105 protein-coding genes, 1 other RNA gene and 1 pseudogene (1 of these 107 cut by a window edge) are annotated in these 110,857 nt (G+C 54.6%); 17 read left to right on the forward strand and 90 right to left on the reverse strand.

Features of this window, described 5'->3' with window-relative positions; genetic code table 11:
* The 24 genes from NI21_RS0111590 to NI21_RS0111700 all read right to left on the reverse strand — a co-directional run.
* Positions 1-426, reverse strand: the 5' portion of a protein-coding gene (locus NI21_RS0111590) for a nitrite/sulfite reductase (protein WP_033126354.1). 1,116 nt of this gene lie to the left of the window's left edge; the window shows 426 of its 1,542 coding nt (coding positions 1-426); the start codon lies at positions 424-426; its stop codon lies beyond the left edge, outside the window.
* Between the two features lie 22 nt (positions 427-448).
* Positions 449-682 (reverse strand): hypothetical protein, encoded by a 234-nt coding sequence (locus NI21_RS0111595; protein ID WP_033126355.1) that lies wholly within the window; start codon positions 680-682, stop codon positions 449-451.
* Between the two features lie 19 nt (positions 683-701).
* Positions 702-1,184 (reverse strand): hypothetical protein, encoded by a 483-nt coding sequence (locus tag NI21_RS17300; protein WP_033126356.1) that lies wholly within the window; start codon positions 1,182-1,184, stop codon positions 702-704.
* Positions 1,185-1,443: 259 nt separating this feature from the next.
* Positions 1,444-1,692, reverse strand: coding sequence for an HPr family phosphocarrier protein (locus tag NI21_RS0111605; protein WP_033126357.1), 249 nt, complete (start codon positions 1,690-1,692; stop codon positions 1,444-1,446).
* Between the two features lie 459 nt (positions 1,693-2,151).
* Positions 2,152-3,177 (reverse strand): tRNA preQ1(34) S-adenosylmethionine ribosyltransferase-isomerase QueA, encoded by a 1,026-nt coding sequence (queA, locus tag NI21_RS0111610; protein ID WP_033126453.1) that lies wholly within the window; start codon positions 3,175-3,177, stop codon positions 2,152-2,154.
* Between the two features lie 150 nt (positions 3,178-3,327).
* Positions 3,328-5,748 (reverse strand): phenylalanine--tRNA ligase subunit beta, encoded by a 2,421-nt coding sequence (gene pheT, locus NI21_RS0111615; protein ID WP_033126358.1) that lies wholly within the window; start codon positions 5,746-5,748, stop codon positions 3,328-3,330.
* Positions 5,749-5,850: 102 nt separating this feature from the next.
* Positions 5,851-6,870, reverse strand: a complete 1,020-nt coding sequence (gene pheS / locus NI21_RS0111620; RefSeq protein WP_033126359.1) for a phenylalanine--tRNA ligase subunit alpha — start codon at positions 6,868-6,870, stop codon at positions 5,851-5,853.
* Between the two features lie 435 nt (positions 6,871-7,305).
* Complete coding sequence (locus NI21_RS0111625) at positions 7,306-8,124, reverse strand: YihY/virulence factor BrkB family protein (RefSeq protein WP_033126360.1); 819 nt, start codon at positions 8,122-8,124, stop codon at positions 7,306-7,308.
* Positions 8,125-8,246: 122 nt separating this feature from the next.
* On the reverse strand, positions 8,247-9,581 hold the full coding sequence (locus NI21_RS0111630; RefSeq protein WP_242842854.1) for a SpoIID/LytB domain-containing protein: 1,335 nt from the start codon (positions 9,579-9,581) through the stop codon (positions 8,247-8,249).
* 78 nt (positions 9,582-9,659) lie between these two features.
* Positions 9,660-9,842: non-coding RNA, 6S RNA (gene ssrS / locus NI21_RS16540), on the reverse strand.
* 67 nt (positions 9,843-9,909) lie between these two features.
* Entirely contained in the window at positions 9,910-10,824 is a 915-nt protein-coding gene (locus NI21_RS0111635) for a HAMP domain-containing sensor histidine kinase (protein ID WP_052084081.1), read from the reverse strand.
* Positions 10,825-10,837: 13 nt separating this feature from the next.
* Complete coding sequence (locus tag NI21_RS0111640) at positions 10,838-11,671, reverse strand: ABC transporter permease subunit (RefSeq protein ID WP_033126361.1); 834 nt, start codon at positions 11,669-11,671, stop codon at positions 10,838-10,840.
* Positions 11,664-12,578 (reverse strand): ATP-binding cassette domain-containing protein, encoded by a 915-nt coding sequence (locus NI21_RS0111645; protein ID WP_033126362.1) that lies wholly within the window; start codon positions 12,576-12,578, stop codon positions 11,664-11,666. The genes NI21_RS0111640 and NI21_RS0111645 overlap by 8 nt, the downstream gene beginning before the upstream one ends.
* 118 nt (positions 12,579-12,696) lie before the next feature.
* A complete protein-coding gene (locus tag NI21_RS0111650; RefSeq protein WP_033126363.1) occupies positions 12,697-13,389 on the reverse strand; it encodes a response regulator transcription factor in 693 nt (230 codons plus the stop codon).
* Positions 13,386-13,766 carry a VOC family protein gene (locus NI21_RS0111655; protein ID WP_033126364.1) on the reverse strand — a complete coding sequence of 127 codons (381 nt, stop codon included), beginning with the start codon at positions 13,764-13,766 and terminating at the stop codon, positions 13,386-13,388. The genes NI21_RS0111650 and NI21_RS0111655 overlap by 4 nt, the downstream gene beginning before the upstream one ends.
* 101 nt (positions 13,767-13,867) lie before the next feature.
* A complete protein-coding gene (locus NI21_RS0111660) occupies positions 13,868-14,323 on the reverse strand; it encodes a helix-turn-helix transcriptional regulator (RefSeq protein ID WP_242842855.1) in 456 nt (151 codons plus the stop codon).
* Positions 14,324-14,533: 210 nt separating this feature from the next.
* Complete coding sequence (gene pckA / locus NI21_RS0111665) at positions 14,534-16,144, reverse strand: phosphoenolpyruvate carboxykinase (ATP) (protein WP_033126365.1); 1,611 nt, start codon at positions 16,142-16,144, stop codon at positions 14,534-14,536.
* A gap of 504 nt (positions 16,145-16,648) precedes the next feature.
* On the reverse strand, positions 16,649-16,993 hold the full coding sequence (locus NI21_RS0111670; protein WP_033126366.1) for a hypothetical protein: 345 nt from the start codon (positions 16,991-16,993) through the stop codon (positions 16,649-16,651).
* Positions 16,994-17,029: 36 nt separating this feature from the next.
* A complete protein-coding gene (gene thrC, locus NI21_RS0111675) occupies positions 17,030-18,523 on the reverse strand; it encodes a threonine synthase (RefSeq protein WP_033126457.1) in 1,494 nt (497 codons plus the stop codon).
* A 45-nt stretch (positions 18,524-18,568) separates the two neighbouring features.
* Entirely contained in the window at positions 18,569-19,879 is a 1,311-nt protein-coding gene (locus NI21_RS0111680; protein ID WP_033126367.1) for a Na+/H+ antiporter NhaC family protein, read from the reverse strand.
* Between the two features lie 27 nt (positions 19,880-19,906).
* Positions 19,907-20,398, reverse strand: a complete 492-nt coding sequence (gene leuD, locus NI21_RS0111685) for a 3-isopropylmalate dehydratase small subunit (RefSeq protein WP_033126368.1) — start codon at positions 20,396-20,398, stop codon at positions 19,907-19,909.
* The gene (leuC, locus tag NI21_RS0111690) at positions 20,398-21,672 is read right to left on the reverse strand and encodes a 3-isopropylmalate dehydratase large subunit (protein WP_033126369.1); all 1,275 of its coding nucleotides are present in this window, start codon (positions 21,670-21,672) and stop codon (positions 20,398-20,400) included. The genes leuD and leuC overlap by 1 nt, the downstream gene beginning before the upstream one ends.
* A 132-nt stretch (positions 21,673-21,804) precedes the next feature.
* Positions 21,805-23,205, reverse strand: a complete 1,401-nt coding sequence (locus tag NI21_RS0111695) for a sensor histidine kinase KdpD (protein WP_033126370.1) — start codon at positions 23,203-23,205, stop codon at positions 21,805-21,807.
* Positions 23,206-23,910 carry a response regulator transcription factor gene (locus NI21_RS0111700; protein ID WP_033126371.1) on the reverse strand — a complete coding sequence of 235 codons (705 nt, stop codon included), beginning with the start codon at positions 23,908-23,910 and terminating at the stop codon, positions 23,206-23,208. It abuts the gene before it with no gap.
* Between the two features lie 295 nt (positions 23,911-24,205).
* On the opposite strand from NI21_RS0111700, the gene NI21_RS0111705 reads away from it, so the two are divergent.
* From NI21_RS0111705 to NI21_RS0111720, 4 genes are read left to right on the forward strand one after another with little or no spacing between them, the layout of a single operon-like run.
* Positions 24,206-24,961, forward strand: coding sequence for an ABC transporter ATP-binding protein (locus NI21_RS0111705; RefSeq protein WP_033126458.1), 756 nt, complete (start codon positions 24,206-24,208; stop codon positions 24,959-24,961).
* Positions 24,961-25,680, forward strand: coding sequence for an ABC transporter permease (locus tag NI21_RS0111710; protein ID WP_033126372.1), 720 nt, complete (start codon positions 24,961-24,963; stop codon positions 25,678-25,680). Before NI21_RS0111705 ends, NI21_RS0111710 begins: the two co-directional genes overlap by 1 nt.
* Complete coding sequence (locus NI21_RS0111715; protein ID WP_033126373.1) at positions 25,677-26,444, forward strand: ABC transporter permease; 768 nt, start codon at positions 25,677-25,679, stop codon at positions 26,442-26,444. The genes NI21_RS0111710 and NI21_RS0111715 overlap by 4 nt, the downstream gene beginning before the upstream one ends.
* 38 nt (positions 26,445-26,482) lie before the next feature.
* The gene (locus NI21_RS0111720) at positions 26,483-26,788 is read left to right on the forward strand and encodes a hypothetical protein (protein ID WP_052084082.1); all 306 of its coding nucleotides are present in this window, start codon (positions 26,483-26,485) and stop codon (positions 26,786-26,788) included.
* Positions 26,789-26,932: 144 nt separating this feature from the next.
* On the opposite strand, the gene NI21_RS0111725 is transcribed toward NI21_RS0111720, so the two are convergent.
* From NI21_RS0111725 to NI21_RS0111800, 17 genes and pseudogenes are all read right to left on the reverse strand, one after another.
* Positions 26,933-27,331: an arsenate reductase ArsC gene (locus NI21_RS0111725; RefSeq protein ID WP_033126374.1), complete on the reverse strand. Its 399-nt coding sequence runs from the start codon at positions 27,329-27,331 to the stop codon at positions 26,933-26,935.
* Between the two features lie 203 nt (positions 27,332-27,534).
* Positions 27,535-27,915, reverse strand: a complete 381-nt coding sequence (locus NI21_RS0111730; RefSeq protein WP_033126375.1) for a GNAT family N-acetyltransferase — start codon at positions 27,913-27,915, stop codon at positions 27,535-27,537.
* A gap of 12 nt (positions 27,916-27,927) precedes the next feature.
* Positions 27,928-28,338, reverse strand: coding sequence for a helix-turn-helix domain-containing protein (locus NI21_RS0111735; RefSeq protein WP_033126376.1), 411 nt, complete (start codon positions 28,336-28,338; stop codon positions 27,928-27,930).
* A 204-nt stretch (positions 28,339-28,542) separates the two neighbouring features.
* Complete coding sequence (locus tag NI21_RS0111740) at positions 28,543-28,998, reverse strand: GyrI-like domain-containing protein (RefSeq protein WP_033126377.1); 456 nt, start codon at positions 28,996-28,998, stop codon at positions 28,543-28,545.
* A gap of 24 nt (positions 28,999-29,022) precedes the next feature.
* Entirely contained in the window at positions 29,023-29,553 is a 531-nt protein-coding gene (locus NI21_RS0111745) for a dihydrofolate reductase family protein (RefSeq protein WP_033126378.1), read from the reverse strand.
* Between the two features lie 30 nt (positions 29,554-29,583).
* Complete coding sequence (locus NI21_RS0111750) at positions 29,584-29,925, reverse strand: GNAT family N-acetyltransferase (protein ID WP_033126379.1); 342 nt, start codon at positions 29,923-29,925, stop codon at positions 29,584-29,586.
* A gap of 330 nt (positions 29,926-30,255) precedes the next feature.
* Positions 30,256-30,969 (reverse strand): transglutaminase family protein, encoded by a 714-nt coding sequence (locus NI21_RS0111760; RefSeq protein WP_033126381.1) that lies wholly within the window; start codon positions 30,967-30,969, stop codon positions 30,256-30,258.
* A gap of 25 nt (positions 30,970-30,994) precedes the next feature.
* Positions 30,995-31,525 (reverse strand): helix-turn-helix domain-containing protein, encoded by a 531-nt coding sequence (locus tag NI21_RS0111765; protein ID WP_033126382.1) that lies wholly within the window; start codon positions 31,523-31,525, stop codon positions 30,995-30,997.
* 74 nt (positions 31,526-31,599) lie between these two features.
* Positions 31,600-32,151, reverse strand: coding sequence for a DUF1697 domain-containing protein (locus NI21_RS0111770; RefSeq protein ID WP_033126383.1), 552 nt, complete (start codon positions 32,149-32,151; stop codon positions 31,600-31,602).
* 28 nt (positions 32,152-32,179) lie between these two features.
* The gene (locus NI21_RS0111775) at positions 32,180-32,962 is read right to left on the reverse strand and encodes a class I SAM-dependent methyltransferase (RefSeq protein WP_033126384.1); all 783 of its coding nucleotides are present in this window, start codon (positions 32,960-32,962) and stop codon (positions 32,180-32,182) included.
* On the reverse strand, positions 32,959-33,288 hold the full coding sequence (locus NI21_RS0111780; protein ID WP_033126385.1) for an inorganic pyrophosphatase: 330 nt from the start codon (positions 33,286-33,288) through the stop codon (positions 32,959-32,961). The genes NI21_RS0111775 and NI21_RS0111780 overlap by 4 nt, the downstream gene beginning before the upstream one ends.
* 40 nt (positions 33,289-33,328) lie before the next feature.
* Positions 33,329-33,562, reverse strand: a complete 234-nt coding sequence (locus NI21_RS17075) for a GNAT family N-acetyltransferase (RefSeq protein WP_242842856.1) — start codon at positions 33,560-33,562, stop codon at positions 33,329-33,331.
* A 3-nt stretch (positions 33,563-33,565) separates the two neighbouring features.
* The gene (locus NI21_RS15905; protein WP_242842857.1) at positions 33,566-34,057 is read right to left on the reverse strand and encodes a hypothetical protein; all 492 of its coding nucleotides are present in this window, start codon (positions 34,055-34,057) and stop codon (positions 33,566-33,568) included.
* A gap of 32 nt (positions 34,058-34,089) precedes the next feature.
* A complete protein-coding gene (locus NI21_RS15910; protein WP_369792809.1) occupies positions 34,090-34,434 on the reverse strand; it encodes a DUF3795 domain-containing protein in 345 nt (114 codons plus the stop codon).
* A gap of 25 nt (positions 34,435-34,459) precedes the next feature.
* Positions 34,460-34,609 (reverse strand): annotated as a pseudogene (locus NI21_RS17080) (DUF3781 domain-containing protein); the annotation flags it as partial.
* Positions 34,610-34,751: 142 nt separating this feature from the next.
* The gene (locus NI21_RS0111795; protein WP_033126386.1) at positions 34,752-35,231 is read right to left on the reverse strand and encodes an MGMT family protein; all 480 of its coding nucleotides are present in this window, start codon (positions 35,229-35,231) and stop codon (positions 34,752-34,754) included.
* A gap of 55 nt (positions 35,232-35,286) precedes the next feature.
* Positions 35,287-35,823 carry a GNAT family N-acetyltransferase gene (locus NI21_RS0111800; RefSeq protein WP_033126387.1) on the reverse strand — a complete coding sequence of 179 codons (537 nt, stop codon included), beginning with the start codon at positions 35,821-35,823 and terminating at the stop codon, positions 35,287-35,289.
* Between the two features lie 193 nt (positions 35,824-36,016).
* On the opposite strand from NI21_RS0111800, the gene NI21_RS0111805 reads away from it, so the two are divergent.
* Positions 36,017-36,916 (forward strand): hypothetical protein, encoded by a 900-nt coding sequence (locus tag NI21_RS0111805; protein ID WP_369792810.1) that lies wholly within the window; start codon positions 36,017-36,019, stop codon positions 36,914-36,916.
* Between the two features lie 50 nt (positions 36,917-36,966).
* On the opposite strand, the gene NI21_RS0111810 is transcribed toward NI21_RS0111805, so the two are convergent.
* The 16 genes from NI21_RS0111810 to NI21_RS0111890 all read right to left on the reverse strand — a co-directional run bounded on the left by NI21_RS0111810 (position 36,967) and on the right by NI21_RS0111890 (position 56,601).
* A complete protein-coding gene (locus tag NI21_RS0111810) occupies positions 36,967-37,296 on the reverse strand; it encodes a cupin domain-containing protein (protein ID WP_033126389.1) in 330 nt (109 codons plus the stop codon).
* On the reverse strand, positions 37,286-38,122 hold the full coding sequence (locus NI21_RS0111815; RefSeq protein ID WP_052084083.1) for a class I SAM-dependent methyltransferase: 837 nt from the start codon (positions 38,120-38,122) through the stop codon (positions 37,286-37,288). Before NI21_RS0111815 ends, NI21_RS0111810 begins: the two co-directional genes overlap by 11 nt.
* Positions 38,123-38,161: 39 nt before the next feature.
* Positions 38,162-39,694 (reverse strand): Mur ligase family protein, encoded by a 1,533-nt coding sequence (locus NI21_RS0111820; RefSeq protein ID WP_033126390.1) that lies wholly within the window; start codon positions 39,692-39,694, stop codon positions 38,162-38,164.
* 44 nt (positions 39,695-39,738) lie between these two features.
* Positions 39,739-40,455, reverse strand: coding sequence for an aspartate/glutamate racemase family protein (locus NI21_RS0111825; protein ID WP_033126391.1), 717 nt, complete (start codon positions 40,453-40,455; stop codon positions 39,739-39,741).
* A 28-nt stretch (positions 40,456-40,483) separates the two neighbouring features.
* Positions 40,484-41,695 carry an ATP-grasp enzyme gene (locus tag NI21_RS0111830; RefSeq protein ID WP_033126392.1) on the reverse strand — a complete coding sequence of 404 codons (1,212 nt, stop codon included), beginning with the start codon at positions 41,693-41,695 and terminating at the stop codon, positions 40,484-40,486.
* A 133-nt stretch (positions 41,696-41,828) separates the two neighbouring features.
* Positions 41,829-42,698, reverse strand: coding sequence for a YitT family protein (locus NI21_RS0111835; protein ID WP_033126393.1), 870 nt, complete (start codon positions 42,696-42,698; stop codon positions 41,829-41,831).
* Positions 42,699-42,832: 134 nt separating this feature from the next.
* Entirely contained in the window at positions 42,833-43,909 is a 1,077-nt protein-coding gene (locus NI21_RS0111840) for a hypothetical protein (RefSeq protein ID WP_033126394.1), read from the reverse strand.
* 95 nt (positions 43,910-44,004) lie between these two features.
* Positions 44,005-45,357, reverse strand: a complete 1,353-nt coding sequence (locus NI21_RS0111845) for a DNA polymerase IV (RefSeq protein ID WP_033126395.1) — start codon at positions 45,355-45,357, stop codon at positions 44,005-44,007.
* Between the two features lie 179 nt (positions 45,358-45,536).
* The gene (clpB, locus tag NI21_RS0111850) at positions 45,537-48,140 is read right to left on the reverse strand and encodes an ATP-dependent chaperone ClpB (protein ID WP_033126396.1); all 2,604 of its coding nucleotides are present in this window, start codon (positions 48,138-48,140) and stop codon (positions 45,537-45,539) included.
* A 763-nt stretch (positions 48,141-48,903) separates the two neighbouring features.
* On the reverse strand, positions 48,904-49,815 hold the full coding sequence (locus tag NI21_RS0111860; protein ID WP_052084084.1) for a C39 family peptidase: 912 nt from the start codon (positions 49,813-49,815) through the stop codon (positions 48,904-48,906).
* Positions 49,816-49,839: 24 nt separating this feature from the next.
* Entirely contained in the window at positions 49,840-50,289 is a 450-nt protein-coding gene (locus NI21_RS0111865; RefSeq protein WP_033126398.1) for a signal peptidase II, read from the reverse strand.
* Positions 50,290-50,580, reverse strand: a complete 291-nt coding sequence (locus tag NI21_RS0111870) for a hypothetical protein (RefSeq protein WP_033126399.1) — start codon at positions 50,578-50,580, stop codon at positions 50,290-50,292.
* A 19-nt stretch (positions 50,581-50,599) separates the two neighbouring features.
* Positions 50,600-52,306, reverse strand: coding sequence for a S8 family peptidase (locus tag NI21_RS0111875; protein WP_033126400.1), 1,707 nt, complete (start codon positions 52,304-52,306; stop codon positions 50,600-50,602).
* A 64-nt stretch (positions 52,307-52,370) separates the two neighbouring features.
* Complete coding sequence (gene clpX, locus NI21_RS0111880; RefSeq protein ID WP_033126401.1) at positions 52,371-53,798, reverse strand: ATP-dependent Clp protease ATP-binding subunit ClpX; 1,428 nt, start codon at positions 53,796-53,798, stop codon at positions 52,371-52,373.
* A gap of 51 nt (positions 53,799-53,849) precedes the next feature.
* Entirely contained in the window at positions 53,850-55,853 is a 2,004-nt protein-coding gene (gene ligA, locus NI21_RS0111885) for an NAD-dependent DNA ligase LigA (protein WP_369792811.1), read from the reverse strand.
* Positions 55,834-56,601, reverse strand: a complete 768-nt coding sequence (locus NI21_RS0111890) for a pseudouridine synthase (RefSeq protein WP_033126402.1) — start codon at positions 56,599-56,601, stop codon at positions 55,834-55,836. The genes ligA and NI21_RS0111890 overlap by 20 nt, the downstream gene beginning before the upstream one ends.
* Before the next feature lie 263 nt (positions 56,602-56,864).
* On the opposite strand from NI21_RS0111890, the gene NI21_RS0111895 reads away from it, so the two are divergent.
* A complete protein-coding gene (locus NI21_RS0111895) occupies positions 56,865-57,347 on the forward strand; it encodes a DUF5721 family protein (RefSeq protein WP_033126403.1) in 483 nt (160 codons plus the stop codon).
* A gap of 109 nt (positions 57,348-57,456) precedes the next feature.
* On the opposite strand, the gene NI21_RS0111900 is transcribed toward NI21_RS0111895, so the two are convergent.
* The 15 genes from NI21_RS0111900 to NI21_RS0111970 form a co-directional block, all read right to left on the reverse strand.
* Complete coding sequence (locus NI21_RS0111900; RefSeq protein WP_033126404.1) at positions 57,457-58,590, reverse strand: aldo/keto reductase; 1,134 nt, start codon at positions 58,588-58,590, stop codon at positions 57,457-57,459.
* A 156-nt stretch (positions 58,591-58,746) separates the two neighbouring features.
* Positions 58,747-60,807 (reverse strand): molecular chaperone HtpG, encoded by a 2,061-nt coding sequence (gene htpG, locus NI21_RS0111905; protein WP_033126405.1) that lies wholly within the window; start codon positions 60,805-60,807, stop codon positions 58,747-58,749.
* A 173-nt stretch (positions 60,808-60,980) separates the two neighbouring features.
* Positions 60,981-64,532: an FtsX-like permease family protein gene (locus NI21_RS0111910; protein WP_347562477.1), complete on the reverse strand. Its 3,552-nt coding sequence runs from the start codon at positions 64,530-64,532 to the stop codon at positions 60,981-60,983.
* 40 nt (positions 64,533-64,572) lie between these two features.
* Positions 64,573-65,277 (reverse strand): ABC transporter ATP-binding protein, encoded by a 705-nt coding sequence (locus tag NI21_RS0111915; RefSeq protein ID WP_033126407.1) that lies wholly within the window; start codon positions 65,275-65,277, stop codon positions 64,573-64,575.
* A gap of 208 nt (positions 65,278-65,485) precedes the next feature.
* On the reverse strand, positions 65,486-66,829 hold the full coding sequence (locus tag NI21_RS0111920) for a sodium-dependent transporter (protein ID WP_033126408.1): 1,344 nt from the start codon (positions 66,827-66,829) through the stop codon (positions 65,486-65,488).
* A 157-nt stretch (positions 66,830-66,986) separates the two neighbouring features.
* Positions 66,987-68,162 (reverse strand): hypothetical protein, encoded by a 1,176-nt coding sequence (locus tag NI21_RS0111925; RefSeq protein WP_033126409.1) that lies wholly within the window; start codon positions 68,160-68,162, stop codon positions 66,987-66,989.
* Positions 68,163-68,252: 90 nt separating this feature from the next.
* Positions 68,253-68,474, reverse strand: coding sequence for a helix-turn-helix domain-containing protein (locus NI21_RS0111930; RefSeq protein WP_052084085.1), 222 nt, complete (start codon positions 68,472-68,474; stop codon positions 68,253-68,255).
* Positions 68,471-68,803, reverse strand: coding sequence for a helix-turn-helix domain-containing protein (locus NI21_RS0111935; protein ID WP_033126410.1), 333 nt, complete (start codon positions 68,801-68,803; stop codon positions 68,471-68,473). Before NI21_RS0111935 ends, NI21_RS0111930 begins: the two co-directional genes overlap by 4 nt.
* Before the next feature lie 203 nt (positions 68,804-69,006).
* Positions 69,007-70,569: a ClC family H(+)/Cl(-) exchange transporter gene (locus tag NI21_RS0111940; RefSeq protein WP_033126411.1), complete on the reverse strand. Its 1,563-nt coding sequence runs from the start codon at positions 70,567-70,569 to the stop codon at positions 69,007-69,009.
* A gap of 32 nt (positions 70,570-70,601) precedes the next feature.
* On the reverse strand, positions 70,602-73,142 hold the full coding sequence (locus NI21_RS0111945; RefSeq protein ID WP_081958067.1) for a YfhO family protein: 2,541 nt from the start codon (positions 73,140-73,142) through the stop codon (positions 70,602-70,604).
* Complete coding sequence (locus NI21_RS0111950; RefSeq protein ID WP_033126413.1) at positions 73,033-74,082, reverse strand: glycosyltransferase family 2 protein; 1,050 nt, start codon at positions 74,080-74,082, stop codon at positions 73,033-73,035. Before NI21_RS0111950 ends, NI21_RS0111945 begins: the two co-directional genes overlap by 110 nt.
* Before the next feature lie 118 nt (positions 74,083-74,200).
* A complete protein-coding gene (locus NI21_RS0111955; RefSeq protein WP_242842858.1) occupies positions 74,201-74,497 on the reverse strand; it encodes a hypothetical protein in 297 nt (98 codons plus the stop codon).
* Positions 74,481-75,971 carry a UDP-glucose--hexose-1-phosphate uridylyltransferase gene (galT, locus tag NI21_RS0111960; protein WP_033126414.1) on the reverse strand — a complete coding sequence of 497 codons (1,491 nt, stop codon included), beginning with the start codon at positions 75,969-75,971 and terminating at the stop codon, positions 74,481-74,483. Before galT ends, NI21_RS0111955 begins: the two co-directional genes overlap by 17 nt.
* A 45-nt stretch (positions 75,972-76,016) precedes the next feature.
* Positions 76,017-77,183: a galactokinase gene (locus NI21_RS0111965; RefSeq protein WP_033126415.1), complete on the reverse strand. Its 1,167-nt coding sequence runs from the start codon at positions 77,181-77,183 to the stop codon at positions 76,017-76,019.
* A 99-nt stretch (positions 77,184-77,282) separates the two neighbouring features.
* Positions 77,283-78,077, reverse strand: coding sequence for a Cof-type HAD-IIB family hydrolase (locus NI21_RS0111970; RefSeq protein ID WP_033126416.1), 795 nt, complete (start codon positions 78,075-78,077; stop codon positions 77,283-77,285).
* 206 nt (positions 78,078-78,283) lie between these two features.
* On the opposite strand from NI21_RS0111970, the gene NI21_RS0111975 reads away from it, so the two are divergent.
* Both NI21_RS0111975 and NI21_RS0111980 read left to right on the forward strand, forming a co-directional pair.
* The gene (locus tag NI21_RS0111975; RefSeq protein ID WP_033126417.1) at positions 78,284-78,739 is read left to right on the forward strand and encodes a MarR family winged helix-turn-helix transcriptional regulator; all 456 of its coding nucleotides are present in this window, start codon (positions 78,284-78,286) and stop codon (positions 78,737-78,739) included.
* Entirely contained in the window at positions 78,726-80,048 is a 1,323-nt protein-coding gene (locus NI21_RS0111980; protein ID WP_033126418.1) for an MATE family efflux transporter, read from the forward strand. Before NI21_RS0111975 ends, NI21_RS0111980 begins: the two co-directional genes overlap by 14 nt.
* Here NI21_RS0111980 and NI21_RS16550 read toward each other — a convergent pair.
* Entirely contained in the window at positions 79,939-80,862 is a 924-nt protein-coding gene (locus NI21_RS16550) for an AraC family transcriptional regulator (RefSeq protein WP_081958068.1), read from the reverse strand. The genes NI21_RS0111980 and NI21_RS16550 overlap by 110 nt on opposite strands.
* 117 nt (positions 80,863-80,979) lie before the next feature.
* Between NI21_RS16550 and NI21_RS0111990 the strand changes: the two genes are divergently transcribed.
* Genes NI21_RS0111990 through NI21_RS0112000 form a run of 3 tightly spaced genes read left to right on the forward strand, consistent with a single transcriptional unit; the run spans position 80,980 to position 85,201 of the window.
* Positions 80,980-83,049 carry a TIM-barrel domain-containing protein gene (locus tag NI21_RS0111990; RefSeq protein ID WP_033126420.1) on the forward strand — a complete coding sequence of 690 codons (2,070 nt, stop codon included), beginning with the start codon at positions 80,980-80,982 and terminating at the stop codon, positions 83,047-83,049.
* Positions 83,031-84,248, forward strand: a complete 1,218-nt coding sequence (locus NI21_RS0111995; RefSeq protein ID WP_033126421.1) for a sugar MFS transporter — start codon at positions 83,031-83,033, stop codon at positions 84,246-84,248. The genes NI21_RS0111990 and NI21_RS0111995 overlap by 19 nt, the downstream gene beginning before the upstream one ends.
* A gap of 41 nt (positions 84,249-84,289) precedes the next feature.
* The gene (locus NI21_RS0112000; RefSeq protein WP_033126422.1) at positions 84,290-85,201 is read left to right on the forward strand and encodes an AraC family transcriptional regulator; all 912 of its coding nucleotides are present in this window, start codon (positions 84,290-84,292) and stop codon (positions 85,199-85,201) included.
* A gap of 38 nt (positions 85,202-85,239) precedes the next feature.
* Here NI21_RS0112000 and NI21_RS0112005 read toward each other — a convergent pair whose 3' ends face one another.
* The 5 genes from NI21_RS0112005 to NI21_RS0112025 form a co-directional block, all read right to left on the reverse strand.
* Positions 85,240-87,228: an alpha-amylase family protein gene (locus NI21_RS0112005; protein WP_147581193.1), complete on the reverse strand. Its 1,989-nt coding sequence runs from the start codon at positions 87,226-87,228 to the stop codon at positions 85,240-85,242.
* A 31-nt stretch (positions 87,229-87,259) separates the two neighbouring features.
* Positions 87,260-89,443 carry an alpha-galactosidase gene (locus NI21_RS0112010; RefSeq protein ID WP_033126424.1) on the reverse strand — a complete coding sequence of 728 codons (2,184 nt, stop codon included), beginning with the start codon at positions 89,441-89,443 and terminating at the stop codon, positions 87,260-87,262.
* A gap of 148 nt (positions 89,444-89,591) precedes the next feature.
* Entirely contained in the window at positions 89,592-90,443 is an 852-nt protein-coding gene (locus NI21_RS0112015) for a carbohydrate ABC transporter permease (RefSeq protein WP_033126425.1), read from the reverse strand.
* Positions 90,443-91,309, reverse strand: a complete 867-nt coding sequence (locus tag NI21_RS0112020) for a carbohydrate ABC transporter permease (protein WP_033126426.1) — start codon at positions 91,307-91,309, stop codon at positions 90,443-90,445. The genes NI21_RS0112015 and NI21_RS0112020 overlap by 1 nt, the downstream gene beginning before the upstream one ends.
* A gap of 18 nt (positions 91,310-91,327) precedes the next feature.
* Positions 91,328-92,620 (reverse strand): ABC transporter substrate-binding protein, encoded by a 1,293-nt coding sequence (locus tag NI21_RS0112025; protein WP_033126427.1) that lies wholly within the window; start codon positions 92,618-92,620, stop codon positions 91,328-91,330.
* A gap of 181 nt (positions 92,621-92,801) precedes the next feature.
* Between NI21_RS0112025 and NI21_RS0112030 the strand changes: the two genes are divergently transcribed.
* From NI21_RS0112030 to NI21_RS0112050, 5 genes are all read left to right on the forward strand, one after another.
* A complete protein-coding gene (locus NI21_RS0112030; RefSeq protein WP_033126428.1) occupies positions 92,802-93,665 on the forward strand; it encodes an AraC family transcriptional regulator in 864 nt (287 codons plus the stop codon).
* Between the two features lie 82 nt (positions 93,666-93,747).
* Positions 93,748-94,062, forward strand: coding sequence for an AAA family ATPase (locus tag NI21_RS17085; protein WP_033126429.1), 315 nt, complete (start codon positions 93,748-93,750; stop codon positions 94,060-94,062).
* 159 nt (positions 94,063-94,221) lie between these two features.
* The gene (locus tag NI21_RS0112040; RefSeq protein ID WP_033126430.1) at positions 94,222-94,983 is read left to right on the forward strand and encodes an ABC transporter ATP-binding protein; all 762 of its coding nucleotides are present in this window, start codon (positions 94,222-94,224) and stop codon (positions 94,981-94,983) included.
* Positions 94,984-94,987: 4 nt separating this feature from the next.
* Positions 94,988-95,653: an FtsX-like permease family protein gene (locus NI21_RS0112045; RefSeq protein WP_147581194.1), complete on the forward strand. Its 666-nt coding sequence runs from the start codon at positions 94,988-94,990 to the stop codon at positions 95,651-95,653.
* Positions 95,654-95,950: 297 nt separating this feature from the next.
* Positions 95,951-96,868 carry a hypothetical protein gene (locus NI21_RS0112050; protein ID WP_033126432.1) on the forward strand — a complete coding sequence of 306 codons (918 nt, stop codon included), beginning with the start codon at positions 95,951-95,953 and terminating at the stop codon, positions 96,866-96,868.
* Positions 96,869-97,111: 243 nt separating this feature from the next.
* Here the strand turns inward: NI21_RS0112050 and NI21_RS0112055 are convergent, their stop codons facing one another.
* From NI21_RS0112055 to NI21_RS0112065, 3 genes are all read right to left on the reverse strand, one after another.
* On the reverse strand, positions 97,112-99,355 hold the full coding sequence (locus tag NI21_RS0112055; protein ID WP_033126433.1) for an alpha-galactosidase: 2,244 nt from the start codon (positions 99,353-99,355) through the stop codon (positions 97,112-97,114).
* 146 nt (positions 99,356-99,501) lie between these two features.
* Positions 99,502-100,371: an AraC family transcriptional regulator gene (locus NI21_RS0112060; protein WP_033126465.1), complete on the reverse strand. Its 870-nt coding sequence runs from the start codon at positions 100,369-100,371 to the stop codon at positions 99,502-99,504.
* Positions 100,372-100,427: 56 nt separating this feature from the next.
* Entirely contained in the window at positions 100,428-100,970 is a 543-nt protein-coding gene (locus NI21_RS0112065; protein ID WP_033126434.1) for an N-acetyltransferase, read from the reverse strand.
* 147 nt (positions 100,971-101,117) lie between these two features.
* Here NI21_RS0112065 and NI21_RS0112070 point away from each other — a divergent pair, with 147 nt between their 5' ends.
* The gene (locus tag NI21_RS0112070) at positions 101,118-102,263 is read left to right on the forward strand and encodes an MFS transporter (protein WP_033126435.1); all 1,146 of its coding nucleotides are present in this window, start codon (positions 101,118-101,120) and stop codon (positions 102,261-102,263) included.
* Here NI21_RS0112070 and NI21_RS0112075 read toward each other — a convergent pair.
* From NI21_RS0112075 to larE, 9 genes are all read right to left on the reverse strand, one after another.
* Positions 102,260-102,580 (reverse strand): multidrug efflux SMR transporter, encoded by a 321-nt coding sequence (locus NI21_RS0112075; protein ID WP_033126436.1) that lies wholly within the window; start codon positions 102,578-102,580, stop codon positions 102,260-102,262. The two genes, NI21_RS0112070 and NI21_RS0112075, sit on opposite strands and share 4 nt — an antisense overlap.
* Positions 102,581-102,798: 218 nt before the next feature.
* Positions 102,799-103,425, reverse strand: coding sequence for an ABC transporter ATP-binding protein (locus NI21_RS0112080; protein ID WP_033126437.1), 627 nt, complete (start codon positions 103,423-103,425; stop codon positions 102,799-102,801).
* Positions 103,422-104,366: an ABC transporter ATP-binding protein gene (locus NI21_RS0112085; RefSeq protein ID WP_033126438.1), complete on the reverse strand. Its 945-nt coding sequence runs from the start codon at positions 104,364-104,366 to the stop codon at positions 103,422-103,424. The genes NI21_RS0112080 and NI21_RS0112085 overlap by 4 nt, the downstream gene beginning before the upstream one ends.
* An 18-nt stretch (positions 104,367-104,384) precedes the next feature.
* Positions 104,385-105,215, reverse strand: a complete 831-nt coding sequence (locus NI21_RS0112090) for an ABC transporter permease (RefSeq protein ID WP_369792812.1) — start codon at positions 105,213-105,215, stop codon at positions 104,385-104,387.
* The gene (locus NI21_RS0112095) at positions 105,212-106,159 is read right to left on the reverse strand and encodes an ABC transporter permease (protein WP_052084087.1); all 948 of its coding nucleotides are present in this window, start codon (positions 106,157-106,159) and stop codon (positions 105,212-105,214) included. Before NI21_RS0112095 ends, NI21_RS0112090 begins: the two co-directional genes overlap by 4 nt.
* Before the next feature lie 67 nt (positions 106,160-106,226).
* Complete coding sequence (locus NI21_RS0112100; RefSeq protein ID WP_033126440.1) at positions 106,227-107,858, reverse strand: ABC transporter substrate-binding protein; 1,632 nt, start codon at positions 107,856-107,858, stop codon at positions 106,227-106,229.
* Between the two features lie 28 nt (positions 107,859-107,886).
* A complete protein-coding gene (gene larC, locus NI21_RS0112105) occupies positions 107,887-109,221 on the reverse strand; it encodes a nickel pincer cofactor biosynthesis protein LarC (protein ID WP_033126441.1) in 1,335 nt (444 codons plus the stop codon).
* Positions 109,218-109,988, reverse strand: a complete 771-nt coding sequence (gene larB / locus NI21_RS0112110) for a nickel pincer cofactor biosynthesis protein LarB (protein WP_033126442.1) — start codon at positions 109,986-109,988, stop codon at positions 109,218-109,220. The genes larC and larB overlap by 4 nt, the downstream gene beginning before the upstream one ends.
* Positions 109,989-110,003: 15 nt before the next feature.
* Positions 110,004-110,759: an ATP-dependent sacrificial sulfur transferase LarE gene (gene larE / locus NI21_RS0112115; protein ID WP_033126443.1), complete on the reverse strand. Its 756-nt coding sequence runs from the start codon at positions 110,757-110,759 to the stop codon at positions 110,004-110,006.
* Positions 110,760-110,857 lie beyond the last annotated feature (98 nt).

Here is a 110,857-nt window from a genome sequence, read left to right on the forward strand (position 1 = left end):
AAGCACGTCAAAATATTCTCCCTTCTCGGTTCCGGACAGAGGCGGAGCCATGACGTTTCTCGGAAAATCACCGCCCCCTCCCAGGGTGATAATCCCATGCTCTATGGCACCTTCCATGATGCCGCAGACCGCGTCCGCATCCAGATCATGGAGCTGGATGGTCTGACAGGTAGTCAGATGCGCCTTCTTCACCTGATATTTCTCTATACTCTGCGCAATGTACAGCAGCTTGTCCTTTGTGAGCCTGCCGCCCGCCATGCGCAGACGGATCATGCTGCATTTGCCGCCCCTCTGGGCATAGCTTCCATATCTTCCGGAATATCCCTTGTAATCATTTTTTGTGATCTTTCCCTCATAGAAATCCTTTGTCCTCTGTCTGAACTCCTCCAGCTCCTCTTTTCCCAATACAGGTGCTTTTCTTTCCATCCTATAAATCCTCCTGTTGTTTTTATTCTTCTACTTCCACAACCAGATAAAAACCCTTCTGGGTGTGCTCGATCCTGGCGATCCTGCCCTTTCTCGCCTTGATCCTGTCGTTGGTCCGGTAGATGCCGGACATAGCCACCGATGGCTCCACGAGATAGGTATACCGCCCCGTGCTTGGACTCCTCTCGCTGATCTCCACCTCCTGGCCCTCCTCCACAAGCCCCTCTCTCTCCATCTTAAACCGTTCCTGCCTCATGGCTGTCTTCCTCTCGCTTTCATTTTCGATCCCCGGCTGCCGCCAGATGCTGCTTTCCAGTATAGCACATTTCTTTGCACAGAGTTGTGAAATCTAACAATTTCCTGTGTATACATGCCGAAGATACGCTGCTGCCCGCTCCCGGAGGACATAGATCCGCTCCACGTCTGTGGCATCCCGGTCCCTCATACGGTATCCTGGCCCCTCCGCCTTCAGTTTGTGGGAGAGGTCGCCGCTGCCCACAACCGCGATCCGGCGGTTCAGCCTCCCGGCTGTTCTCTGGATACATTGCCCCGTCTCCCGGGGAGATGTGAAAATAGTCCGCGTACATCACCGTGTGGGGCGACAGAATGACCACTGTGTCCGGCCGCCAGGCAGCCAGAGTCCTCGCAGCCTCGCGATAGGCGTCAGTAGTTTCCTGCACCCTCCTCTCCTCCCCCTGCCCGATCTCCGGGACGATGAGGGGCGGATGGGGAACCATGATCCCGCCTGCCACTGCCATACAAATTCCTCCCTTCTCCTTCTGAATGGGTATTCCGTCCTGTTCACAGCTCTATTATACCCCCATGAGGCGGGAATGTCATTGTGGGCTGTATTTTTTGAGGACTGTATTTGGAGCGTGCCGCACAGGCCGCATTATCGAGGAATGCATTTTAACAAAAAAGCTTTCGCAGGAAACAAAAAAAGCGCCGTTACAGGTCATGCCGCCTCTTAGGCGGGGCCTGCGCAGACGCTTTGTGTTCGGAATTCTTAAAACCAGCCTACTTTGCGCTATCCAGCGCGAACTCTGAGAACTTTTCTCCCGCGTACGTCTCATCTTCACCGTGAATCTGCACGAGCAGCGGCACATTGAGCTCAAGAGTCATAAGACCGATAATGGATTTTCCGTCAATCCTGTCGTAGGGATTAGCCACATTCACCACATCAATATCTGATGTCATCTTCTGGCATACAGAGCAGAAGCTCTTGATCTGCTCCGGCGTAGCAAATCTTACTTTCATTTCAAACATACTTTTGTACCTCCGACATTCAAAAATGCTACTTTCGTAATATACACTATTTCGAATGATTTTGGTATATTTTTTCAAAAAAATCGTGTAAATTTTCCTCAGGGAGACATATTGCGTTCCAAAGAGACATATGCTATAATGCCAGTAGGCAAGAAAAGATATCAAGTCTCCATGTGAGGCGCATGCGAAGACCCCGGAGTGTACCAGACTCCGGGGTCTTCTATTCCTTTTTCCGGCGCGGAGGCTTAATCCGCAGGCTAGTTACCACTATTCATCACTGTCTAGCCATTTGCAGATAAGGTGGCAAACCACACCCGCCATGACAGTGACAAGAAAAGATATCAACAGCTCCATAGAAGCGCACCCCCTTTCCGTACCAAGGTATAGGGGCGGTAACATAACTATTATATCACGTCGCTGTCTTCTATTCTACATTTTCCATAAATAATTTACATATTTTCATTTGATGAACATGGCGTCGCCAAAGGAGAAAAATCTGTATCTTTCCTTCACCGCCTCCTCGTAGGCGGCCAGCACATGCTCCCTCCCCGCCAGGGCGGAGACCAGCATCAGCAGGGTGGACTCAGGCAGGTGGAAGTTGGTGATCAGGCAGTCCAACAGCTTGAATTTGTAGCCCGGATAGATGAAGATATCGGTCCAGCCGCTCCCGGCCCGCAGGTGCCCGTTTTTATCTGCCGCGGACTCGATGGTCCGGCAGCTGGTGGTCCCCACGCAGATGACACGGCCGCCCTTCTCCTTTGCCCGGTTGATCTTCTCAGCCTCGCTCTCCTCGATCTGATAAAACTCCGAGTGCATGTGGTGCTCCAGGATATTGTCCACCTTCACAGGACGGAAGGTGCCAAGTCCCACGTGAAGGGTGACACTGGCAATGTCCACTCCCTCGTCCTTTATCTCCCGCAAAAGCTCCGGCGTAAAGTGCAGTCCTGCCGTGGGGGCTGCCGCCGACCCGCTGTGCTTTGCGTAGACTGTCTGGTAGCGGTTCTTGTCCTCCAGCTGGTGAGTGATATAGGGAGGCAGGGGCATCTGTCCCAGCTGGTCCAGTATCTCCTCAAAGATGCCGTCGTAGGTAAACCGCACAAGACGGTTGCCCTCCTCCACCACATCAATGACCTCTCCTATCAGAAGACCCTCCCCAAAGCTGATCCTGGCACCCGGCTTCGCCTTTTTCCCCGGCTTCACCAGCGTCTCCCAGACATTATCCTCTTTCCTTTTCAACAATAAAATTTCTATCTTTGCGTCCGTTCCAATCTTGGACCCGATCAGCCTGGCGGGGATGACCTTTGTGTCATTGATGACAAGGCAGTCCCCTGGGTGCAGGTAATCCTTGATTTCCCGGAACACATGGTGAGATGTCTCCCCGGTCTCCTTGTCCAGCACAAGGAGCCTGGAGCTGGCCCGGTCCTTCAGCGGGTCCTGGGCAATGAGCTCCTGGGGCAGATCGAAGCTGAAATCCTGTCGTCTCATTTCCATATATCTATTCTTCCTTTCTCCGCGGTACAGTGCGTAACATAGCGATACAGGGAGCCGGATCGGTCCCCCTGTATCGTATCACATCTTCTCTGTCCGCGACAGCTCTTTTATGAAGCTATATACGCGGTCTCTATTCCTACAGGTCTACTTGCGCAGCTCAATCCCCATCTCCTCGAGAGCGCCCAGGATGGCGTCCATGGCCTTAGACACGTCCGCCTCCTCGAGAGTCCTGTCCTTTGCCCGGAACACGATGGAGTAGGCAACAGATTTATGTCCCTCTTTGATCTGGGCTCCCTCGTAGAGGTCGAAGAGAGCATAGCTCTCCAGGTACTGTCCGCCCTTGTCCTCAATGACCTTCTCCACCTGTCCTACCATGATCTCCTTGGGCATCACCATGCTGATGTCTCGGGTCACGGCCGGGAACCTGGCAATTCCCTCGTACTTCCTGTCAAAGTTTGCCCGGGATACGACCTCAGGCATATCGATAACAGCCACGTAGGCCCTCTCGCCGATGCCGTAGGTGTCCGCCACATCCGGGTGAACCTCGCCCAGGTAGCCGATCACAGTTCCATCGTAAATGATGTTGGCCTGGCGTCCCGGGTGCAGGAAGGTTTTTCCTGCCTTGGGGTCATAGATTTCTTTCTGGGAGAGGCCTGCCTTCTCCAGGAACTCCTCCACAACGCCCTTCATGCTGAAGAAGTCTCCCTCCCCGTACATGCCGAGGGTAAACTGCATTCTCTCCTCGGGCAGCTCTGTCAGGGGCAGAGCCTTGGGAAGGTAAATATTTCCAAGCTCATAAAGCCTTACATTTTTATTTCTTCGGTTGTAGTTTGTAGCCAGGGACGTGAGCATGCCGTTTAAAGACATAGTCCTCATGATGCTGTAGTCCTCCCCAAGGGGGTTCATGATGCTGATGGCCTTTCTCTCCGGCGCGTCCTCGGGGAGCAGGAGCTTGTCAAACACCTTCGGGCTCTCAAAGGAGTAGGTCATGCCCTGACTGAAGCCGCAGTATTCCGCCACGTTTCTGGCCACCTCCTCGATGCGCAGCTTGAAGGACAGCTTTCCTGTGGTGGCCTCGCCTTTGGGAAGCGTGGTGGGGATATTGTCATACCCGTAGAACCTTGCCACTTCCTCCGCCAGGTCCGCAAGGCGAAACAGGTCGTGCCGGAAAGTGGGGGCAATCACTTCGTTTGTATTTTCATCGTATTCCAGATCGATCATGCGGAAATACGAGAGCATATCCTCCCTGGGGATGTTTGTTCCCAGGAGAGCATTGATCGCATCCGCGTCAAAGGGCACGCGGACAGGCTCTTTTTTCCTGCTGTAAACATCTACCATGCCGCCGACCACTTCGCCGGCTCCCATCTCCTCCACAAGCTGGCAGGCACGGTCAATGGCAGCCTGGGCGTTGTTGGGATCCAGCCCCTTCTCAAACTTGCCGGAAGCGTCTGTGCGCAGGCCCACCTTCTTGCTGGACTTGCGGATGTTGGTGCCGTCAAAGCAGGCCGCCTCAAAGAGCATCGTCTTCACATCGTCGGTGATCATGGAGTTCTCGCCGCCCATGATGCCGGCAATGCCCACGGATTTCTCCCCGTCGCAGATCATCAGCACAGAGGGATCCATCTGCCTCTCCTGTCCATCCAGAGTGGTGAATTTCTCCCCCTCCTCGGCGCGCTTCACAATAATCTCATGTCCGGCAATGGTGTCCAGATCATAGGCGTGCATGGGCTGTCCGTACTCCTCCATCACGTAGTTGGTGATATCCACCAGGTTGTTGATGGGACGGATACCCACAGAGGCAAGCCTTCTCTGCATCCACTTGGGTGAGGGGCCGATCTTGATATTTTTTACAACTCTGGCGCAGTATCTGGGACACAGGTCTGTGTCTTTCACGGTCACCTTAATATAGTCGTTCACATCCTCTTCATTTCCGGTCGGTGTCACCTGGGGCGGGCAGAACTTCTTGCGGAAGGTGGCCGCCGCCTCCCTCGCGATACCGATGACACTGTAGCAGTCCACCCGGTTGGATGTGATCTCGTACTCAAAGACCACGTCGTCAAGGCCCAGCAGCTTCACCACATCCGCGCCCACCTCTGTATCCTGGGGCAGGATGTAGATGCCGTTCTCCGGCGCGTCCGGATACATGTCCCGGCTGGAGCCCAGCTCCTCGATGGAGCACATCATACCGTTGCTCTCAATGCCTCTCAGCTTCCCCTTCTTGATCTTGATGCCGCCAGCCACACGGCTTCCCGGCTCGTGGCCTCCCGCCACGCGGCCGCCCGCCAGGACAACAGGCACCTTGTCCCCCTCGTGAACGTTGGGCGCGCCTGTCACGATCTGTATAGACTCCGCGCCCACATTCACCTGACACACGATCAGCTTGTCCGCGTCCGGATGCTTCTCGATCTTATCGATCTGGCCCACCACGATCCTGTCCAGATCCGCGTCCAGCTTCTCATAATTCTCTACCTTTGTCCCGGAAAGGGTCATGGCGTCCGTGTACTCCTGCGCAGTGACATCCAGATCCGGCACATATGCTTTTATCCATGATAATGATGTATTCATTGTATTCTCCTTTACGTTAATAGTTTAACAGGGGACGTAACACTTTTAAAAAGTATTACGTCTGAAATTACACTAACTGGTGTACTATTGTGTGTATTGTGTCTAAAACTGCTTCAGGAACCGGATATCGTTCTCGTACAGAAGCCGCATGTCATCGATCTCATACTTCAGAAGGGCAATTCGCTCCAGGCCGACACCAAAGGCGAAGCCTGTGTACTCATCCGGGTCAATGCCGCACATCTCGAACACATGGGGATGCACCATACCACAGCCGAGGATCTCGATCCAGCCGGAGCCCTTGCAGAAGCGGCAGCCCTTTCCGCCGCACTTGAAGCAGGTCACGTCCATCTCGGCGCTGGGCTCCGTAAAGGGGAAGTGATGGGGACGGAATTTCGTCTTTGTCTCCGGCCCGAACAGCTCCTTTGCGAAGACTTCCAGGGTTCCCTTCAGGTCAGAGAAGGAAATCTTCTTGTCCACCACAAGTCCCTCGATCTGGTGGAAGGAAGGAGAGTGGGTGGCATCCACCTCATCGGAGCGGAACACGCGTCCCGGCGCGATCATACGGATGGGGAGCTTTCCCTGCTCCATGATGCGGGCCTGCACAGGGGATGTCTGTGTCCGAAGCACAATATCCTTGTTGATGTAGAAGGTGTCCTGCTCATCCTTGGCCGGATGGTCGGCGGGGATATTCAGCTTCTCAAAGTTGTAGAGGTCGTACTCGATCTCCGGGCCCTCCACCACCTCGTAGCCCATACCGATGAAAATGCGCTCCACCTCGTTCAGGGCGATAGTGTTGGGATGGCTGTGTCCCACCATATTTTTCTTCGAGGGAAGTGTGACGTCGATGACCTCCTGCTTCAGTCTCTCCTCCCGGATCTTCCTCTCCATATTCTTCTTTGTCTCCTCCAGGAGCTCCTCAATGGCCGCTCTCGTCTCGTTGACCATCTGTCCTACCTTGGGGCGCTCCTCCGGTGCCACGTCCTTCATAGCCTTCAGAACTGCGGTCAGCTCTCCTTTTTTGCCCAGGAACTTCACCCGCACTTCGTTGAGCTTTTCAGGCACATCGGAAGCTTCAATCTGACGGATCGCCTCTTCTTTAATGCTTTGTAATTTCTCTTTCATCATTTTTCTCCTTTTCTTTATGAAATGTAACACAGGGACGTTTTGATCGAATGGAGGACTCGGTTCTCCGTTCAACATTCAATAAAAAAAGCCTCATCCCTGAAAAGGGACGAGACATACAAACCCGCGGTACCACCCTGCTTCCCGCTGCGCTTTGCGCGGCGGACTCTCAGACATGCGTAACGTGCACAAAGACGGCACACCCTACTGGCCGATCAGACAGCCCTGTTCAGATGCGCGGCTCACGTGGGAAATTCGATCCTCATCTGAACCCGGGGAAACTTTCAGCCAGCGATCTCCCCTCTCTGCCGGAAAATGAGTCTCTACTTGCACGGTCAAAGCCTTTCTGATATTTCAATCGCTTTTTTCATTTTAACACAAGAAAACGGGATGTCAAGGAAAACCCTGCCCGCAGGCGGACATTTTTCCCTTGCGTCAGGAAAACATTTTGTCAGCTGTCAGCTTGTTCAGCTCACCTCCCAGCAGGATACTGTACATACAGCAGTAGAGCCAGAGCATGATCAGCACAATGGTTGTGAGGCTCCCGTACATATCTGAAAACCCCTGGAAAATATCCACATACACGGAGAACACCCAGGAGATAACCATCCAGGCCAGGGCTGTAAACACAGATCCCGGGATCTGCCTGCGGAAGGTATCCTTCCGGTTGGGGAGGAACTTGTAGATAAGCAGGGAAAATCCCATCATCACCACCGGCGTGATGACGGTCCGCCGCTGGATCAGCCAGTCCGCCACCGGCTTCAGGAATTTCACGTGGCTCGTGATAAAAATGTTCAGCGTGTTTCCAAAGACAGAGACCACAAGAAGCAAAAGGATGACCACGATAAAGAGCACCGTGTAGATGGTGGACCGTATCCGCAGGAAAACATAGTTTCTCGTCTCATGACAGCCGTAAATGCAGTTCAGTCCGCCTGTCATGGCCAGCACGCCCTTGCCCGCAGACCAGAGTGCCACCAACGCGGTCACAGGGATGATGCCCATGGACTGATTGTAGACCTGATTGACAATAGAGACGATCAGGGAGTCCACAGAGGAGGGAAACACCTGCACCACCGCGGTCATCACATCTGCCTTTGTGACCGGCGTATACTGCACCAGAGTCAAAAGCAGCAGGATGATGGGGATCATACAGAGCATAAAAAAATAAGCCGTCTGGGCAGCGTAAGCCCCCACATGGTCTTTTCCCACTTCCTCGGACACATCTATCGCTTTCTGAAAAATCTTCCTGATCATAGTCCTCCCCCGCTGTCATTTTTCAGGCAGGCAGCGGCTCACCCGCCATTTTTATAGAGAAATCATACCATCTGCCCGCAAAATATTCAAGCTGATTTCTCCGCCGTTCCTCTGTCCATCCCTCATCCGATCTCCACATCCCGGTAGAACAGCTGCAGGATTTCCCTGTAATCCGCCCCCTGCTTTGCCATCTCATTGGCCCCGTTCTGGCTCATGCCGATGCCGTGGCCGAAGCCCCCTCCGCTGATAACAAAGGTGTCGCCGCTCCTCTCTATGGTAAAAAATGCGCTGGGCAGAAGGGACGTACTCTGGCTGGTGCTGCCATCATTTTTCGTGATGGTGTAGCCGCTCCCGCCCAGGGCCGCGCGTATCTTGTTCTCCGTGTCCACCGTGACGCTGCCCGCGTCCCCGGAGGCCACGATCTGCAGGGCCACATCTCCGGGCCCCCGCTTTGTCACCTCCACGCCAGAGAGGGTACCCACATTCACCCCTGTATTTGTGCTGACAAGAGCGGACAGGGTCTGGACCGGTACCTGGGCCGTCCATCTGTACCAGGGCAGATCCTTCTCATAATCCCCGTTGTCCCCACAGACATTCACGCTCTGCAGGTATCCGCCTCCCTCCCCGGGGTCTGTTCCCCAGGCCTCCAGACTGGTGGTCCTGCCGCAGGAGGTTGAATAATAGTATGTGGTGGCGATCTCCCCTTTATACCTGACAACCTGTCCCTCCGTCTCAGTCACGGCCCGAGTGCTGCTCTCCTGCCTTTCACTGTTGTTGTACACCTGAAAATCCGTGCTGTCGTTGACATGGGCCTCATACTCCGGATAGCCGTAGGAGGTCATCTGCCGGAAGGCGTAGCTCCTGGCGCACACCGCCTGGGCCTTCAGGGCCTCCAGCTCGTAGGAGGCGGGCATCTCGCTTGGCACCACGCCGCACAGGTAAGTCTCCACGGGAAGCTCATTGATTACCGCTATACCGCCGGAGGCCGCCCGCAGCTCCAGGGCCCCGCTGTAGGAGGGGACACCGCAGCCCCTCTCTACGCTCTCCAGCCTGATCTGCCCTCCCTGGCCCAGAGACTCGATCCGTATATTCCCTTTCTGGAACCGGGCATCGTCCGGGAGGATCTGATATGTATCCGCCTTGTTCCACTCAATACTCTCCCCTGCGCAGCTCACCCGCAGTCCCGCGTCCGAGGAGACTCTCACTTCACTGTGGATCTCGCCGCCATAGCCCGTTGTCATGAGGAGCACCCGGATCGTGCTCCCGGAGGTAGGCTCCGGCAGCTCTCCCTCCGGCACGTCCAGCCTGCTCTCCGTGTCCGTGCCTCCAAAGCCCCCCTCCTCCCGGGAAATCATGTGGACGATCCCGGTTATGAAAAGCAGCCAGATGAAAATGGCTGCTACATATCTTCCATAAACATTTCTCTTTCTTCTTTTTCTGAATGATGTTCTTCTCAAAGCTGTCCCTTTTTGCACCTTTTTCTTAAATGTATGAAAAAAGACAGCTGCATATACGCAGCTGCCTTTCATCTTTTGTACATCCCCAAAATGCCGGTTCCTGTATTTTGACTCCTAGCCGCAGCCAGGTGGGCGTCCGCATCTGTTTTTCTGTCTTCCACTGCTAGTACGGAGGCCTGACATATTACAGAGATAATAAGAGTCCCGTTTAAAGTTTTGTAGGTTCAAAATTACAGGAATTGTCGAGCATCCCAGGTTTCCTAAAGACATTATACTCTATTGTCTCCATCTTTTCAACTAAAATATACTTCCTGTATTTACCTGTTCTTTACACGAATTTTTCTTTTCCGTCCTCCGTCCGCAAAAAAGCAGCCCAGATCACGAAACAGTCGTCCTCCCTGCAGGCGCCAATCTGCCCGCCCATCTGCTCTGTCAGAGTCCGGGCGATGGACAGCCCCAGGCCAGTGCTCCCGCTGCCGTTTTCCACCGTATAGAACCTTTCAAAGAGCCTGGCCGCCTCCACCTCGTCAAGTCCTGACGCGTGGTTGGCAAAGGTAATTCGACCGTCCGGATGCAGGGTGATCTTCAGGTCTCCGTCGCTGTACTTCACGGCGTTGCTGATAATATTGCCGAAGATCCGCAAAAGTCCATCCCGGTTGGCATACACAAAGACCTCTTCCTCCGGCATACGTATATCCGGCGTGATCCCTTTTTCCTTCAGGACTCCGTAAAATCCGGCAGCGCTCTCGGCCAGGACAGCTCCCAGGGAAATCCTCTCCCGCTCCCTGTACTTTTCCGTGGAGACAATGACGGAGTACTGGAACAGCTCCTCCGTCAGCTTTGTCATAGCCTGGATGCGGTTTTTCATGACGTCCAGATACTCCCGCACTTCCGGAGAGACCTGCTCCCTGTCCAGCAGCTGCATGTAGCCGCAAAGGGCGGTGAGCGGCGTGCGCAGGTCGTGTGAAATGTTGGTAACCGCCTTTTTCAGCTCCGCGTCCCCCTGCTCGTACCGCAGCCTCGCCTGACGCAGATCCTTCATCTGCCTGTCCAGCTCCGCGGCAAGAGCCCGCATCCTCCCGTCCATGGCGCCGATATCAATCCCCACGTTAGTGTCCTCCGCAAGACGCGCTCCGCACTGGAGACGCAGCTCATCTGCCCCTCTTCTCATGGAAACTATTTTTATCCCCAGTCCCGCGCAGACCAGCAGGAGCAGGCAGCAGACGCCTCCCAGCAGATACATACTTCTTCCTCCTCTACTTCAGATCCTTTCTCCGGAAGCCGAGCAGCCCGGCCGCTGTACTGAAACCCCCGACGATTACGGAGTACAGGCCCAAAAGGGCGGGATGAGCCGAGTTCAGTCCCGCAACCACATATCCCTGGGCCATGGGGATAAACTCTGTGAGAAACTCATAAATCTTCCTCTCTTGTCCTGTCAGATATCTCTCATTTCGGACTGTCTCCATGATGAAGCTCCCGTCCGCCGCCTTTGTGGCGGCATCATAGAATTCCGGTGCGGAGAGCGCGTTCATCAGGTAGGTGCTGTACATGAGCAGAGCAAAGGTCACCACCTGGCAGAGCACTGCCACCGCTGCCCTGTTCTGGCAGAGCATGGAGACCATGGTATAAATGGCAACCTCACAGCAAATGAGGAGCGCCCCCACCAGGGTGTAGGTTCCGACCGGTCTGAGGAATGCTGTTTTAAACCCGAACATGGGCACTCCCATGATGGTAGCTACCGCCATGAATGCAGCCTGCATCAAAAGCCCTCCCGCCGCGCAGGTCAGATAGCCGGACAGATAGATACCGCTTCTGGAGCACCCTGTCACAAGCTTGTTCCGGATCGTGCCGTCACTGTATTCTGTCCCGAGAAACAAATTCGTGAACGCTGCCAGGGCAATGCAGAGCATTATATAAGAATTGACGTAGATCCTCGGCAGCGCATACGACATATTCATATCATAGTTTACCATGGAGTTATACTGGGCAAGACAGATAGCCGCACTGAACAGCATCACCACCCCTGTAGCGATCCAGAAGACCTTATCCTTCCAGAGCCTGGCGAAATCCGCCCGCAGAAGCTTACGCATGGCTCTCACCTCCCATCAGGTTGATGTAGTAGCTCTCCAGACTCTCGTCCTTCTCCGTGAGTGCCAGCACTTTGCAGTCCTCGGTCTCCAGGGCCAGAACCATCTCCGTCACATCCCATTTGCCGAACACATCGGCGCTGTTTTCCGAGGTGACCTTGTACTCCATCTGTCTCTTTTCCAGCACCCGGACAAGGGCCTGGATGTCCGTCACTTCCACGCGGGTACATTTCCGGCAGCTATCCTCCAGCTCCTTTGCGCTCACCTCCCGGACAATGTGTCCTGCGTCGATAAAGCCGTAGTGGGTGGCCAGCCTGGACAGCTCGTCCAGAATGTGGCTGGAGATGAGGAAGGTGATCTTTCTCTCCCTGTTCAGCTTTAAGATCAGCTCCCGTATCTCAATGATCCCCTGGGGATCCAGTCCATTCACCGGCTCGTCCAGCACAAGGAAATCCGGATCCCCGGCCAAAGCCACGGCTATGCCCAGCCTCTGCTTCATGCCCAGGGAAAAGTTTTTTGCCTTCTTCTTTCCCGTGTCGCCCAGGCCCACAAGCTCCAGCAGCTCCTTTATCCCCTCAAAGGAGGGGCGTCCCAGCACCCGGTACTGCTCCTTCAGATTGTCCTCCGCCGTCATGCCGCCATAGATGGAGGGAGTCTCCACCACAGCCCCCATTCGTCTCCTCTCCCGCGAAAGGTTCCCCTCCGTATTTTTCTTCCCGTACAGTGTGTAGGTGCCGGAAGTGGGTGTCTGCAGGCCGCAGATGAGGCGGATCAGTGTCGTCTTTCCGGCCCCGTTTCGCCCCACAAAGCCGTAGATGGCTCCCTTTTCCACATGCATGGACAGTCCGCCCAGGGCCTTGAAGCTCCGGTACTGCTTGGTCAGATTGTCCGTGGTCAGCACATATTCCATAAAATTACCTCCTTGTCATCATTCATTCCAGAGCTCTTCTGAGCTCTGAACTCATGATAGCACAGGGCCGGTAAGCTTCCGGTTAAGGAAAGGGTAAAGAAACAGTTAACATTTTCAGTTAACATTCCTCCTGTCCCTGGCGCATCTTAAACCCGATCCCCCACACAGCCTCAATGTAGTCACAGTCTGTATCCCGCTTCAGCTTTCTGCGCAGATGGCTGATGTGGATCTTTAGGGATCCTTCCGTGCAGTCCGGCGTGTCCAGACTGATGGCATCCAGCAGCCGGGCCTTGGTGATCACCTGGGAAGGGCGGGCCATGAGCTGTTTTAAGATGGCAAACTCCGTGGGCGTCAGGTGCAGCAGCTCCTCCCCCGCCCACACCTTCCAGGCGGCCGTATCCATGCGAAGATCCTCGAACACGAGAATCTGTCCCTGAACGTCTTCCCCGGCCCCGGTACTCTCCGCCTGCCTCAGCTGCACCGCGATCCTGGCCAGCAGCTCCCGAATATCAAAGGGCTTGGTCACATAGTCCGCCGCCCCGCCAAGAAGAAGATCCACCTTGTTCTCCACATCCGCCTTTGCGCTGACAACGATCACCGGGATCCCCTGGATCCTCTTCAGCACCTCCTCCCCCGCAAGGCCGGGCATCATCAGGTCCAGGAGCACCAGATCCGGATTTGTCTTCTCAAGAAGAAGGAGGGCCTCCGTGCCGGAGTAGGCCCGGGCCACCTGATAGCCCTCGCCCTCCAGCGCCCTCCTGAGCATATCTCCGATATATTCATCATCGTCAATGACCGCGATCAGACTCATAACGCCGCCTCCCCTTCTGCCGGTGTCCTTACCTCGATGAGATGGCCGTCCGGATCATAGAACCGGAGCAGCTTCTGGCCTCCCGGCAGCTCCCGGAGGCGGTCCGCATACCGGATTTCCTCCCCGTATGCTTTGAGCTTTTCCACAAGCCCTTCCAGATCCCTCTCCTCAAAGTAGAGCTCCGCAGCGTTGTTGTGGGAAATAATCTCCTCTCCCAGGCACGCCTCCCACACCTTTTTGTCCTGGAGCACAAGCCCCTCTGTGAGCATCACATTCTCGTCCCCGTCCAGGGCCACCTCCAGGCCGAACAGATCCCCGTAAAATCTTTTGGCCTGCTCCAGATCCCGGACAGCTATCAGCACATTTTTCAGTCTCATATGCAGCCTCCTTTTCGTTTTCCCATAGAAAGAGTATACCCCATGTGGTCTGCCGGGACAACCGTTTCCCGCTCTCTCTTTCCATTTGGCCCGTCTGCTCCTCACAGGTCTTTCATCCGCTTCACCAGCCTGCGGTTCAGGGCAAATGCCCCTGCCACAATACACACGCCCAGCACGACGCTCCAGACAGGCATCCGCATGTCAAAGCGGACCCGCAGGATGAGGGAGATGGACAGGTACACGCCTCCCAGCACCTGGAGAAATTCCAGTATCTTTCTCTGGTATTCCTGAAGCTTCACTTTTCTCTTGTATTTTATAAACTTTCCCGCTCCGGAAATCCGTTCAAGATCCTCCATATCGTCATCGGATATGAGCGCGTCCAGACTCACCCCGAACTCTGTGGCAATCTTCTTCGCCGTGATCAGATCCGGGCATCTGGAGCCGTTCTCCCAGCGGCACACGGTCTGCCTGGACACATACAGCTTATCCGCCATCTGCTGCTGAGTCATCCCCCTCTCCTCCCGAAGCCTTCTGATATTATCTCCCAGCGCCATCATCTGTCATCTCCTCCTTGCCTATCCGGCTGTCTTTTCTGACTCCACTATACAGCATCGGCAGCCCTGTGGACAGCACCGCTCTGGTTTTTCTCTGTTTCCATTCTGGTAACAGCAAAAGCAGGCCCGGACTTTGGCCCGTCGCTGTCACAAGACACTGTCACAAAAAAAGCTCCCCGGCGTACTGCCGGGGAGTCATATTTACATCTGTGATTATTCCTCGATCTGAGGACCAGCTGCAACCAGCGCTTTTCCAAGCTCGTTGCTCTCGTATTTCTTAAAGTTCTTGACAAATCTCTGTGCCAGGTCTTTTGCCTTTGCATCCCACTCAGAAGCGTCAGCGTATGTGTCGCGGGGATCCAGGATAGCGGGATCTACGCCCGGAAGCTCTGTCGGAACCTCAAAGTTGAAGTAAGGAATCTTCTTTGTGGGCGCTGTCAGGATCGATCCGTCCAGGATAGCGTCGATAATTCCACGTGTATCCTTGATGGAGATACGTTTTCCTGTTCCGTTCCAGCCTGTGTTTACCAGGTAAGCCTTTGCTCCGCTGGCCTTCATTCTCTTTACAAGCTCCTCTGCGTATTTTGTCGGATGCAGCTCCAGGAAAGCCTGGCCGAAGCATGCGGAGAATGTAGGTGTAGGCTCTGTGATACCTCTCTCTGTTCCTGCAAGCTTTGCTGTGAAGCCGGACAGGAAGTAGTACTCTGTCTGCTCAGCTGTCAGGACAGATACCGGAGGAAGCACGCCGAAAGCGTCAGCTGACAGGAAGATCACGTTCTTCGCTGCCGGAGCCGCGGAAACCGGGCGAACGATCTTCTCGATGTGATCGATGGGGTAGGAAACACGTGTATTCTCTGTCACGCTCTTGTCTGTAAAGTCAATCTTTCCGTCCGCATCCAGCGTCACGTTCTCAAGAAGAGCGTTGCGCTTGATGGCATTGTAGATATCCGGCTCGGAGTCCTTGTCCAGGTCGATCACCTTTGCGTAGCATCCGCCCTCGAAGTTGAACACGCCGTTGTCGTCCCAGCCGTGCTCGTCATCGCCGATGAGAAGTCTCTTCGGGTCTGTGGAGAGTGTGGTCTTACCTGTTCCGGAAAGTCCGAAGAAGATTGCTGTGTTCTCGCCGTTCATATCTGTGTTTGCAGAGCAGTGCATGGAAGCGATGCCCTTCAGCGGCAGATAGTAGTTCATCATGGAGAACATACCCTTCTTCATCTCTCCGCCGTACCATGTATTCACGATTACCTGCTCGCGGCTTGTGATGTTGAACATAACGGCTGTCTCTGATCTTAAGCCAAGCTCCTCATAGTTCTCAACCTTTGCCTTGGAAGCGTTGTAAACTACGAAGTCGGGCTCAAAGCTCTCCAGCTCCTCTGCTGTGGGGCGAATGAACATATTGGTAACGAAGTGAGCCTGCCATGCCACTTCCATGATGAAACGGATGGCCATGCGAGTGTCCTTGTTAGCGCCGCAGAAAGCATCTACAACGAAAAGTCTCTTGCCTGAAAGCTCGTTCTTTGCGATCTCTTTCACTGCGTCCCATGCTTCCTGGGAAGCCGGGTGGTTGTCGTTCTTATACTCGTCTGAAGTCCACCATACAGTGTCCTTGGAGTTCTCGTCCATAACAATGTATTTGTCTTTAGGAGAACGGCCTGTGTAGATACCAGTCATAACGTTGACTGCACCCAGCTCGCTGACCTGGCCTTTGTCAAAGCCTTCCAGGTTCGGGTTTGTCTCCTCTTCAAAAAGCATTTCATAGGAAGGATTGTGAACAATTTCTGTTGTTCCGGTGATACCGTACTTAGTTAAATCGATATTTGACATGTTACGCTCAACCTCTTTCTTTCTATAGTATATGTTGCCTGTAATCCGGCAATCCCGATATGCCAACATTATACAGGAAACAGTATGAAAAATCAACAATAAAATGTTAAGAGAGTAACAATGACATGAATTTTTCCATTCTTAATCTTTTATTTTTCTGTTTTTAAGAAAAACAATGCCGCTTTTCCCGATAAAAAATGCAGGATTTCAAATCAAATCCTGCATTTTCCCACTCTTCAGAAGAAGTTTCCTTCTTCCAGGCCACGTCCCATTTTCTTCATTTTTTCCACAAATATGCTCTTCGTCGCCACCACAGGCTCCTCACCTGCGCTTGCGGGATCACTCCGCCCCCAGAGTAAGGGGCACGTTTTTCAGCCGTTTTTGCTGAATAAAAGGGTCTGTCCGCAGTCCCCTGCTCCAGAACCACGCCTCCTATGAAGAGGATTTTTCTGCATCCTGGCTTTCCTGTATATGATGTCCAAAACCCGCCAAATGTCAGACATTTCAGAAATATGTGGTGTTGGCTTTTTTTGTCTGGACTGCAAACCAGATAAGAGCCGCCATAACGAGCACAATGGCCACAAAAACCGGTATGGCAATGGAGGCCACATAGGTGTTGATCAGCTCCAGTACGCCGTAGACCGCAAGGAGAATCCCCACCAGAAGGAGCTGAGCGGAGGTCATCTTAATGTAGGCCTCCACATCTTTGCACCTCTTCGGATCCTCATCCTTTGGAAGCATGATCCCCTTCGGAATCTGACGTCTCCTGACCATCAGCAGATACCCGTATATACAGTAGATGCCTGCGCCGATCCCCACAATGCCAAAAAAACTTCCCATACTGTTCATATCTATCTGTCCTTCCCTGCTTTTCTCAAAAGGCTGCTATCTGATGCCCAGGATCTCCTCCACTGTCTCCTGCATCTTGTCCGCGTCGCACTCCCTATGGTGGCGGATCTTTGCGTTCAGGATCTCCTTTATGGCATTTGGCATCTCTACCCCGGAAATGCGCTCCAGCTCCGGCAGCAGCTCCAGCTCCTCCTTCTGGCTGTACGCCTCTTTGCCGATGGCCGTAAGGACGCTCTTCACAAATTTGTAAGGGCTTGCTGTGGAGGCCACCAGGCATTTCGTCCCGTCACCGCTGTCCGCTTTGTAGGCCTGGCAGACATGGGCAGCCACGGCTGTGTGCGTGTCCATCACGTAGCCTGTCCTCTCATAGATCTCTCGGATCGTCTCAGCTGTCTCCTCCTCTGTGGCATAGCCTGCCGCAAAGTCAGAGAGCTGCTCTCTCATCTCCTCTGTGATGGTATATCTGCCCTCTGTCTGAAGCTGTCTCATGAGCTCTGCATCCGCCTTGCCGTCCCGGCCGCAGATCTGGTAGATAAGCCTCTCCAGGTTGCTGGAGATAAGGATGTCCATAGAAGGTGAGGTAGTCAGCATGAATTCCCGGTTCCTGTCGTATGTTCCTGTCTGGAAGAAGTCAAAGAGCACCTTATTCTCGTTTGAGGCGCAGATCAGCTTCCCTACGGGCAGTCCCATGTGCTTTGCGTAGCAGGCAGCCAGGATGTTCCCGAAATTGCCAGTGGGGACAGTGATGTTGATCTTCTCCCCCTCCTCGATCTCTCCATTTTCCAGGAGCTTGCCGTAGGCGTACACATAGTACACAATCTGGGGCACAAGGCGCCCGATATTGATGGAGTTGGCAGAGGAGAACTGGCAGCCCTTCCGGGCAAGCTTTCCTGCCAGCTCCTGATTTCCAAAGAGCTCCTTCACACCGCTCTGGGCATTGTCAAAGTTGCCGTGGATAGCCACCACGTCCACATTGTCCCCCTTCTGGGTCACCATCTGCAGCTCCTGCACACGGCTCACCCCGCCCTTGGGATAGAATACAATGATGCGTGTCCCCTCCACGTCCGCAAATCCGGCCATGGCGGCTTTCCCCGTATCCCCGGAGGTGGCGGTGAGGATGACGATCTCGCCCTCCACTCCGTTCTTCTTCGCCGCTGTGGTCATCAGGTGGGGCAGAATGGAGAGGGCCATGTCCTTGAAGGCGATGGTGGGTCCATGGAACAGCTCTAGATAGTAAGTGTCGTCCACCTTCGCGATGGGGGCGATCTCCTCTGTGTCAAACTTGCTGTCGTAGGCCCTGGCGATGCAGGCTTTCAGCTCCTCCTCCGTGTAGTCTGTGAGGAACTCCTTCATCACTGCGTAGGCTGTCTCCTGGTAGGTCATCCCCTTCAGCTCCCCTAAGGACACCGGGAGGGCCGGAATCCTCTCGGGGACAAAGAGTCCGCCGTCGTCCGCAAGCCCTTTTAAGACCGCCTGGGAGGCTGTGGCTGTGATCTTCGGGTTTCTCGTGCTCATGTACTGTAAATTCATGTTCTTCACCTTTCTACCTCTTCCTCTTTTGAGAAAAGGATTGCTCTATGCTTCCTTCCTGCTCCGAAACAGGATAAACAGGACTGCGCTCACTGCCATCAGTATGGGATAATACAGATAGGGCAGGATGTCAAAGGGTGTCAGCGCCGTCAGTGTAGCCGCCGACAGAAGCTGGGCCCCGTAAGGGATCAGCCCCTGCCCCACGGAGGTAAATATATCCAGCAGGGAGGCGGACCGTCTGGGCGAGACGCCGTACTCCTCGCAGATTTCCTTTGCAATGGGCCCCGCCATGACAATGGCCACCGTATTGTTGGCCGTGCAGGCGTCCACAAGGAGAGCCAGCCCTGCGATGCCGAGCTCCGCCCCCTTCTCCCCCTTGATCATCCTGTGGATCCACTGGAGGATAAAATGGATGCCGCCGTACTCCTTCACAAGAGACACAATGCAGGCCACGATAATGGAGATGACCGTAATGTCATACATGCCGATGACACCGCTGATTTCCTGTCCGCCTATAACTGTGTTCCCGCCGATGGCCAGAAAGATCTGATCCCAGGCAAGACTGCCCGTGGCGATCCCCACCACCACGGAGAGAATGGTGCCGCCGATCAGCACCACGAACACATTGATCCCTATGAGGGCCCCCACAAGAACCAGCACATAGGGCACTACCCTCCATATGTTGAAGGAGAGATCCTCCATTACCATGGCGTTGCCGTCTCTTGTGATAAACAGGAAGATGAGCACTGTGAGGATAGCAGCCGGGAGCACGATGAGAAAGTTCTCCCGGAATTTGTCCTTCATCTCACAGCCCTGTGTCTTTACCGCCGCGATGGTAGTGTCTGAGATCATGGACAGGTTGTCTCCAAACATAGCGCCGCAGACTACAGCGCCGATGCAGATAGCCATGGCAAAGCCGGTCTTCTCGCTGATGCCCACGGCGATGGGCGCCAGGGCAGCGATGGTTCCCATGGAGGTGCCCATGGACACGGAAATAAAGCATCCGATGACGAAAAGTCCGGCCACCGCCACGCCAGGCGGCAGAACGGAGAGCCCCAGGTTTACCGTGCTCTCCACCCCGCCGGCCGCTGTCACAGCACCGGAAAAGCCTCCTGCGCAGAGGAAGATAAGACTCATGGTGATGATGTTGTCGTCTCCCACTCCCTTTGCGATGATATGGATCTTCTCGTCAAAGCTGACCTTTCTGTTCTGCAGAAATGCCACACACAGGGCGATGAGAAACGCCACGATGGTGGGCATGGAGTAAAAATCCCCCGTCAGCACGCCCGAGCCCAGGAAGATCACAAGGAAAACTCCGATGGGCAGAAGGGCGACTGCTCTTCCTTTCTTTTCCATAACAATAACTGTATCCTTCTATAAATTTTATTTTTTATTGTTGTTTGTATAGTTTACCAGGCCGCCGGCAGCGATGATCTTCTGCATGAACTCCGGGAAGGGCTGTCCCTGGAACTGGGTTCCCTTTGTCCGGTTGTAGATCATTCCGCTGTCAAAGTCCACTTCCACCTGATCGCCGTCCTCGATGTTCTGAGCCGCCTCGGGACATTCGATGATGGGCAGTCCGATGTTGATGGCGTTCCTGTAGAAAATCCTGGCAAAGGTCTCCGCAATGACACAGCTCACGCCCGCTGTCTTCAGGCAGAGAGGCGCGTGCTCCCTGGAGGAACCGCATCCAAAGTTCTTGTTCGCCACGATCAGGTCGCCGGGCTGTACCTTATTCACAAAATCCGGGTCAATGTCCGCCATGGCGTGACTTGCCAACTCCTGGGGGTCAAATGAATTCAGGTATCTGGCCGGGATGATCACGTCTGTGTCCACGTTGTCTCCGTATTTAAAAACTCTTCCTTCTGCTTTCATTAGTTTTCACCTACTTTCTCTGGATTAGCGATGTAGCCCGCGATGGCGCTTGCCGCCGCTGTCTCCGGCGATGCCAGGTAGATGAGGGAGTCCACGTGTCCCATTCTGCCGACAAAGTTCCGGTTTGTGGTGGAAACGCACTTCTCTCCTGCTGCCAGGACGCCCATGTGTCCGCCCATGCAGGGTCCGCAGCTTGGTGTATTAAAAGCACATCCGGCATCGATAAAGATGTCAACAAGACCTTCGTCAATGCACTGCTTGTAGATCTTCTGGGTGGCCGGGATGACCATGACGCGCACATCCGGGTGCACCTTGTGTCCCTTTAAGACAGCCGCCGCCCTACGCATGTCCTCCATCCGTCCGTTTGTACAGGAACCGATAACCACCTGATCGATCTTGATGGGCTCCATAGCCTCCACCTCATCAATGGTCCTGGCGTTCCCCGGAAGGTGCGGGAATGCCACTGTGGGGCGCACCTTACTGAGGTCGATCTCCACCACGTCCTCGTACACCGCATCCTCATCCGCTGTATAGATCTTATACTCTTTGTCAGAGTGCTCCTTGATGTAAGACTCCGCCAGAGCGTCCACCGGGAAGATGCCGTTCTTTGCGCCCGCCTCGATGGCCATGTTTGCCATGGTAAAGCGGTCGTCCATGGACAGGCTTGCGATGCCGTCCCCTGTGAACTCCATGGATTTATAGAGAGCACCGTCCACGCCGATCCTTCCGATGATATGGATGATAATGTCTTTACCGCTGACATATTTGGACGGCTTTCCGGTCAGCACGAACTTGATGGCGCTTGGCACCTTGAACCAGATCTGTCCTGTGGCCATTCCTGTGGCAATGTCCGTGGTTCCCATTCCTGTAGAAAATGCTCCCAGAGCTCCGTATGTACAGGTGTGGGAGTCCGCGCCGATGATACACTCTCCTGCCACCACGATACCCTTCTCAGGCAGGATGGCATGCTCAATGCCCATCTGTCCCACCTCATAGTAGTGGGTCAGCTCCTGCTCCCTGGCAAATTCCCGCAGAGCCTTTGCGTTCTCCGCGGATTTGATGTCCTTGTTGGGAGTGAAATGGTCCGGTACCAGCACCACCTTGTCCCTGTCATATACTTTATCAGCCATCTGCTTAAATACCGGGATCGCCATAGGACCCGTGATATCATTCGCCATGACTACATCCAGATCCGCCATGATGAGCTGGCCTGCTTCCACATGATCCAGCCCCGCATGAGCGGCCAGTATTTTCTGTGTCATTGTCATACCCATGATCGTATGCCTCCTTCGTTTTCTCTTAACCCTAAATGGTCTTAACCGTTATTTTACCATGATAAAGTGTCAAGCGCAATAATCAATCCTTATCCTCTTTTATGGCTCCTCTTCTGCGGGCGCAGCCGCAGCCTACGCCTTCCGCTCCGTCAGGGGAAGCCGGATCCTGACGGCAAAGCCTCCCCGGGCGCTGTGGCCGACCTCCATGTCCCCGCCGTGTACCTGGGCGATCTGGCGGACAATGAGGAGGCCCAGGCCGTGCCGCTGTCCGGTCACGTTTTCATCACACATCATGTAGTGGGGCGCGTTATTTAACTCCTCCAGCTTCTCCTCCGTGATGCCGGCCCCGTCATCCTCCACAGCGACAGAGCAGGTGGTCTCCTGCCGCTCCACCGTGACATAGATGGAGCAGCCCTCCGGGTTGTGGTTCATGCTGTTCTGAATGAGATTGCCGGCCGCTCTCGCCAGGAGAGCGGCATCCGCATACACAAAGCAGGGCGCCGCATCCTCCCTGGTCAGCCATTCTATGGGATATTTCCCCTCCGCGTCCATGTTCAGGAAGTCCACCACCGTCTTTCGCATGAGAGCTACCAGGCTGACCTGCTCCCTGTCCACGGGCTGCATGTTGTACTCCAGCTTGGAGGCCAGGTTCAGGTCGTTGATGAGATTTTTCATCCGCTGGCTCTGGCGGCAGATGACCTGCGCTTTCCGCCGCTCCTCCTCCGTAAGTCCCGGGCTGTCCGCCAGCTGAGCGGCGTAGCCCATGACCATGGAAAGAGGGGTGCGGATATCGTGGGAGACGCCGGCGATCCAGTTGGCCCGGGCCGTCTCTTTTTTTCGCAGCTCCCGGTTTCTTGTCTGCAGGATCTCCGAGGTCTTGTTCACGCTCTGGGCGATCTCAGACAGAAGCCCCTTCCTGCGGATGTAGGCGGTCCGTCCCCGGGAGAGCTGCTCAATGCCGTCCACAATGGGGCCCACAGACTTCAGAAGCTTCATGTCCGTCACCAGGTAGATGAGGATGATCACAATGATGTCCGCCAGGATGACGGCTGCGGCAAAGGGAATGAGGTCTTTGATAAGCCCCATATCCCAGGCCGGGTACATGTGCTTCCAGAAGGAATCCCTCGGATACCCCGCCACCACCACATCCTCGCCCCGGCTGGCCGGAAAGGTAGGGTAATCCTGCACATAGCCCCTTGTGAGGGAGGCGATGTCCGAGGCTCTGTAGGAGAGGGGCACCTCGGCCGGAAGGTTCTCCGTGTGCCAGACCACCTGTCCGGTGCCGCTCTGGATGAGCATGGCCCATGCTCCCGCCTGCTTCAGGCTCTCCTGCACCTGGGGAGAGAGGGAGTAGCCATCCTCCGTCTCAGAGAGCCCCTCCGCCACCTCCTCCGCCATGGTGTAGGGAGAGCCGTTGCTGCTGTATTTCACAGTAAAAGAAAAAAGGATAACCAGATCCAGCACCGGCAAGAGCAGGCAGACAAGAAACATGCCCACCACCAGCCGGCGCAGAAGCTTCAGCGCATTTTTCATCTATCTTCCCTCCACTGTCAGCTTGTATCCCAGGCCCTTCACTGTGACCAGCGACTCCGGGTGGGAGGGATCCCTCTCTATCTTCTCCCGGATCCTGCGGATATGGGCCATGAGGGAATTCTCGTAGCCAAAGGGATTGTCTCCCCAGGCCGCCTCGCAGAGAGCATCGATGGTTACGATCTTCCCCGCATTCCTGCACAGGGCGGATAGGATCTCAAACTCCTTGGCTGTCAGGGAAATACGCTCTCCCTCTTTCACCACCTCCGCCCGCTGGAAATCAATCTGGCTGCCGGCAAGGCGGACAAGGGGTGTCTCGTTCTTATAGCTTCTCCTCAGGATCACTCCCACCCGCAGGATCAGTTCCCTGGGGAGGAAGGGCTTGACCATGTAATCGTCGGCCCCCAGCCCCAGGCCCCTGAACTTGTCCTCGTCCTCACCCCGGGCCGTGAGGAAGAGCACCGGGTAGTCCCCCATTTTCTTCAGCCTCTCAAACAGGGAAAAGCCGTCCCCGTCAGGCAGCATCACATCCAGGATGGCCAGCTCCGGCTGAAAATCCGCAGCCGCCTCCAGGGCCTCCCTCACGGTCCCGGCCCTCCGGATATGGAGGTATCCTTCCTCTTTTAATATAGAACAAACCATGTCCAGCAGCTCCTCCTCATCGTCCACAAGAAGGATACGCTTGCCCTTCAGATATTCTGTGTCCATAGTTTTCATTTCCTTTCCTGCTCTGTTTTTGATGAAAGTGTATCACAGTGTGGTTATTATACCATGGCCGCACAGCGGCCACGGGCCTCTGGCTGATGCGCAGCGGATTTCTGCGGTTCCGCAGAAACCGCTTTATGCGCAGGTATAATGACCACGATGTGGTCATTATACCATATTTCCACGCTCTCACTCCATCGCTTCCCTCTTTGTAAGGTAAATGTAAGGCAGAGGAAATGTGCCTGTAAGGATGGCCCGGTACAATAGAGCCAGAAAGACAAAGGAGGCACACAAAGCTATGAAACCGATCATCGAGACACATGAACTGACAAAGACTTACGGAAATTTCACAGCCGTCTACCGGCTGAACCTTCATATAAGGAAGGGAACTGTATACGGATTTCTCGGGCCAAACGGGGCCGGAAAGTCCACCACCATGAAAATATTCCTGGGGCTTGTGCGCCCCACAGTCGGCACATTCACCGTTGACGGGATGTCCTACCCCAGGGACCGGATGGAGATTTTGCGAAAGACCGGCTCCCTCATCGAAGAGCCCTCCTTCTACGGCAATCTGACAGGCCGGGAAAATCTGGACCTGATCCGCCGCATCCTTGGGCTTAAGCCCTCCGCTGTGGAGGACGCCCTGGAGCTGACAGGCCTGACCCGGTTCGGAGATCGCCCGGCAAAGAAATACTCCCTCGGCATGAAGCAGCGGCTGGGCCTTGCGGGAGCCCTCATCGGCCGCCCGCCCCTTCTCATCCTCGACGAGCCCACCAACGGGCTGGATCCGGTGGGCATCCATGAGATACGCACCCTCATCCGGTCCCTGCCCGGGAAGATTGGCTGCACGGTCCTCGTGTCCTCCCACCTCCTGCCGGAGATTGAGCTCATGGCGGACGACGTGGGGATATTAAACCGGGGCCATCTCCTCTTTGAGGGGAGCATGGAAAAGCTGCGGGAGACGGCGGCCATGAAGGGGCTCCCCTCCGACAATCTGGAGGAGACCTTCCTGGCGCTGGTGGACGAAGACAACAGGAAACGGAGGCCTATGTGATGACAATCGGTATCGAGCTGAAAAAACTGAAATCTACGGGATTTTTTACATCCTTTTTTGTGGGAGGCCTGGTGGCGGCCCTCGTGCCCATAGCCAACACGGGGTTTCGGACGGAGCTTTTCACCTCCCTGGAGGGCTCCCCCCTGTCCATCCTCCTTAACGCCAACCTGCAGATGGTGACCATGCTGAACCTGATCCTTATCATCTGCGGCGCCTGCCTGATGTACCACACAGAGTATGCGGGCCACGCCATCCGCAGGATGCTGACCCTGCCCCTCAGAGGAGAGTCCCTGTTTTTCGGGAAGGCTCTCCTCCTGACTCTGGGATTTTTATTTCTCCTGGCCCTGGAGAGCGCTTCCTACGCCTTCTGCACCATGCACTGGTTTGAGATGACAGGAGATTTTATCCCGGAGCTTTTGAAAAATATGGGATTTGCCGCTCTCCTCACACTGCCCACCCTGCTCTTTATGCTGCTGGTGGCCTCCGCCTGCCAGAGCATGTGGGTGAGCCTTGGCATCGGCGTCATCTTCATGTCCATGGGAACCGTCCTGCCGGAGGGCCCCTTCCTGCTCACGCTGGTTCCCTTTGTCACGCCCTTTAGGGACCTGGCCAGCGCGGGAAGCGACTGGACCGCCTACGCCGCCGCATCGGGTGCGGAGCTTCTGCTCTTTGGCCTGATCGCCTGTATTTTTATCCGCATAAGGAGGTACTCACTATGAATTTATTTACACTTACTGCTGCCGAGGTCAAAAAAATCCGGCGCTCCTTTATCCTTCCCCTTCTCTTTGTTCCCCTGGTGATCCTGTGGATCCCCAATATCATCAACGCGGACATGAGCCTCACACCTGTGATGGCGGGCATCACGCCGGGGAACAATTTTTTCATCCAGAGCTTTATGGGCTTTGCCTGGTTCATCTTTCCCGCCAGCATCATCGTGTGCACAGTCCTTTTGCAGCAGCTGGAGCAGAAAAACAAGGGGATCATAAAAATGCTGGCCCTGCCCATAAGCCCCAGGCTTCTGTGCCTTGCCAAGTTTCTTGTCCTTGTGCTTCTGACCTTTGTCCAGGCAGCGGCCATGACGGGGCTCTACTTCCTCTGCGCCCGGATTGCCTCCTCCTACGTGAACGCTGATCTGACGGCTCAGACCGGCATGGTGCTGAAGGTATCGGGAACGCTCTTCCTCTCCTCCCTGCCCATGATGTCTCTGTACTGGCTGATGTCCGTCTGCCTGACCACGCCGGTGTTCTCCATCGGACTGGGGCTGGCCACCATGGTTCCCTCCGTGCTCCTGATGAACACGAAAATCTGGTTCCTCTACCCGCCCTGCTACCCCTTCTATGTAGTCACATCAAACTACATGAAGCTGTCCACAAACCCGGACAGCACCATTGACCTGGTCCCCTGGGTTCCCGCGGCGGCAGCCATATCCATCCTGTGCCTGCTCATAGCCTGCCTGGCCTTCGGGCACGGGGAGAGAAAATAAAAAAATGAAAACAAGAACGAAAAAGGAGTGATATTACTATGCGTACCCCCAAGACAGACCCGACAAAGGCAGTCCTCCTGACCGCCCTCTGCGCCATCATGGTCTTTATCCCATGGACCATCCTTCCCCTCCGCACCCAGCCCTGGGCGCTGGAGATCCCGGCCGCCGGCATAATCATAGCATGCTATGCGATTTTCATGATATTTTCCGGTATTTTTACTCTTGTATGTTACACAAAATACCAGGTACAGAACACACTGATGAAAATCTGTGTGGTCATCAATCTCATCTACGCCATCTTCGGGGTAGTGGCCCTGGGGATGATGGCAGCAACGGCGGCGTGACAGCGGCGTGACAAAGGCGGCCGGAGCTGTCCGGCAGGTAAGACCCTTTCATCTTTTATATAAGAAGCTCAGGCAGTCCGGTGGCTGCCTGCGCTTCTTATACACAGTTCCCTGTCATTGCTTTATATCGCTACTTTACTTCGACTATTTTACTTCGCTGAGCCTCTCCTTCAATTCGAATATCTTTTGCTCAATGCTTTTTATCACCTCGACAAACACTTCATCGGTATTCCCAGTGGGGTCCTCAAGCCCCCAGTCCTCCCTGTGTTTGCAGGGCAAATACGGACAATTCACGTTGCATCCCATTGTAACCACGACATCAACCGGAGGGATGTCCGACAGAAGCTTACTCCGCTGGGTCTTCTCCATGTCAATCCCATGGAGCTGTTTCATGATGCGCACAGCATCCTGGTTGATCTTAGGTTTTGTCTCAGTCCCTGCGGAATAGCTCTCAAATACATCCGAAGCATAATATTTTCCGAGAGCCTCGGCAATCTGGCTTCGGCAGGAATTATGCACACAGATAAATGCTACTTTTGTCATCGCAAAGTCTCTCCTTTAATTCAATTGTTTTGCCTCTGTCGGCGTCTCATGATCAGCAGCCTTTCTTTCGAAGCCGCAGCTCAATCTTTTGCTCAGCAGCTATCCTTTTCAGTACCTCTGCAGCGTGCCGGCTTTTCTCCTTATCCGACAGTTCATCCAGGTCTGCCTCTTCTTTAATCTGCGACAGAAATTCCCCCCAGAATTTACGGCCTTTTTTCTATGATGTAGGACTGCAGGCTTTTTTGGCAGCCATTCTTCTCATAAAATCCTTCCACCCCCGGTTGAGCTCCAAAAAACAGCATGCTGGGAATGTTCTCCCGGGCCAGCTCAAGAAGCCTGCTGCCTATCCCCTTTTTCTGATACTCAGGAAGTACGAGCAGCTCTGTGATCGTCCCGAAAAAGTAGCCATCTGTGAGAATGCGCAGGCAGCCGATAAGCTTTCCATCATCGTAAGCTGTGATATTCAGCGTCCTGGACAGAGCCTGCCGCGTGCGTTCCATATCATAATCTCCCTGCCAGACCTGATTTACAAAGTCCAGGAAAACGGAAGCCGTGAGCTTCCTGTCGTCTACTACGTATTCCATCTGTCTCCTCCGTTATATGTCATTCTTTTGCGAAAACTGTACTAGAGCCAAACAAGCCAAACCTATCCCCAACATACTGACTGCACTGCGGGTTTCAAGTTCGTTTATAAATGACAGAACAACAACTGCAATACCCATTGCCAACGCGATGCCCTTCAGTGCAATATTAACAATTTCAGAGCCCTTATGGTTGTCGTCTGTATTCTCTCTCATCTCTTCCTTTACCTGCATGAGTTCGTCAATAGACACATTGAAAATTTCGGCGAGTTTGGGGAGCGAATTTACATCCGGAAAAGATAAATCTCGTTCCCATTTTGATACAGCTTTATCTGTAACGCCCATTTTCTCAGCCAGTTCAAGCTGGGTCATACCTTGCTCTTTACGGAAGGCTGCAATCATAGATCCAAAAGTTTGTTTTTTCATTGTGTTTACACTCCTTTGATTTGATGACTGCATAATATCATTTCCTCCATTCTATACTCAACCAACTGCTGGTTTAGTTCTCTCGTCCGATAGTTTATAGACAGTTTAGCAGCCAGCATTGATAAATCAGGGTATCCTTTTACTATCTAACGTACAATATCCCCTCCGTAAATTCCAATTTCCCGTCCAACACCATAGACTTTGCTATACTTCTCTTATGGGAAAATACAGATAGCCCTTTCCTGTTGCCGGGTCAGTATAGTCGTGAACTGCTCCGACCAGAGAAATACCCTCCTCCTTCATCTGTCCGAGGGTTTCCTCAAACGCTCCACTATGGTTTTCAACAACTATATACTCATAACCCGGTATTGTCCACTTGGTCCATCCATCAGGAGCCTCCGCATGGTCCACGCATTCCACTCCTGCCAGATACAAGCCCTTGCTAAATCTATCCTCCCACGGTTTAAATGAGCGGGAAATATCAGACATAGCGCCCCATATTCCCACAATCCCCCCGTTCGAGTCCCTCTTTGCCAGATGTGCCACTTCGCTAAAATGACCATTTGCATCATCCCACAATTTCTGGATAAATCCATCGCCGTCCGATGTTGATCCCTCTTTCCCAATGACAGCAAATTCTTCCTTTATCACCTTGACCATTCTTACCCTCCCTCAAATCACAATTCATCTTTTTGTATAGATTAAGTCCGTCATACCATTATACGATCGTGTTTTGAGCAGCCTCAGCTTGATTTCACGGTCAGTCTTTTCAAAAAGCCGAATACCTGAACCCAGAATTGTTGGGATAACAGTAATATGATAGCAATCAACCATATCTTCTCTGACCAACTGCTGGATCAGGTTTGCCCCGCCACATATCCAAATGCCTTTTCCGCCTTCTTCTCTCAGTTTTTTGAGCAGCAGGACGGGATTTTCATTGGTAAAATGGATTTTATCAGAAGATGCTTTGGGGCTGTGCGTCACAACATAGGTTGTAAGGTCGTTATAAACCCACTCTTTTGGCGAAAGCTCCGTAACGATCTGATGATAGGTATTCCAGCCCATTATTACCGTATCGATATCTTTCACAAATTCAGAATATGCGTCAACGTTCTCATCCTCATTGCCCTGTCCGGCCAGCCAGTCAACGCTGCCCTTACTGTCTGCGATATATCCGTCAAGGCTCATCGCTATGAACAAACTGATTTTTTTCATAAGCTCTCCTATCGCGTCACAGATGGAAAATTATCTGTGGATATACATTCTTGTCACACTGGATCCGTCCTCATCCCAAACCATGCAAAAAAATTCCCAGCCATATCTCTCATAGAAGGTTGTATGGTCTGTGATCAGATAAAGCGGGGCTATCCCCTTAGACTTCATATCCTTTACAACTATGTCAAGTAAGCGCCCTGCAATTCCCTGACAGCGGTACTCCTTCTCCGTATACACCGCACACACATTGGGCGCAAGGTCTTTCCTGTCGTGAAAATCATTTTCAATGACTCCAAGACCGCCCACAATATGTCCGCCATCCAGGCAGAGATACCAGCCATATTCGGTTTCATGATCAAGATAGGCTTCCATGTGCATCCAATTTCCCTTTACTTTACAAAAACCAGTTCATGGGATTTAACAATTCCAGGAAAAAGCTCAGGAAAGTATCCCAAAACTTTTCTTTGGCATATGTTTTCCCTTTTCTCACACAAAAAAGCGCCCGCACAAATGAAATCAGCATAATGACCGGAATATATATGATCAATACCAAAATAATGACCAGGAACACTTTCATAGAATTTTCACCTGCTTTTCCATCACATCATATCCCCAAAAATCTCCAGTACAACCCTGGCAGGATGAAAGGACAAACAGCCAGCTTATCTTATTTTTATATATCGTCACTGTACCGGTGACATTTTACTCCACCGAAGCTTTCTGGTTTCTGATTTTTTTAATGTTGTAGTTCATCAGGTGCCTTCCCAGATTTCTATATAGAAAGGCCTTGAAAGCCGACATTTCCTGATGATGCTCTTTCAGCAAGTCATCCGGGCAGTCATAGATCCCGAAATCCTGATTGATCCCCTCGCTTTGAATGTAAGTATTATTTCGATTGAAATCAATCACCGGATTGTGAAAATCCTTTACCGCAACGCCATATCCGCAAAAAGCGCCCCGGCAGCCGGCGTTTATCTCCTGCAGCCGGGAAAGATACTGTTGATCCAGGATAAACGCCTCAAGCTCGTACCAAACACCCTCCAGGTAAACCTCCACCCAGCTGTGAAAAATATTTTCAGGTGCATTTTTGTATACGATACCAGTCATTGCGCCTCTTTGCAGTTTTTTATCGATCGTGAACCCATGTACCCGGCAGGGAACCCCCACGCCGCGCAGCAGCGCCATAAAAAGGGTTCCTTTTGTATTGCACTGCCCATATCCATCAGACAAAACTCTCGACGCCGGAATACTGTCATCCACGTTGTATCCAAATAAAATTTCATCGCGGACAAAATCATATATCTTCCTGATACGATGATACGCATCCGCATTTTCCCATTGCCTGTCACTTATCAACCTCTGTATGTTTGCAGCCGAAAAGTTTAACATAGGCGTTTCTCTCAGGTATTGCTCCATAGACTTTACTTCCCTTTACAAAGACTCACACTGCTCCCAACCCGGAGCTACCCCTCTTCCGCGTCAGAAAAATCCCGGCTGCTGCCCCCGCAAGGACAAACGGCGCCAGTCTGACAAACAGCCACTCAAACGCATGAAAAACCACTCCGGCAACACTCAGTTCCGGGTCACTGTAATCCCAGCCCAGGTATGGACTGTTTAGCGCGGCCAGGGCAGCAACGATGAGCACGATGACCGCGCACAGGCCAAGAAGCAGTCCCCGGAGTATTTTTCGCGCCGCATCCTTCCTCCGGGCGAGCTGCAGATTGATCGTCTCCAGCTTTTCGCAGATTGCCTTTAAATCGTCGGCCTCCGGCCTGGCAACCGTTTCTCCAAGCAAAGTGCTCACTGGAGTTTCCAGCACTTCCGATATGGAGATCAGCATGTCGGCATCTGGAACAGACAACCCATTTTCCCACTTGGAAATGGTCTGGCGCACCACGTTCAGCCTGACGGCAAGCTCTTCCTGGGAAAGCCCCTTCGACTTTCTGATGATTTTTATGTTTTCATTCAGCATCTGGATAACCTTCTTTCTTTTTTGTTGTTATCGTTATTGTATGAAAAACCGGCCGTTGCCGCAAGCAACGCGCGCTAACATGCCCCGTCTATCCTCCTGACTGTATTGGCCGTTCTGATCGTCAGTCTTCCGGCAATGCCAGAGCTTGCCGTTTTTGACCACCAGTTTGTCTTTTGGTAATCCTTTCGGACAAAGGACCAGAAGACGGCGTTTTTGTAATCCATGACCCGCTCCAAGCCTTCTTTTGGCTCCCCAATCTCACGGAGCACATCCGTAAATGCAAGCGGCGGCAGTATAAAAATGAGGTTATCATAGATGTCTTGATTTTCATCGCCCCACCAGTCAGGTGCATGCTGCAGAATATCCTCCAGCTCCTCACCGGAAATAACAAATACCGGGACATTTACCCCAAACTCATCTTGCACCATCTCTTCAATCTGCCCTGCCAGCCTGCCCGTATCGCCCTCCTTACAGGAGAAAACCACGTTCCCACTGTTCAGGTATGTCTTCACTCCTCCAACCCCCAGCTTTTCAAAGCCCTTCTTCAGATCTGCCATTGGGATCTTGTTTTTACCGCTTACGTTGATACCGCGCAGAAATGCGGCAAATCTTTTCTCATCTTCCATAAGATTCCTCCTTTTCCTCAGCCTCTCATCACTTATCCGCCCTTACATGGATGCGTCGGAAGGTTTCAAAACAGGTCCCATCTGCCTGCAACGCCCTCTCCAGCATAGCCCTGACAACCTCATCGCGAAACTTTTCCTTTGCTCCCTCGGGAAGAACCTTGATAAAAGGCACGATGCTGGGCTGGTCTATCCTCCTGATCATCTCATCCGCATCGGAGAAAAATCTGTCTCTGTTGACCTCAGTAATACCATAGGAAGAAAAGCCGGAGGCGACCACTGTCTTTGCATACTCCTCCCTGGACGGCATATACCAGGGCCACTCAAACTCTTTAAAATACTGCCTGTACTCTTCGCTTTCCATTTCTTTGCGGATGACAGCAAAGAAGTTGGAACAGTTTCCGTCCCCTGCAAAATCCCACAGGAGGCGGCCGCCATCCTTTAATGCCCTGAATGAGTTTTTAAGGAGTCTGCCGTGATCCTTGACCCAGTGAAGCGCCGCATTGGAAAAAATGACATCAAACTCGTTCTGAAAATCCATGTCGTTTATATCCATCTGCACAAACGTCAGGTTCGGCTTTGACCGGCTCTGCGCCTCGGCGATCATTCCCGCAGACGCGTCTATTCCCACAACTTTTCCATCCGGCACCAGCTCTGACAGCTGCTCTGTCAGCAAGCCGTCTCCGCAGCCCAGATCCAGTATTTTCTCATCGCCCCGCAGAGATAATTCTTCAATCAGACTGCTGCTCCACTCCTTCTGGTGCCTGGACGCCTTTTTGTATTTTTCTCCGTCAAATTCAAATGTACGACTCATAATACTGCAATCACCTCCGACTCAAAATACTGTTCCTGAAATTCCACCCGGGCTTCTATCTCCTCCGCCGAAAACGTCTGTCCCTCCGGCGCTGCCACCCATTTATCCTCCACATCGTCACGGCGGTGGATAATGGCAATGACTCTGCCTGTAAATTCATTTACAGGGACATCCACGCCCAGGATATAGACGTCCTGTTCCTCTCCATCAGCAGCCATAACCCCTTTCACATATCCATAGTTGACAGGATAGCAGATATCCGGATGCTTCGGATGACAGCTCCCCAGAGGTCTGTCCACCGTCACTTTCACGATTTTTCCCAGCATGCTCCTCTCCCTCGATATTCGCTTCTATTTATCCGATGCATTATATATGTAGCAGATTGCCATACGGCGAACCCCCATCCAGAACAGTTCCATACGTGTCCACCCATGCGGGTATGTATCCGCATCTTGACGCCACCATCTGAGATCCTATATTGGTCACCGAAGCCGAATAAAAGGGAACCATATCCCGCTTCAGGAGCTCACGGGTCAGCTTTGCCACCAGGTATGTCCCCATTCCGGAATTTCTGTATTCCGGCAGGACATCCACTCCCACTTCTCACAGGCCCTCCGGTGACACTGGCGCCGCCCCGGACACGCCGATAATTTTATCTTGATCTCTTGCAATGAATGCAGCCCTCGTGGGTGTATACCCCCTGTCATCAAAAGCCAGAGAATTGTCAAATCCCTGCAGGCCCTTCAGCGAAAAAATTTCGTCTCCGTAAAGGAAGGTACTGTCAAAGGCTGCCGGCGCCATCACTTCGCCTCTGTCATTCCGATCCGGCACATAGTGGATCGTCTGTCCGTAAACCAGCGGCAGCTCAAAAATCTCATCTCTGCTTTTGTTCTCCACCAGGGTCCTTACCCGTCCGGCCAGATCCTTTGACGTGCAGACAACCACCGTGTCTCTGTACGCCATGATCTTAATACAGGGCCGGTTAGCCGTCCCATGGACGGTATAGACGACGCCGCTCGCATGCAGCCTGGATGGGCTGCACCAGTATTCCCTGGCCAGGTATTCCTCCACTTTATTTGTTATTATCTCTCTCAAAGTTTACCGCTCTCCCGTTTTAATAAAATGGATCAGCTCTTCCACATCTTCAAAGTCATCGTAATCCCCGAATACGCCTTCCCGGTGGTATACAACCCCGTTTTTTCATTTCTCTCAAGGCAGTCCAGCAATTCTTCCACGCCGTATCGCCTGATGAACAGTGTAAACCCATAGGGCTTGATTTTCCCGAGCAGCCCCTTTTTGCAGTCCCGGTCACACTCAGAGCAGTGAGAAATGCCTTTCTCCAGAGTACATTTCCTATTCTCACACCAGTCCTTATCCGGACATTCTCCAGAATTGCAGCCATGACAGCTTGTATTCTCCCCGCAGAGACAGCAGGCAAGACCGCATCTTGCTATTCCCAGTTCCCGTTTCATATCCAGTTTCTCCTTTTATCTCTTATTATCTCTCCCTGTGAGCAGTGATAATGGTGTAGCTGTGTGCGTTTACAGTTATGATACAATGGTCTGCCTGCACATACCAGTTTTTTCCTCTTCGAGTGATAAGGGCATCGTCAGAGCTGATCTTTTCTGTACACCAGTCCACTACACAGTTAGTCTTTATCGTTCTGTCAACCTGATAATCCTTGGACGGTGATACCTCTGTACGGCCACAAAGGTCAGGCAGCATAAAGCCGCAAACACAGAGGCTCCCAGACAGACCGTGGCAGCTCCCTGGTTTGTCAGCTTCCGTTCTATTCAATCTCAAATAGGAACTTCTCATAGTCCTTCACATAGTATCTGATGTTCTTCCTTCCTCTCTCGATGATGGTGTGCCCCTCTGCTTCCAGCTTCTCTTTCTGGGCTTCAACGCCTCCGGGATATTTCGCGTTCAGTTCCCCCTTTGCCTTCAGGGTCCGCCAGTAAGGCGTCTTGTCTTCACGGCGCTGATGGCTGGCCCAGGCCGCGATAGATACGAAGATCCCGGCTGTGATGGGGTCTGTAAAATCAGCGTCGTTCTTTTTTGCCAGGTATTCCCTGACGGCGCCGACCGTGATCACTTTCCCGAAAGGAACCTTTTTCATAATCTCGTCATAGGTGACCGGCGGAGCAAAATACATCCTCTCCCCGCCGTATTTCTTTATAGTGGCCTCATCCGTGACTATCTGTATTTTGGGCATATCCGTTTCCCTGTGCAGCATTGCGTTAAAATCCTTTTTCTCCTCATTTGCCATGTCCCCCACCTCCTTTTTTCAAAACATCTCCGTGTCTCAGTCTTTGCATACCGGATTAATTTCCTTCCCTCAGATCGATCCAGTATCTCTGCATAACATGTTCCCTCTGCATGACTTCGTTCTCCAGAACGCCGCCATTTTTTAGGATTGATTTTGCCGAGCCTGTATTTTCTTTATCGCATACCATCAACACTTTCCTTATCCCCAGCTTCTTACATTCTTCTAAAGCCAGACTGATCATCTTAGTGGCATACCCTTTTCTTCTTTCGCCAGATCTTATGCCATCACCGATATGACCGCCATATTGCAGCAGATACTCGTTAAGCTCGTGACGGATATTGACTGCGCCCACCATGATATTTCTTTCATCATCCAGGCAGAAAAAAGTGGAATCCGGAACCAGTCCGCCATGCGGCTCTGCATATTCCAGATGACTCAAATAATAATCAAAATCATGGTAATCATTTTTAAAGATAGCAGCTGGAGATTTATTAGCCTCAGGATGAGCATTATTATAAGCTATCCACTCTTTCAGCATCTCGATCATCTGATCTCGATATTTATAACTTCCCTTCACCAGTCTTAACGCCATGCCTCCCACCTCCTGCCCTCATTATATAAAAGCACACCCTCTCATGCAATGAGACGGTCTTAAGATTTCTTTAATTTTATCCTTGCCCTATTGTCAGGCCGCTTTATGTCAGGTATAATGTAAACCACTTGGCGGAAAATTCTTTTTCCCCTGTGTCATTTCAAAATGACATTCTTTAATGGAAGTGTAGCATTTGAAAATGTATTCGACCAAAACAGAAGAATATCCCCAGGCTGACAGGCAGTACAAGGACCGGCTTTTCCGCTTTATTTTCCAGCGGCCCGCTGACCTTCTGGACCTGTACAACGCCGTCAACGGAACGGACTACTCAGACCCCGGCGCCCTGGAGATCAACACGCTGGGAAACGTCCTGTATCTGTCCATGAAGAACGACCTTTCCTTCCTCGTCAGCGGCACCTTAAGCCTGTACGAGCACCAGAGCACCTACAACCCGAACATGCCCCTGCGGGGACTTTTGTATCTGGCAAGGCTGTACGAAAAGCACATGGTAAAAAATGGCATCAACATCTACAGCAGCGCAGTCAAGAGACTCCCCTTTCCCCAGCACATCGTGTTCTACAACGGGACAAGGGAGGAGCCTGACAGGATGGTGCTCCGGCTCAGCGATCTCTTTGAGGCAGACCCGGAGGGCAGGCGGCCCGCCCTGGAGTGCGAGACCGTGATGCTGAACATCAACTACGGGCACAACAGGGCTCTGATGGAGAAGTGCCGCCGTCTGAAGGAGTACGCCATCTTCGTGGACACAGTCCGGGAGAACCTGAAACGGCCACTCCCCCTCAGGGAGGCAGTTTCAGAGGCAGTGGATACGTGCATTGAAAACAATGTGCTGAGGGATATTCTGCTGGAGCAAAAATCGGAGGTGATCCAGATGGTTCTGGAGACATTTGATCAGGAGAAATATGAGAAGGCCATGCACCAGGAGGGGTACGAGGACGGCTACCAGGATGGTAGGACAGATCTGCTCCGGGAGCTGGTCCAGAAGAAGCTGGCAAAGGGCAAATCTGTTGAGGCCATTGCCAGGGAGCTGGAGGTGGACCCGGAGACAGTGCAGGAGCTGGCAAAGCAGACATAAGATATGACTTGAGGGCAGGAATTTCCTGCCCTCCTCATTACAAGTATGATTTATCTTTCCACCACAATGGTCAGCATGACCAGATCTTCCTTCCCGGTGTTGACAATGCTGTGCGCGGAGCCCTTCCTGCAGATATGACAGACGCCGGGAGCAAGCAGCTCCTCATTTCCGTCACAGACAGCTTTCCCTGTCCCGGAGAGGATATAGTTTATATCATCGCTTGTGGGATGAGGATGCATGCCTATGGAGCCGCCCGCGTGAATACGGCAGGGAATGATCTTTCCCCCCTGATCCATAAACATCCTGGCGGACATCTCGCCTGTGCCGCCGTTCATCCCGGGCACCCGGATTTCCTCTATCGCGTTAAAGTTAATCAGCATACTGCTTCCTCCTTCCAGGCCGGACCTTCTTCTTATCCATCCTGTCTTTTTTCAGTTCAGCCACAGCCCCGTAGTGCCGGATCTCGAAATTCTCAGGGGCAATCTTCTCAAGGAGCTTCCTGTGCTCTTCCTCCCACAGGGCAATCTCCGCCTCTGTCAGTGAAGCGCCAACTCCCCGGCAGGCCCGCATCCTCCCATGCCAGCTCTCACGGGTAAAAGAAACCTGCAGGGGAAATTCTTCGTGATACACAAGCTCAAACTTCTCTTTGTAGACATCCGGTATCCTGATGGGCCGCATGGTCTCTTTGGCACCGCTCCAGTTTGGGCTGTATTTCAGGACCAGCCTTTCGCTCTCCCCGGCAATCCGGTCCTCAAAGGGCAGCCAGGCCATGTAAAGGATCAGGATCCGTCCGCCAGGCTCCAGCAGACGGCAGAGCTCCGGCATAAGCTTCCCGTGGTCAAAATACCAGAAACTCTGGCAGGCCGTGACCACGTCAAAGGACCGATCCGGGAAATCCAGCTCCTCTGCCGATGCAGCAAGATAGCGGATGTCCATATCCTCTGATAAGAGCCGGGCCTGCCGGATCTGCTCTTCGGAAATGTCCACCCCTGTCCACCTTGCCCCATATGCATACAGATTTCTCGGGAGCACTCCTGTCCCGGTTCCCAGGTCCAGCACCCGCTGGCCGTCCCTGCACAGTCCCCGGTCCAGGATCCTCCGATAAAATTCCGGTGGATAGATGTCCCTGTATTTTGCGTAATCTTCAGACGTTCTGCCCCAGTCAAAGGGCTTTCCCCCGTCTATCCTCCTGTCAGCTATCTCCATTTTCTCCGCCCCTTATTTTCCTGGCTCCTGTTGTCCCTCCTATTTGCCCTCTGCTCTCTCGTCGTACTCTGTCAGATATTTCTTCACATAGTCCACATCAGAGGGGCAGTCCAGGTAGTCGCTGCCGTACTTCTGCCTTGTCTCGGCACCCTTTCCGGTAATGAGGAAGAGAGTCTTCCCCTGAGAGCTCTCGATGGCGGCCTTTATGGCCTCGCCCCGGTCCTCGATCATCTCATAGGGACAGTTTTGGGCCTTTACGTACTGGGCAATATCAGCAGATATGTCAGCCACCGGCTCATATCCCGGATCCTCCGCCACAAGGTAAACCTTCTTTGCGTACTGGCCTGCCACAGTTCCCAGATCCCGGCGGCGGATCAGGGCCTTCCCTCCCGGGCAGCCGAAGATGGAGATAATATCGTAATCCGGGTATTCCTCCTTCATGGAGGAGAACAGCTTCTCAAAGCTCAGCTTGTTGTGGGCGTAGTCCACGATGGCAATCTTCGTCTTATCCTCGCTTGCATAGAGCTCCATGCGGCCGCTGGACCTGGCCCTCTTGAGGCCGGAGTGGATATACTCTCTTGGAATCCCCAGCTTTGTGGCCGCCGCTATAACGCCCAGGGCGTTTTCCACATTGAAAAGCCCGGGCATGGTAAGGACAAACTCCTCGTCAAAGTCAGCGCATTTCACAAAGAACAGCGTCTCGTGTCCGTCCTTGCGGATGTTGTAGGCGTAAAAATCCGCCTCCGGCTTCTTTGTACTGAAGGTATAAAACTCTTTCGCGTCCTTTGCGTATGTCAGTATACGGTCGATGTAATCCGCGTCCAGGTTGACAAAAGCCCGGTCCGCCTTGGCAAACATGCGCATCTTGGATGTGAAATAGTCCTCAAAGTCCTTGTGCTCAATGGGACTGATGTGGTCTTCCGAGATATTGAGGAAAATGGCCGCGTCAAACCGCATATCGTCCACCCGGTGATATTTCAGCGCCTGAGAGGAGACCTCCATCTGAGCGTACTCAATACCGCAGTCCAGGGCGTTGCGAAGGTGCTGCTGCAGCTCCACTGCCTCCGGCGTTGTGATGTGGGACTCCACCAGGCTCTTGCCATCGTAGATATCAATGGAAGAAATGACGGCGCTCTCCTTCTTCCCCTGAGCCGCCATGTAGTCGTCCACCACTGCCTTCATATAGTAGGCGGAGGTGGATTTTCCCTTCGTCCCCCCGATACCTGTCACCACCAGGTCCTCCCAGGGACGGTTGTAGAAGAAATTGGCCAGAACGGACATAGCCTCCCTGATATCCTTCACAAGAATACAGGGCACCTGCCGCTCCAGGTCAAAGGCCTTCTCGCTGATATAGCAGACTGCTCCCCTCTCCAGGGCCTCCCGCAGATAGGCCAGCTTGAAGGCCGCCCCCTTGCAGATAAACAGGGTGTCGGCTCCGGCCTCCTTTGAGTTGTAGGTAAGTGTGCGGATCACATGATCCTGCGCTCCCTCCACGTCTGCCTCCAGGAGCATATCCCTTGTTTCAAGCAGCTCCACATAGTCCTTTACGGTATAATACTGCATCTTTCCCATTTTTAACAATCTCCCTCAATGATTTTCTTATGTATGACTGGTTTCTACTGATACTCCGCCCCTGAGCGCAGGATGGCCTCCCGCACCAGCACGTCCATGGCGTCCAGACACATGGTAGGTATCTCGTGCTTTCCCTTAAATACAGACAGCTCCGTGCAGGCCAGGATCACCGCGTCGCAGTTTTTTCTCATGAACTCGCTCATGACCCGGTCAAATTTAGCTCTGTCTCCCCGCTTTCCGCTCTTGATGTCATCGTAAATGAGAGACATCACGTCCTTCTGTCTCTCCGGCGAGGGCTTCACCGGCGTCACCCCCAGCTTTCTGCACTCCTTGTGATAGATCCGGGAGCCGATGGTCCCGTCTGTCCCCATAATACCGATCCGCTTCACATCCGGCAGCTCCCTCACCGCATACGCCACGCTCTCATGGATCATGTTGATGATGGGGATGGACACAGCCTTCTGGATCTGGTCGTAGTAATAGTGGGACGTATTGCAGGTGATGGCAATGTTGGCCGCTCCCAGCTTTTCCAGTGTCCTCGCATCCTCCTGCAGCATGCGGATCAGTCTCTGGCTTTCTCCGCTCTTGATAGCCTCCGTGCGGTCCGGTATGTCGGCGTGGCTTAAGATCACCATGTTCAGATGGTCCTGGTCCTTCTGCGCCTTTGTGTGGGTGATGACATTCTCGTAGAAATAGCTGGTGGCCTCCGGTCCCATGCCCCCGATCACGCCGAGTATCTTTTTTCCTTTTCCTTCTTCCATTGGCTCTCCTCTACTTATCCCTGCCAGTCTACTGGTAATATTTATTGAAATAGCCGTACTGCTTCCAGTGGGTCTTCAGCATCCGCAGAAAACGCATGGGCTTTAAATCTCCCCGCATGAAGACAGGGTTGACCATTTTGCCTTCTTTCACAAGCTTCTTCATCTTCGCCACCATGGCGGGATCCTTCACATGCTTGTAGGCGACGCCCTTTGGTACCGTCATCCAGAGGTGCTCCTCGGTGGCCTCCTCGTAGGGCAGCTCCCGGTTATAAATGTAGTCCTCCACGAAATATTTCGCCACATTAAAGCCTGAGCCTGTCACGTAGTAGTTGCTGCGCCCCTGCCTCGTGTTGATCTCAAAGAAGCGGTAGGTGCCGTCTCTTCTGTCGTACTTGATATCAAAGTTGGAAAATCCCACATAGTGGAGATCCTCCAGAAGGTTTTTCACCCTTCCCATGAGCTCTCTGTTTGGCTCTGTGATGATGACCGCGTGATTGCCCAGGCCGTGAGGGGTGTGTTCCTCCAGGAGCACATGTCCCAGGCACATCATCTTCACCTTCCCGTTCTGGTCTGAGTAGGATGTGAGGACCCGCATGTACTCGTCATTTCCCGGTATCATGTCCTGGATAATGAGGTCATCGTCGTATCCCGCATCGTAAATCTGGGTGATGATCTCCTCCAGCTCTTTCCTGCTTCCCGGCTTGTAGATCTTGTTCTGGGTCGGGAAGGGATGCTCCCAGTAGGCAATGCTGTTGGAGGGCTTCAGGATCACCGGGTAGGGGAAGTCGCAGGCAAAATCAAGGCCCATCTCCTTTTTGTACACGATGGTCTTTGGATAGTCCACACCGTGCTTCTCGCAGAGCTGGTAAAACCGCTCCTTCTGCTGTAGGCTGTCCATCAGATCAAAGTCAATGTAAGGGGCAATGACATTGTCCGGGAGCTCCTTTTTATGCCGGCTTGCCAGCGCTACATAGCTGTCCCCGCAGCCGATAAGCAGGATCTTCTTATCGCTGTGTTCTCCGGCGAAACGGCTGATCCTCTCCAGAAAATAGTCGTCTGTATCGATCTTCGGATTTCCCTCATAGACTGTGATCTGGCTGTTGAAGCTGGGTCCTGTCTGATACTTTCCAAAGACGTATGATTTCACCTGGTACTGCTCGTAAAAAGCCCGCGCCACGCTGTAGGTATTGATATCCCCGCCAAGGAGGACGGGAATGAATGTTCTCTCTTTAAATTCCATGCTTTCTGACCTTCTCTCCGTACAGATTTATACCAGCATATTATAACGCAGGAACACCCTGGCTTGTCAAGTAATGGGCCCCTTTTATATGCCCTTTTATGCCCCTTTTGACATCCGTCTCCATGGATCCTGTTTACAGCTCCTCCAGCTCTTCCTTGAATCCCTCTCCCACTACCTCGTTTGACTCCATAATGATGGTGAAGGATTTGGGATCCACCTGTCTGGCCAGCCTCTTGATGGTGTACATTTCCTTGTTGTTGCTGGCGCACATGACAATGTCCTTCTCCTGACCCGTGTAGCTGCCGGTTCCCTTGATGATGGTAGATCCTCTGTCCAGATATTCGTCGATCTTGCCGGAAACCTCCCTGCCCTTGTCTGTGACGATCAGGGTCATCTTTCCCTCGTCTATTCCGTACATGATCCGGTCCATGACCGTGGCCATGAGGTAGGTCACGATAAGTCCGTAAATAAAGCCGTCCACATCCTTGAACACGAGCACGCTTCCCAGCAGGATAGTCAGCATATCCAGCACAAAGGTGATCACGCCCAGCGTCATGTGGGGCTTTACTTTCTTGATGGACATGCTGATGAAATCCTGCCCCCCTGTGGAAGAGCCCCTCATGAAAATCAGGGCGTAGCCCAGCCCTGTCAGCACTCCCATGCACAGAGCCGCCAGAAGTCTGTCCCCGTCGTATACCGGGAGAAGGGGCGACACATAGTCCATCAGGATAGAGGAGATAATTGTCGTCTTGACGGATTTCAGGAAGAATGTCCTGCCCAGAAATTTGTAGCAGAAGACCGCTACCGGCACATTCAGCAGGATGGTTCCCGCCCCCACCGGAATTCCCAACAGATGATACAGGATAATAGCCATCCCGGAAAATCCCGCCACCGGGAAGTTCGCGTTGAGGGCAAAGTTATAAATTCCAATGGCAATGACCATACCCGCGAAGATATCCACCAGTATGTCTATGCCCGTCTCTTTCCAGTTAATGCTTTTCATTTATTCTGCCTTCCTTTCATACACACTATGTCACAACAAAAAAGCAGCTGCAAACTATAAAAATATAATTCGCTGCTGCTCTTTTACTTATTCATTATATCGGTCTGCCGCAGGTCTGTCAATCACCTGTGTCATCACAGTCCGCGTTCCAGCTCCTCTTTTCTCCCCAGCACGTCTCTCCACTGCTGCTCACTTAAAAGCTCTGGCCTGTCCATCTCATCCAGTACCCGAAGGTCCATGGGAAGCTGATCCCATGCCTCCCGGGCCGCCTCCTTTAAGGTGGAAGTAAATTCCGTCGTCTGGGACAGGATATTTTCATAGGAAGAAAATGCGTGATCGTGGTCAAAAAGCGGGCAATACCTGGTCAGCTTTCCCGTGGCATTGTCCATGAGAAAGCCCCAGTTCTGCTCATGCCGGTCATTATTATTGAGAAGATAGTCTGCAATCTGCATCCCTATATAAAATTCATTGTTAAATTCAAATGCTTCCCTGAAAGCGTTCATACCATTATTTTCACAGTAGATCCGGAACTCTTCAAATGTCACAAGGGACACATCCTCCGATGTAAAGATCCGGGAGTTGACCACCGCTTCCCCCACTCCCCTGATCCACTGTTTTCTCTCCTCCGTCAGATAGGAGTCTGTCTCCTCCTCAGTAGAGAGCTGATAGTGGATATGGGGAATATCCAGGGCCGTCAAAATCTGGTCTACGGGGATCTCATATTTTCCCACCTTGTGGAGATAGAGTGTTCCGTCTCTCCGTATCCAGCCCTTGGCGCTGGCTCCCAGCGTTGTCAGCTCCGGCGTGTGTAATTCCCTTGTCTCACGGGTCTCTGCCGTATAATGGACATTGGTTCCTGACAGGGAAACCTCTGTCACAAAGAGAGACAAAGGATTATGGTACAGATCGACCTCCTGCCATGTCTTCTCATCTCCATCCTGCCGGATCCAGTAGGCATCCTCGAGATTTAATCCCCGGCAGGCCTTGCACACCGCATACCGGTTTGTCTGAGACAGCCGGAGAGTGTTCAGGATCTCCTTGGCATAGCTCCTCCCTATGGAGAGAGTCCTCCCCGACGCCCACTCTATAAAATCCTCCAGAGAAACCCTGTCTTTTCTTAGGGCAAACGGCAGCCTGTCATGATCCAGAATACGGCAGGCGCCATTGTCCTGTATTTCCATAACCGGGTGATCCTTTAATAAAAGCTGCATATTTTCATCCTTTCCTGTCCTGCGGGCACTGCTGCTTCAATATATTATATGTGTCATTATAGCAGACAGGCAGAGCAACTTCCAGGGTCTCTCCTTTATATATCATCTTCCGTATCCTCCGCCTTTTTGAGAAAGCTGCCCCGCACCACCGCGTCCTCCCCAAATCTCTGGCGGATCTGATCCAGGGCCCGGGACAGCTTCTCCTGCTTCAGGGCGTTTGCGGAGCTCCTCTCCGGCTTCCCGGCCTCTGCCATCTCGTCTCCCCGCACGCCTCCTGCCCTTCCGGGGGTTTTCTGTCCGGGATCCTTCTTTCCAGGTCCGTTGTTAGCCATCCTTCGTCCCGTCTGCGCCGGCGCCTGGGGCAGGTCAAAGATGCTCATCTGCCAGGGCTCGTCTTCTCTCACCAGCTTGGAGGTGCGGATGCCAAGGAGGCGGATGGGGCGTCCGTCCCACAGCTCGTCAAAGAGCTCCATAGCCGCCTGATAGATCACGGTATCGCTCGCCGTCTCCCCGAAGAGCTGCTTCTGATGGGAGCTTGTCTCAAAGGTTGCGTACTTGATCTCCACGCTGACCATGCCCGCCTTCTGCCCGGCCTTCCTGAGCCTTCCTCCTACGCTTTCCGCCAGCTTAAGGAGGATCTTTGCGGCCTCCCCCCGCTCTGTCACATCCGCAGGCAGGGTGGTGGAGTTGCCGATGCCCTTTGCCTCTGTCTTCCAGGTAACCACAGGGGAGTCATCGATGCCATTGGCATAATTCCACAGCATCCTGCCGTGGCTTTTCAGATGCAGCTCCAGTATCTTCGGGTCCGCCTGGGCCAGCTCCCCAATGGTGCGGATGCCCAGCTTCTTCAGGGTCTCCACGCTGGAGCCGCCGGCCATATACAGCTCCCGGACAGGGAGGGGCCACATCTTCACCTTAATTTCTTCTGGAAAAAGGGTGTGGACCCTGTCCGGCTTTTCAAAATCTGAGGCCATCTTGGCCAGCAGCTTGTTGGTGGAGATGCCTATATTGACTGTAAACCCGAATTTCTCCCGCACCCTGTCCTTGATCTCAAAGGCTGCGGACACGCAGGAGTGATACCTGTGGGCGATGCCGGTAAAGTCCAGGTAGCACTCGTCCACGCTGACCTGCTCGATATCCGGCGTGTAGGTGTGCAGAAAGTCCATGAGCCTTCTGCTGTACTCGTGGTACAGGGCATGGTTGGGCGGCTCCATGTGGATATCCGGACATTTCCGCAGAGCATTTGCCACCGGCTCCCCGGTGTGTATCCCATACTTTTTTGCCGGGATGGATTTGGCCAGCACGACGCCGTGTCTGGATTTCCGGTCCCCTCCTATGATGGCGGGAATAGTCCTGATGTCAAGCTTAGCGCCGCTTTTCAGCTGCTCCACAGCGGTCCAGCTCAGATACGCTGAATTGACGTCTATGTGAAATATGATGCGGGACATGGGCTCTCCTCCTCTCCTGGAAGCTTGGGATTTCTTATTTCATTATTGTATCCGGCCCGCCGGAAATGTCAACAAGGTTAATCAAATCACAAAAAAGGGAGACGCCCCTGTGAAACGTCTCCCTTTACTGTTGCTTCTTACTGTTGCTTCCTGCTGTCGCTTCTGCAATGCCTGGCGGATCAATCCGTGGCAGTCAGTCCTTCCTTCACCCTGGCTGTCAGCTTTCCGTTCTCGTCGTCTATGAGGATCGTGTCGCCGCTTCCCACATTGCCCTCCAGCATCAGCCTTGCGGCAGTGGTCTCCACATTCTTCTGGAGATATCTCTTCAGCGGCCTTGCACCGTACATGGGCTCGTAGCCGCCCTCCACGATGCGGGCCTTAGCGGCCTCGGTCAGCTCAATGCTGACCTCCTTCTCCTTCAGACGGCGGTTCACATCTGCCACAAGCAGGTCAATGATGTGGTAAATGTTGTCTCTGGTCAGAGGCTTGAACATGATGATCTCGTCCAGACGGTTCAGGAACTCCGGGCGGAAATGAGCCCGCAGATCCTCTGTCACTGCCTTCTGGCTGGCCTCGCTGATATTGCCATTCTCGTCAATCCCCTCCAGCAGGTAGGATGATCCGATATTGGAGGTCATAATGAGGATGGTATTCTTGAAGTCCACCGTCCGCCCCTGGGAGTCCGTGATACGGCCGTCATCCAGCACCTGGAGGAGCACGTTAAAGACATCCGGGTGAGCCTTCTCCACCTCGTCAAAGAGGACTACGGAGTAGGGCTTTCTCCGAACCGCCTCGGTCAGCTGTCCGCCCTCATCGTACCCCACGTATCCCGGAGGCGCTCCGATGAGCCTGGACACAGAGTATTTCTCCATGTACTCACTCATATCGATGCGGACCATATTGTTCTCATCGTCAAACAGACTCTGGGCCAGTGCCTTTGCCAGCTCCGTCTTGCCCACGCCTGTGGGGCCAAGGAAGAGGAAGGAGCCGATGGGTCTGGTGGGATCCTTGATGCCCGCCTTGGACCGGATGATAGCCTCGGTCACAAGCTCCACGGCCTCGTCCTGGCCTACAACTCTCTTGTGGAGCTCGTCTGCCAGATGCAGCGTCTTGCTCCTCTCGCTCTCGTTCAGCTTGGCCACCGGGATACCCGTCCATTTGGAGACAATCTTGGCGATCTCGTCCTCCGTCACACTCTCGTGCACAAGAGAGAGATCCTCGTCCTTCACCTTCGCCTCCTCGGCCTCCAGCGTCTTCTGAAGCTCAGGCAGCTTACCGTACTGCAGCTCTGCCGCCTTCTCCAGGTCATAGGACTGCTGCGCCTTCTGGATATCGCCCCGGATCTGCTCGATCTGCTCGCGGAGCTTCTGTACCCGCTCCACGCTTACCTTCTCGTTGTCCCACTGAGCCTTTCTGGTGGCGAACTCGCTCCTCATCTCTGCCAGCTCCTGCTGCAGATGCTCCAGGCGCTCCTGGCTGAGGCGGTCGTCCTCCTTCTTGAGGGCTGCCTCCTCGATCTCAAGCTGCATCACCTTCCGGCGAAGCTCATCCAGCTCTGCCGGCATGGAGTCAAGCTCTGTCTTGATCATGGCGCAGGCCTCATCCACCAGGTCAATGGCCTTGTCCGGCAGGAACCGGTCAGAGATATATCTGTGTGAGAGGGTGGCCGCCGCCACAAGGGCGCCGTCTGTGATCTTCACGCCGTGGAAGACCTCATACCTCTCCTTCAATCCACGGAGGATAGAGATAGCATCCTCCACTGTGGGCTCATCCACCATAACCGGCTGGAAACGTCTCTCCAGAGCCGCATCCTTCTCTATATACTGTCTGTACTCATCCAGCGTAGTCGCTCCGATGCAGTGGAGCTCGCCCCGCGCCAGCATGGGCTTTAACATGTTGCCGGCGTCCATGGCGCCGTCTGTCTTTCCCGCTCCCACGATGGTGTGGAGCTCATCGATAAAGAGGATGATCTTGCCGTCGCTGTTCTTGACTTCCTCCAGAACAGCCTTCAGACGCTCCTCAAACTCGCCTCTGTATTTTGCGCCGGCCACCAGAGCTCCCATGTCCAGGGAGAAGATAGTCTTGTCCTTCAGCGTCTCCGGCACATCTCCGCTGACGATCCTCTGGGCCAGGCCCTCCACGACGGCTGTCTTGCCGACGCCGGGCTCACCGATGAGGACCGGATTATTCTTCGTCTTACGGGACAGGATCCGGACCACGTTGCGGATCTCATTGTCACGCCCAATGACCGGATCCAGCTTCTGCTCTCTGGCTCTGTCCACCAGGTCTGTGCCGTACTTGTTCAGTGTATCGTAGGTAGCCTCCGGGTTGTCGCTTGTCACCTTCTGGTTTCCTCTCACTGTGGAGAGTGCCTGCAGAAAGCCTTCCCTGGAAATGCCAAGCTCCCGGAAGAGCTGTTTCATCTCTCTGCTTGGATGCTTCAGAAGAGCCAGGAACAGATGCTCCACAGAGACATACTCATCTCCCATCTGCTTCATCTCATCCTCAGCGCTTATGAGCGCCTTGTTGAGGTACTGCCCCACATAGGGCTGGCCGCCCTGCACCTTGGGGCGCTTTGCTATGGCCTGCTCCACCCGGTCAATGACCAGATTTTTATCCAGGCCCATTTTTTCCATCATCTTTAGGATCAGGCTGTCATCCTGGGTCAGCAGAGCGTAGAGAAGATGCTCCTGCTCGATCTCCTGGTTGCCATACTCCATTGCTGTCTTTTCGCAGTCCTGGACTGCCTGTAGGGATTTCTGTGTAAATTTATTTATATTCATAAAGGTCCCTCCTTGCCTTTCACTGAAAAGGTGCCCTCTCAGGCACCTGGTTTTCCTGTTCTATTAGAACTATAACACTTTTTGTTAGCGCTGTCAACACTCGAGTGCTATTTTCTGAATTTTTTCAATCTTCCGGTTAGCAAATTAGGATTTAAACACCAAATCCATTTGTTAATCCGATAAAAACTAAAATCATCCCTGCTATTCGTATTCCCTTTTTCACTTTGTCTTGTTCTAAATCTGTTATATTTATAGGATATACAGGGTTAATGAAAAAAAGAAAACCTGTAAAAGCCCACGCAAGATTATAGTACATATCCTTAGTGAACCATAAAGAACTTATAAATCCCATAATAATTAAAATCATAGAAACGATTATTTGCGTCCGGAAATTTATTCTCATTTTCGACAGCTCCAGACATTAGGAATTGTACTTATTGATCATTTTTTAAATGTGTAGTTGACAAAAGTAAAAATGAAATACCTAATAATAAAAATGTTATTGCCGGGGCAGTATTCTTATCCATAAAATTCATTATTGCCACTATAAAGAAACATATTGAAGCAAACAAAAAACATATAAACCTGATTTTCTCTTTTTCCATAATTTTTTAACCTCTTTAACTTCCACGTTCTCAATCTATTTACCCTATTATAACACCCTGAATATTCCCCTGTCATTCTGTTTCTCGCTCATACGGTAAAGCCATAGAAAAAGGGAGCGGAACATCCTCTGTCCGCTCCCTTTCAGATAATTTTTCCCTCATGCCCTGGAGACCGTCCACATCTCCTTGATCTGGTCGGAGATGTCGCTGTAGTTCCAGGTCTTCTCTGTGTTGCTGATGCTGAAGGGGTCGTTGACCGTCACCTGGCCGTTCTCATAGCTGGTGAGCACGATGAAATGTCCCCCGTCCGTGAAATCTCCCGGCAGCATGCTGCAGATCACCGGGTTACCTGCCTGCAGCTGGGCGGCGAGGGTGCCCTCGTCCATCATTCCCTCCCGGCAGTTCAGCCCCCACTGGCGGGCCGCGCTGTCAAGGAAGGCCCAGTAGGTATTGTTCTCCTCGTCGATGAAGCCGTTCTCCTCACTGTACCTCGCAAGCCGGTAGGGAGTGGCCGTCGTGTCCCCGGTGAGTCCTACAATGACCATGGACATGCAGGTCGGGCCGCATCCGCTGGAGGCGATGGTGCTGGTGCCGTAGGAGCTGTAGCCCCACCGTTCGTCCCACTGGAGATAGTGGGGAATGGTTCCGGTCCCTGTGGAGGCCTCCACCGTCTCCGGCACAGGCTTGTCCTTGTTCTCAGCATAGTCCCGCACAAAATCCAGGGTCTCCTCGTTCTGGTCGATAAGGCCGATGATCTCCTCCGGGCAGCCCTCCTCTCTGGCCTGCTCCTTGACTTCGGCGATCTCCCGGGCCTTCTCCTCCTCAGGCGTCAGCTCCTCCTCCTCCCGGGCTTTCTCTTCCTGGCGCTCTTCCTCCCTCTGCTGCGCCGCCTCCCGGGCCTTCTCCTGGGAGGCATGGTGCATGGCAAAGCCCCCCGCAATGCCCACCGCCAAAATCAGGACAGCTGTCCCCAGTATCAGTCTCTGTGTTTTCCTTCTTTCCCTCTGTTCCTTTATCCCTTTGCTGCCATCTGCAGACCTTTGATTTTTGTCTTTTCTGCTATGTATCATGTCTGTCTTCCTCTTCTGCTATGGTTATTTTCTTCTGGACAAAGCCGCCAGCAGAGCGCCTGCGGCAATGCATACATCCCCCAGATTAAAGGTCAGTCTGGAAAGTCTCTTCCATCTGCTCTTAACGGCAAGATAGTCCACTACCTTTCCCCGCATGATGCGGTCGTAAAGATTGCTGAGGGCTCCCCCTGTGAGGAGCATCATCCCTGTCTTCTCCGCTGTGTGTCCCTTCTTCCTCAGGAGAAATACATCCCGCACAAGAAGGACAGCTCCCAGCCAGGCTGAGAGCTTTGTCACAAACTGCGGAGATTTTTCCAGCAAATTAAAGGCAGCGCCCCGGTTGTAGACTCTGCGCAGGACCAGGCGGCCGCCGGCCAGCTCCCGGTCCTCTCCCTCGGTCACATTGTCCAGGACATACTGCTTGATCCCAAGATCCAGCGCCGCAGACGCGGCCGCAATGGTACAAAATATCATCTACATTTCCTCTTTAATGCGCACGATCTGCTCCTCGTACTTTTCGATCTGCTCATCTCTCTTTTCAATGGCCTCGCAGAGGGCGATCATATCCATATCCTGTATCTCATTTTTCGTGAATTTCTCATAGATGGATTTTCCAATATCCACGAAATCCCGCTGGTTTCCTCTCTTCAAAAAGCGGATCTCGCTTTTTAATTTCTGTACTTCTATGGTGTCTCCTGCTTTCCTGCTCAGGTCGCTCGCCGCATCTGCCACTTTTTTGCCGAATTCATCAAAAAAATCTGCCATATCTCATCTCTCCTTTGCCTCAGATCTGTCTTAACCGGTCCAATGTTCTGTACAGATCCAGAGTCCCGTATCCCCACTCTCTGTTGGGATAGTCCTCCCCTGGTCTCTGACGCGCCCCCAGGATCAGAAGATTTTTCAGCTGAAGGGTGTCCGCCCCTCTGCTGCCTGTGTAGTACAGGATCCACTCCATCAGGAGCGCCGCAGCTCCGGCCGTGATGGCCGCCGCCCCGCTGGAGCCGGACCGGACAGTAAACCTGCCGCCCGGCAGCGCTCCCTTCACGTCCACTCCGGGGGCTGCCAGATCCGGTTTTATCTTGTCAGTTCTAGTATATCCTCTGCCGGAATGAATATCAACACTATTCTCCCGTCCATTGTAGAAGGCCGCCGTGATAGCGGATCGCACTGCTGCCGGAGACGTCAGGGTGACATCCGGATTGGACCGCAGGAAGTAGACCTCTCCGTCCAGGAACTCCTGCACCGGGAGCCACATGTGGAAGGCGCCTCCCGCCAGCTGCACCGGCTCCACCAGAATCTTCCAGATCCCAGGAGCCGGCGCGCCAAACCGCATAAAAATGAGCTGGGAATCGTTCCGCTCCACAAGAAGGCGGTAGTCCACGGTCACGAGAGTCCCCTCAAAGACAAACCGGAACTGGGAGCTGCCTCCCTGGATGATGGGAATTCTCTCCCTCACCTCCCCGGAGGGTGATACAAGAGACACGGTGAGGATATTGGGGATATCTGTCCACAGCTCCGTGACAAATCCCCGCACATTCTCCCCCACCCGGATCTCCACCTCCTCCCGGTCCTCCCCGCTCTCCAGGGCGCCGTAAAAGTGATGTCTCTGTGAGGCCTCATTGCCGGTTCCCACCACCACGCCCTTATTGAGGCTGTTAGAATAGTATTCCAGCATCACAGCCAGTGGAGTGGTGCCGTTGTGTCCGCCCAGGGAGCTGCCAAGGGCAACGCACAGGATCAGCGGCAGTCCCTTCCTCTCCGCCAGGTCCACCAGGTACTGGATGCCCAGCATAATATCATTTTCCTGGTAGCAGGCCGCATTTTCCGCTATATAGTAGAAATCCCGCAGATACTGCTTTGCCTCCTTCAGCTTGACGGCGGCGATGACAGCCTCGGGGGCCGCTCCCAGGAACTGGTTCTCCTCGTCCGCGCTCCCCGCCGCCAGGCTGGCCACGTAGGTGCCATGCCCGCTCTCGTCCCGGCTGGGCACAACGGAAAAAGGATCCTCCGCCGCCAGCGCCCGGTCGATCTCCTCCCTCGTGTACTCGCTGCCGTACAGGAAACCGTCGGGCATCGGGCCGTCCTGCAGGGTCTGATCCCAGATTGCCTCGATCCGCGTTCTGCCATCCAGCCCCCGGAACACAGAGTGGGTATAGTCAATACCGGTATCTACGAATCCGATCATCACATTTTCCCCCATCAGCTCCAGGGTGGGATAGCTCTGCACCGGGGTGATGCCCGCCTGCCCCATGGCCTCCATGTCCAGAAGGGTGTAGCACCTGGGAATAGAGCTGTAGGTAAAGCTGCCGAAATTCAGGGGCTCTGCCAGCACCTGCTCCACATAGACCACATCGTATCCGGCCCGGGTCCCCTGACGGCAGAGCTGCTCCTCAGGCACGGTAAACCCGATCCTGCTGCCCCCGGACTGAATAATAAAATCCCTGTACTCCTCCGACAGGATCCTCTGACGGCAGAGCTGTCTTTCCGCCATATAGAAAACACCTCATATACTTTTTGTATTCAGTATATGAGGTGAAAATCACTCTATGACGGTTTTAGCCCTCCAGTCGCATGGGCTCCTGTCCCCGCAGGGTGATGACGGGCCCTCCGGTGCCCTCTATGTAGCTCTCGGTGATAGTCACCTGTCCGATGCTGTCATCCTTGGGGATCTCGTACATGATATCCAGCATAAAGTCCTCGATAATGGCCCGCAGAGCCCTGGCTCCCGTATCCTTCTTCATGGCCTTTCTGGCGATGGCCCGGAGCGCTCCCTCGTCAAAATCAAGCTTCACTTCATCCAGGGCCAGCAGCTTCTGGTACTGCTTGAGGATGGCGTTCTTTGGCTCCTTCAGTATCTTGACCAGCATATCCTCATCCAGCCCCTGAAGGGTACAGATGATGGGGAGACGTCCCAGGAACTCAGGGATCATTCCAAAGGTCCGCAGATCCTCGGTGGACACCTTTGACAGAAGCTCCTTGTCATTGTCGTATTTGTCCTTCAGGTCCGCGTTAAAGCCGATGGAGGACTGCTTGGTCAGTCTCTCCTTGATGATGCCCTCCAGATCCGGGAAGGCGCCGCCGCAGATAAAGAGGATGTTCCTCGTGTTGACTGTAGTCAGGGGCACCATGGCGTTCTTGCTGTTGGCGCCCACCGGCACCTCCACCTCGCTGCCCTCCAGGAGCTTGAGCATTCCCTGCTGCACGGACTCGCCGCTCACGTCTCTCTGGTTCGTGTTTTTCTTTTTGGCGATCTTGTCGATCTCATCGATAAAGATGATGCCCTGCTCTGCCTTCTCCACATCGTTGTCCGCGGCCGCCAGAAGCTTTGACACAACGCTCTCAATGTCGTCCCCAATGTAGCCCGCCTCGGTGAGGGAGGTGGCGTCCGTGATGGCCAGAGGCACATCCAGAAGCCGGGCCAGTGTCTTCACCATGTAGGTCTTTCCTGATCCCGTAGGTCCGATCATGAGAATGTTGGACTTCTCAATCTCTATGTCGTCCATGGTGTCTGTGGCCACCCTCTTGTAGTGGTTGTAGACCGCCACGGAGATTACCTTTTTCGCATACTCCTGTCCCACCACATACTCATCCAGCCTGGCCTTGATCTTGTGGGGCGCGGGAATGTGGTTGATGTCTATGAGGGGCTTCTTCTCCTCCCCCTCCTTTTTCTTCTTCACCTTCTGCTGGCGCGGAGCCGCGTTCTCCAGGTCTGACATGTTGAAGATCTGAACGCCCGGAATATTCATCAGCTTGCTGTAATCGATCTGCCCGCTTGTCATGGCGTCAAAGCTCTTCTGCATGCAGTCCGGGCAGACAGAGATGTTGTTGGGCAGGTCGATGAGCTTTCCCGTCACGCTCTCGGGCCTGTGGCAGATAAAGCAGAACTTCTCGTACCCGTCGTCCTTCTTGTCCTCCACATGTACGTCCCTGTCTTCTACCTTCTCTATTTCGTTTTCATTTCTGTTGTTCTCGTTCTCTGACATGTTACATCCTTTCTATATACAGTGCCGGATCCAATATCCGGGCATCATCCCCTATTCCAGCATCTGCAGGAACTCCTCCTCCGTCAGGATGGGCACGCCCAGCTCCTTTGCCTTCCTGTTCTTGGAAGATGTGGAAGCAGCGTCGTTGTTGATGAGATAGCTGGTCTTTGAGGTGACAGAGCCTGTGACCTTGCCGCCTTTGCTCTCGATGAGTCTCTTCAGCTCGCTTCGGTTCGCAAAGTGCTCCACGCTCCCGGTGATGACAAAGGTGGTGCCCTCCAGGGTCCTGCCTCCCTCGTCCACCGTCTCCTGTTCAATGTGCACCTCTCCTAAGAGCTCCCTGTACACCTGCCGGTGGGTCTCGTCCTCAAAGTAATCCACATAGGCCTTTGCAATGACGCCGCCCACGCCGGGCACTGCACTGAGCTCCTCCTCGGTGAGATCCGGAAGGGCCTCCGCAGAAACCTTTGTCTCCTGGCAGATCACCCTGGCGTTAGCCACCCCGATGCCCGGGATGCCCAGGCTGTAGAGCAGCCGGGGAAGAGTGGTCTCTCTGGCCCTCTCCACGCTCTCCATCAGATTCTGGTAGGATTTCTCCCCAAAGCCCTCCATCTCCTGGATTTCCTCCCGGTGGCGGTCCAGGTGAAAGAGATCATCGTAGGTCTGGATAAATCCCCTGCCGATAAATTTTTCAAGGGTGGCCTCAGAGAGCCCTTCTATATTCATGGCGTCCCTGCTCACAAAAAGGGCGTAGGCCTTGATCTGCTTTGCCTGGCAGCGGGGATTGGTGCAGTAGAGCATCTTCGCGCTGCCCTCCTGCCGGATCTCGGTTTCGCCTCCGCACACCGGACAGACCCTGGGGATGTCTCTCACGCCGCTGCAGGTGAGATTTCTTGCAATCTGGGGAATGATCATATTTGCCTTGTATACTTCGATCCTGTCTCCGACGCCCAGCTTTAGCTCCTCCATAATACTGATGTTGTGGACGCTGGCGCGGCTCACTGTAGTTCCCTCCAGCTCCACCGGATCGAAGATGGCCACCGGATTGATAAGGCCGGTCCTTGAGGGGCTCCACTCGATCCCCTGCAGAGTCGTCTCCCGGGTCTCGTCCGCCCACTTGAAGGCGTAGGAGTCTCTCGGGAATTTTGCTGTCCTCCCCAGGGACTCGCCGTACCTTATATCATCATATATTAGCACAAGACCATCTGAGGGAAAATCATTTTGCGCTATTTTTTCTGAAAATTTAATAACTTCGGCTTCAATATCTGCCGGCGCCACCACATAGTGCTCCACCACCTCAAAGCCCTGATCCTTCAGCCAGTCCAGCTGATAAGCCCTGGAGTTGCGGAAGTCCACTCCCTCCGCCCGGACGAGGGAAAAGGCGTAGAATCGCACGTTCCTCCTGGCCGTGACCTCGCTGTTCAGCTGGCGCACAGAGCCGCTGCACAGGTTCCGGGGATTTTTATACCTGGCGTCCGCGTCCGGGATCTCCTCGTTGATCCGCTCAAAATCCTTATAGCCGATGACAGCCTCTCCCCTCAGGATGAGCTCTCCCTGGTAGGGAATTCGAAGGGGAACATTCTTGAACACCCGGGCATTTCCGGTGATCACTTCCCCCACCTCCCCGTTTCCCCGGGTTACGGCTTTGGTGAGCTCCCCGCCCTGGTAGGTGAGGACAATGGTGAGGCCGTCCATCTTCCAGGACATGACCACGTTCTGGTCTCCGGCAAAGGCCCGCAGCTCCTCCACATCCTTTGTCTTGTCCAGGGAGAGCATAGGACTTTCGTGTCTCTCCTTTGGCAGCTCGCTGACCACCTCGTACCCTACGTGGATGGTGGGGCTGCCGGCCAGAGTGACCTGAAGCTCCTTCTCCAGCTGCGTCAGCTCGTCGTAGAGGGCGTCGTACTCGTAGTTGCTCATGATCTCCCGGGACTCCTGGTAATAGGCTCTCCCGGCCCGGTTCAGAAGCTCCACCAGCTCCTCCATCCTCTGCCTCTTCTTCGCTGTGTCCGTTTTTTTATTTCCTGTCTCGTTTTTATTTCCTGTCTCGCTCATGCTTTGCTTCTCCTGTCTGCTTTTTTGCCGGGCATCCTGCCAGAGCCCTGAGCGTCTCCAGCTCCTCCCCCGTCACCTTGCGGTATTCGCCGGGCCTTAGATCTCCCAGCCTGACATTCATGATCCGCACTCTCTTCAGCGTCCGCACCCGGCAGCCGCAGGCCTGGCACATCCTCCGGATCTGCCGGTTCAGCCCCTGGGTGAGGATGATGCGGAAGGTGTATTTCCCCTCCCTGCGGACCTTGCAGGGCCTTGTCACCGCATTAAGCCCCTTCTCCTCGTCCACGATGTGGACTCCGGCGCTCATCCTCTCTATGAAATCGTCCGTGACCTCCCGATCCACGGTGACTTTGTACTCCTTCTCATGGAGGTTCCTGCCCCGCATGATCCGGTTGATCAGATCCCCGTCGTTGGTCATGAGAAGGAGCCCCTCCGAGTCCTTGTCCAGGCGCCCCGCATAGGTGACCCGGACAGGATATTTGAGGAAGCGGACAATGTTATTCTTCGTCCTTTTGTCCTCGGTACAGACAATGCCCACCGGCTTGTAGACAGCCAGGACGACCTTCTCGTCCTTCCCGCCGATAACCCGATCCCCCACCTGCACCTTCTGGCCTTCTCTCACCTTCATTCCCTGTGTGGCCCGGACACCGTCCACCAGCACCCTGCCTGCCTCGATGAGGCGGTCCGCCTCCCTGCGGGAGCAGACCCCTGCCTCGCTTATATATTTATTCAGACGGATCTCTTCCATTCGTCCTCCTGCCTTCCTGTCACTTTTGCGCAATCATTATACCATGGCCGCACAGCGGCCACGGGCCTCCGGCAGATGCGCAGCGGATTTCTGCGGTTCCGCAGAAACCGCTCTATGCGCAGGTATATTAACCACGATGTGGTCATTATACCATGCTTTCCCTTCCCTTGGAACACCCGGAAATCAAAATCAGTGTTTGTCAAACAAGGAAAAATATACTAAAATATCTATAATGCAATTCACACTCAGAAAGGATTTTTTCTATGATCATCTTAACTCTGGACACGAAAAAATGTATGTCCTCCCTGCTTCTCTCAGAAGCCTTCGACCAGTTCTCCTTCATCGAGGGCGAGATCACGACCTTTGGAAAATTCACCATGGACGGCTACCTGCAGAAGGATTTCTTCGAGGAGCCACCGCGGCAGACCTACGCCCTCTGGAGGGATCTCCGGCCCTACTGCTTCTCCCTCATAAAGGGAAAGCGCACGCCTCTTGGCTTCCGGTTCATCTTCTCCCTGTCCGGCGAGGACATTCTTGCCCTCCTTGAAGAGCATAGTCTGGACTTCACGCCCCAGGAGATACAGGGGCTCTTCCTGAACTTCCGCTTTGACGGCACGCGCCTTACCTGCACCACGGGAGTGTCTGTCTCCAAATTCACGCTGGACAAATCTCTGGAGCAGACCTGGGACAAATGGGCACAGACCTTCTTCGCAGGCCTTCACATCCCCTTTGAGTCTGAGCTCTGAAAAGGGCTCCAAAAAAGGACTGCGCTCTTATCCGCGCAGCCCTTATGTATCATTTTCCAGTCCTGTTTTTTGCAGTCACATGCAGTCCCGATTTCTTCTGTACTCTTTCCTAGCCCTTCAGCCTCTCTGTGAAATCAGCCATTGCCTCCGAGATCTTGATCTGCTGGGGACAGACTGCCTCGCAGCTCCTGCATCCGATGCAGGCGGAAGGTCTCTTGTCCTCCGGCAGCGTGGCCACCACCATGGGTGCGATAAATCCGCCTCCTGTGAAGCAGTGTTCGTTGTAGAGCTCCAGGATCCTGGGAATATCAAGGCCCTGCGGGCAGTGGCTCACGCAGTAGTGGCAGGCCGTGCAGGGAAGAACGATCTTCTTCACCATGTCGTCCGCAATGCCAAGAAGAGTGTCCATCTCCTCCTTGTTCAGAGGCTTATCCTCCTCAAAGGTGGCGATATTTTCTATCATCTGCTGCTCGTTTGACATGCCGGAGAGGGTCACCTTCACCTCGGGCATAGTCTGCAGGAACCGGAACGCCCATGCCGGGATGCTCTCCTCCGGGCGGAGCGCTTTCAGCTTCTCTGTCGCCTCATCGTCCAGCTTCGCCAGAGATCCGCCCCGCAGCGGCTCCATCACCCACACAGGAATGTCATACTCTTTCAGCAGCTCCATTTTCCCTTTCGCAGCCTGGAAGGTCCAGTCCAGGTAGTTGAGCTGGATCTGACAGAACTCCATATCCTTGCCGTACTTTTCCAGGAACCGCTTCATCACGTCATAGTTTCCGTGAGCGGAAAATCCCAGATGGCGGATGCGTCCGTTTTTCTTCTGCTCCATGAGATATTTGTGGATGCCGTGGGACTCGTCCAGGTAGGCGTCAATGTTCATCTCGCACACGTTGTGGAAGAGATAGAAGTCAAAATATTCTGTCTGGCACTTTTTCAGCTGCTCCTCAAAAATCTCCTCCACCTTGTCCATGTTGGAAAGATCGTAGCCCGGAAATTTATCTGCCAGGTAAAAGCTCTCTCTCGGGTATTTTGAGAGGACACGCCCCATCACCAGCTCGGATGTGCCGTTATGATAGCCCCAGGCGGTGTCGTAGTAGTTCACGCCGTGATCCATGGCGTACCGCACCATCTCCGTTGTAGCCGCCTCGTCCACCTTCGAGTCATCGCCGTCAATGACAGGAAGTCTCATACAGCCCATCCCTAAGGCGGACAGCTTTAAGTCTTTGTAATCTCTGTAAATCATCCTTGTTCACTCTCCTTCTCTTCATTTCAGTCATTCTACATAAAAGTATCAGGGAACTATATTTTATTATAATTCCCTGATACAAAAACCGCAAATACTTAAATGCAATAGCTTATTATACTTATTTTCTATACATTTTTATATGCCTTTTTTTGCCTACTTTGTCAGCAGCATCATGATATCGTTGCTCCTCTGCACGAAGGCGGTCATCTCCTCCGGAGTCAGCGGCTTGTGGGCCAGCATGGCCATGTCGTAGAGCTGCTTGCAGATGACAGGCGTATTCTCATTGTCCCCGTGCTCTGCCACAAACTGTACGAGAGGATGATTGGCGTTCAGAGTCAGTGTGACCTCGCTGCCAAACATGGACGGATCCATCCCCGCCATGCCGTACATCTTCATCATCTCCTGCATGCGGCGGCTCTGCTCGGACAGGGTGATCATGGAGGCTACCTTGTCATCTTTGAGCTTCTCCACCTTCACGTTCAGCTTGTCGTTTTCCATAACCTTGCGGAAGGTCTCCACAAGGGAGTCTGTGGTCTTCTGGAAGGCCTCTTTCTCCTCCTCCTTCACTTCCTCCTTGGCATTGTCCGTGATATCCGCGTCAATGCGCTGGAACTGGAGGTTCGGATTTCTCTGCTCAAGCTGCGTGATGAAGGGTGAGTCAATGTTGTGGTTTAAGATCACCGCATCCTGTCCCTGGTTCCTGAACATGTTGATGTACTGGCTCTGCTGCTGCTCGTCGGACACATAGTAAATGGTGGTCTTGGGCTCCTCTTTCTTCTCCTCGCCCTCCTTTGGCTCCTCTTTTTCCGCCTTGGGATCAATCAGCTTTCCGCCGTTCTCCTCCACGCACTCTTTCAGCGTCAGGTACTTGTGATCCAGGTTCTTAAAGAGGATGTAGTCCATCATCTTGTCGCAGAATTTCTCGTCCTTCAGGCAGCCGAACTTGATGAAGGGGCTGATGTCATCCCAGTATTTCTCGTAGTTCTCCTTGTCGGTCTTGCACATGCCGCTTAGCTTGTCGGCAACCTTCTTGGAGATGTAGTCCGCGATCTTGTTTACAAATCCATCGTTCTGGAGCGCGCTTCTCGATACGTTCAGCGGCAGATCCGGACAGTCGATGACACCCTTCAACACCATCAGGAACTCCGGGATGACCTCCTTGATATTGTCCGCGATGAACACCTGGTTGTTGTACAGCTTGATGGTTCCCTCGATGGAGTCGTACTCTGTGTTGATCTTCGGGAAGTACAGGATACCCTTCAGGTTAAATGGATAGTCCATGTTCAGGTGGATCCAGAACAGAGGCTCCTTGTAGTCCAGGAATACCTTCCGGTAAAACTCTATATAGTCTTCCTTTGTGCACTCATTTGGATGCTTTGTCCACAGAGGCTGGGTGTCGTTGATTGGAACGGGACGCTTGTTGATCTTAACCTTATCTTTGGCCGGGGAGACCTCAACCATCTCTTTCTCACCGTTCTCATTTTCCTTCTCCTCCATCTTGGCGTCCTCGTGGATGCGCTCTACGATCACGTCGTCATCCTTAAGATCCGCCTCATCGATGGTCTCGTACTCCTGCTCCGCGTTTGCCTTCTCCAGGAAGATCTCAACCGGCATGAAGGAGCAGTATTTCTCCAGCACCTCACGCACCTTATACTCGTTGGCAAACTGCAGGCTGTCCTCATTTAAGAAGAGTGTGATCTCTGTTCCCACCTGCTGACGGTCGCCGTCAGACATCTCGTACTCTGTGCCGCCGTCGCTTGTCCAGTGTACCGGAGTGGCTCCCTCCTGGTAGGAAAGTGTATCGATGTGAACCTCGTCAGCCACCATGAAGGCGGAGTAAAATCCCAGTCCGAAGTGGCCGATCATGTCATCCTCTGTTGTCTTGTCCTTATATTTCTCCAGGAACTCTGTAGCGCCGGAGAAAGCGATCTGGGTAATGTACTCCTCCACCTCGCCGGCTGTCATGCCCACGCCATTGTCGATAAATTTCAGCGTCTTCTCCTCAGGATTTACAACCACATGGATCTGGGGCTTATAGCCGTCCGGAAGCTGATACTCTCCCATCATATCCAGCTTTTTCAGCTTGGTGATGGCATCACATCCGTTGGAGATCATCTCACGGACAAAGATATCGTGGTCTGAGTAGACCCATTTCTTGATAATAGGAAATATGTTTTCACTGCTGATAGACAGACTGCCTTTTTTTGCTTCCATTTATATCACTCCTTAAATTCCAATCTGTTTTGCGCGGAACAAAAATCCGCACCCTCTGCATGTTATGATAATACCCGAAATTGCAAATGTCAATAAAAAATTAGCACTCATCAAAAATGAGTGCTAATAGCTTTGTTAAATTTATAAACTTTCTATAAATTCTGTCCTTCTCACTACTCTACGCTCTTCAAAGACTCCACCATGTCGATCTTCTTCAGCTTGAAGTACATCACCCAGTTGACGAACATGGAGAACCCGAGCGTGAACAGGAAGCTGTACAGATAGCTGGTAAGATCAATCACCCTGCCAAACATGACGTCATCCACCTCCACGGTGACGATGACAAACTGGAGCAGCACCCAGCCAAGGATCATGCCCGCCACCGCTCCGATGAAGGTGAGCAGCACATTTTCCCTGTACACATAGGCCGCCACCTCTGTGTCATAAAAGCCAAGCACCTTGATGGTGGCCAGCTCCCGTTTTCTCTCTGTGATGTTGATGGTGTTCAGGTTGTAGAGGACAATGAAGGCCAGCATGCCTGCCGAGATGATCAGCACCACGATGACCAGGTTCAGGCTTCGCAGCATGTCGTCAAGCTGATCCTCTATGCTGGAGGTGTAGCTGACATTCAGTACATTGCTGTTTCCCAGAAGGCTGCTTCCCACCTTCTCGATCTGGTCCTCCTGCCCCTCCTTCACTTTAATCAGGACGCCGTTGTACTGAGCCTGTTTCCCGAACAGCTCTTCATAGTAGTCCGGGGAGAGGTAGAGATAATGCCCCATATAGTTCTCGCAGATAGCCCCAATGGTCACTTCCTTCTCGCCCATGTCGTCGTCCTCCAGCGTCACCGTATCCCCCGGCTCCACACCGAGCACATCCGCCGCCTTCTCTGTCAGGATGGCCTCATCCTCCTGAAGAGAGTAGACGTCCGGCTTTGTCCTGCTGTGGAAATCCAGGAAGTTCCCTACATCATCCAGGCTTTCCGGCACGGTCAGATACACTTCCTCCGTCACATCCCCTGCCGTCACCTCCAGATTCTGCATGCGCACCATCAGCTCATCGCTGACAGCCGACTCATCCCGGACGCTGTCCGCGATCTCCTCCTTGTCTTCAGGGGAAAGACCCGCATCAAAGTACACTGCCGCGTCGTAGGTCTGGATGCTGCTGTACTGAAGCTCCGGAATGACAAAGATACAGTCCTTCAGCCCGAAGCCCACCACCATCAGGGCCATACAGCCCCCGATGCCGAACACGGTCATGAAAAATCGCTTCTTGTACCGCACCAGGTTCCGGATGGAAGATTTCCATGAGAAGTTCAGATGCTTCCAGATGATCTTCACCCGCTCCAGAAGGATGCGCTGCCCCTGCTTCGGCGCAGGGGGTCTCATGAGCTGGGCCGGCACGGACGCCAGCTCCCGGTAGCACGAGAAAATGGTGGCCGCCAGAGTGCACAGCACAGCGATCAGCGTGGCCTGCACGGCATAGCTCAGGTGATAGGGCACAAGGATATCCGGTATGTGCTGGTACATGATCTTGTATGCGTAAATGATGATCCAGGGGAACACCTTCTCCCCGAACAGGACGCCAAGGACGCTTCCGCCCAGAGTGGCTGTCAGAGCGTAGGCTATGTATTTCCCGGCAATGGAGAACTTGCTGTATCCGAGGGCCTTCAGAGTACCGATCTGTATCCGCTGCTCCTCCACCATCCTGGTCATGGCTGTCAGGCTGATGAGGGCCGCCACAAGGAAGAACACAGCCGGGAACACCTGGCCGATGGCCCGCATCCGGTCCGCGTTATCCCCGTACCCGTCGTACTCGGAGAGAGCGCTGCTGCGGTCCTGTATGTACCACTTTGGATTTTCAATCTTGTCGATCTCGGCCTGGGCGTCCGCGATCTCCTGCTTCGCCTCCTCGAGCTGCCGCTCTCCGTCGGCAATCCGGGCCTCTCCGTCAGCGATCTCCTGGGCTGCCTGGGCAGCTCCCTTTTCGTAATCGGACCAGCCATCCTGGATCTCCTGCTCACCCGCGGCCAGCTTTGCCTTGCCGCTGGCAAGCTCACTCTCCTGGCTGCTTATGAGCGCCCATGCGTCGTCAATCTGAGCCTGTCCCGCGTCGATCTGCTGTTTGGACGTCTCCAGTGTCTGCCGGCCGGCCGCAAGCTGAGCCTTCCCGTCCGCGATCTGCTGCCCGGCATCGTTCAGAGCCTGTTCTCCGGCAAGGAGGGTCTGCTCCCGGGCAAGGAGCTCCTCCATTTTCCCCTGCAGTCCGGCCACTGCTTCCCGGGCGCTCTCATAGACGTAACCCTCTCCCTGTTCTGCCAGGGCGTCAAGAGCCTGCTGTTCCACAGCCTCGGCATAAGCAAGACTCTGGGTCTTCTCGGCCTGCCGGGCTTGCAGCTTCTCCGCTTCACCGGGCCAGGACTCTAAAAACTGCTTCTGCTCCTCCGTTCTTTCGCTGTCCTTGATCGCTTTGTATTCCTCATACTTTTTCTCCCCTTCATCCAGAGCATTGGTGATTTCCTCAAGCTCCTTCTCTAAGGAAGAAAGCTGATCCGCCAGCGTCTCCATTTCAGAGATGGACGTTGTCAATGCGTCCTTCCCCGCCGCGATCTCCTGTTTCCCCTGCTCTATGAGGGGCATCTGCTGGGCATACTGGGCCAGGTACTGCACCTCCGACGCGTCCAGGTCCGCCTGCTTTTGTTCCAGCTGGGCCATGCCGCTCTCGTACTGCGCCCTTCCGCTGTCCAGCGCCGCCTGCTGGGTATTCAATTCCTCCTTGCCTGCGGAGAGCTGAGCCTCCCCGTCGGCGATCTGCTGCCTGGCTGCGTCCATCTGAGCCTGGGCATCCTCCAGGGCCTTCCGGGCGTCCGCAAGCTCCCGGGCTGCCTGGCTGCGCCCTTCCTCCAGCTCAGTCCGGGCATCTGCCAGCGTCTGGCTCTCCTCGTCCACTGTGGCCTGGGCGTCCCCAAGCTCCGCTTCCGCCTCGTCCACGATCTCCTGCCGGCGGGCCCGGCATCTCTCGTCCTCTATCTTTTCCAGGGCGTCCACAGCAGCGTCTGTCAGAGAGGTATAGCCGTCTGTAAAGGCGACCTCCCCGGCAGCGTCTGTCACCCGCACGTAGATTTCAGAAAAGACATCCATACAGAAGGAGTCAGGATCCACAGCGATAAAGCCGCTGACCTCACCGTTCCCGATGGTGCTGCTGCCCCTCCCAAAGGAAATATAGAGGGGGCTGTTCCCTATCCCCACAATCTCAAAGGTGTCTGTTGTCAGGCTGTCCTCCAGAGGATCCTCACTTCCGGAGGAGAGGGTAATGATGTCTCCCACCCCGTAGCCTGACGAGAGGGCAAACTCCTCGTCCAGGAGGCACTCTCCCTCCTTCTCCGGGAGCCGTCCCTCGCTCACCTGGATATCATTGAAATGCTCCTGCATGGCCATGACATGGACCACCTGCTCTGTGTCCCCCGTATCGCACAGGGCGTCCACGCTGTAGCTCCCCTCCGCCAGCTCAATGCCGTCCACATCCTCTATGGCCTCCACATCCTCCTCCGTCAGCCCCAGCGTTCCCATGACCTTGATGTCCATGAGATGCTCCTTGTCAAAATAGGCGTCGCCGGAGATGCGCATGGAGGGCTCCGAGGAGCGGATGCCCGCATAGAAGGCGACCCCCAGCGCCACTATGAGAAAAATGGAGATAAAACGTCCCCAGGATTTTCGGATTTCCATAAAGAAATCCTTGCGCAACATATTTTTCTTCATATAACCCCTACCATTCTATCGTCTCAACCGACACCGGATGCGGGTTGATCTCTATACTCTCCGCCTTGCCGTTCTTGATCCTTATAATCCGGTCCGCCATCGGCGCGATGGCGGAATTGTGGGTAATCAGGATCACTGTCATCCCCCTCTGACGGCAGGTATCCTGCAAAAGCTTCAGGATTGCTTTTCCCGTATTGTAGTCAAGGGCGCCTGTCGGCTCATCACACAGGAGAAGCTTGGGATTTTTCGCCAGAGCTCTGGCGATGGAAACTCTCTGCTGCTCACCGCCAGAGAGCTGAGCCGGAAAGTTATCCAGCCTCTCCCCGAGTCCCACATGCTCCATAACTTCCCTGGCGTCCAGCGGATCCTTGCAGATCTGAAGAGCCAGCTCCACATTCTCAAGAGCCGTCAGATTCGGGATTAGATTGTAGAACTGAAAGACAAAGCCTATGTCATCCCTGCGGTAAGCGGTCAGCGCCTTTCCCCTGTACTTCGTGATATCCTGCCCGTCGATCCACACCTCGCCGCTGGTAGCCGTGTCCATACCTCCCAGGATATTCAGGACCGTCGTCTTGCCGGCGCCGCTGGGCCCTACCACCACGGCGAACTCTCCTTTTTCTATGTCAAAGGATATGCCGTTGGCCGCCGCGATATCCACCTCACCCATGTGATAGATTTTCTTTACATCCCTCAGAGACACGAATTCTGCCATATATGTATCCTCCTAATACGAGCCGGTATACCTCTGCTTATATAGTGCTATTATAACACCGGAGAGGAGGATTGTACTATCCGAAAAAGGAAGTTTATAAGAATTTTAGAATAGATTTTTAAAGGGCGGCGAAAACGGAAGAAGCCGCCCGGCGCAGTGTCCGCGCCGAACGGCTTCTTCCGTTGCACAATCTGATTTTTCTTAGGCCTTAGCCAATCCCTCCGTTGACTGCCCCCAGGATAAACACCGCGATGGTGAGGATGCAGAACACGTATTTATAGAGGGGGTAATACCACCTGCCGATGGGCCGCTTGCGGCCCGTGGACACCGCATCCTCCACCGCTTTTCTTCCCCAGACCCAGGCGAACATAATGCCCGCAAGTCCTGCTCCGAGAGGGCAGATATAAATGGATACGAAGTCCATCCACTGGGAGACGATCCCCTGGATGCACACTGAGACAACCGCCCCCACCACCGCAATGGCAATGACCGCCTTTGCCCGGCCAAACCTCAGGTTGTCCTGGAGCGTGGCCACCGGGGCCTCATAGAGGTTGACAAGGGAGGTCAGCCCGGCAAAGAGGGCTGCCAGGAAAAAGATGAACATGACGATCTGCCCGCCCGGCATGGTGGAGAACAGATGGGGGAGGGAGATAAACATGAGCCCCGGCCCGCTCTCGGAGAGCACCGCCCCTGTGGTGGCCATGGCCGGGATGATGACCAGAGCCGCCAGCATGGCCGCGCAGGTGTCGCAGATGGCCACTGTGATGGCAGAGCTCACCGTGTCCTCCTTGTCCGACAGATAGGAGCCGTAAATGATCGTCCCGTTTCCAGCCAGAGATAGGGAGAAGAAGGACTGCCCCAGGGCAAACACGTACAGCATGGGATCCTTAAAGGCCTCCGGCCGGATGGTGAACATCCATCTGTAGCCGTCCGCCGCGCCGGGCTGCAGGGCTACGTAGACTGCCAGGCCGATAAAGAGCACGTAAAAAACAGGGATCATGATCTTGTTCGCCTTCTCAATGCCGCTGCTGATGCCCGCCGCCATGATGACAAATGTAACTGCCAGGACAACGATCAGCCACAGGTTGTTTCCAAAGGCGCTGGCCATCTGCCCGAAGGCAGCCCCGAATTCGTCCACACTTTCATGGGCCAGGGCTGATCCGGTGACGCTTCCGATCATATACCTGACGATCCAGCCCACCACTACGGAGTAGCCGATGGCCAGAGCCAACGCCCCCAGCATGGGGATGGCGCCTATGGCCCGCCCGATATTTCTCCTGCTCTCTCCCCTTGACGCGCAGGCCGTCCCGAAGGCCTCCACAGGGCCGGAGCGCACGGCGCGTCCAAAGCTCATCTCCCCGACCACGCCGGAAAATCCCAGCAGCACGTCAAAGATCAGATACACGACCAGAAAGGAGCCTCCGTAGGCTGCCATCCTGTACGGAAAAAGCCAGATATTTCCCATTCCCACCGCGGAGCCTACACAGGCCAGGATAAACCCGGTCCTGGAGTTCCACCAGTCTCTCTTCTGTGTTCCGTTTGCATTTGCCATAATCTTTCTCCTTCTCATTCCCAGGCGCCTGCCGCCTTTTTATCCCGCAGACAAAGAAGGCCGCCGCGCCCTGTGGATATACCGCCGGCACAGCGCCTTCTGTAAAAGCAAGTTGCCTATTCTGTCTGTGTGTTCTTTTTCTCTGTCATAAGGCTCATCAATCGTATTGATAATAGCTCATATAATCCTCTGACCCAATAGTCTGGCTGGGCGTCAGCTCCAGATCCAGATCCTCGTCCGCATTGACGATCACAGTTCCCTCCGGCAGCACTGCATTCAGGTAGGAGCTCTCTGTCACAGAGGAGTCTGAGATCCAGATGTACAGCGTCTGAAGCTCATTTCCATCCTCATCGTAGACCGTGATCTCCGGAGAGCCATAGCCGGAGGCCGCTCTGATGTCATACACACCTGCCGGGAAATCATCTCCCGCTGTCACCGTCTGCCCGCCTCTGATAGACACGCTCTCTGTCAGAGGATTGGCCTGGCCGCCCATCTGGCCTGTCTGGGCATTGTCCGCCGACAGAGTCAGATAGCCGTCTCCCGATACAGTGACCACCGCGCCTGTGTAGAGGCGGATGTCGTCAACCTGCGTTGTATCCGCATCCAGGGACTCATAGAGATAAATCCCGTTCTCGCTGTCATCGACAGACAGGGAGATGTAGTCCTCACCGGAGCTATCCGCCACATAGGTTCCCTCCGGTATATGCACGCCCACCACGTAGTCGCCCTGGGAGAACTGCTGGGAATAGCTCTCCCCCTCTGCCGGGATCTCCCTGGTCACATAGGCGTAGGGATCGTACTCATAGTCATCACTGTAGCTATAATCGTAGGATGAATAGGAATTGCTCTCATATTCTTTCTGACTTATGTACTCTCCCAGAAGAGGAGGTACCACGGCGATCAGCACTACAAGGATGATAATGACAATGGCTATTTTCTTTCCTCTGGCCCTCCTGGCCCGCCCTTCCTGCGCAGTGTAGGTATTGTAATATCCGCTCCTCCCCCTGGTTCCCCAGGTTCTCTGCGCGCCGCCACGGGACTGTGTCCGTCCGGCCTGGGAGCGTCCCGTCCCGCTCTGTGTCCGCTCTGCCTCTGACGCGGCCCTGCCGGCGCCCCCCGTTCCGACCCCGGACTTTCTCCGGGTGTCCCGATCCGCGCTTCCGCTGTAGTACTCCGACTTGGTATGCACATGGGTCAGCGGCTGTCCGTCGCAGCTGCTCTGATTGACATGATAGTGCTTCTCTGATTTATTGTTGTCCAGCCCGCACTCTGTGCATATGTTGTTGCTGTCCAGCTTTCCCCCGCAAAGGCTGCACCGCTCTCTGAAAAACATGCTCCCGCCCTCCTTGCCATCTTTGTCTGACAAAACTGTACCTTACCAAGGAGTATACCATACCGGAGCCGTTTTTGCACCCTTGCCCGGTTAAAATTTTCTGCCCACAAGGTCATCCAGACTGATCTCGAAAACATCTGCCATTTTGCAGAGTGTAAATATGTCCGGCATCCGCTTGCTGTGTTCATATGAAGAAAGGGATGTCCTGTCCACCCCTATCTTTGTTGCAAGCTGCCGCTGCGTCATATTCTTTTCTTTTCGGAGCAGGCGTATCCTCGCTCCCACACAGTATTTCCCCACTCTCGTTCTCACAGGTTTTCCTCCAGGTTCTCTTTCATGTCTCGGATCATACGCCGGATGATCTTCAGCTGGGCGCCGTCAAGCTGTTCCAGCTCCTCCGATATCTCGCCGAGGTAAATGCTCCCTGAGTCCTCCAGACTGTCACAGAGAAGATGGTCTGTCGTTGTACCCAGGGCATTGGCCGCCTTCACGACAAAGTCCAGGCTCGCCTTTGTGCTGCCGTTCTCCACGTGGCTGATGTGGGGAATGGAATACTCGATCTCATAGGACAGGTCCTGCTGGGACATATCTCGCATCTTCCGTATTTCTTTTAGTCTCTTCCCAAGCATTTTGTAATCCATTTATCTCTACCTCCGGCGCTTGTACATTCATTTTATTAGAAAGCGTTTTCTTTTAACATGCACCTAAGAGATACTTGTATGCATATGCTTTAAAATGAAGTCAAAAAAATCTCCACTGGGCTCAATGCATAAATAGTATTGAAATCGCCAGTGGAGAATTCCCTGTTCCTATTTTTGATAATGTCTGATCCGATCTTCTATTCTTATTCCGAGCAGAGCCTTTCCATCTGCCCGATCACGTCCGCGGTGTCGTACTCGTCCGCCATGACTACCAGGCTGTCCCCGGGATAAAGCCTGGTACTCCCCCTGGGGATCAGCTCCCTGTCACCTCGCTTTACAGCCACAAGCAGACTCTCGCGGGGCCACTCCAGCTCCCGCACCAGTTTCCCCGCCGCGTCGGAGCCCTGGCTCACCACAAATTCCCGCAGCACCTTCTCGCCGCTCTCCTGCAGGGGCTCTCCCCTTTTCTTGAGAAGATTGGCAAGGAGGCTCTCGTAGATGGGCTTTGACCGCATCAGCGTGGCCACGATATAGGCGCATATGGACACCACTGCCAGGGAAAAGAGCTGGCTCACAGTCCCTGTCATCTCAAAGATCAGAATGATCCCGGTCAGGGGAGCCCGCACAATAGCCGTAAAATAGCCCGCCATGGCAAGGAGGACAAAATTGTTCAGATAGAGGAGGTCTATACCGAAGATCCAGTTCCCCGCCTGGGCGAAAATGCCGCCGATAAAGGCTCCGATAATGAGCAGCGGAAAAAAGATGCCCCCCGGAGCCCCGGAGCCAAAGCTCACCGCCGAGAAGAGAAAGCGGCCGACCAGCAGGAACGCCATAGTCCCGGCGGCCATCCCGCCCGCTGTCAGCTCCTCCACCAGACTGTGCCCCGTCCCCAGAAGCTGAGGCGCCGCAAGCCCGAGAGCGCCTGCCAGCAGGAAGGGAATCAGGATCTTTCCCGCCGTGGAGAGCCCCGGTATGCGGCTGTACAGAGACTGGACCTTCAAGGTGAACCAGTTGTAGAACACGCCCAGGAAGCCCAGCACGACTCCCAGAAGGACGAGAAGCCCATAGTACTCCAAAGGCAGCGTCTCTGTCAGCGTAAACTGAAAGACCGAGTCCGTCCCCAGCACAGCCGTGCACAGAAAGTCCGCCGTGAGTGAGGCTGACATGACCGACAAAAGCACAGACACCGAGAAATTCCTGTGCACCTCCTCCAGGGAGAACATGACGCCAGCCAGCGGCGCATGGAAAGCCGCGGCCAGGCCGGCGCTGGCGCCGCAGGTGAGAAGATACCTCTCCTCTGTCTTTCCTCTGTCCAGATACCGGGAGGCTCCTTTTCCCACCATGGCCCCGAGCTGTATGGACGGGCCCTCCCGCCCCAGGGCCAGGCCGCCCAGGATACATAAGAAGCCGCCCACGAACTTGGCCGGCAGCACCCGCCACCATGTCTGATCGATCTTTCCGATCATCTCCCCCTCCAGCTGGGGGATTCCGCTGCCGGATATGAGAGGTTCAAAGTCCACCAGCTTTGCCACGAGAATAGCCAGAAGGGCCAGCACTCCAAACCACAGAAGGATCCACAGAGGCCTTCCCTCTATAAAATTCAGGATCATCTGCAGCCACCGCCCGGCGTTTTCCAGAAGTATCCTGTAAAGCAGCACCACAAGGCCGGCGATACCGCCCACGATGATGCCCTCCCCGATCAGAATGACCTGAAAGCGCTCCGCCCGCCGGATCGTTGCTGATATGTCTTTGTTATTTTCATTCATCGTCTCATTCCTCCGGAGACAATTCTACCATATCAGAGGCGATTTTGCACTTGCTTTACTCTTTTCCCCGTCCCGCATCTTCTCCGCAGCGCGTCCGCCCCCAGAAGAACCGCCGCAAGGAGAGAAACCGCAAGGCCCGCCGCCTTCCCCGGCGCGTCATAGCGGATCTCGATCCGGTGGCTGCCGGCCTGCGCCCGGGCTCCCAGGAACCCGCCGCTTACCTGGCTTACTTCCGCCTCCTGCCCGTCTACAAGAACCGTGAAATGTTCGTCAAAGGGAATGGATGTGATGAGCCAGCCGTCCTTTTCCAGCGTATAGCTGCCGGTCAGCGCGTCTCCGTCCCCTGTCAGCTCCAGCCCCGCGTCGCTGTATTCCTCCTGGGATGGGCTCTCCCCGGCGCTTCCGTACCAGGCCTCCACGCCGGATATTTCATAGCTGCCCTCCCCGAACGTGATCTCCACCGAGGACTGCCCCTCCCGGAGCGGGCATACAAAGTAGAAGACCTGATTTTGATTGTCGTAAGCGTAGCCCCGGGAGGCGCTCTGCTTGTTCGTCTCCCCGTTTACCGAGACAGACACATCCCGGCGGGGATGTTTATTTTTTACCTGAAAGCTGAGGAAGAGGTACTGGTCCCCCTCCTGTCTGTCCTCCAGCGCGATCTCCCTTGTCTCCCCTTCGGAGGTCACCTCGTAGTCTCCCGCAAGAAAGGCCAGCTCCGCCTCCCTCGTCCGGCAGGAAGCAGAGACAGTGTCCTCATCCCCTGCCGCCGCCACGGTCAGGAGGGCCAGGAACTTCTCCGGCCAGGACAGCTTCTCAAAGGTGTCCGCGGAGATGACCTGGTCTGTCACGTAGCCGATGGGAGCCACATCCTGGTTTTCGTATATTCCCACAGTTCCCACCTGGCCTGTCTTCTCGTAGCCCTCCGGCACCTGGGTCTCATCGTCCTCTCTCACCAGCAGGTATTTCACTCCCATGAGCTGCAGAAAGACCGGATTTTCCGTGGACTCCTGCATGAGCCCGTTCCTGGCCGGGCGGGCCAGATGGAGGATCTCCTCCCGGAAGGTCTCGTAGGCGCTGTTTCCCACAGAGGAGTACAGGGTAGTCAGATTCTGCCCCTCCGTCAACACCTGGTTGTCGGCAGCCTTCTCCTGCTCTCTCGTGCCCCGCACCTCCATCCTATAAAATCCGCTGTCCTCACTTCTCACCTGACAGGCCGCGTCCGCCAGGTCCTGATCCTGGAATTCCTCCATCCAGGCGGCCTCCACCTGGCTTTCCCTGGCAAAGAAAATCTGAACGCAGGCGAAGCAGGCCATGACCGCCGCAAGCCCGGCGCACACAGCCCTCCTCCAAAGCTTTACCCCGGCCAGGAACAAAAGAGCGCAGAGCAGAAGATCCGCCCCAAGCAGCATCTTCACCCGGTCCGGCACGCCGCTTTGGACGCTTCCCAAAAGCAGGACAAGGGCCGCCAGGCCGTAGCCTGCCAACAGCTTTTTCCTGGCGATAATGCCCCGGCGGAAGTATCCGAAGAAGGCCGCCGCCAGATAAGAGACCAGGGGCAGGAGCGGGATAAACGCCTTGGCCCGTATGTAAAGCCCGCCGTTCAGGATATAGGAGGCCGCCGGCACAAGGAGGAGCAGGCAGACGCAGGCCGCCATGTATTTCTCACGGCACCGGCGGTAAAAGAGACTGACGCACAGGACAACCGCCGCCATGGCTGTAAGCCCCATCCCATAGGGAGAGTAGAGGAGCTTCAGCGGATTGCCCTCCGGCAGGAGAAGGTCCGTCAGGCTGTAGCTGTTCTCCTCGCTCCTGCCGCCCAGCATGGCGAGACACATGGGCACCAGGTAGAAGAAGGACAGAAGTCCCCCGAAGAAGGCGGGATAAAACTGTCTCCACAGGGAGCGTATGAGGACAAGGGGAGAGGACGCCCACTCCTTCTTCCACCCGCACAGGCCGTAGACAAGGAGAGCCGCCACGCCGCCCACGGCAAAGTAAAAGCTGGTCAGCACCATCAGGAAGGTCCCCGCTGTCAGGAGCCCGTATTTTCCCCTGCTCACATACCTGTCATAGCCCATGAGTGTCAGAAGCAGGAAGGGCATGTAGCTGACAAACATGATCTGCATGGAGGTGTGGTACACCATGGGGCCTGACAGGATCAGAAGAAGCGCGCCGAAAAAGCTGTCCTCCTGTCGGAAATGGCCGTTTTTCAGCCAGGTATAGCACAGAAGTCCGGAGCTGATCCAGGTCAGCAGCATGACTGCCTGGACGTAGTCCGCCATGTCCACAAAGGGCAGGAGAAAAGACAGCAGATACAGAGGATTGTAGAGCCCGTAGTAGGCGAAATTCCATATGTTCTGCCCTCCCCCCAGCTCCATGGCAAAGTCCGGCCAGAGATTGCCTGTCTCATAGAATTTCTGGCGGAAATACTCCGGGAACACAATGTGCTGGGAGAGCCAGTCCGTCTCAGATCCGGCCAGATACCCTCCGCATATTTTCATCAGAAAGAGAAGGATCGGTATGGCTGTAAGTATCAATGGAAACAAAATTTTCCTGCTGCTTTTCATCTTCCTCATCGCTGGAACTCCTTAAGATATAGATTGGTCTGTCTTTGATCTCCGTGTAGGCCCGGGCCAGGTACTGTCCCATGATGCCCATGCACAGAAGCTGAACGCCGCCTATAAAAATGATGGCGCACATCATGGCCGGCCACCCGGCTACCGGATCGTGCCAGATGAGATTTTTGATCACAAGAAAAAGGATCATGACAAAGGCCACGCCGCACAGAAGTATTCCCCCGTAGGAGGCCACGGACAGAGGGATGGTGGAAAACCCGAGTATGCCGTCCAGGGAATACCGCAGCAGCTTGGCCACGGACCACTTGGTGTCCCCCGCCGCCCGCTCCACATTGTGGTAGGGGAGCCACTTTGTCTTAAAGCCCACCCAGCCGAACAGGCCCTTGGAAAACCGGTTTTTCTCACTCAGGGACAGGAGGGCATCCGTCATCTTCCGGTTCATCATCCGGAAATCCCTGGCGCCCTCCTCAATCTTTACCTTTGAGAGTTTGTTGATGCATTTATAGAAGGAAGCGGACAGGAAGGAGCGGATCCTTGCCTCCCCGCGGCGATCCTCCCGCCGGGTGGCCACACAGTCGTACTCTCCCTTCTTCAGCGTCTGGAACATAAGGGGAATATACTCCGGGGGATCCTGGAGATCCGCGTCCATGACAGCCACATAGTCCCCCGCGGCCGCCTGAAGGCCGGCGTACATAGCCGCCTCCTTGCCAAAATTTCTGGAGAAGGCAAGGTACCTGAAATTCTGACTCCTGCGGTGGAACTGCTGCAGCAGCTCCAGCGTGCCGTCCGAGGACCCGTCGTCCACAAAGATCAGCTCTACCTTCGCAGTCTTCATCCTGTCAATGATATCCTCCATTGCCTTTATATAAAGGGGAAGGACCTCTTCTTCGTTGAAACACGGCACAACGATACTGATAAGCGGTTTTTTCTCTTCAAGCATAAAAAAAGACTCCTTTCCACTTGAGGCCCCTTCGGGGCCTCTGCCTTATCTCCAAACCAGTCTAAACTGAATTTGTGATAATTCGTGGAAAGAAATCTTAAAATTTGTTGAAGATTTGCTAAAGGTTCTCTTTCATATTTTGCCGGACACACTCATAAATTTCCTCTATTGCATACAGGGGAAGATTGATGAGCCAGTCCTCTTTCTTATAATCCGCCATGGATGTGCGGACGGAAATCTCAGGATAGAACCTGTCGCGGAAGGTCTTCAGGCTCTTTGCTTTCAAATTTGCCTCCGCCTTCACCTCCACAGGCACAGCCATCTCTCCGGTATCAATGACAAAATCCACCTCACAGGATCCACGGTCATTCGTGTAGTAATAGCCTGCTTTGGGGAATTTACAGCGTCTCCACAAACCGCATGAATGCCTTCCGGCCGTCCTCAGTGCACTTGTAGACGCCTGCGTCCTCCAGCACGTGAGTGAAGACGATGCCTGTCTCCTCCTTCAGGATATCCATTACATTGTCCCTTGTGATGCTGTCGTATTTTGGCAGGAAGGAGTCCACCCAGTCGGCGTGCCCCGCGATCTTCTCGTTGGAGCGGATGTCCCCTCCCTCCACCATGTAGTCCGCCAGGATCTCCAGCTCCTCCTTCAGCCTGGAGGGAAGAACAGCCAGGCCCATAACCTCGATCAGACCGATGTTCTCCTTCTTGATGTTGTGGTACTGGGCGTGGGGATGGTATACGCCCAGAGGATGCTCCTCTGTCGTAATATTGTTCCGCAGCGTCAGATCCAGCTCGTACATGTCTCCCTTCTTTCTGGCAATGGGAGTGATGGTGTTGTGGGGCGTGCCCTCTGTCTCGGCGAAAATGAAGGCTTCCTCGTCCGTGTAGCCTCTCCATGCCTGGAGCACGTGGTCTGCCAGGTCGATGAGCCGCTTCTCATCCGCGTGGCGGATGCGCAGGACAGAGAGAGGCCACTTCACGATGCCCGCCTCCACATCCTCATAGCCGGGGATAGTGACCGGGATCTCGATGGGCGCCTTTGCCATGGCAAAGGTGTAGTTTCCGCCCTGGAAGTGGTCATGGCTTAAGATGGAGCCGCCCACGATGGGGAGATCCGCGTTGGAGCCCAGGAAATAGTGGGGGAACTGCTTCACAAAGTCAAACAGCTTGATGAACGCGTTCCGGTCGATCTTCATGGGCACATGCTGGCCGTTGAACACGATGCAGTGCTCGTTGTAGTATACGTAGGGGGAATACTGGAAGCCCCACTTGCTGTCGTTGATGGTGATGGGGATGATGCGGTGGGTCTCCCTGGCCGGGTGGTTGGCGCGCCCGGCGTACCCCTCATTCTCCATGCAGAGCTGGCACTTGGGATAGCTGCTGGCCTTGGCCGCCCCCGCCGCCGCGATGGCCTTGGGATCCTTCTCGGGCTTGGACAGGTTGATGGTGATGTCGATCTCGCCGTAGGGGGAGTCCACCTTCCACTTCATATCCTTCTTCACACGGTAGCGGCGGATGTAGTCGCTGTCCTGGCTGAATTTGTAGAAAAATGCCGTGGCCGCCTCCGGGGATTTCTCATACTCCTCCCAGAAGGTCTTCTGTACCTGTGCCGGCCGGGGCAGAAGGCAGTTCATCAGCTTCGTGTCAAAGAGATCCCGGAAGACCACGCTGTCCTCCACAAGTCCTCTGGCCACAGCCTCGTCCAGCAGCTCCTTTAAGATCTGCTCCAGATCCAGCTCCTCGCCCTCGATGGACACGTCCTCGTAGTCGTCCTCCTTAAACAGCTCCAGCAGCAGGTTGGTGGTGTAGATCCTCTCGCACTCCGGTGTCAGTCCTGTCCGGATACCGTACTCCACAAGCTTCTTTATATTTTTATATAACATTCCCTTTTCCTCCTAAATACAGGCTCTCGCCCTCTCTGTGACATTCTATGACAGACGGTGGGCCCCGTCTCCGATCTCAACTACATAGAACTCCGCCGTCTTGTGGCACTTGTCCTGGTAGCCCTTTTTCACGGTCTCGATAAATGTATCCACCGCGTCATTTTTTACAATGCTGACTGTACAGCCGCCAAATCCGCCTCCTGTGATGCGGGAGCCGATGACGCCGGGCACGCTCCAGGCCAGATCCACCAGCACGTCGATCTCCTCGCAGGACACTTCATAATCGTCCCGCAGAGAGATGTGGGACTGGTTCATGTATTTTCCGAACTGCTCTACATTGCCCTCCTTCAGCGCCGCCTCGGCGTGGATAGTCCTCTGGTTCTCGTACACCGCATGCTTTGCCCGCCTGCGGCAGACATCCTCCCTGATGGCGTCCTTGTGAGCCTCGAACTCCTCCTCTGTCAGATCTCCCAGGGTGCCGATATCCACCACCTTCTTCAGATCCTCCAGGGCTCGCTCACACTCGTTTCTCCTGTCATTGTAGGCAGAGTCCACAAGGCTGTGCTTTACCTTGCTGTTGGTAATAACGATCTTGGCGTCCTCCAGCTTCACAGGCGCGTACTCGTACTTCAAAGTATTGGTATCCAGGAAAATGGCATGATCCTTTTTGCCCATAGCGCTGGCAAACTGGTCCATGATCCCGCAGTTGCAGCCGTTAAAGTTGTTCTCTGAGTACTGTCCGATCTGGGCGATCTCCACCATGGATACCGGGAAATCATACAGATCCTTCAGCATGGTCCCTGTCAGAACCTCCAGGGAAGCGGAGGAGGACAGGCCGGAGCCATTGGGGATGTCGCCGCAGATGGCGATGTCCAGTCCACAGTCCATCTCATAGCCTCTGCCCTTGAAGGCCCACATCACGCCCTTTGGATAGTTGGTCCAACCGGCCTTCTTGTCCGGCACCAGCTCATCCAGACTGGTCTCGATGACGCCCAGATCCTTAAAATTCATAGAGTAGAAACGGATCTTTCGGTCCTCCCTCTTTCTGGCCGCTCCGTATGTACCGATGGTCAGCGCGCAGGGAAAGACATGTCCACCGTTGTAGTCGGTGTGCTCTCCTATGAGGTTGACACGGCCCGGGGCGAAATACATGCGGATGTCTCCGCCGTCGCCGTATTTTTCCTTAAAGACACTCAACACTTTCTCTTTCATTTCCACATACACCTCTCTCTTTTTTTATAATTATAATAGGGTTTCCCTTTAAAAACTATAAGGATAATGGTAGAAACTATAAAAATATTGCGCTTTTCCTCAATCAATCAGGCCCAGGTGCTTCATGGCCTGCCAGATGCCTTCCTCCTCCACCCTGGGAGCCACATATTCAGTCCAGGGATCCAGCACCTTGTCGTGCTTTCCCATAGCGATCCCATGGGCCCCGTACTGGAACATAGCCAGGTCATTGCTGCTGTCCCCGAAGACGTAGGAGCGTTCCCGGCCCAGGCCGAAGTACTTCAGAATGTACTCGATGATCGTCCCCTTGGAGTAGCCCTTCACGATACACTCGTAGGTATTGTCCCCCCGGTCCAGGATCTCCATATAATCGGTAAGGAAATCAAAAAACTCCTCCTTTTTGCTCTCCTTGTCCGTGTAGGCAAAGATCTTGTCAAAGGGACAGCCGCCCTGCTCGATGTATCTCTCTACTCCCAGTCCCCTGTTCTTCATGTATCTTCTGGTATTCTCCAGACTGTCGAACCTGGATACCCGGGAGGAGAAATACACATCCTCCATCCCCTCGTACAGAGCGTCCACCCTGCACTTTTCCGCCATCCTCACGATGGAAGCGGCGGCCTTCGCGTCCAGGTGCTCCTCAAAGATCACCCGGTCCTGGTACTCCGCATAGATGCCGCACCCGCAGAGAATGCCGTCCACAGGAAGTCTGCGGATCTCGGGCGGCACAGAGCAGGCTGTCCGGCCGGTGTTGATAAAGACCAGATGCCCCTTCCTTCTGGCCTCCTCCAAAGCGTGTACAGCGCTCTCCGGTATCGTCCTAGTGACCTCGCTCAGCAGGGTGCCGTCTATGTCAAAAAATAAAACTGCTCTCTCCATTTTTCTCTACTCCTCTTGACTTTTCCGCGGCCGCGCGGCCATTGGCACTTTTTGCCGGCTTTGCGGCCGTCTCTATTGTAGCATGACGGGAGTGGTTCGTAAATGCTGTTTCCTCTTGACATTTTGTCCGGCTTCGGACTATAATACTTTTGTCCGGTTTCGGACTAACTTTATCTTTACATGATTTCACAAGGAGGGATGGCACTATGACAGAAAACAGAAAATCTTTGGAGAAATATTACAATCTCTGGCAGGAGACGACCGTCCTGTACGAGCGATGGGCCAGACGCCGGGGACTGACCTACAACAGCCTGACAGTCCTGATAGCCGTCGCGGGCAGCGCTCCCGCATCCTGTACCCAGAAGACCATCTGCCAGGATTGGGCCCTCCCCAAGCAGACCGTCAACACAATATTGAAGGATTTTGCGAAGAAGGGCCTTCTGGAGCTTGTCCCCGTGGAGGAGGACCGGCGCAGCAAGGCCATACGGCTCACAAAGGAAGGGCAGTTCTTCTGCGAGAGCACCCTGGCGGACCTGAAAAGACTGGAGCTTTTTATCATGGAGCAGATGGATCCCGCCCTTGTGGACGCCATGATCAGCGGAATGGATCTGTTCTGTCAATATTTTAGGAAAGGAATGGAAATGGAATATGAAGCTTTATAGAGAATTTTTCAGCTATGTAATCCCCTCGCTCCTGGCCTTCGCCCTGTCCGGCGTCTACTCCATCGTGGACGGCTTCTTTGTGGGAAACAGCATCGGCGACGCCGGGCTGACCACCATCAACATCGCCTACCCGGTGGTGGCTCTTCTGCAGGCCGCCGGCACCGGCATCGGCATGGGCGGCGCCGTGCACTACTCCATCCGTCTGGCCTCCGGGAAAAAGGAGGAGGCAAAGCGCTACACAGACGGCACAGTAGTCCTTCTGCTGGCCGCCTCCCTCGTCTCCACTCTCGTCTTTTACCTGGCCGCCCCGGCTGTCCTGACAGCCCTGGGCACCTCCGGACAGATTCTGGAGCTGGGGATCTCCTACCTGCGGATCATCGTCCTCGGCTCTGTGTTCCAGATCTTCGGCACCGGCCTGGTCCCCCTGATCCGCAACATGGGAGGCGCCTTCTACGCCATGATGATCATGGTGGCTGGCTTTCTCACCAACATTGTGCTGGACTATGTGTTCGTCTGGCTTCTCCACGAGGGGGTGGCGGGAGCGGCTCTGGCCACCCTCATCGGCCAGGCAGTGACCATGGCGGGAGGACTGCTCTTCTTTCTGCGCCGAGGCGTGTCCTTCCACCTGGTCCGCTCTGTCTTCTCCCGGGAAAGGGTGAAGGGGCTGCTGACCGGCATCCTGAAGATTGGGCTGTCCCCCTTCGGGATCACCTTCTCCCCCAACATCACGATCATTCTCATGAACCGTTTCCTCATGGACTACGGCGGGGAAAAAGCGGCTGCCTGCTACGCCTGCATCGTGTATGTCATCGTCATCGTGTACCTTCTGCTTCAGGGCGTGGGCGACGGCTGCCAGCCCCTCATCAGCAGATACTACGGGGAAAACCATCTGAAAAATATGAAAAAGGTGTGCAGCCTTGCCTACATAAGCGGCGTCTGCATAGCAGCCGCCTGCATGGTCCTCATCTTCCTTGGCCGGTATCAGATCGGAGGACTCTTCGGGGCCTCGGATCTGGTCCGCGCAGAGGCCGGCCAGGTGCTTCCCCGCTTCCTTGTCAGCCTCATTTTCCTGGCCCTTGTGCGGGTCACCACCTCCGCCTTCTACGCCACGGAGAAGACGCTCCTGTCCTACATCCTGGTGTACGCGGAGCCGGTATTCCTCTTCCTGCTCCTTCTTCTGCTGCCAAGGATGGCCGGGCTCAGCGGCGTGTGGCTGAGTATTCCTCTTGCCCAGTCGCTGACTTTTGTGACAGCGCTTGTCTGTAGGCTTTGGGTGTCATCCCGAAGCTCCTCCGGAATACCCGGTTAAAATAGGAAAGGTTGTTAAAGCCTGTATCCAGGGCAATGTCCGTGATGCTGGCCTCCTCCCCGGCCAGCCTGCCGGCGGCGATCTCCATCCTGTACTGGTTCACGTACTCCACGCAGGTCATATTCATGTGCTGCTTGAAAAACCGCATAAAATAGTACTCGCTGAAGTGACAGACCCCGGCCAGCTCGGCCACGCTCAGGGGACGCTGATAATTTTCCTTTATATACTGGAGAACCGTCCGGAGCTTTTCAATGACCTCCCGGTTCTCCTGTTTTTTTCTCTCAAAGGGAACCTGCCTGTACAGAAGGAGCAGGATCTCCAGAAGTCCGGCCTTCACCTCCAGCTCATACCCCTCCTCCCTTTTGGCAAAGCTCTCCTTTAGCCTGTCAAACAGCCTCTCCATCCTCTCAGAGAACTCCGGACTGCTGCCCTTTGCCCTCATCACCGGAGGAAAGCGGATCTCTCCCTTCTCCACCGGGGCAAGGTACTTCACCCCGCAGGCATCCGCCCTGCCTCCCAGCAGGGAGGGATGGAAGACAAAGCTGTCGGTCTCCAGCAGCCTCGTCTTCCCCTCCGGTATCCCGTGGAGCATCCCTGACGGCAGAAAGAGGAAATCCCCCTCCCCCACCTGGCAGGGCTCCAGGTCAATGAGATAGGTGCAGCTCCCCCGGCGTACCCGTGTGATCTCAAACTCCTCGTGCCAGTGTACCGGAAGGCCCGCCAGTCCCGCCGGGTAGACGCAGTGATAATAGTCCGCCGGGAACAGGCTGGTCCCGTGATGGCGCTTCTCAAGGTACTGTCTCTTTTCCTCCATATCTTTTCCTCCATGGCAGGATTGTGTCAAAAACTGCTAGGAATATGCAAGTAAATCCTGCTTTTCACTTATATAATAGTAGCATATTACAAATCGAACCGAAAGGAGAAAAAGCATATGATCCGCAAATATACCTTTGGAAACCCCTTCCCCACGGAGGCAGTCGTAAAAGAGATCCCCGCGTCCGAGGGGGCTCTCCCCTATTTCACCAGAGAGGGCGACAGCCTGGTCCTCACCATGGAGGAGGGTGCTCCCGTGTACGGTCTGGGCGAGCAGGTGAGAGGTATCAACAAGAGGGGCTGGAGCTACACCAGCAACTGCTCCGATGACCCCCACCACCTGGAGACCACCCACTCCCTCTACGGGGCACACAATTTCCTGATGATCGGGGGATCCCACCCCTTCGGCCTTTTCATCGACTATCCCGGATACCTGACCTTTGACATCGGCTACACCCAGAAGGATACGCTGCGCATCACGCCCACGGACTGGGATCTGGACATCTATGTCATCGAGAAGGAGGATAGGCGCTTCCTCTCCATCGTCCACACCTTCCGTCAGATGATCGGCAGAAGCTACATTCCTCCCAAGTGGGCCTTCGGCTACGGCCAGAGCCGCTGGGGCTACAGGAACGAGGCGGATGTGCGGGAGGTGGCCGCGAAATATAAGGAGGCCGGCATCCCCCTGGACGCCATCTACATGGATATCGACTACATGGAGCGGTATGAGGACTTCACCGTGTCCGCGGAAAAATTCCCGGATCTCCCCGGCCTAGCCGCGGATATGAAAAAGGAGGGCATCCATCTTGTCCCCATCATCGACGCCGGCGTGAAGATCGAGGAGGGCTACTCCGTCTATGAGGAGGGCGTGGAGAAGGGCTACTTCTGCAAGGAGGAGGACGGCACCGACTTCGTGGGAGCCGTGTGGCCGGGGCGGGCCCATTTCCCGGACATGCTGAACCCGGCCGCCAGGAGATGGTTCGGCCTGAAATACAGGTTCCTCCTGGACCAGGGCATTGACGGCTTCTGGAACGACATGAACGAGCCCGCCATCTTCTATTCTGAGAAGCGCTTAAATAAGGTGTTTGACGAGGTGGCCTCCATGAAGGGCCAGAACCTGGACCTGGATAAGAACAACCATCTGCTGGGTCTTGTGAACACCCTGGCCAACAACCCGGAGGATTACCAGAGCTTCTACCACGAACCCGGAAACGGCCTCCCAAGGATCCGCCACGACAAGGTCCACAACCTCTACGGCTACAACATGACCCGGGCCGCCGGGGAGGCCTTTGAGGAGCTGGAGCCGGACAAGCGCATCCTGATGTTCTCCCGCTCCTCCTACATCGGCATGCACCGCTACGGCGGCATCTGGCAGGGAGACAATCTGTCCTGGTGGTCCCACCTGCTCATGAACGTAAAGATGATGCCCTCCCTGAGCATGTGTGGCTTCCTCTACACGGGAGCGGACCTGGCAGGCTTCGGCGCGGACACCACGGAGGACCTGGTCATGCGCTGGCTTCAGTTCGGCATCTTCACCCCACTCATGCGGAACCACTCCGCTATGGGCACAAGGATGCAGGAGGCCTACCGCTTCTCCAACGCAGAGGCTCTGGGCCGGATCATCAAGCTCCGCTACTGCCTGCTGCCCTACCTGTACAGCGAGTACATGAAGGCGGCCCTGGGAGATGAGATGCTCTTTTTGCCTCTCTCCTTCGCCTACCCGGAGGACCCACACGCAGCCCAGGTGGAGGATCAGCTCCTCCTCGGGGAGAGCCTCATGCTGGCTCCCGTCTGCCAGCAGAACGCCGCCGGCCGCTACGTATACCTGCCGGAAGACATGCTCTGCGTGACCACCTCCGGACCGGACGATTTCCGCTGTGAGAAAATGGGCGCCGGACACCACTACGTGCCTGTGGCTGAAAATGAGCTCATCTTCTTTGTCCGCAGAGGACACCTGCTGCCCCTGGCACAGACAGCCAGGAACGTGGAGAAGCTGGACGCCTCCCGCCTGCAGCTCATCGCCTACCCGGCGGGCACATGCCGCTACACGCTCTACGATGACGACGGCTACGGAAAAGACTACGAAAATCCCGCCCACCTGTCCACTATTGACGTGTCTGCCGACGGTGAGGTAAGATATGAGGGATCAACAGAAAGGACTGTCACAACATGTTTCATCTGCTCTTAGCTATCATATACCTTGCCTTTATAAGCCTGGGCCTTCCCGACGGACTGCTGGGGTCCGCCTGGCCCTCCATGTACCAGGAATTCCAGGTGCCGGTGTCCTACGCCGGCATCATCTCCATGATCATCGCGGCGGGCACCATCGTGTCCAGCCTGCAGAGCGACCGGCTGACCCTGCGCCTGGGGCCGGGACGGGTGACAGCCATCAGCGTGGCCATGACAGCGGCTGCCCTCTTTGGCTTTTCCTTCAGCCACTCCTTCATCCTTCTGTGCCTGTGGGCCATTCCCTACGGCCTGGGAGCCGGCAGCGTGGACGCGGCCCTCAACAACTATGTGGCTCTCCACTACACCAGCTGGCACATGAGCTGGCTCCACTGCATGTGGGGCGTGGGCGCCTCCGCCGGTCCCTACATCATGGGCCTTGTCCTCTCCGGAGGAGCCTCCTGGAATACCGGCTATCGGTACGTGGGCATCCTCCAGGTGGCGCTCACAGCTATTCTGCTCATCAGCCTGCCCCTCTGGAAGGACAGGCGCTCTATCTCCGGAGCGGAGGCAGGCAAAAGTCCTGCGGCGGACACCCCGGCTCCGGAAAAGGAGACCGCGCGGCAGCCGAAAAAGCCCCTGTCCCTGAAGCAGATCCTCTCCATTCCCGGCGCCAGAGAGGTGATGGTGACCTTCTTCTGCTACTGCGCCCTGGAGCAGACAGCCGGCCTGTGGGCCTCCAGCTACCTGACCCTGCACGAGGGGATCCCCTCTGAGACCGCCGCCTTCTGCGCCAGCCTCTTCTTCATCGGCATCACCATCGGGAGAGGCGTCAGCGGCTTTCTCACCATGCGTTTCAACGACACCCAGATGATCCGCCTGGGGCTGGGGCTGATCCTGGCGGGCGTGCTGATCATCCTCCTGCCTCTGGGCGGCGGCACATCCCTTCCCGGCCTGATCATCATTGGTCTCGGGTGCGCCCCTGTGTACCCCTGTGTCATCCACTCCACGCCGTCCCACTTCGGAGCAGACAGGTCCCAGGCAGTCATCGGCGTGCAGATGGCCTCCGCCTACGTGGGCACCTGCCTCATGCCTCCTCTGTTTGGCCTGATCGCGAACCACATCAGCATCTCTCTCTTTCCATTCTATCTGCTGGTCATCCTTGTGCTGATGTTTGTGATGCACGAGAGGCTGCTGAAAAAGACTGCGAATAATCGGTAAGAATCTGAAAAAATGTGTAAGAAAACAGGAGGAGAGAAACTATGCAGATCGCACTGCGGAACGACGGACGAGAGCTCAAATCCCACGGAGATTACTCCTTCCCCGTGCTTGTCAGCCCGGAGCGGCTGGACGCCTACGAGATGGGAAGCTTTGCCTGCCACTGGCATCCTGAGATCGAGTTTACCCTGATCCTGAAGGGGGAGATCCTGTACCAGATCAATGACCACACCTATCATTTAAAGGAGGGGGACGGGATCTTCTGCAATGCCAACATGCTGCACGCGGGGCGCCACGCAAACAGCCGGGACTGCTCCTATCTGTCCGTCACAGTCAACCCCTCCCTTCTGTACGGCTACGAGGCCAGCCTCCTGCAGACCAAGTACGTCCAGCCCGTGACTGAGAACCCGCTTCTCCCCTCTGCCTCCTTCTTCCCGGATGTGCCCTGGGAGAGGGAGGTCCTCTCCCACCTGACCGCCATCCGCCGGCTCTGGCAGGATCCGCCCCGCTCCTACGAGCTGCGTCTTCTGACAGAGCTCTACCAGATCTGGATCCTGCTCTTTGACCACCTGGATCTGGAGACCCGCCCCTCCTCCGGGGACGTGCGGGAGCTGGAGCGGCTGCGCCGGATCGTCACCTTTATCCACGAGCACTATATGGAGCACATTTCCCTGGAAGACATCTCCGGCTGTGTCAACATGTGCAAGAGCGAGTGCTGCCGCCTGTTCAAGCGAAATATGAATCAGCCCCTCTTCGACTACCTCCTCCACTACCGCATCCGGCAGAGCATCCCTCTTCTGGCCCAGGGAAAAGACAGCATCACAGACATCTCCATGCAGTGCGGGTTCTCCAGCCCCTCCTACTACACGAAGCTGTTCCGAAAATTCATGGGCTGCACTCCCAGGGAGTACGCGAAGTCCGCCCATGCGGAAAAGAGTCCGCAGCGTCAGCCATAGACGCTGCGGACTCTTCTTGTCTGCCTTCCCCTATTTTTTTATCTCTTCATCCAAACAAAATCCCAGCCGGACAGCTCCACTGTCTCCACTTCCCTGGTGACGCCTGTCACGAGGTTCGTGTACCGCGCTTTCTCCGGCATCCAGATAGTGCGCCCCTGGTCGCTGAAGTTGAACACAGCGTGGAGCTCCTCCCCTTCGGATCTGCGGACGATCCACAGGATGGACTGATCGCTGTAGTCCTTCGTGTACACCTCCGCGTCCGCGTCAAACACGGCCTCTTTCCTGCGGATCCGCTCCAGCTCTTCCAGCCCGTTAAAGATCCGGCCCTGCACGCTGTCTTTATCCTTAATGTGCTCTGTCAGCTCCCAGCAGAATTTTCCTCTGTGGATGTACCGGGAGTCAGGTGCCTTGTCCGGGTCATCCTTGTAGGTGTAGTCGTTCACCTGGCCGATCTCGTCCCCGCTGTAGAGCATGGGGATGCCGGACTGCGTGAACATGTAGGCGTGGAGCATGAGATCCTTGCGGATGGCCCAGTCCATCTTCTCCTCATTCTGCTCAAAGCCCGCGCTCTCCACGCCGCACATGGAGGCGGTGGTGGCGCAGAACCTGGCGTCCCCGGTCACCGGATCCTCATTGTAGAGCTCGCCTCTGCTGACGCTTCCCGGGGTCTTGCCCTGGAAATAGTCGTTCAGGTACTTCTTGTGGGAGACTTCCTCCAGGCCCCACTCCTTCAGGGAGGCATAGTCCAGGCCCCAGCCGATGTCGTCGTGGCACCGCAGATAGTTGAGGAAGGTGTACTCTCTCGGAAGAGAGCAGACCACGTCCATCTGCTTCCGGAGCAGGCGGATGTCCCTCGTGGCCACAGTGTGCCAGGTAGTGGCCATGGTGGTCACGTTGTAGAGCATGTGGCACTCCGGCTTCTCCACTGTGCCAAAGTAGGGCGCCACCTCCTTGGGCTCCATGACCACCTCGCCCAAAAGCACAATGCCCGGGCACACGATCTCGCCGATCATGCGCATCATGCGGACGATGGTGTGCACCTGGGGCAGGTTCCGGCAGTTGGTCCCCAGCTGCTTCCAGATATAGGGCACCGCGTCGATACGGATAATATCCATTCCCTGGTTGGCCAGGTAGAGGAAGTTGTACATCATCTCATTGAACACCCTCGGGTTGCTGTAGTTCAGATCCCACTGGTAGGGATAGAAGGTGGTCATCACATAGTGTCCCATCTCCGGCAGATAGGTGAAGTTGCCGGGAGCCGTGGTGGGGAATACCTGGGGCACGGTCTTTTCGTACTCCCTGGGGATCGCCGGATCCGCGTAGAAGAAGTAGCGGCTCATGTACTCGCCGTCCCCCTGGCGGGCTCTCCTGGCCCACTCGTGGTCCTCGGAGGTGTGGTTCATGACAAAATCCATGCACAGGCTGATTCCCTTCTCATGGCATTTCTCCGCCAGCTCTGACAGGTCCTCCATAGTTCCCAGCTCCGGCTTCACCTTCCGGAAATCGGCCACAGCGTAGCCGCCGTCGGACCGCCCCTTGGGAGAGTCCAGGAAGGGCATCAGGTGCACGTAGTTCACATTGCACTTCTCCAGATAGGGAAGCTTCTCCTGCACACCCTTGATATTCCCGGCGAAATTGTCAATGTACATCATCATGCCAAGCATGTCTCTCTTCCGGTACCACTCGCCTTCCGCCTCTCTCTGGGCGTCCAGCTTTTTCAGCTTGTCATTTCTCTGGTCATAGTACCATTTCATCTGATCGCAGAGCTCGGCAAACATATCATCATTGCCGTACAGCTCCATGTACAGCCACCGCAGCTCATCGTGGTGGCGTCCCAGCCGCTTTGCGAAAACGCGGTCGGACTGCTCCCGTTTCTCCCGCTCTCTCTTCTGGGCCGCCGTCTCCCTTGTCTTAGCTGCCGGCTTCTTCGCCGCCGCAGTTGTCTTCTTTGCTGCCGCGGTTGTCTTCTTTTCCGCCGCGGTTGTCTTCTTCGCCGCCACGCTTTGCTTCTTCGTTGTTCCTGCCATCTGTCTCATCCCCCGTTTACAATGATTTGGATTAGTCTTCACATACAAAATGCCACTGGTAGGCCTGGTACTCTCCTTCCAGCACCGGTTTGGGCACGCCCGCCTCACGCAGGGCCGTGCTGTTGTACAGCCTGCCTGTCTCCGTATCCCGGTACATGGTATTTTCCTTCAGGCCCTTCACTTTGATGTAGTCCACGGTCATGTTGGCGTGCTTCTTGATGCCCACCACCTGCACAAGGGCTTCCCTCTGGTCCTCGGACACGAACTCCCAGGCCCCCTGGTTGTCGGTCTGGGGATTGGTGAGCCGATAGTAGGTGCCTCGCTGCACGAGAGCCGCATACTTCTTGTACTCCGCGATCTGACGCCGGATCTCGTCCTTCTCCTCCTCGCCCAGCTCGTTTAGGTTCAGCTCGTAGCCGAAGGTGCCGGCCATGGCCACCATGCCCCTCGTCTTCATGGAGGTCACCCTCCTTGTCTGGTGGTTGGGCGACGCGGACACGTGGGCTCCCACAGAGGAGGCCGGATAGATGAAGGAGGTTCCGTACTGGATCTCCAGCCGGTCGATGGGATCCGTGTTGTCGCTGCACCAGATCTGGGGCGTGTAGTAGAGCATGCCGGCGTCAAAGCGTCCACCGCCGCCGCTGCAGCCCTCGATCAGAATATTGGGATACCGGTTCACCAGCCTCTCCAGGAAATCATAGAGCCCCAGCACATAGTCGTGAAGCACCCGCCCCTGGCTGTCTGCTGTGGCGGAGTAGATATCCGCAAGGCTCCGGTTCATATCCCACTTGATATATTCCACATTGCCCTGATCCAGGACAGCGCAGATCTGCTCATAAATGTAGTCCACCACTTCTTTTCTGGAGAAATCCAGGACAAGCTGGTATCTGGAGCGGTTAGGCCGCCGTCCCGGTATGACAAAGGCCCAGTCCGGATGCTCCCGGTACAGTTCGCTGTCCTCATTGACCATCTCCGGCTCGATCCAGATGCCGAACTTCATGCCCATGCCGTTGATCTTTGTGATCAGCTCGCCCAGACTGCAGCCCAGCTTCTTCTCGTTGACCTTCCAGTCTCCCAGTCCCCGCAGGTCGCTGTCCCTGTTGCCGAACCAGCCGTCGTCCAGGACGAACATCTCGATCCCTAAGTCCGCCGCCTGCCGGGCCAGAGCAAGAAGACTCTCCCCTGTGAAGTCAAAGTAGGACGCCTCCCAGCTGTTGATGAGGATGGGCCTCACTGTCTCCTTATATTTCCCTCTGCACAGGTGTGTGCGGATGCAGCGGTGGAAATTCTGTGACAGCTTTGCCAGTCCCTCTCCCGAGTAGGTCATGATCACCTCCGGGGACTGGAGATCCTCCCCAGGATTTAAGGGGTAGGCGAACTGCTCCTCGCTGAAGCCCATGAGCAGTCTGGTCTGGGAGTACTGGTCCTTGCCCGCCTCGCTCTGGAAGCCGCCGCTGTAGACAAAGGCCATGCCGTAGCAGCTTCCCGCATCCTCAGTGGCGTCGTGCTCCGCCAGGATGACAGCCGGATTGTACTGGTGGCTGGAGGTTCCCCTGAGACTTCCGATCTTTGAAGTGCCGTGTCCCACAGGCATCCTCTGGCAGTTTCTCTCCATGGCGTGGCGCCCGTAGAAGGTGAGGAAGTCATAATCTCCTCCCACGAGATCCAGACAGGCCGGGGCCAGCTTTTTCACAGAAATATAGCCCTTGCTGGCATTCACGATCTTCACGCTCCTGGTGATCACATCGTACTCGGGCAGCACGCCGTAGAGCAGCACCGCCAGCACCCCTGTCACCGGATCCTCCAGGACCACCTCCAGCGTCTGGGCCTCACTGTCGTCCGCGTACACGGCAGGCAGGCCGGGGAGGGAATACTTGCCCTCCCGGATGGTGTGGGTCACATAGCGGAAATCACTGCAGTAGGTGCGGTCCGTATTTTTGATGATGCAGGCCGGCGTCCGGTAGTCCCCGGTGCCCAGGGAGGGGAACTCCTGGGGCAGAGAATCCATGGAGTAGGTCTTGTCCGTCCCCGCCTCGTATGGATTGCCGGAAAATCCTCTGTCGTAGTAGGTCAGCAGGTAATCCATACATCCCTCAGCGTATCTCCCATAATACAGGTGCAGCAAAAAGCCATATCTGTCAATCTGCATCTGGTAAGTCGTGTTCTTCGTATGCAGTGAAATCGTCTTCTGCTTTTCATCGTAAATAATGCTCATCTTTTTCTCTCCTGCTCTGTAAATGTTCTTTCAAACTGACGCATGTACCAAATACATAACTCAATTGAAAGAGCGGGCCTATGCGCCTCTCCGGCGCACACACCCGCTCTCTCCGGCAGATGCAGTAATATACATCTGAACGTATTTATTATTTTACAGCTCCATTTACAACGCCGTTGATGATATGCTTCTGGCAGATCACATAGAAGATCAGGATCGGGATCAGTGCCAGCAGATAGGATGCAAAGGCGAGATTGTAGTTTGTTCCGAACTGTGTCTGGAAGTTAAGCTGTGCCAGAGGCAGCGTGTTCTGCCCTGTTCCGGACATGATAACAAGGGGTGTCATAACATCGTTCCAAACAGCCAGAGCTGTAATAATAGCAACTGTCGCATGCATGGGCTTCATAATCGGGAAGATAACCTTCCAGTATGTGCGCCATGTGCTTGCGCCGTCCACTCTGGCAGCCTCCTCAAGGGCAATGGGGATGTTCACCAGGTATCCGGAGTACAGCAGTACATTCATCGGCATATAGAATACCACATACAGGATGATAACGCCAGCCCAATTTGCAAGTCCCATCTCTGCCGTCTGTTTTGCCAGAGGCATCATCAGGATAGCAAACGGAACGAACATACCGCTCACTACAAAGAGATACACAAGTTTATAGAACTTGCTGTGAGCCCTGTTGCGGCCAATGGCGTATCCCAGCAGGGAGTGGAGCACGATACACAGCACAACGGTCACCACGGTGATCAGCACACTGTTTCCCAGGGATCTCCAGAAATCTGTGACCTCCATGGCCTGGGTAAAGTTGTCCAGACTCCACTTTGACGGGAGGGACAGGATGCCGGAGATGCTGTTGGTCATCTCAGACGGCTGTTTGAAAGCGATCACGACAGCCATATAGAGCGGGAACACGATGGTGCTCAGGCCCAGGATCAGAAGGACCATGACCGGCCAGTTTGTCTTTACTTTATCTACTACTTTTTTGTTATTCATTATAACTGCTCCTCCTTCCTGCTGGAGATGCTCATCTGAGCCGCGGAGATGGCCACGATCACGATGAAGAAGATTACGGCATTAGCACTCTGGAAGCCGAACTGTCCGCCTGACATACCGTTATTGTAAATGAGGTATGAGATGGACTCTGTGCTCTGTGCAGGGCCGCCCTTTGTCATGGCCATGATCTGGTCGAACACCATGAGGAAGTTCTTCACGCACAGCACCATGTTGATGGTAAAGAACGGGATGATCAGCGGGAAGGTCAGATGTTTGAACTGCTTCCAGCCTGTAGCTCCGTCCAGGGAACCCGCCTCGTACACGTCCTCCGGCACGGTCTGAAGTCCGGAGATATAGATAATGGTGTTCATGGCAATGTTCTGCCAGCAGCAGACCACCATAATGGCGATCCAGGCAGTCTTCTCATTAGACAGCATGCTCTGGCTGAGACCTTCGCTGCCCATCATCTCTCCCAGCGCCGGAAGGATGTAGGTAAACAGGTACTGGAACACGTAGCCCACTACCAGGGCGCCAAGCACGTTTGGAAGGAAATAGGCCGCCCGGAAAAATCCTTTGGCGCGGATCTTGCTGTTCAGGCCCAGGGCCAGGATCAGACTGATCACGTTGGTCACGATAGTGGCGCAGATGGCCAGCTTGAAGGTGAACAGGTAGGAACCGCCCACCCTGGGATCCTGGAACAGGTCAATATAGTTTCTCAGACCTACCCAGTCGTAAGTTCCAAATCCCTTAAAGTTTGTAAAACTGTAGATAACGCCCCGGATCAGCGGTACGGTGTTGAAGCAGACAAACAACGCCAGAATCGGTATCGTTATCAACAGGAATGTCCGTTTTCTTTCATTTTTCATTCTATCCCCACTCCTTTCCTACTCGATGCTGCCGTGCTCTTCCTCGTACTCTTCCACTGTACGGATGATGTCGCGGTTGTAGCGCAGCCAGTCACTGTCAAACTTCTCCAGGAACGCGTCCACGTCTTTGTTGATGACAAAGGTCTGGAGCTGCGCATCCACCGCCATCTCGGACGGATAGTAGTGATCCTGGTAGTCTGTCATGTTGCCGGTCTCTATGTACTCGCTCATGCCGTCCAGCATAGGAGCCAGCTCAAAGTCTCCCTCCTTGCAGGGAACCGCGTTCTGGTCATCGATGTAGGCCTGGATGTTCTCATCCTCCAGAAGGAAGTCAAGAACCTCGTAAGCCGCCTCTTTGTTCTCACACTCTGCTGTCACGCAGAAGCCCAGGTCGATACCGGAGTTTAGCGTGTTGTCTTCTGTATTGTCGCTGGCCGGCATCACAAAGGAATCAATGTTCATCTCCGGATTCACGGAGAGGATCTGTGGAACCGCATAGCTTCCGATGGGGTACATGGCAGACTCGCCTCTGGCGAAAGCCGTACATGCATCATTGTATCCGTATGCAATGGGGTCCTCAGGCCCGTAGGAGATGAGTTGGAGATACTTCTCTGCCGCCTCCTTGTAGCCCTCTGTAAAGTTTGCCTCTCCTCTGTTGACCTGCTTGCACAGATCTGCCGGAGCCAGGTCAACGGCGATGCCGTTCCAGGGCGCCAGACAAGTCCATGTGTCGCGGAAGCCAAAGTAGAAGGGAAGAATGCCCTCCGCCTGGATCTCCTCACAAAGACTCATCAGCTCTCCCCAGTTTGTGGGGATCTCCCAGCCGTGCTCCTCAAACATATCCCTGTTGTAAAGGATACCGGCTGCGTTTGCCACATAAGGTACAATGAAGGTGCCGTCTGTGGGGACGAACTCCAGCCCTTCCGCAATGTCGATGTAAGAGTCCTTGATATTCTCCATCCCCTCATAGTCAGACACATCAGCCAGGATCTCCGCATCCACGTAGTAGGAGTAGTTGATGTCACCGCCGATACCGATGATATCCGGGTAATCCTCCCTGATAAATCTTGTCCTCAGTATCGTAGACGCATCGTTGGGCGAGTCAATGGTCAGATGGATGTCATCGTGAGTGGCATTGAACTGTTCTTCCACCTGGTCAAAGTAGGTGGCTGCTTCCGGCTTGTACTGAAGGATCTCGATCTCGGTCTTTCCGCTTGATTCGCTTTTTCCCGAGCAGCCCGACAGCATCAGCCCGCCGGTCATGACAATGACCAGCGCCGCACTGAGGTACCTTGCACTTTTTCCTCTCATTTTCATATCTCCTTTCTTTTTTTGGCCTTGCTTTTTACGGTAGCTATATTTTAACATATCATTATGCGTCTATAAATATCGCTGTTTTTTTTGTTTTATGCCACAATACTTGTTTTCAATCTATATGTTGATGTCATCTAGCATTTTGATATATAATATTTAAAACACGGGAGGTACTGTCATGAGCAATATTCTGTATTCTATTTTTCCGAGTGAAAATTTCATTGATCTGGGCCTGTACCAGTACGGCTGGGAGCAGTGCGACCCGGCTCACTCCTTCGGTCCCGCCGCCAGGAACCACTACCTGTTTCACTACGTGATCTCCGGGACCGGGACGCTGACAGCCCACAACTCCAAAAAGGAGTCTATCACCTACAACATCAAGAGCGGCCAGGGCTTTATGATCTTCCCCCACCAGATCTGCACCTACATAGCGGACAATGAGCTGCCCTGGGAATACACCTGGCTGGAGTTCGACGGCCTGAAGGCCAAGGAGCTGATCGAGGCCTCCGGCTTCTCCGTCAACTCTCCCGTATACCGGCCCAGGCACAAGGATCTGGCCCGGCAGATGATGGAGGAGATGGTCTACATCGCCAACCACTCCCAGGAGTCCCCCTTCCACCTGATCGGGCACCTGTATCTGTTCCTGGACTACCTGAACAAGTCCAACTCCTCCCCCCTCCAGAGCCAGGGGAACCGGATGCGGGACTTCTACATCCGGGAGGCCATGGCATTTATTGAGCAGAACTTCCAGAACGACATCTCTGTGGAGGACATCGCCGCCTTCTGCAACCTAAACCGGAGCTACTTCGGAAAGATCTTCCACGACACAGTGGGGAAATCTCCCCAGGAGTTCCTCATCTCCTACCGCATGTCCAAGGCCGGGGAGCTGCTGAAGATGACCTCCCTGTCCATCGCGGACGTGGGGAACGCGGTAGGCTATCCAAACCAGCTCCATTTCTCCAGAGCCTTTAAGAATGTGTACGGGGTCTCCCCCAGAGCCTGGCGGTACGAGCAGCAGGGAAATCCGGAAAAGGACGTGTAATTGTCTTTGTATAAGCAGACAATAAGTTGATTATAATAAAAGTATACGGTATAATAATGACAAAATCAACAAAGGACGTGGAGTGCCAAAGGAAAATATCATAGAGATTAATTTTGAGTCCCGGCATTTTAAAAAGCTGGAGGATGCAGATCACTTCTATCAGTACGTCACGGAACGGGCAGAGCAGGCGGATGGAAAAGTATATCTCTTTTTTGACGAAATCCAGCATGTGAAAGAGTGGCACTCGGTAATCCCTTCCTTCCGGATTGATTTTGACTGCGATATCGATGACAATTATCCGAAATATGTGATCAGCAGCGACATCGTAGATCTGAGCAGGAATGGCATTGTCCATTATAATATCATTGACTTTCTGCTGGATGAGAAGGATATATAAGTCAGCAAAAGGAGCCGCCGTGAGGGCGGCTCCGAGTCGTTTCGTCAGGTATTCACTTTGCTTAATGATAAGATTCGTGTGCTTAATTGACTGAACTTTCTAATGGTAGTATAGTACAATCGAAAATAGACAAAAGTATCCAGCAAGAGGGGATGCATCATGGAAGAGCATGAGAAGCTATTGAAAATAAAAAACTTAAAGAAAAAATATCAGATTAATAAAGAAGAATCTCTGCAAGTGCTCAAAGGATTGAGTTTTTCTATTGCACATGGAGAAATGGCAGCTGTTATGGGAGCTTCCGGCTGCGGAAAAACAACGCTGATCAATCTGATATGTGGAGTTGATAAGGCTGATGAGGGGAGTATTATGATCGACCATACAGAGATTACAGGAATGAAGAAATCCCAAATGGCAATCTTCAGAAGAAATAATATAGGTATGGTCTTTCAGGATTTTAACCTTTTAGAGAGCTTAAATGTAAAAGATAATATTTTATTGCCGCTTATTTTGGAAAATAATACAGAAAACAGCGAAGAAAGATTTGAAAAAATAATGAATGTTCTGTCTATCAGCGATCTGGCAGATAAGAGCGTAACCGATATTTCCGGTGGTCAGAAGCAACGGGTAGCCATAGCAAGGGCATTGATCAATACCCCACGGATTATTCTGGCTGATGAACCAACGGGGAATCTGGATGCAAGATCAACAAAAGATGTGATGGAATACCTGGTCCATATAAATGAACAATTTAAAATTACACTTGTAATGGTAACCCATGATTCCTATGCGGCATCCTACTGTAATAAGGTGATCTTGCTTAAAGATGGTATCATATTTTCCGAATTGCAGAAAGGGAAAAAAAGTAGAGAGGTTTTTCTTGAAGAAATTTATGATTTTTTAAAACAGATTGGTGGTGAATGATCTGATGGAAAAAGCTCGTATTTTCTTAAAGATGGTTTGGTTTAATCGTAAGAATTATCTGTTATATTTACTGTGTAATAGTTTCACCATAGCTTTTCTGCAGGCGTTTTTATCAATCGGACAGAATCAGTCCTTCATGTTCAGCAATAAAATTGATCCAATGATCTCTAGCAATGTATTTGCACCAACGGTTCTAACTATACTGTTTATGATACTTTTTATTCCATATACTTATGAGGCTTTTTTTAAGAGCAGGAAACAGGAATATGCTGTTTTAATGACACTCGGAATGACAGAATATGAAATAATCGGAACCATGATGGCAGAGTGCCTGGTGATCGGTGTACTCAGCTTTGTCTGTGCCAGTGTACTGGGTACCCTCCTGTCTGTTTTTTTCTTCTTTTTCCTTCGTAATGTGATAGGATTGTCCGCTATGGGATGGGAATTTCATATAGACACCTATACGACTTCAGGGAAAATGTATGCTGTAGTGATTGCGATTATTCTGCTTTTGAATATTATCAAACTTATACATGCACAGTTGTTGGATCTCTTTAAGGCACGGTACAAGGAAGAAAGGAAAAGCAAGGGAAACACGGCGTTTTTAATCATTGGTTTGGCGGTTATTTTATCGGCTGCTGCAATTATGATATATAATTATGATTTGTGAAGTACAAATGTGTGGTTTTTAAGTGTTGGAATCGCATTCATCGGTTTAAGCATTGTATTCAGAAATTTTGACTGTACTTTTTATAAAAACAGAAATAACAAGTGGAAAATAAGCCTGTCACTTGTTCTCCAGTATATAAAATCATGGAGACTGATAAGTTTTATTTCTGCTTTTCTATTTATTGTTGTTATATTCTTTTCAGCACATTGCGCAGTGACCTTTCCGAGCTTTGCAGATACTGCGCTCGCATACTCACCTTATGACCTTTTCTATGTGCGTTCTACACAGGTCAATAATATGGCAAAGAGTGAAATGACTCAGATTTTGGATAAGTATGGGGTAAACGTTACTGAAGAAAAAACATTGGATTTCTTGAGAAATGAAAGCTTTAACATTCTGCCGTCCAATGAGGTCAATGACAAATTCGGCTGTGAGTTCAAGGTGGCCCCAGGGCAGTTCATCCAATTGTTCCAATATGATGAAAACGATGGATATGAACATGATCTGCAGCCAGTAAAAAAGATATCCGTAAAATGCAGAGATGGTAGCGATCTTCATCTGGAATTAGACGGTCAAGAAAATAAAATACTGCTGAACTCCTGTCGCAGTCTGGCAGATAAGACTCTTATTGTAAATGAACAGGACTATATGAAGATTAAGGAAAATTCCAGTGAATACATGTGTGAAACCGCAGTTATGTATCAGTTTGGGGATTGGCAAACATCAGGGACAGCAATTAGAGAATTGCAGAAAAGTATGAGTAAACAAAATAGTTTATCTGAAGAAGATCAGTATGTATACACATTATCATCAAAAATTGAAAGCTATGAAACTGCCCAGCAGTCTTCAGAAGTCCTGGCTTTCTTACTCTTTTTTGTGGATGCAATGTTTTTTGCTGCGGCCAATATCAGTATATTTTATAAAGTGAAATCAGAATTAAATGACGAAAAACATATAGCTTTAAATTTAAATCGGGTAGGCATTACAGACAAAGAATTTTGGAACATATTGACAAAGAAGAATGGCTGCTATTATTTAATCCCGGTATTATCTGCCATTTTAATAGGGGTATTTTATAGTTATAGCGTGAATTCTGTCTATGAGTATGGTAAAGCAGGGTTGATATGTGGCCTGATTGTTTCCTGTATTTTGCTTCTTGTACAGGTCTTGATAATCTGGAAAGTAACGAAATACGAATTTAACCCCGGAATATAAAAAGGAGCCGTCACAGTGCCAGTATTCTATGTTGCCCGGTTCCCCACGCATAGCTGTCCGCCGCATAGTTTTTTCCACAGATCTTTATTTCCCAGCGCCGACAGGTCATTTGGATAGGCATATGCTGTTTCAAACGCAAGTGTCAGCACAGCTAACAGCAAAAGGCGCATCCTGCCCGTGATTAAATCCGCACGGGCAAAATACGCCTGTTCTTCCTCTGCTTGGCAAGTGCAAATCCCGTTTTTATTCCTCCGCCTTCAGGATGAACAGCCTGGAGTCGAAATCCCGCGGAGCATTCTCCCGGTCTGTCACCTCCCCGGCGGTTCCGTCCGTGGTGATCAGGCCAATGTTCATCAGTTCGTCTCCGTAAAAGCTGCCAAAGGGCTGCTCTGTCTCTTTTCTCACCTGGATCTCATACCTGGCCTCCGGATCCAGCCCCCTGAGGGGCAGCCTTGTGTAGGCCAGGTTGGCCCCGGAGAGGGTTCTGTACCAGCCCGCGATGGCCTCCTTCTTATCCTTGCTGACCGCCATCCAGGCAGTCACATTTCCCTCAAAGGGGCTCTGCAGGCGGTAGAAGGTACCGAACTGCAGGAGATGCCTGTACTCCTTCATGAACCGGATCTGGTCCTTCACCGCCTCCTGCTCCTCAGCTGTCAGGGTGTTCAGATCCAGCTCGTAGCCAAAGGTTCCAAAGCATGCCACATTGGCTCTCGTGTGCAGGGGAGCAGTCCTGCCTGTCTGGTGGTTGGGGGAGGTGGACACGTGGCTTCCCATGCTGCTGACAGGGTAGCAGTAGGAGGTGCCGTACTGGATCTTCAGGCGCTCCACCGCGTCCGTGTCGTCGCTTGTCCAGGCCTGGGGCGCGTAGTACAGCATGCCCGGGTCAAAGCGGGCGCCGCCGCTGGCACAGGACTCAAAGAGCACATAGGGGAACTTCCGCGTCAGCCTGTCGTACAGGTCATACACGCCCAGGATATACCTGTGGAACACCTCTCCCTGCCTGTCTGCGGGGAGGGCGGGACTGTAGCATTCTGTGATGCTCCGGTTCATATCCCACTTGATATAGGAAATCTTCGCCTCTGACAGGATCTTTTCCATCATGCCGTAAATGCAGTCCACCACTTCTTTCCTGGAGAAATCCAGCACATACTGATATCTGCCGTGGGTGGAGGGGCGTCCCGGCACATGGAGGATCCAGTCCGGATGGGCCCGGTAGAGGTCCGAATCCTTATTCACCATCTCCGGCTCAAACCAGAGACCGAATTTCATGCCCATGTCATCAATCTTCTGTGCCAGACCGGCAATGCCCCCGGGCAGCCTGTCCCGATTGGCCACCCAGTCGCCCAGGCCGGCCCGATCGCTGCACCGCTTTCCGAACCAGCCGTCGTCCAGAACGAACATCTCCACTCCGCACTCTCTGGCCTTTCCTGCAATCTCCAGTATCTTTCCCTCTGTGAAGTCGAAATAGGTTGCCTCCCAGTTGTTGATGAGGATGGGGCGCTCCCTGTCTCTCCAGTACCCTCTGGCCAGCCTCTTCTGGTAGAGTCTGTGGAAGGTCTGGCTCAGATCGTTGAGCCCCCGGTCTGTGTACACCATAACCGCCTCCGGAGTCTGGAAGGCCTCCTTCGGCTCCAGCTTCCAGTCAAAGCCGTCCGGGTGGATGCCCATGAGAACTCTCGTCGTGTCGTGGGAGCCGACCTCCGCCTGGGCCAGGAAATTCCCGCTGTACACAAGGCTGAATCCAATGGCTTCCCCCTGGAATTCATCCGCCTGAGGGCGCTTTAATATAATGAAAGGGTTGTGCTCATGGGAGGAGTGTCCTCTTCTGCTTCCCACGGACAGAATGCCCTCCTCCAGGCGGCGCACTCTCGGATACCGCTCCCTGGCCCAGGCCCCCGAGAACTGCATCCAGTCATAGTCGTGATCCGGCAGGTCCAGGCACAGGCTCATGGCTGTCGTCAGGTGAAGAGGCTGCTCTCCCCTGTTGACAAATCTGGCGCTGCGCGCAATAATGCCCCCCTGCGCAAAGATGGTATAGGACAGCTCCAGCGTCATCCCTGTGACGGCGTCCTCCATGGTCACGGTCAGCGTCCGGGCCTCGCTGTCATCCTCTGTGTAGGTGGCCGGAAGTCCCTCAAGAGATGGTTTTCCGTCTGAAATGCGGTGGCTCTTATAGACAAAGGCGCTGATCCTGCTGCCGTTCTCCTGCAGGATCTCCACCGCCGGGGAGCGGTAGTCCCCTGTGCCGTAGGAAGGGTACTCCTGCTTGATATGCTCCAGGGAGTAGGCCTTGCTGTCCTCAAAGGTGCAGGACGCCATAGGCCGGGGCAGATTTTCCAGAAGATAGGAAAAATCGTCTCTGTCATGCACTCTCTTTCCAAAGTAAAGCTGTCCCAGCTGTCCGCACCGGAGCACCTTCATGATATAGCTGACCTGGTCATTGTACAGGTGAAATGTCCTGCTCTCTTCTCTCCATATGATGTTCATTCTGACTGCCTCCTGTTTTTTTGCAATACATTTCCGAAATGCATGTTTCTCGTTTCGATCTATGCATCTATTATATACAGAAGGCCTCTGTCAGAACAGGACAATAAGTTACAAAAAACAGTCAAAATGTTAGATTTTTATTCTCCTTAAAGAGGCCCCCTGTTTTCCTCTCTCGTCTTCCTCTGCTGCTCCGCGTTCCGCTTCCTGTAGGCCGATGGCGTCATTCCCAGTCTGGCCTTGAAGATCTTGGAAAAGCCCAGGGTATCCTGATAGCCGCAGGACAGGGCCACGCTCTCTATGGAAAGCTCGGTGATCTCCAGAAGCTGGGCTGCCCTCGTAATGCGGAAGCTGGTCAGGTACTCTTTGGGAGACATGCCGAGCTGATCCCGGAAGAGGGTGTAGAGATAGCTCCTGTTGATGCCCACATAGGCGGCGATCTCCCCCACCTGCACCGGGTAGGAATAGTGGTGCTGGATATACTCCACCGCCTTGCGGATGTAGAGATTGTCGTCCTTCCCGCCCCGGTCCGCCTCGATCTCCATATTCCGGGCCAGGACGGAGAAGAACTGGTAGAGAAGCCCCTCCAGCAGGTACTCATTTGCCACCGTGTAATTCTTGTTCTCCAGCATGGCCAGAACGATCCTCTCCAGCTCCTCCCCGCAGGCGCACTGGTAGATGAGCTGCCCGCTGTTCAGCCCCAGATCCCGCAGGTACTCTCCCGCCTTCTCCCCCGCAAATCCGATCCACAGGTAGGTCCAGGGATCCTCCTTATCCGCCTCGTAGAAGGTCTGCACCTCCGGCTCAATGAGAAAGCCCTGTCCCGCGTGGAGGCGGTGTTCTTCCTTTCCGGCCGAGAACCGGCCCTTCCCCTTCAAAATATAGTGCAGGATATAGTTGGGCCTGACTGCCGGGCCAAAGCTGTGGAGGGGCAGGCACCTGGCATAGCCGCAGAAGCACAGGTACAGGTCCGAAAATTTTCTGTTTTTCATCTGGAGTACATATGAATAGTCTTCCATAAAAAAAATCCTCCTGTGATATTTATACCACAGGAGGAGGGATTTATCATCTGTTTTCACTCTCCGCCCTTTCCTTGCAGGACAAGCTCGTAAAGCCTGAACTCCATGGGAACGCCTATATCCGCATAGGTGATCCTGACCGTATCCACATACTCAAACCCGAAAGATTGATAGACTTTTACAGGTATGTCATTTCCCACGATGCAATCCAGGCGTATGGCCTTCTGTTCCCATCTCCTGGCAGTCTCAATCGCGTGCTTTACAAGCTGTTTGGAAAAACCCCTTCCGCCGTAGTCCGGCAGGACGCGCAGAGCGTGAAGGATGACCACTTCATTTTCCGCGGCATTTATATGCCAACGGACAGTGTGGTAGGCCTCGTCGCAGTCATGGTCCATGATATAGGCCGCCACGATCCTCTCATCCTCTATACCGATAAACTGGGAGCCGTCTTCCACAGCCCGCTCTACCATGTCCCGGGAAGGAAAGCCCCCCTTATTCCCATCGGGCAGAAAATCCTTTTCTCCCAGCACTTCGCACATTGTGCTGTAAAAGGACATAATTTCCGCCAAATCTTCCATCGAAGCCTGCTCAATCTTCATTTTTGCACCACCTTCTATCCGGATTGTCCTGAAAAAAGTGTACCACAGGAGCAAAAAATTTTCCAGCTGACGCGTCGCTTTCTTTTCTGTGTCCATGGTATAATGATTGTGCAAAAGCGCAATCTGAAGCGAGAAAGGAGAAAAGAGATGAAGCTCCTTAAGAACCGCTGGTTCATCCTCGCCGTGGCCTCCATCGTGAATTTCGTCCACGGGAACCCCTATATATGGACTGTCTTTCAGCCCTGCGTGAAGGAGGAGTACGGCCTCACCACAGCGGCCTCCAGCCAGCCCTTCACCATCATCATCGGCATCTTTGCCGCCGGCAACATGCTGGGCGGATATCTGCAGCACCGGATCGGCGCCAGAAATACTATCTTCTGGGGCAGCTTTGTCATGTGCGCCGGCTTCTTCCTGGCCGCCATGGCTCCCCTCCACATGCCCTGGCTCATCGACCTGGGCTACGGAGCCCTGGGCGGCCTTGGCTCCGGGTGCGCCTTCAGCATGCTGACAGCCGTGCCCCAGGCCTGGTTCCCCGAGAGACGGGGCATGGTCTCCGGCCTCACCATCGGCATGGTGGGCATCTCCGGCATCCTCATGAACCCGCTGTGCGACTGGCTCCTGTCCTCCTTCGGTTACCGCACCGCCATGCTCTGCGTCACCGCCATCTACGCTGTGCTGAGCCTGGGCGGTCTCCTGGTGACAGAGCCGCCAAAGCAGAGGGCGCCCCACATCCGGGAGCAGTCCCGGAGGCAATACACCCCCGGCCAGATGATGCGCACAAGGACCTTCTACGTCATCAGCCTGACCATGGCTCTGGCAGTTCCGGCCTACGTGCTGGTGAACCCGGTGATGAAGTCCCTGGGTATGGAGCGGGGCCTCACCTCCGGCCAGGCTCTGGCAGCGGTCATGGCCGCCTCCGTGGCCAACATCATCGGACGCTTCGCCCTGCCCTGGCTCTCAGACCGGACCGGCCGCCGGAAGGTGCTCTTTGCCCTCTATCTTCTGTCCGCCATATCCGTCCTCGGACTCACACGGGCATCCGGTCTCCTCTTTTCCCTCCTTGCCTCCGCCGTCTGCCTGGTGTACGGCGGCGTGGTGAGCCTCTTTCCAGTCGTGGTGTCGGACCACTTCGGCACCCGCCACCAGGGAACAAACTACGGGGCGGTCATGATCGGCTATGGCCTTGCCTCCATCCTGTGCCCCTTCCTCCTGAACCTTGCGGGCCAGGAGCTGTCACTCGTCATCGCGGGAGCGGCCAGCGCGGCCGGCCTTCTCCTGCTGCGGTTCTTCTAGTGTCCGGATGTGGCCTTCAGACCCATGATCCCCACCAGGAGCAGAAGGACAAAGAAACACCTGGCGGGGGTGACGGACTCCTTGAAAAGAATGACTCCCGCCGCCACTGCCCCCAGGGCGCCGATGCCTGTCCAGATGGCGTAGGACGTGCCCAGGGGCAGCGTCTTGGTGGCCTGCGAAAGGAAGAGAAAGCTGATCACCATTCCCACAATGGTCAGCACTGTAAATTTCAGCACAGTGAACCCTTCAGAGAACTTCAGGCAGGTGGACCAGAACACCTCCATCAGACCTGCGATCACAAGATAAACCCATGCCATAATCAAATACCTCCTATGTAATCTTTTTCTTTGCTGCCGCCAGACACAGAAAAAAACGCCCTATCTATTCCAACTAAGGCCTACTGGAATAAATAAGACGTTACCCGGCGGTAAATCTCCGTAAATTCTGTTTCTATGTCCGCTCCGTTCCCTCCAGAGGGAACGTTTTTCAGCCATTCAAAATTACCATACACGGGCCGGAAAGTCAAGGCTGCCTCCTAAAAAATGCGCCAGGAGGGGAAGGGAAGCTCCACGATCCGGGTGCACACCTGCTCCAGCAGGCTGTTGTCGTGGCTCACCACCAGAAGTCCCAGGGAGCGCCTCTTCGACTCCTCCAGGAGAAACTGCCAGATCTGGGCTTGGGTCACCAGATCCAGCATGGCGGAAATCTCATCGCAGAGGAGAAATCTCACTCCCGGGTGGAGGGCCCTTGCCAGGCAGAACCTCTGCAGCTCCCCGCCGGACAGCTCTGACGGGAAACGGTCCATCCATCCCTCCTGGATATGCAGCTCCTCCTTCAGCCTCTCCTCCACGTCGCCAGCCTCCGAAAGGGTGGTCCCCAGCCTCAGCAGCGGATCCACCACTGTCTCCGGATGCTGCCAGACCATCTGCACCGGGCAGGCTCCCCTGTAGGAGCCCAGGGGCTTTCCATCCAGCAGGATCTCCCCTCTCACCGGCTTTTCATACCCTGCCAGGAGCCTGCACAGGGTGGTCTTTCCCCGGCCGCTGGGTGCCTTGAGTCCCACCCGTTCCCCGCTGTCCAGGGACAGGCTGAACTGGTCCAGCACCGGCGCCTTCTTTTTCCCTCTGTAATAAAATGTCACATTTCTTGCTTCCAGCGTCATACTGTTTCCTCCTTTTCCGGATACAGGCAGCGCACCAGCCCGCCTCTGACCTGCCGCACAGGAATGTGATCCGCCTCGCCGCACTCTTTCTGGCAGGCCTTACACTGTCCGGCAAAGGGGCAGCCGGCTGAGACTGTGCCCGGGTAGGGCTGGCTTCCCCGGATGGGCGCAAAGCCGTGGGAGGGCATGGCCCGAAAGAGGGCTCTTGTAAATGGATGCCGGAGTCTTCCCTCCTCCTGAAAATCTTCTGCCGCCGCCTCCTCGATGGTCTCCCCGGCGTAGAAGACCACTACCCGGTCCGCGATGGTGAGGGCCAGCTCCAGGTCGTGGGTGATAAAGAGCATCCCCGCGCCGCCCTCTGTCATCTCCCGGAAATGTCCCAGGATGCGGCCGGCCGCCCGGGCGTCCAGTCCCGGTGTGGGCTCGTCCGCGATAATGAGCTTTGGCTCATCCATGACAGCGGAGGCGATCAGCACTCTCCTTGCCATGCCCCCGGACAGCTCAAAGGGATAGAGGTCCGCCGTCTCAGGGCCAAGGCCGTACCGCTCCAGCACCTGCCGGCAGCGCTCCTTTGTCTCCTGATCTTTCCTCCCCCTGGTAAGCTGGGATCCCACCTTCATGAGGGGATCCAGGTAGGTGACGCCCTGGGGAATGAGGGCCAGGCCGTTTCCCCGCAGCTTTTCCGCCCGCTCCTTTGTCAGGGGCTCTCCGCCGTAGAGGATTTCTCCCTCCATATGGCTGTTGTAGGGAAGGATGCCCAGGATGCCGTGGGCCAGAAGGCTTTTCCCCGACCCGCTGGCGCCCACCACGGCCACCACCTCGCCTGCGCCTACGGTCAGGTTCAGATCCCGGATCACAGGCAGGCTTCTTCTTTTGGTTCCCCGCTCGTACTGGGTGAACCAGATGGACACATGGCGCACCTCCAGTATTGACTTTTCCATCCTTTCGCCTCCTTCCTTTTATTCATGAACGCTGGCAGGATCCAGCAGATACCGCACTCTCTCCCCCAGCAGGGCAAAGAGGACCACCACCAGCACAAGAGAGAGCCCCGGGAACAGAGCCAGCCACCATCTCCCGGTGGTCAGGTACTGCATGCTCTCCGACAGGATCACGCCGATGGCGGGCTGCTCCGAGGAGAGGCCAAAGCCCAGAAAGGTAACGCTGGCCTCGTGAAGGATGGCGTGGGGGAAGAGGAGGATCAGCCCTGTGAGGAACTGGGGAAACAGGTGGGGCAGCATGTGCCGGCAGGCCACCTTAAGCTTTGACACTCCCAGCTTCTCCGCCACCAGGATGTAGGGCGCTCCCTTCAGCTGCAGCACCTCCCCCCGAATCACCCTGGCCAGGGAGGGCCAGTGGCTCAGGGACACGCCTGCCACGACGCCGACAAAGCCCCGGCCGCAGGCGATGGAGATGAGCATCACAAGCAGGATGTGGGGGATTCCCATGACAAGGTCTATGCACCAGGAGATGACGCTGTCCGCCCTTCTCCCCAGGGTGGCAGCCGCCGTCCCCAGCGCCAGCGCCGCGGCCGCGCTCACCGCCGCCGTCAGAAGGCCGATCCGGATACTTAAGGAGAGCCCTGCGATGGTCCTTGTAAACATATCCCTCCCCATCCAGTCTGTCCCGAACCAGAACGCCCCTCCCGGCGCCAGGTTGGTCCGGGAGAAATCGGTCACAGCCGCCTCCTTTTCCAGGAAGATCCCCGCCGCCGTGATCCCCGCCAGTATGAGAACGGCCAGGACGAGAAAGAGGAGGGTGCTTGTTCTTCTGTTCCAGTGTCTTTCCATCATTTCGCCGCCCTCCTTCTTATCTTCGGATCCACCGCGCCGTAGAGAAGGTCCGCCGCCAGATTGCCGCCAAACACGATGGCCGATGTGATGAGGGTAATCCCCATCAGGAGAGGCAGGTCGCTGCCAAGCCCCGCCGTCACGGCTGCCTGCCCCAGTCCCGGGTAGGAGAACACCTGCTCCACCAGGACGGAGCCGCCTATGATCTCGCTGACAGACCCAAACTGGAGGGTGATGGCGGGCAGGGATACGCCCCGCAGCCCGTGCCGCCAGACGATGGAGCTCATGGACTCCCCCCTGGCCCTGGCAAAGAGGACATAGTCTGACTCCATCACATCCACCATTTTCTCCCTCGTGTGCAGGGCAATATTCGACACCCCTGTGATGCTCAGGGTGACAGCCGGCAGGATGGCGTGCTGCAGCCTGTCCCCGGCCGTCACCAGGCTGCTCTCCATGCCGATGGGCACAGAGAGCCCCGCCGGCAGCCAGCCAAGCCACACAGAAAATACCAGAAGGAGAAGGATAGCCAGCCAGAAGGCCGGCGTGCTGGAGATAAGCAGGCACCAGCCCCGGATCAGCTTGTCCGGCCAGCGCCCTCTCCACACCCCCGCCGCTACGCCCAGCAGCAGCCCCAGCACACCCGATATTATCCAGGCGGACAGAAGGAGAAGAAGGGAGCTGGACAGCCGCTGCCAGATGACAGCGGCCACCGGCTGCCGGTAGAGAAGGGAGGTACCCATATCTCCGCAAAGCAGGCCTTTCAGCCACTCCGCATACCTCTCCAGGGGAGGCGTGTCCATGCCCCAGTAGGCCTCCAGGCGCTCCACCTGCTCCTGGCTCATGGTGCCGAGGGCCGCCTGCCCCACATTGGTCTGCAGAGGATCCAGGGGGGAGGTGCTCATCAGAAGAAATGTGACGATGCTGACTCCCAGGAGCAAAAGCCCCATCCGCAGTAATTTTTTCGCCGTAAACTGTAGGCGGTGTCTCAAAATGATCAGTCCTTTCGTATACCCTTTACTCAGCGGCTGTGTCCGTGGACCAGGTCCACTGGTCTACGTTGTTGACCAGAGACCAGCCGTGTCCGTGGGGATGGATTTTCTGCTCCGCCACAGTAAGCCCATCTCTCACCCAGTAGAGATGGTCGATGTTGACCAGCCACACCCAGGGAATGTCCCCCTCCTGGGTCACTCCCGTAGTGCCGTCCCACTGGGCCTTCTGCCACAGCTCATAGGAGGTCTCCAGATCGCTGCTGGCAAGGGCCTGATCCATGTAGCTGTCCACGGCAGCGTTACCGTAGGGGGAGTACTGTGCGGAGCCTGTGCCCTCTATGGTGTTGTAAATGTTGTAGAGCTCCATGGGTGTGTGGGCGCCCCAGCCCCACAGGAGAGGCTGGGAAAGGGCCCTGTCGTAGGCTGTGTCCCAGCCCACCCCCTCGGTGGTGCAGGAAATGCCCAGCTCCTCCATCTGATTTGCAAAATCTGCTGTCAGGGCCTGCCGCACTGTGTCCCCGGTGGAATACAAAAGATGAAGCTCAGCCTTCTGCCCGTCCTTCACCCGGACGCCGTCATCCCCCATGCCCCAGCCCGCCTGGTCCAGGAGATCCGCCGCTCCCTGGGGGTCATACTCCACCTGGGAGGCCTCATTGTACCAGGGAAGCTGGTCGCAGACACTGTAGGCGGGACTTCCGTAGCCGTTCAGCACGTTGTCGATCATCTCCTGCCGGTCCACCCCCATATTGATGGCCCGGCGCACAAGGACATCTGACGTGAAATCATTTCCCACGGTCCGCCCCTCCTCGTCCGTTGTCTCCTCCACGGCAGGAAGGTTAAAGCCTCTGTTGTCCACGCTGGCGTAGGAGGCCAGGCTGTAGCCGCCGATCTCCTGGTCAGAGTAGGTGGCGGAGGTGTAGGCCACGTCCACCTCCCCGGCCTGGGCGGCCAGAAAGGCCGCGTCCTCCTCCATAAAGAGGATCGTGACCTGCTTCATCCTGGGCGCCTCACCGTAGTAGTTTGGGTTGGCCTCCAGGATCACCTGCTGCCCCCTGTCCCACTGCTTCAGCATATATCGGCCGGATCCGATGGGATTGGCCCCGTAGGTCTGGCTGTCGTAGGCGTGCTCCGGCACAATCCCCACAATGGCCATGGTGTAGGGCCAGATGGAGAAGGACCGGCTCATGTGGAAGAGGACTGTGGTGCCGTCCACTGCCTCCGCATAGTCCAGCATGGTAAAATCATTGACGGAGCTTGCCTCCTTCACTGTATTGTAGGTAAACGCCACATCCTCCGCTGTCAGGGGCTCACCGTCCGTAAAGGACACGTCGTCCCGGATCTTCACGGTCCAGGTCAGCCCGTCCTCGCTGACGGAATACTCTGTGGCCAGGTCATACCCGATGGTCAGGTCTGTGTTGGTCACGGTGAGGGTGCTCTGGATCAGCGGCTCGTGGACATGCTCTCCGGCTCCCCAGCCATAGGCCGGGTCAAATCCCGCCTCCGGCTCAGAGGTGGGGCCCATGGCGATGACCACGGAGTCCGTATCCCTTCCGGAGCTGCCCTCCTGCCCGGAGTCTGCCCCGCCGCCGGCGCATCCGGCCAGCAGTCCCGCCGCCAGCGCCAGGGCGAGAAAACTGGAAATCAGTCGCTTTTTCATCTATCTGTCACTCCCTTTTTCTGCTGTTTTATTTATCATCGAGCCGGCGCAGCGTCTCCCGGTACACGGTCTCATAGGGAACTCCGTTTCGCTCGGCCAGCTCCGCCACATCCTCGTACTCAGGCTTCCTGTGAAAGATCCCGTGTCCCTCCGCCGTCTTTACCCGCACCTGGCCCCATGGGGTCTGGACAGTCTTCATCCCCGGCCTGAGGAAGTATTTTGTGCACCTGCGGGCGCGCAGCCCGTTGGTGGTCGTCTCCTCCAGGACATGCCGGGCCATCTTCTCCTCATCCCGGGGATCGCAGAGCACGGTCAGCACATGGCCGGGCCGCCCCTTTTTCATGGTCCCGGGGATGGTGTAGGCGTCCAGCGCCCCCTCCTGGATCAGCCGTGCGCAGGCAAATCCCAGCGCCTCCGGTGTCATGTCGTCAATATTGCAGACAAGCTCTGTGATGGCGCCGTCGCCGCCATTCTTTCCCTCTTCTCTGCTCTCTCCTCCGTCGCCCTGCTCCGGCATGGTCCGGACACGGCCTGTCTCCTCCAGGGACTCCCCCAGGAAGGCGCGGACGCAGTTTGCCTGTTCAAAGGTCTTCGTGCCAATGCCAATTCCAGTGCGGCTTCCCTGCATGAGAGGCATGGGGCCGAACTCCTCGGCAAAGTACTTCAGCAGGGCCGCACCGGTGGGAGTACAGAGCTCTCCCTTCACAGCGCCACCGTAGACGGGAACATCCTCCAGGATGTTGGCCGTGGCCGGCGCAGGCACAGGCATCACGCCGTGGGCGCAGCGGACTGTGCCGCTCCCCACATGGACAGGGGATACGATGATCTTCTCCGCTCCCAGAAGATACATAGCGTAGCACACCCCCGTCACGTCTGCCACCGCATCCAGGGCTCCCACCTCGTGAAAGTGGACATCCCCCTCCGGGCAGCCGTGGGCCTTCGCCTCCGCCTGGGCAATGATGCGGTACACAGCCTTCGCGTTCTCCTTCACCTGCTCCGGAAGGTCCAGCCCGCTGATCAGCTCCCCGATATGCCCCGGGGTGGCGTGATGGTGATGGTGGCCGTGGGCATGGTCGTGATGGTGGTCGTGGGCATGGTCGTGATGGTGGTCGTGGGCATGGCCATGCTCGTGGACGCCTGGCCCCTCCGGCTCTGTCTCCTCCTCCCCGTACACGGTCACCGCCATGTGTGTTCCGGCAATACCGCAGGTGGAGCCCTTCTGCGCCTCCAGGTGCACGCCGGGGAGCTCCAGACTGTTCATCCTGTCCAGAAACCTCTGCTTGTCATCCAGAAGCTCGTAGAGAGCAGCCATGAGCATATCCCCGGCTGCACCCATGTTACATTCAATATAAAGTGTCTTCATTTTTTGTCCTCCTTTATGCTTTCCATCTGGTTGATCATGCTGGCCAGATAGCCGGCCCCAAATCCATTGTCAATATTCACCACACTGCACCCGGAGGCACAGGAATTCAGCATAGACAGAAGAGCCGACAGCCCTCCGAAGCTGGCTCCGTACCCCACGCTGGTGGGCACGGCGATGACCGGGCAGTCCACCAGACCGCCCACCACCGAGGCCAGGGCTCCCTCCATGCCGGCCACCGCCACCACGCAGCGGGCGCTCATGAGCACATCCAGGTTGGAGAGGAGCCGGTGAAGTCCCGCCACGCCCACATCATAGAGCCGGGTCACCTTGTTTCCCATGGCCTCCGCCGTGAGGGCCGCCTCCTCGGCCACCGCCATGTCGCTGGTCCCCCCTGTGGCCACCACGATGTTTCCTCTCCCGGGCCGCTCCTCCGGAAAGGCGATGGCCAGCCTGGGAATGGGGTGATAGTCCACCGGAACCACCGCCGACAGCTCGTCTGCCGCCTCCTGTCCGATCCTTGTGACGAGGATGTTGCGGCAGCCTCTCTCTCCCATAGTCTTCACAATGCCGATGATCTGCTCCGGCGTCTTCCCTGCCCCGTAGATCACCTCCGCCGCTCCCTGCCGGACGCTGCGGTGGAAATCGATCTTTGCGTAGTCCAGATCCTCAAAGGGCTCCTCCTTCAGCGACAGAAGGGCTTCCTCCGGGGAAGTCTGCCCACGGGCCACGCTCCGAAGCAGCTCAAGTATATCCTGCTTATTGTCCATTTTTGTCTACCTCCTCTACACAGACGGGCTCCGCTCCTCCAGGTCAAGAAGAACCTCCTGGAAAAGCGGCTTTAATGCCTGCACGATCTCGCTTCTCTTGTCCACTGCCAGGGCCATCTGCTCCCCGGTCACCTGGAGCCGGGCTTTCTCGCCGGAGAGCCTCACCCGGAAATCCCGGAAGCCCAACGCCATGAGAGCCGTCTCCGCCTGTTCTGCCCTCTGGAGGTCCTCCCGGGTAATCTCTGTCCCCGTGGGAATTCTGGTGGCCAGGCAGGCGTAGGCCGGCTTTTCCCAGGTGAAAAGTCCTGCCTCCCTGGAAAGGCTGCGCACCATGTCCTTTGTGATGCCGCACTCCCGCAGAGGCGAGCGCACCCTGAGCTCCCGCAGGGCCTGCATACCTGGCCGATCCCCGGCGTCGTCGGAGGCGTTGGTGCCGTCCAGCAGAACAGTGTACCCGTCCTTTGCCGCCTGTTCCCGCAGTCTCGTAAAAAGAGCCCTCTTACAGTAGTAGCACCGCCTGGGGCCGTTCTGCGCCGCCTCTGGCACGCCCAGGATATCCATGTCGATTACCTGCATGGGTATGCCCAGCTCTCCGGCCAGCCTTCTGGCATCCTCCAGCTCAAACCGGGGCTGGAAGGCAGTATGTATATAGTAGGCCTGTATCTGGCAGCCCTGTTTTTTTGCCGCCCACAGAAGGAAGGCCGAGTCCGTCCCTCCCGAGAAGGCCACGGCCGCCCTGGGCACTTCCCTGAAAAATGTCTCTAATGTCATATCATCTCTCCTCGTATAATAAGCCTGTACCCCAGATATACAGGGGTGGGATTATTCACTTTTAATGGTATAGAGGAGTCATCCCTCCGGAGGTTCTC

Source organism: Eubacterium sp. ER2, from assembly GCF_000765215.1.
GTDB lineage: Bacteria > Bacillota > Clostridia > Lachnospirales > Lachnospiraceae > Claveliimonas > Claveliimonas intestinigallinarum.

What these genes read in the sequence shown, in the direction of transcription:
- NI21_RS0111595 (WP_033126355.1), bottom strand. Translation starts at nt 682, where the DNA reads ATGAGGCAGGAACGGTTTAAGATGGAGAGAGAGGGGCTTGTGGAGGAG.
- NI21_RS17300 (WP_033126356.1), bottom strand. Translation starts at nt 1,184, where the DNA reads ATGGCAGTGGCAGGCGGGATCATGGTTCCCCATCCGCCCCTCATCGTC.
- NI21_RS0111605 (WP_033126357.1), bottom strand. Translation starts at nt 1,692, where the DNA reads ATGTTTGAAATGAAAGTAAGATTTGCTACGCCGGAGCAGATCAAGAGC.
- queA (WP_033126453.1), bottom strand. Translation starts at nt 3,177, where the DNA reads ATGAGACGACAGGATTTCAGCTTCGATCTGCCCCAGGAGCTCATTGCC.
- pheT (WP_033126358.1), bottom strand. Translation starts at nt 5,748, where the DNA reads ATGAATACATCATTATCATGGATAAAAGCATATGTGCCGGATCTGGAT.
- pheS (WP_033126359.1), bottom strand. Translation starts at nt 6,870, where the DNA reads ATGAAAGAGAAATTACAAAGCATTAAAGAAGAGGCGATCCGTCAGATT.
- NI21_RS0111625 (WP_033126360.1), bottom strand. Translation starts at nt 8,124, where the DNA reads ATGATCAGGAAGATTTTTCAGAAAGCGATAGATGTGTCCGAGGAAGTG.
- NI21_RS0111635 (WP_052084081.1), bottom strand. Translation starts at nt 10,824, where the DNA reads ATGTATCTGCTGGGAGGCGTCTGCTGCCTGCTCCTGCTGGTCTGCGCG.
- NI21_RS0111640 (WP_033126361.1), bottom strand. Translation starts at nt 11,671, where the DNA reads ATGCGTAAGCTTCTGCGGGCGGATTTCGCCAGGCTCTGGAAGGATAAG.
- NI21_RS0111645 (WP_033126362.1), bottom strand. Translation starts at nt 12,578, where the DNA reads ATGGAATATGTGCTGACCACGGACAATCTGACCAAGCAGTACCGGAGC.
- NI21_RS0111650 (WP_033126363.1), bottom strand. Translation starts at nt 13,389, where the DNA reads ATGAGTCTGATCGCGGTCATTGACGATGATGAATATATCGGAGATATG.
- NI21_RS0111655 (WP_033126364.1), bottom strand. Translation starts at nt 13,766, where the DNA reads ATGAGACTGAAAAATGTGCTGATAGCTGTCCGGGATCTGGAGCAGGCC.
- NI21_RS0111660 (WP_242842855.1), bottom strand. Translation starts at nt 14,323, where the DNA reads ATGATGGCGCTGGGAGATAATATCAGAAGGCTTCGGGAGGAGAGGGGG.
- pckA (WP_033126365.1), bottom strand. Translation starts at nt 16,144, where the DNA reads ATGTCAAATATCGATTTAACTAAGTACGGTATCACCGGAACAACAGAA.
- NI21_RS0111670 (WP_033126366.1), bottom strand. Translation starts at nt 16,993, where the DNA reads ATGAACAGTATGGGAAGTTTTTTTGGCATTGTGGGGATCGGCGCAGGC.
- thrC (WP_033126457.1), bottom strand. Translation starts at nt 18,523, where the DNA reads ATGAATTTACAGTACATGAGCACGAGAAACCCGAAGATCACAGCCACA.
- NI21_RS0111680 (WP_033126367.1), bottom strand. Translation starts at nt 19,879, where the DNA reads ATGGAAAAGAAAGGAAGAGCAGTCGCCCTTCTGCCCATCGGAGTTTTC.
- leuD (WP_033126368.1), bottom strand. Translation starts at nt 20,398, where the DNA reads ATGAAAGCAGAAGGAAGAGTTTTTAAATACGGAGACAACGTGGACACA.
- leuC (WP_033126369.1), bottom strand. Translation starts at nt 21,672, where the DNA reads ATGGGTATGACAATGACACAGAAAATACTGGCCGCTCATGCGGGGCTG.
- NI21_RS0111695 (WP_033126370.1), bottom strand. Translation starts at nt 23,205, where the DNA reads ATGAAAAATGCGCTGAAGCTTCTGCGCCGGCTGGTGGTGGGCATGTTT.
- NI21_RS0111700 (WP_033126371.1), bottom strand. Translation starts at nt 23,910, where the DNA reads ATGGACACAGAATATCTGAAGGGCAAGCGTATCCTTCTTGTGGACGAT.
- NI21_RS0111705 (WP_033126458.1), top strand. Translation starts at nt 24,206, where the DNA reads ATGAAACCGATCATCGAGACACATGAACTGACAAAGACTTACGGAAAT.
- NI21_RS0111710 (WP_033126372.1), top strand. Translation starts at nt 24,961, where the DNA reads ATGACAATCGGTATCGAGCTGAAAAAACTGAAATCTACGGGATTTTTT.
- NI21_RS0111715 (WP_033126373.1), top strand. Translation starts at nt 25,677, where the DNA reads ATGAATTTATTTACACTTACTGCTGCCGAGGTCAAAAAAATCCGGCGC.
- NI21_RS0111720 (WP_052084082.1), top strand. Translation starts at nt 26,483, where the DNA reads ATGCGTACCCCCAAGACAGACCCGACAAAGGCAGTCCTCCTGACCGCC.
- NI21_RS0111725 (WP_033126374.1), bottom strand. Translation starts at nt 27,331, where the DNA reads ATGACAAAAGTAGCATTTATCTGTGTGCATAATTCCTGCCGAAGCCAG.
- NI21_RS0111730 (WP_033126375.1), bottom strand. Translation starts at nt 27,915, where the DNA reads ATGGAATACGTAGTAGACGACAGGAAGCTCACGGCTTCCGTTTTCCTG.
- NI21_RS0111735 (WP_033126376.1), bottom strand. Translation starts at nt 28,338, where the DNA reads ATGAAAAAACAAACTTTTGGATCTATGATTGCAGCCTTCCGTAAAGAG.
- NI21_RS0111740 (WP_033126377.1), bottom strand. Translation starts at nt 28,998, where the DNA reads ATGGTCAAGGTGATAAAGGAAGAATTTGCTGTCATTGGGAAAGAGGGA.
- NI21_RS0111745 (WP_033126378.1), bottom strand. Translation starts at nt 29,553, where the DNA reads ATGAAAAAAATCAGTTTGTTCATAGCGATGAGCCTTGACGGATATATC.
- NI21_RS0111750 (WP_033126379.1), bottom strand. Translation starts at nt 29,925, where the DNA reads ATGGAAGCCTATCTTGATCATGAAACCGAATATGGCTGGTATCTCTGC.
- NI21_RS0111760 (WP_033126381.1), bottom strand. Translation starts at nt 30,969, where the DNA reads ATGGAGCAATACCTGAGAGAAACGCCTATGTTAAACTTTTCGGCTGCA.
- NI21_RS0111765 (WP_033126382.1), bottom strand. Translation starts at nt 31,525, where the DNA reads ATGCTGAATGAAAACATAAAAATCATCAGAAAGTCGAAGGGGCTTTCC.
- NI21_RS0111770 (WP_033126383.1), bottom strand. Translation starts at nt 32,151, where the DNA reads ATGGAAGATGAGAAAAGATTTGCCGCATTTCTGCGCGGTATCAACGTA.
- NI21_RS0111775 (WP_033126384.1), bottom strand. Translation starts at nt 32,962, where the DNA reads ATGAGTCGTACATTTGAATTTGACGGAGAAAAATACAAAAAGGCGTCC.
- NI21_RS0111780 (WP_033126385.1), bottom strand. Translation starts at nt 33,288, where the DNA reads ATGCTGGGAAAAATCGTGAAAGTGACGGTGGACAGACCTCTGGGGAGC.
- NI21_RS15910 (WP_369792809.1), bottom strand. Translation starts at nt 34,434, where the DNA reads ATGAAACGGGAACTGGGAATAGCAAGATGCGGTCTTGCCTGCTGTCTC.
- NI21_RS0111795 (WP_033126386.1), bottom strand. Translation starts at nt 35,231, where the DNA reads ATGGCAAATGAGGAGAAAAAGGATTTTAACGCAATGCTGCACAGGGAA.
- NI21_RS0111800 (WP_033126387.1), bottom strand. Translation starts at nt 35,823, where the DNA reads ATGGCGTTAAGACTGGTGAAGGGAAGTTATAAATATCGAGATCAGATG.
- NI21_RS0111810 (WP_033126389.1), bottom strand. Translation starts at nt 37,296, where the DNA reads ATGCTGATTAACTTTAACGCGATAGAGGAAATCCGGGTGCCCGGGATG.
- NI21_RS0111815 (WP_052084083.1), bottom strand. Translation starts at nt 38,122, where the DNA reads ATGGAGATAGCTGACAGGAGGATAGACGGGGGAAAGCCCTTTGACTGG.
- NI21_RS0111820 (WP_033126390.1), bottom strand. Translation starts at nt 39,694, where the DNA reads ATGGGAAAGATGCAGTATTATACCGTAAAGGACTATGTGGAGCTGCTT.
- NI21_RS0111825 (WP_033126391.1), bottom strand. Translation starts at nt 40,455, where the DNA reads ATGGAAGAAGGAAAAGGAAAAAAGATACTCGGCGTGATCGGGGGCATG.
- NI21_RS0111830 (WP_033126392.1), bottom strand. Translation starts at nt 41,695, where the DNA reads ATGGAATTTAAAGAGAGAACATTCATTCCCGTCCTCCTTGGCGGGGAT.
- NI21_RS0111835 (WP_033126393.1), bottom strand. Translation starts at nt 42,698, where the DNA reads ATGAAAAGCATTAACTGGAAAGAGACGGGCATAGACATACTGGTGGAT.
- NI21_RS0111840 (WP_033126394.1), bottom strand. Translation starts at nt 43,909, where the DNA reads ATGCAGCTTTTATTAAAGGATCACCCGGTTATGGAAATACAGGACAAT.
- NI21_RS0111845 (WP_033126395.1), bottom strand. Translation starts at nt 45,357, where the DNA reads ATGTCCCGCATCATATTTCACATAGACGTCAATTCAGCGTATCTGAGC.
- clpB (WP_033126396.1), bottom strand. Translation starts at nt 48,140, where the DNA reads ATGAATATAAATAAATTTACACAGAAATCCCTACAGGCAGTCCAGGAC.
- NI21_RS0111860 (WP_052084084.1), bottom strand. Translation starts at nt 49,815, where the DNA reads ATGATACATAGCAGAAAAGACAAAAATCAAAGGTCTGCAGATGGCAGC.
- NI21_RS0111865 (WP_033126398.1), bottom strand. Translation starts at nt 50,289, where the DNA reads ATGATATTTTGTACCATTGCGGCCGCGTCTGCGGCGCTGGATCTTGGG.
- NI21_RS0111870 (WP_033126399.1), bottom strand. Translation starts at nt 50,580, where the DNA reads ATGGCAGATTTTTTTGATGAATTCGGCAAAAAAGTGGCAGATGCGGCG.
- NI21_RS0111875 (WP_033126400.1), bottom strand. Translation starts at nt 52,306, where the DNA reads ATGGCGGAAAGACAGCTCTGCCGTCAGAGGATCCTGTCGGAGGAGTAC.
- clpX (WP_033126401.1), bottom strand. Translation starts at nt 53,798, where the DNA reads ATGTCAGAGAACGAGAACAACAGAAATGAAAACGAAATAGAGAAGGTA.
- ligA (WP_369792811.1), bottom strand. Translation starts at nt 55,853, where the DNA reads ATGAGCGAGACAGGAAATAAAAACGAGACAGGAAATAAAAAAACGGAC.
- NI21_RS0111890 (WP_033126402.1), bottom strand. Translation starts at nt 56,601, where the DNA reads ATGGAAGAGATCCGTCTGAATAAATATATAAGCGAGGCAGGGGTCTGC.
- NI21_RS0111895 (WP_033126403.1), top strand. Translation starts at nt 56,865, where the DNA reads ATGATCATCTTAACTCTGGACACGAAAAAATGTATGTCCTCCCTGCTT.
- NI21_RS0111900 (WP_033126404.1), bottom strand. Translation starts at nt 58,590, where the DNA reads ATGATTTACAGAGATTACAAAGACTTAAAGCTGTCCGCCTTAGGGATG.
- htpG (WP_033126405.1), bottom strand. Translation starts at nt 60,807, where the DNA reads ATGGAAGCAAAAAAAGGCAGTCTGTCTATCAGCAGTGAAAACATATTT.
- NI21_RS0111910 (WP_347562477.1), bottom strand. Translation starts at nt 64,532, where the DNA reads ATGGAAATCCGAAAATCCTGGGGACGTTTTATCTCCATTTTTCTCATA.
- NI21_RS0111915 (WP_033126407.1), bottom strand. Translation starts at nt 65,277, where the DNA reads ATGGCAGAATTCGTGTCTCTGAGGGATGTAAAGAAAATCTATCACATG.
- NI21_RS0111920 (WP_033126408.1), bottom strand. Translation starts at nt 66,829, where the DNA reads ATGGCAAATGCAAACGGAACACAGAAGAGAGACTGGTGGAACTCCAGG.
- NI21_RS0111925 (WP_033126409.1), bottom strand. Translation starts at nt 68,162, where the DNA reads ATGTTTTTCAGAGAGCGGTGCAGCCTTTGCGGGGGAAAGCTGGACAGC.
- NI21_RS0111935 (WP_033126410.1), bottom strand. Translation starts at nt 68,803, where the DNA reads ATGGATTACAAAATGCTTGGGAAGAGACTAAAAGAAATACGGAAGATG.
- NI21_RS0111940 (WP_033126411.1), bottom strand. Translation starts at nt 70,569, where the DNA reads ATGAATGAAAATAACAAAGACATATCAGCAACGATCCGGCGGGCGGAG.
- NI21_RS0111945 (WP_081958067.1), bottom strand. Translation starts at nt 73,142, where the DNA reads ATGAGGAAGATGAAAAGCAGCAGGAAAATTTTGTTTCCATTGATACTT.
- NI21_RS0111950 (WP_033126413.1), bottom strand. Translation starts at nt 74,082, where the DNA reads ATGCTTGAAGAGAAAAAACCGCTTATCAGTATCGTTGTGCCGTGTTTC.
- galT (WP_033126414.1), bottom strand. Translation starts at nt 75,971, where the DNA reads ATGTTATATAAAAATATAAAGAAGCTTGTGGAGTACGGTATCCGGACA.
- NI21_RS0111965 (WP_033126415.1), bottom strand. Translation starts at nt 77,183, where the DNA reads ATGAAAGAGAAAGTGTTGAGTGTCTTTAAGGAAAAATACGGCGACGGC.
- NI21_RS0111970 (WP_033126416.1), bottom strand. Translation starts at nt 78,077, where the DNA reads ATGGAGAGAGCAGTTTTATTTTTTGACATAGACGGCACCCTGCTGAGC.
- NI21_RS0111975 (WP_033126417.1), top strand. Translation starts at nt 78,284, where the DNA reads ATGACAGAAAACAGAAAATCTTTGGAGAAATATTACAATCTCTGGCAG.
- NI21_RS0111980 (WP_033126418.1), top strand. Translation starts at nt 78,726, where the DNA reads ATGAAGCTTTATAGAGAATTTTTCAGCTATGTAATCCCCTCGCTCCTG.
- NI21_RS16550 (WP_081958068.1), bottom strand. Translation starts at nt 80,862, where the DNA reads ATGGAGGAAAAGAGACAGTACCTTGAGAAGCGCCATCACGGGACCAGC.
- NI21_RS0111990 (WP_033126420.1), top strand. Translation starts at nt 80,980, where the DNA reads ATGATCCGCAAATATACCTTTGGAAACCCCTTCCCCACGGAGGCAGTC.
- NI21_RS0111995 (WP_033126421.1), top strand. Translation starts at nt 83,031, where the DNA reads ATGTTTCATCTGCTCTTAGCTATCATATACCTTGCCTTTATAAGCCTG.
- NI21_RS0112000 (WP_033126422.1), top strand. Translation starts at nt 84,290, where the DNA reads ATGCAGATCGCACTGCGGAACGACGGACGAGAGCTCAAATCCCACGGA.
- NI21_RS0112005 (WP_147581193.1), bottom strand. Translation starts at nt 87,228, where the DNA reads ATGGCAGGAACAACGAAGAAGCAAAGCGTGGCGGCGAAGAAGACAACC.
- NI21_RS0112010 (WP_033126424.1), bottom strand. Translation starts at nt 89,443, where the DNA reads ATGAGCATTATTTACGATGAAAAGCAGAAGACGATTTCACTGCATACG.
- NI21_RS0112015 (WP_033126425.1), bottom strand. Translation starts at nt 90,443, where the DNA reads ATGAATAACAAAAAAGTAGTAGATAAAGTAAAGACAAACTGGCCGGTC.
- NI21_RS0112020 (WP_033126426.1), bottom strand. Translation starts at nt 91,309, where the DNA reads ATGAAAAATGAAAGAAAACGGACATTCCTGTTGATAACGATACCGATT.
- NI21_RS0112025 (WP_033126427.1), bottom strand. Translation starts at nt 92,620, where the DNA reads ATGAGAGGAAAAAGTGCAAGGTACCTCAGTGCGGCGCTGGTCATTGTC.
- NI21_RS0112030 (WP_033126428.1), top strand. Translation starts at nt 92,802, where the DNA reads ATGAGCAATATTCTGTATTCTATTTTTCCGAGTGAAAATTTCATTGAT.
- NI21_RS0112040 (WP_033126430.1), top strand. Translation starts at nt 94,222, where the DNA reads ATGGAAGAGCATGAGAAGCTATTGAAAATAAAAAACTTAAAGAAAAAA.
- NI21_RS0112045 (WP_147581194.1), top strand. Translation starts at nt 94,988, where the DNA reads ATGGAAAAAGCTCGTATTTTCTTAAAGATGGTTTGGTTTAATCGTAAG.
- NI21_RS0112050 (WP_033126432.1), top strand. Translation starts at nt 95,951, where the DNA reads ATGGCAAAGAGTGAAATGACTCAGATTTTGGATAAGTATGGGGTAAAC.
- NI21_RS0112055 (WP_033126433.1), bottom strand. Translation starts at nt 99,355, where the DNA reads ATGAACATCATATGGAGAGAAGAGAGCAGGACATTTCACCTGTACAAT.
- NI21_RS0112060 (WP_033126465.1), bottom strand. Translation starts at nt 100,371, where the DNA reads ATGGAAGACTATTCATATGTACTCCAGATGAAAAACAGAAAATTTTCG.
- NI21_RS0112065 (WP_033126434.1), bottom strand. Translation starts at nt 100,970, where the DNA reads ATGAAGATTGAGCAGGCTTCGATGGAAGATTTGGCGGAAATTATGTCC.
- NI21_RS0112070 (WP_033126435.1), top strand. Translation starts at nt 101,118, where the DNA reads ATGAAGCTCCTTAAGAACCGCTGGTTCATCCTCGCCGTGGCCTCCATC.
- NI21_RS0112075 (WP_033126436.1), bottom strand. Translation starts at nt 102,580, where the DNA reads ATGGCATGGGTTTATCTTGTGATCGCAGGTCTGATGGAGGTGTTCTGG.
- NI21_RS0112080 (WP_033126437.1), bottom strand. Translation starts at nt 103,425, where the DNA reads ATGACGCTGGAAGCAAGAAATGTGACATTTTATTACAGAGGGAAAAAG.
- NI21_RS0112085 (WP_033126438.1), bottom strand. Translation starts at nt 104,366, where the DNA reads ATGGAAAAGTCAATACTGGAGGTGCGCCATGTGTCCATCTGGTTCACC.
- NI21_RS0112090 (WP_369792812.1), bottom strand. Translation starts at nt 105,215, where the DNA reads ATGATGGAAAGACACTGGAACAGAAGAACAAGCACCCTCCTCTTTCTC.
- NI21_RS0112095 (WP_052084087.1), bottom strand. Translation starts at nt 106,159, where the DNA reads ATGGGGCTTTTGCTCCTGGGAGTCAGCATCGTCACATTTCTTCTGATG.
- NI21_RS0112100 (WP_033126440.1), bottom strand. Translation starts at nt 107,858, where the DNA reads ATGAAAAAGCGACTGATTTCCAGTTTTCTCGCCCTGGCGCTGGCGGCG.
- larC (WP_033126441.1), bottom strand. Translation starts at nt 109,221, where the DNA reads ATGAAGACACTTTATATTGAATGTAACATGGGTGCAGCCGGGGATATG.
- larB (WP_033126442.1), bottom strand. Translation starts at nt 109,988, where the DNA reads ATGGACAATAAGCAGGATATACTTGAGCTGCTTCGGAGCGTGGCCCGT.
- larE (WP_033126443.1), bottom strand. Translation starts at nt 110,759, where the DNA reads ATGACATTAGAGACATTTTTCAGGGAAGTGCCCAGGGCGGCCGTGGCC.